Source organism: Prosthecobacter sp., from assembly GCF_044222565.1.
Classification (GTDB): domain Bacteria; phylum Verrucomicrobiota; class Verrucomicrobiia; order Verrucomicrobiales; family Verrucomicrobiaceae; genus Prosthecobacter.
Genome location: NZ_JBGANA010000007.1, coordinates 1 through 115,343, shown reverse-complemented (window position 1 = coordinate 115,343; position 115,343 = coordinate 1). Strand labels below are relative to the sequence as shown.

General features: G+C 61.6%; 75 protein-coding genes and 2 pseudogenes (1 of these 77 running past the window's edge). 32 read left to right on the top strand and 45 right to left on the bottom strand.

The features are described 5' to 3' along the window. From ACILSR_RS12170 to ACILSR_RS12150, 5 genes are all read right to left on the bottom strand, one after another. A protein-coding gene (locus tag ACILSR_RS12170) for a hypothetical protein (RefSeq protein ID WP_395750047.1) crosses the window boundary here: on the bottom strand, positions 1–2,950 show its 5' portion. Its footprint begins 785 nt before the window's first position; the window shows 2,950 of its 3,735 coding nt (coding positions 1–2,950); its start codon is at positions 2,948–2,950; its stop codon lies off the left edge, out of view. A 23-nt stretch (positions 2,951–2,973) separates the two neighbouring features. Then, positions 2,974–4,332: a S1C family serine protease gene (locus ACILSR_RS12165; protein WP_395750046.1), complete on the bottom strand. Its 1,359-nt coding sequence runs from the start codon at positions 4,330–4,332 to the stop codon at positions 2,974–2,976. Between the two features lie 87 nt (positions 4,333–4,419). Then, entirely contained in the window at positions 4,420–5,121 is a 702-nt protein-coding gene (locus ACILSR_RS12160) for a class I SAM-dependent methyltransferase (protein WP_395750045.1), read from the bottom strand. Then, on the bottom strand, positions 5,118–6,428 hold the full coding sequence (locus ACILSR_RS12155) for an MFS transporter (RefSeq protein WP_395750044.1): 1,311 nt from the start codon (positions 6,426–6,428) through the stop codon (positions 5,118–5,120). Before ACILSR_RS12155 ends, ACILSR_RS12160 begins: the two co-directional genes overlap by 4 nt. A gap of 245 nt (positions 6,429–6,673) precedes the next feature. Next, a complete protein-coding gene (locus ACILSR_RS12150) occupies positions 6,674–6,919 on the bottom strand; it encodes a hypothetical protein (protein ID WP_395750043.1) in 246 nt (81 codons plus the stop codon). A gap of 138 nt (positions 6,920–7,057) precedes the next feature. Between ACILSR_RS12150 and ACILSR_RS12145 the strand changes: the two genes are divergently transcribed. The 5 genes from ACILSR_RS12145 (at position 7,058) to ACILSR_RS12125 (ending at position 12,976) form a co-directional block, all read left to right on the top strand. Then, positions 7,058–8,119 carry a hypothetical protein gene (locus tag ACILSR_RS12145; RefSeq protein WP_395750042.1) on the top strand — a complete coding sequence of 354 codons (1,062 nt, stop codon included), beginning with the start codon at positions 7,058–7,060 and terminating at the stop codon, positions 8,117–8,119. 269 nt (positions 8,120–8,388) lie between these two features. Then, complete coding sequence (gene plsX / locus ACILSR_RS12140; RefSeq protein ID WP_395750041.1) at positions 8,389–9,411, top strand: phosphate acyltransferase PlsX; 1,023 nt, start codon at positions 8,389–8,391, stop codon at positions 9,409–9,411. After that, complete coding sequence (locus ACILSR_RS12135) at positions 9,398–10,414, top strand: beta-ketoacyl-ACP synthase III (protein ID WP_395750040.1); 1,017 nt, start codon at positions 9,398–9,400, stop codon at positions 10,412–10,414. The genes plsX and ACILSR_RS12135 overlap by 14 nt, the downstream gene beginning before the upstream one ends. Positions 10,415–10,465: 51 nt before the next feature. Continuing rightward, on the top strand, positions 10,466–11,944 hold the full coding sequence (locus ACILSR_RS12130; protein ID WP_395750039.1) for a hypothetical protein: 1,479 nt from the start codon (positions 10,466–10,468) through the stop codon (positions 11,942–11,944). A gap of 423 nt (positions 11,945–12,367) precedes the next feature. Then, a complete protein-coding gene (locus ACILSR_RS12125; protein WP_395750038.1) occupies positions 12,368–12,976 on the top strand; it encodes an LON peptidase substrate-binding domain-containing protein in 609 nt (202 codons plus the stop codon). 152 nt (positions 12,977–13,128) lie between these two features. Here the strand turns inward: ACILSR_RS12125 and ACILSR_RS12120 are convergent, their stop codons facing one another. From ACILSR_RS12120 to ACILSR_RS12110, 3 genes are all read right to left on the bottom strand, one after another. Next, entirely contained in the window at positions 13,129–13,932 is an 804-nt protein-coding gene (locus ACILSR_RS12120) for a fumarylacetoacetate hydrolase family protein (RefSeq protein ID WP_395750037.1), read from the bottom strand. Positions 13,933–14,209: 277 nt separating this feature from the next. Next, positions 14,210–14,980: a phosphoribosylformimino-5-aminoimidazole carboxamide ribotide isomerase gene (hisA, locus tag ACILSR_RS12115; RefSeq protein WP_395750036.1), complete on the bottom strand. Its 771-nt coding sequence runs from the start codon at positions 14,978–14,980 to the stop codon at positions 14,210–14,212. Between the two features lie 62 nt (positions 14,981–15,042). Further along, positions 15,043–17,142 (bottom strand): VIT domain-containing protein, encoded by a 2,100-nt coding sequence (locus tag ACILSR_RS12110; RefSeq protein WP_395750035.1) that lies wholly within the window; start codon positions 17,140–17,142, stop codon positions 15,043–15,045. A 677-nt stretch (positions 17,143–17,819) separates the two neighbouring features. On the opposite strand from ACILSR_RS12110, the pseudogene ACILSR_RS12105 reads away from it, so the two are divergent. The 3 genes and pseudogenes from ACILSR_RS12105 to ACILSR_RS12095 all read left to right on the top strand — a co-directional run. Continuing rightward, positions 17,820–18,869: pseudogene (locus tag ACILSR_RS12105) on the top strand (2-isopropylmalate synthase); the annotation flags it as partial. Positions 18,870–19,181: 312 nt separating this feature from the next. Next, positions 19,182–19,729 (top strand): annotated as a pseudogene (locus tag ACILSR_RS12100) (alpha-isopropylmalate synthase regulatory domain-containing protein); the annotation flags it as partial. A gap of 132 nt (positions 19,730–19,861) precedes the next feature. Beyond that, positions 19,862–20,455 (top strand): HAD family hydrolase, encoded by a 594-nt coding sequence (locus ACILSR_RS12095; RefSeq protein WP_395750034.1) that lies wholly within the window; start codon positions 19,862–19,864, stop codon positions 20,453–20,455. Between the two features lie 65 nt (positions 20,456–20,520). On the opposite strand, the gene ACILSR_RS12090 is transcribed toward ACILSR_RS12095, so the two are convergent. Both ACILSR_RS12090 and rsmA read right to left on the bottom strand, forming a co-directional pair. Next, positions 20,521–21,231 (bottom strand): transposase, encoded by a 711-nt coding sequence (locus ACILSR_RS12090; RefSeq protein ID WP_395750033.1) that lies wholly within the window; start codon positions 21,229–21,231, stop codon positions 20,521–20,523. Positions 21,232–21,432: 201 nt separating this feature from the next. Continuing rightward, positions 21,433–22,794, bottom strand: coding sequence for a 16S rRNA (adenine(1518)-N(6)/adenine(1519)-N(6))-dimethyltransferase RsmA (rsmA, locus tag ACILSR_RS12085; RefSeq protein WP_395750032.1), 1,362 nt, complete (start codon positions 22,792–22,794; stop codon positions 21,433–21,435). A 92-nt stretch (positions 22,795–22,886) separates the two neighbouring features. Here rsmA and panD point away from each other — a divergent pair, with 92 nt between their 5' ends. Next, a complete protein-coding gene (gene panD, locus ACILSR_RS12080) occupies positions 22,887–23,237 on the top strand; it encodes an aspartate 1-decarboxylase (protein ID WP_395750031.1) in 351 nt (116 codons plus the stop codon). An 82-nt stretch (positions 23,238–23,319) separates the two neighbouring features. Here panD and ACILSR_RS12075 read toward each other — a convergent pair whose 3' ends face one another. Continuing rightward, positions 23,320–24,249: a hypothetical protein gene (locus ACILSR_RS12075; RefSeq protein WP_395750030.1), complete on the bottom strand. Its 930-nt coding sequence runs from the start codon at positions 24,247–24,249 to the stop codon at positions 23,320–23,322. Here ACILSR_RS12075 and ACILSR_RS12070 point away from each other — a divergent pair. From ACILSR_RS12070 to ACILSR_RS12040, 7 genes are all read left to right on the top strand, one after another. After that, complete coding sequence (locus ACILSR_RS12070; protein ID WP_395750029.1) at positions 24,248–27,292, top strand: PVC-type heme-binding CxxCH protein; 3,045 nt, start codon at positions 24,248–24,250, stop codon at positions 27,290–27,292. The two genes, ACILSR_RS12075 and ACILSR_RS12070, sit on opposite strands and share 2 nt — an antisense overlap. 66 nt (positions 27,293–27,358) lie before the next feature. After that, complete coding sequence (locus tag ACILSR_RS12065) at positions 27,359–28,273, top strand: dihydrodipicolinate synthase family protein (protein WP_395750028.1); 915 nt, start codon at positions 27,359–27,361, stop codon at positions 28,271–28,273. A gap of 165 nt (positions 28,274–28,438) precedes the next feature. Next, a complete protein-coding gene (locus tag ACILSR_RS12060; RefSeq protein WP_395750027.1) occupies positions 28,439–29,335 on the top strand; it encodes a sugar phosphate isomerase/epimerase family protein in 897 nt (298 codons plus the stop codon). A 74-nt stretch (positions 29,336–29,409) separates the two neighbouring features. Beyond that, positions 29,410–30,207 (top strand): PIG-L deacetylase family protein, encoded by a 798-nt coding sequence (locus tag ACILSR_RS12055; RefSeq protein WP_395750026.1) that lies wholly within the window; start codon positions 29,410–29,412, stop codon positions 30,205–30,207. An 813-nt stretch (positions 30,208–31,020) separates the two neighbouring features. Then, positions 31,021–31,446 (top strand): NYN domain-containing protein, encoded by a 426-nt coding sequence (locus ACILSR_RS12050; RefSeq protein ID WP_395750025.1) that lies wholly within the window; start codon positions 31,021–31,023, stop codon positions 31,444–31,446. Between the two features lie 28 nt (positions 31,447–31,474). Beyond that, on the top strand, positions 31,475–32,197 hold the full coding sequence (locus tag ACILSR_RS12045) for a hypothetical protein (protein WP_395750024.1): 723 nt from the start codon (positions 31,475–31,477) through the stop codon (positions 32,195–32,197). Then, positions 32,194–35,766, top strand: a complete 3,573-nt coding sequence (locus ACILSR_RS12040) for a hydantoinase B/oxoprolinase family protein (RefSeq protein WP_395750023.1) — start codon at positions 32,194–32,196, stop codon at positions 35,764–35,766. The genes ACILSR_RS12045 and ACILSR_RS12040 overlap by 4 nt, the downstream gene beginning before the upstream one ends. Before the next feature lie 1,068 nt (positions 35,767–36,834). On the opposite strand, the gene ACILSR_RS12035 is transcribed toward ACILSR_RS12040, so the two are convergent. From ACILSR_RS12035 to ACILSR_RS12025, 3 genes are all read right to left on the bottom strand, one after another. Then, positions 36,835–38,313 (bottom strand): hypothetical protein, encoded by a 1,479-nt coding sequence (locus tag ACILSR_RS12035; protein ID WP_395750022.1) that lies wholly within the window; start codon positions 38,311–38,313, stop codon positions 36,835–36,837. 11 nt (positions 38,314–38,324) lie between these two features. Beyond that, the gene (locus ACILSR_RS12030; protein WP_395750021.1) at positions 38,325–39,665 is read right to left on the bottom strand and encodes a DUF1501 domain-containing protein; all 1,341 of its coding nucleotides are present in this window, start codon (positions 39,663–39,665) and stop codon (positions 38,325–38,327) included. Between the two features lie 1,658 nt (positions 39,666–41,323). After that, entirely contained in the window at positions 41,324–44,809 is a 3,486-nt protein-coding gene (locus tag ACILSR_RS12025; protein WP_395750020.1) for a DUF1553 domain-containing protein, read from the bottom strand. 703 nt (positions 44,810–45,512) lie between these two features. Between ACILSR_RS12025 and proB the strand changes: the two genes are divergently transcribed. Together proB and purU are read left to right on the top strand one after the other, a co-directional pair. After that, complete coding sequence (gene proB, locus ACILSR_RS12020) at positions 45,513–46,298, top strand: glutamate 5-kinase (RefSeq protein ID WP_395750019.1); 786 nt, start codon at positions 45,513–45,515, stop codon at positions 46,296–46,298. 88 nt (positions 46,299–46,386) lie between these two features. After that, positions 46,387–47,247, top strand: coding sequence for a formyltetrahydrofolate deformylase (gene purU / locus ACILSR_RS12015; protein WP_395750018.1), 861 nt, complete (start codon positions 46,387–46,389; stop codon positions 47,245–47,247). 97 nt (positions 47,248–47,344) lie between these two features. On the opposite strand, the gene ACILSR_RS12010 is transcribed toward purU, so the two are convergent. Next, a complete protein-coding gene (locus tag ACILSR_RS12010) occupies positions 47,345–47,923 on the bottom strand; it encodes a hypothetical protein (protein ID WP_395750017.1) in 579 nt (192 codons plus the stop codon). Between the two features lie 686 nt (positions 47,924–48,609). Between ACILSR_RS12010 and ACILSR_RS12005 the strand changes: the two genes are divergently transcribed. Further along, positions 48,610–49,155: an SMI1/KNR4 family protein gene (locus ACILSR_RS12005; RefSeq protein ID WP_395750016.1), complete on the top strand. Its 546-nt coding sequence runs from the start codon at positions 48,610–48,612 to the stop codon at positions 49,153–49,155. Here ACILSR_RS12005 and ACILSR_RS12000 read toward each other — a convergent pair. After that, complete coding sequence (locus ACILSR_RS12000) at positions 49,140–49,430, bottom strand: hypothetical protein (protein WP_395750015.1); 291 nt, start codon at positions 49,428–49,430, stop codon at positions 49,140–49,142. The genes ACILSR_RS12005 and ACILSR_RS12000 overlap by 16 nt on opposite strands. Before the next feature lie 628 nt (positions 49,431–50,058). On the opposite strand from ACILSR_RS12000, the gene ACILSR_RS11995 reads away from it, so the two are divergent. Continuing rightward, a complete protein-coding gene (locus ACILSR_RS11995; protein WP_395750014.1) occupies positions 50,059–50,361 on the top strand; it encodes a hypothetical protein in 303 nt (100 codons plus the stop codon). 198 nt (positions 50,362–50,559) lie between these two features. Here ACILSR_RS11995 and ACILSR_RS11990 read toward each other — a convergent pair whose 3' ends face one another. The 3 genes from ACILSR_RS11990 to ACILSR_RS11980 form a co-directional block, all read right to left on the bottom strand. Continuing rightward, complete coding sequence (locus ACILSR_RS11990; protein ID WP_395750013.1) at positions 50,560–52,545, bottom strand: DUF3987 domain-containing protein; 1,986 nt, start codon at positions 52,543–52,545, stop codon at positions 50,560–50,562. A gap of 72 nt (positions 52,546–52,617) precedes the next feature. Further along, entirely contained in the window at positions 52,618–52,980 is a 363-nt protein-coding gene (locus tag ACILSR_RS11985; protein WP_395750012.1) for a helix-turn-helix transcriptional regulator, read from the bottom strand. Between the two features lie 1,211 nt (positions 52,981–54,191). Further along, positions 54,192–59,168, bottom strand: coding sequence for a beta strand repeat-containing protein (locus tag ACILSR_RS11980; RefSeq protein WP_395750011.1), 4,977 nt, complete (start codon positions 59,166–59,168; stop codon positions 54,192–54,194). A 493-nt stretch (positions 59,169–59,661) separates the two neighbouring features. Between ACILSR_RS11980 and typA the strand changes: the two genes are divergently transcribed. Further along, positions 59,662–61,506 (top strand): translational GTPase TypA, encoded by a 1,845-nt coding sequence (gene typA, locus ACILSR_RS11975; RefSeq protein ID WP_395750010.1) that lies wholly within the window; start codon positions 59,662–59,664, stop codon positions 61,504–61,506. A gap of 331 nt (positions 61,507–61,837) precedes the next feature. On the opposite strand, the gene ACILSR_RS11970 is transcribed toward typA, so the two are convergent. The 5 genes from ACILSR_RS11970 to ACILSR_RS11950 form a co-directional block, all read right to left on the bottom strand. After that, the gene (locus ACILSR_RS11970) at positions 61,838–62,410 is read right to left on the bottom strand and encodes an RDD family protein (RefSeq protein ID WP_395750009.1); all 573 of its coding nucleotides are present in this window, start codon (positions 62,408–62,410) and stop codon (positions 61,838–61,840) included. A 232-nt stretch (positions 62,411–62,642) separates the two neighbouring features. Further along, on the bottom strand, positions 62,643–63,245 hold the full coding sequence (locus tag ACILSR_RS11965) for an RDD family protein (protein WP_395750008.1): 603 nt from the start codon (positions 63,243–63,245) through the stop codon (positions 62,643–62,645). A gap of 247 nt (positions 63,246–63,492) precedes the next feature. Next, positions 63,493–64,404, bottom strand: coding sequence for a DUF4159 domain-containing protein (locus ACILSR_RS11960; protein ID WP_395750007.1), 912 nt, complete (start codon positions 64,402–64,404; stop codon positions 63,493–63,495). A gap of 141 nt (positions 64,405–64,545) precedes the next feature. Continuing rightward, the gene (gene pdeM, locus ACILSR_RS11955) at positions 64,546–65,211 is read right to left on the bottom strand and encodes a ligase-associated DNA damage response endonuclease PdeM (protein ID WP_395750006.1); all 666 of its coding nucleotides are present in this window, start codon (positions 65,209–65,211) and stop codon (positions 64,546–64,548) included. Then, positions 65,208–67,667 carry a ligase-associated DNA damage response DEXH box helicase gene (locus ACILSR_RS11950; protein WP_395750005.1) on the bottom strand — a complete coding sequence of 820 codons (2,460 nt, stop codon included), beginning with the start codon at positions 67,665–67,667 and terminating at the stop codon, positions 65,208–65,210. The genes pdeM and ACILSR_RS11950 overlap by 4 nt, the downstream gene beginning before the upstream one ends. 163 nt (positions 67,668–67,830) lie before the next feature. Between ACILSR_RS11950 and ACILSR_RS11945 the strand changes: the two genes are divergently transcribed. After that, positions 67,831–68,418, top strand: coding sequence for a hypothetical protein (locus ACILSR_RS11945; protein WP_395750004.1), 588 nt, complete (start codon positions 67,831–67,833; stop codon positions 68,416–68,418). Positions 68,419–68,544: 126 nt separating this feature from the next. On the opposite strand, the gene ACILSR_RS11940 is transcribed toward ACILSR_RS11945, so the two are convergent. The 4 genes from ACILSR_RS11940 to ACILSR_RS11925 all read right to left on the bottom strand — a co-directional run bounded on the left by ACILSR_RS11940 (position 68,545) and on the right by ACILSR_RS11925 (position 75,443). Then, positions 68,545–71,649, bottom strand: a complete 3,105-nt coding sequence (locus ACILSR_RS11940; RefSeq protein ID WP_395750003.1) for a DNA polymerase III subunit alpha — start codon at positions 71,647–71,649, stop codon at positions 68,545–68,547. A gap of 5 nt (positions 71,650–71,654) precedes the next feature. Then, positions 71,655–73,178, bottom strand: a complete 1,524-nt coding sequence (locus tag ACILSR_RS11935; protein WP_395750002.1) for a Y-family DNA polymerase — start codon at positions 73,176–73,178, stop codon at positions 71,655–71,657. 23 nt (positions 73,179–73,201) lie between these two features. Next, positions 73,202–73,888: a hypothetical protein gene (locus ACILSR_RS11930; RefSeq protein ID WP_395750001.1), complete on the bottom strand. Its 687-nt coding sequence runs from the start codon at positions 73,886–73,888 to the stop codon at positions 73,202–73,204. A 151-nt stretch (positions 73,889–74,039) separates the two neighbouring features. Beyond that, entirely contained in the window at positions 74,040–75,443 is a 1,404-nt protein-coding gene (locus ACILSR_RS11925) for a DUF1501 domain-containing protein (protein WP_395750000.1), read from the bottom strand. 129 nt (positions 75,444–75,572) lie between these two features. Here ACILSR_RS11925 and ACILSR_RS11920 point away from each other — a divergent pair, with 129 nt between their 5' ends. Beyond that, a complete protein-coding gene (locus ACILSR_RS11920) occupies positions 75,573–75,836 on the top strand; it encodes a hypothetical protein (protein WP_395749999.1) in 264 nt (87 codons plus the stop codon). An 894-nt stretch (positions 75,837–76,730) separates the two neighbouring features. Here ACILSR_RS11920 and ACILSR_RS11915 read toward each other — a convergent pair. Next, on the bottom strand, positions 76,731–78,830 hold the full coding sequence (locus ACILSR_RS11915) for a DUF1549 and DUF1553 domain-containing protein (RefSeq protein WP_395749998.1): 2,100 nt from the start codon (positions 78,828–78,830) through the stop codon (positions 76,731–76,733). A gap of 339 nt (positions 78,831–79,169) precedes the next feature. On the opposite strand from ACILSR_RS11915, the gene ACILSR_RS11910 reads away from it, so the two are divergent. The 5 genes from ACILSR_RS11910 to bcp all read left to right on the top strand — a co-directional run bounded on the left by ACILSR_RS11910 (position 79,170) and on the right by bcp (position 83,536). After that, on the top strand, positions 79,170–79,919 hold the full coding sequence (locus ACILSR_RS11910) for a YebC/PmpR family DNA-binding transcriptional regulator (RefSeq protein WP_395749997.1): 750 nt from the start codon (positions 79,170–79,172) through the stop codon (positions 79,917–79,919). A gap of 20 nt (positions 79,920–79,939) precedes the next feature. After that, complete coding sequence (rho, locus tag ACILSR_RS11905) at positions 79,940–81,790, top strand: transcription termination factor Rho (protein ID WP_395749996.1); 1,851 nt, start codon at positions 79,940–79,942, stop codon at positions 81,788–81,790. A gap of 203 nt (positions 81,791–81,993) precedes the next feature. After that, positions 81,994–82,566 carry a DUF4112 domain-containing protein gene (locus ACILSR_RS11900; protein WP_395749995.1) on the top strand — a complete coding sequence of 191 codons (573 nt, stop codon included), beginning with the start codon at positions 81,994–81,996 and terminating at the stop codon, positions 82,564–82,566. 297 nt (positions 82,567–82,863) lie between these two features. After that, the gene (locus ACILSR_RS11895; protein WP_395749994.1) at positions 82,864–83,100 is read left to right on the top strand and encodes a hypothetical protein; all 237 of its coding nucleotides are present in this window, start codon (positions 82,864–82,866) and stop codon (positions 83,098–83,100) included. After that, the gene (gene bcp / locus ACILSR_RS11890; protein WP_395749993.1) at positions 83,066–83,536 is read left to right on the top strand and encodes a thioredoxin-dependent thiol peroxidase; all 471 of its coding nucleotides are present in this window, start codon (positions 83,066–83,068) and stop codon (positions 83,534–83,536) included. Before ACILSR_RS11895 ends, bcp begins: the two co-directional genes overlap by 35 nt. A 10-nt stretch (positions 83,537–83,546) precedes the next feature. On the opposite strand, the gene ACILSR_RS11885 is transcribed toward bcp, so the two are convergent. From ACILSR_RS11885 to ACILSR_RS11820, 14 genes are all read right to left on the bottom strand, one after another. Beyond that, a complete protein-coding gene (locus ACILSR_RS11885; protein ID WP_395749992.1) occupies positions 83,547–85,301 on the bottom strand; it encodes a hypothetical protein in 1,755 nt (584 codons plus the stop codon). Positions 85,302–85,327: 26 nt separating this feature from the next. Continuing rightward, the gene (locus ACILSR_RS11880) at positions 85,328–96,898 is read right to left on the bottom strand and encodes a filamentous haemagglutinin family protein (protein ID WP_395749991.1); all 11,571 of its coding nucleotides are present in this window, start codon (positions 96,896–96,898) and stop codon (positions 85,328–85,330) included. A gap of 11 nt (positions 96,899–96,909) precedes the next feature. Next, positions 96,910–97,821, bottom strand: a complete 912-nt coding sequence (locus ACILSR_RS11875) for a peptidylprolyl isomerase (protein WP_395749990.1) — start codon at positions 97,819–97,821, stop codon at positions 96,910–96,912. Further along, complete coding sequence (locus tag ACILSR_RS11870) at positions 97,818–98,564, bottom strand: phage major capsid protein (protein WP_395749989.1); 747 nt, start codon at positions 98,562–98,564, stop codon at positions 97,818–97,820. Before ACILSR_RS11870 ends, ACILSR_RS11875 begins: the two co-directional genes overlap by 4 nt. A gap of 2 nt (positions 98,565–98,566) precedes the next feature. Beyond that, positions 98,567–100,531, bottom strand: coding sequence for a putative porin (locus ACILSR_RS11865; protein WP_395749988.1), 1,965 nt, complete (start codon positions 100,529–100,531; stop codon positions 98,567–98,569). A 27-nt stretch (positions 100,532–100,558) separates the two neighbouring features. Continuing rightward, on the bottom strand, positions 100,559–101,269 hold the full coding sequence (locus tag ACILSR_RS11860) for a TonB C-terminal domain-containing protein (RefSeq protein WP_395749987.1): 711 nt from the start codon (positions 101,267–101,269) through the stop codon (positions 100,559–100,561). Between the two features lie 18 nt (positions 101,270–101,287). Continuing rightward, the gene (locus ACILSR_RS11855) at positions 101,288–101,692 is read right to left on the bottom strand and encodes an ExbD/TolR family protein (protein ID WP_395749986.1); all 405 of its coding nucleotides are present in this window, start codon (positions 101,690–101,692) and stop codon (positions 101,288–101,290) included. Positions 101,693–101,698: 6 nt separating this feature from the next. Continuing rightward, on the bottom strand, positions 101,699–103,576 hold the full coding sequence (locus ACILSR_RS11850) for a DUF2341 domain-containing protein (protein WP_395749985.1): 1,878 nt from the start codon (positions 103,574–103,576) through the stop codon (positions 101,699–101,701). A 15-nt stretch (positions 103,577–103,591) separates the two neighbouring features. Then, the gene (locus tag ACILSR_RS11845; protein ID WP_395749984.1) at positions 103,592–105,160 is read right to left on the bottom strand and encodes a ShlB/FhaC/HecB family hemolysin secretion/activation protein; all 1,569 of its coding nucleotides are present in this window, start codon (positions 105,158–105,160) and stop codon (positions 103,592–103,594) included. A 305-nt stretch (positions 105,161–105,465) separates the two neighbouring features. Further along, a complete protein-coding gene (locus tag ACILSR_RS11840) occupies positions 105,466–106,101 on the bottom strand; it encodes a hypothetical protein (RefSeq protein WP_395749983.1) in 636 nt (211 codons plus the stop codon). Positions 106,102–106,246: 145 nt separating this feature from the next. Then, the gene (locus ACILSR_RS11835) at positions 106,247–107,809 is read right to left on the bottom strand and encodes a hypothetical protein (protein ID WP_395749982.1); all 1,563 of its coding nucleotides are present in this window, start codon (positions 107,807–107,809) and stop codon (positions 106,247–106,249) included. A gap of 51 nt (positions 107,810–107,860) precedes the next feature. Then, positions 107,861–108,679, bottom strand: coding sequence for a PEP-CTERM sorting domain-containing protein (locus tag ACILSR_RS11830; protein WP_395749981.1), 819 nt, complete (start codon positions 108,677–108,679; stop codon positions 107,861–107,863). Between the two features lie 148 nt (positions 108,680–108,827). After that, entirely contained in the window at positions 108,828–109,973 is a 1,146-nt protein-coding gene (locus ACILSR_RS11825; RefSeq protein WP_395749980.1) for a sensor histidine kinase, read from the bottom strand. Then, complete coding sequence (locus ACILSR_RS11820; RefSeq protein ID WP_395749979.1) at positions 109,970–110,668, bottom strand: response regulator transcription factor; 699 nt, start codon at positions 110,666–110,668, stop codon at positions 109,970–109,972. Before ACILSR_RS11820 ends, ACILSR_RS11825 begins: the two co-directional genes overlap by 4 nt. 391 nt (positions 110,669–111,059) lie before the next feature. Here ACILSR_RS11820 and ACILSR_RS11815 point away from each other — a divergent pair, with 391 nt between their 5' ends. Both ACILSR_RS11815 and ACILSR_RS11810 read left to right on the top strand, forming a co-directional pair. Continuing rightward, positions 111,060–111,305 carry a hypothetical protein gene (locus ACILSR_RS11815; protein WP_395749978.1) on the top strand — a complete coding sequence of 82 codons (246 nt, stop codon included), beginning with the start codon at positions 111,060–111,062 and terminating at the stop codon, positions 111,303–111,305. 228 nt (positions 111,306–111,533) lie between these two features. After that, on the top strand, positions 111,534–112,400 hold the full coding sequence (locus tag ACILSR_RS11810; RefSeq protein ID WP_395749977.1) for a UDP-2,3-diacylglucosamine diphosphatase: 867 nt from the start codon (positions 111,534–111,536) through the stop codon (positions 112,398–112,400). 207 nt (positions 112,401–112,607) lie between these two features. On the opposite strand, the gene ACILSR_RS11805 is transcribed toward ACILSR_RS11810, so the two are convergent. After that, on the bottom strand, positions 112,608–113,645 hold the full coding sequence (locus ACILSR_RS11805) for a helix-turn-helix transcriptional regulator (protein WP_395749976.1): 1,038 nt from the start codon (positions 113,643–113,645) through the stop codon (positions 112,608–112,610). A gap of 65 nt (positions 113,646–113,710) precedes the next feature. Here ACILSR_RS11805 and ACILSR_RS11800 point away from each other — a divergent pair, with 65 nt between their 5' ends. Next, the gene (locus ACILSR_RS11800) at positions 113,711–114,136 is read left to right on the top strand and encodes a hypothetical protein (protein ID WP_395749975.1); all 426 of its coding nucleotides are present in this window, start codon (positions 113,711–113,713) and stop codon (positions 114,134–114,136) included. Positions 114,137–114,415: 279 nt separating this feature from the next. Then, positions 114,416–114,739, top strand: a complete 324-nt coding sequence (locus ACILSR_RS11795; RefSeq protein WP_395749974.1) for a hypothetical protein — start codon at positions 114,416–114,418, stop codon at positions 114,737–114,739. Between the two features lie 343 nt (positions 114,740–115,082). Here ACILSR_RS11795 and ACILSR_RS11790 read toward each other — a convergent pair. Then, positions 115,083–115,343, bottom strand: a 261-nt coding sequence (locus ACILSR_RS11790; protein ID WP_395749973.1) for an integrase core domain-containing protein, incomplete at its 5' end; no start/stop codon positions are given.

The window sequence follows — 115,343 nt, the reverse complement described above, 5'->3', positions numbered from 1 at the left end:
CCGTCAGGATGCCATGATCAGTAACCTGCGGCACCGTGATCTGCGCGGGCGACTCGCCATCCTTCAAGGTAACCACACGCAAGGCATGCATCACATGGCGCGTCTCTCCAGGCGCAAGCGCGACGGGATGCCGCACGGTGAGCGTGCTGGTCTCCGGCTTCCACATCAGCCGCGCCGTCGCACTGCCGGAGGCGCTGCGAAACATGAACACCGGCACGGTTGCCGCCGCGCCCTTCTCCGGCAATGCGGCGATCCAAACGGTGTCCGCCGCGACCTTCAGCGCGCCATCCGGCTCGATCCCCACCGGCTTGAAACTGGAATCGACGAATGACTTGGTCAGCGCGGGAAACCGCACGTCAAACTCGACCACGACATTCTTCTCCTCATTGCCAAGCAGCGTGAGGGAGTCGGTGAAAGTCAGGAACGCACCGCCTGAGCCTCCTGGATTGCCCACCTGGCGGGAGACCCACACCTCTCCCGCCCGCCCTTCGCTGATTTGGATAAGGCCGGCGGCAACATCGACGTACTGGCGGCTTGTCAGCGGCCTGAACTTCGGGTCTCCGGGCCGGGGGCGTGTTTCGGCGTCGAAATTTAACTGTGCGCTCTGAAAACGGCTCAAATCAAACGGATGCGCGAGGTGGTGCGCCTTCGATTCGAAGAGGGCGGAATCGACACGCAGCAGACCGGCCTCCGGCAGACTTGCGCCCTTCGTCACCGTGCCGTTTTCACGAAAATCCCACAACCCGCTGCCGAATCGTTGCTCACGCCGTACCGTGGCAGAAGGCGCTGGTGAATTCGGCGTGGGAGTGGCAGCCGGTCTGGGGGGCGCAGTCGCCGGCGTGGCGGCAGGAGCAGGAGCAGGCAGCGGCGTGAGCTTTGCCACATCCCACAGCGAGATGGCGGTGTTCTGGTGCCCGCACGCCACCATGGTGCCCTCGGCCTGCAGCGCCAGGCAGGTAATGTCGTTGGTCATCATTGGCGTCTGACCGATCAGTTTGCCCGTTTCGATCTCCCACACAAACAAGTGCTGCCGCTGCCGCACATCGTCCATCAGCATCCAGGCGCAGCGTTTTTCATCCGCGCTCACCGCGGCCCTGCCATTGAGATCGGTAGAATAACCGCGGGCGGGTTTTTCGAAGTCGGGCAGTTTTGTCTTGCCGTCCAAGCTGCTGGCCCAGATGCGCGCATTGGCTTCACAGATCACGAACTGCCGCCTGGGCAGCACTGCGATGGGCTCGTAGCGGGTGGCGGGCACTTCGGCAACCGTGCCCTGCTGCAAATCAAGCCGCTGCCATCCACTGGATATCTCGCTGTAAAACGTAAAACTGTCATCCTGTCCGAAAAACCAATGCTCCGCGCTTACCGAATTCATCTTGCCCTTCACCGCGTGTGAGGTGCCGGCGCCCAGCCCCCGATAAATGACCGTCTGCATGTTGCTGTTCGACGCGAGGAACCATTTCTCCGTAGGATCGACAAACACCCCGGAATAGGACGACGGCCCCCGTCCAGTGGTACGCACGCCGCCGAAAGCCAGCTCCGGTTTCACCATCAAGGGCACCTCGGGTGGTGGCCCGCTGAGTTTGGGCAGCTTCCACCGCACATAATCGTCATTCTCCTCCGAGATGGCCTCCGTCTCGTTTGCCACCAAGGACAGAGTGTCAAAGGTGCTGTCGATCGATACATGGTTGTCCTGGCTCTTCAACCACGCACGCGGCTTGCGGGTCGCAATGTCCCAGACCCAGATCCCTTCGGCATCGTTGCAAAACAGCGTCCCGCCGTCCTTGGCAAAGCGGAGCAGATGGGGCCAGCGCACCGACTGGCGATACCGCGCCGGATTGGTGGCATCCGTTTCACGCAGGCTGATGATCTCAAGCCCATGCTCATACTCCAGCAGCAGATGTCCGCCATCAGGCGAAAGGGTACCCCCCTGGCAGACATCCAGCTTGATGCTTCGCGTCTTCTTCGTGGCAAGATCCGTCACACGCACGAAGTCATCGGAGACAAGGACGATGCCACGACCATCCGGAGTGAACAAGGCGTCATGCAGATAGTCTCCACCTCCCGCGCCATCAGTGACCGGGGTGTAGTCGTGGTCTTCATAAACAGCACTCCATTTGCCGTTGTTCAGGCCAAGGCAATCAACGTAGCCGTTTCCATGCAGTAGGATGTGCCTGCCATCCGGTGCCACAGAGACTTCGCCGCGGAACTCCTCCAGCGGCGGGCAGTTCACCTTCACCGGCTGCAAAGTGCTCAGCGGCAGGCGCAGCAGGACGGTTTTATCCTCTTCTTTGTGCTGCATCCAGACCTCGTCCGCACGCAGCATCAGCCGCGATGACCGGAATTCGCTCCCTAACTCCCGCCCCTCGAAGTCATGCTGGCGCACCAGCATGCCACTGGCGGCATCGAGCAGGCGCAGGCTCTTCTGATTGCTCCAGATGCTCAGCACGACCACCATCTTGTCATCCAAAGTGAACGCTGCTCCCGTCACGAATTCGTTCTGGCGTATCGGCAGTTTCCACAGCCGTTTGCCGTCCTGCATCCGGAAACAACCAAACGCCCCCGGCTTCCAGGCCATCCGGTTGGTGGCAGGGTCAAGCGCCTCGTCGTCTTTGCGCGGCGACTGTGCGCAGAGCAGGTCTCCGCGCTGCGAAACGCACCATGACTCTCCGACATTGAACATGGCCGTGCGTGCGGCACGAAATGTTTTCGGATCTGGTTTCCAGATGCTCAACCGGTGGAGGCCGGCGGCGTGTGGCTCGAGCGCGAATATTTGTCCGCTGCGATGCCAGACTGGCGTGCCGCGCAGGAAGCTTCCCGGACCAGGGGTGCCCAAAAATCCAAGCAACGCCGGATTGTTCCCGTTGGCCTGTTCCAAAACGGGCTCAGCGCCATGCACGGGCATGAGAATCCAGGCTGTGAGCAGGAGTGCGGACCAAAGAGGCGTCTTCATGAGGGGAGGTGATTGGCGGCAGGTTACTTCACGGCAGGCAGCGGGAATCCGATGTCCGTCTCTGCACCGGACTTTTGCTGCAGTCGCAGCAGCACGAGAGGTTTCTTGGGGCGCAGCCTTTCAAGGTACTGCTCATCGCTGTCCTCAAGGAAACGAGTGACGCCGTAGCCGTTAACCCGCAAAATAAAATCCCCCGCCGCCACTTTGAGTGTGCCGTCCGCCGTTTTGAAGTCGGTGAGCGCCCGCAGGGCTTGAAAGGTCTTCGGCAGCAGAAGCTGATTGCGCAGCTTTTCGTCCACCAGCGCCACCCGCAGTCCCGGGATCAGCTCCCATTCCAGCGTCTTGGGCGGCGACTTGGTTCCGGGGGTCTCAATCAGGGCTACCGTGACATCCTGCACCTTGTTGTTTCGCGTAAACGCGAGCTTCACGCGCTCTCCAGGTTGAAACGTCGTCATGCGCATGAGAAAGCGCGCACGGCTCGTCACCGCCTGCCCGTTCACCGCGGTGATCACATCCCCAGGCAGCAGACCGGCCTGCGCCGCCGGCTGCCCTTCCTCGACTTGCATCACCACGGCTCCTTTCACAGCGGATCCCAGTTTCAACTCCGCGATCACGTCGTCCGTTACATCGACCAGTCGAGCCCCGAGGAAGCCGCGCCGCACCTGCCCGTTTTTCAGAAGATCATCCGCCACCTTCAGCGCCAGATTCGCCGGAACGGCAAGTCCGATCCCCTCCCCGCCATAGCGCGCTGTGTTCATGCCGATGACGCGACCGAGGCCATCGATCAGCGGACCACCGGAGTTGCCCGGATTGATGGCGGCGTCGGTCTGGATGAAGTCCTGCAAACTGCTGGCAAGCCCGCGGATTTCCGCACGTCCGGTGGCGCTGACGATGCCCTGCGTCACAGTCTGCTCCAGGCCAAAGGGGCTGCCCAGAGCCAGCACGACATCGCCCGGCTCCGTGCCGTCACTGTTTGTCATGGTGGCCGGCTGCCATGTGCCGCTCTTTGCCCGCAGCAGCGCCACATCTGTCGCCCCGTCCATGCCCACAATTTCAGCCGGAACATCCTCCGTGCTGCCACGTGCCCGCAGCATGATCTCCTGGGCTCCGTTTACCACATGGTAGTTGGTCATGACCAGTCCATCTTTGGTCAGCACGATGCCGCTGCCGTTGCCTGCGGGTCGGCGTGCGTCATGCGGCATGAGATCATATCGGTCATCCAACCATTCGTTCCTAGGCTTCCAATGCCGGACCCAGATCGTCACCACACTTTCACGCACGGCTCCCACGGCCTTGCGATAGCTCAGCACGACCGTGCCCGGATTCGCCAGCGGCGCGTCATCCCGCCTCAGCTTTGAGGCCAAATCCTGGGCTGCAGCCATGCAGGTCAGCAAGAAACAGCAGAGCAATAATCGCATTTCGCGAACCTAACAAACAGCCCGAGAAACTGGCAATAAGAATTTCCAAAACTAACTTAGAAAAACCATCACATGGTGCTGGGCAAAACGATCCAGCACCCGCGCTTGCGACAGTCCTGCCGCCCGGGCCATCTGCGTGAGATCGGCGAGGGTTTCGGGGAAGTCGTAGGCCGCCACATGCGCGCAGGCTTCATCGAGTTGATCCGGGGCCACCTCCGTCCACTGGGTGCGCATGAAGTCGAGATAGCCGTCCAGGTATTGCTCACGTGTCTGCCCCTCCTCGCGCACCACATCCACCAGGATGAAGCTGCCACCGGGGGCCAGACGCTCGGCGCAGGCGGTGAAGAGGCGCTGCTTGCCTGCGGCATCCAGATGGTGCATCGCAAAGCCGCTGAAGATGACGTCAAAGGCGGTGTCCGCATTCTCAATGGCCTGCAGCATGTCCTTTTGGTGCAGCCCGGCATTGGCGACCCCTTTTAGATACCCACGCGCCTCATCCAGCGCGGAGGCGGAAAGGTCCACGCCGTCATAGGTCTCCGGCGGCGCGGCCTGCAGGCAGGGCGCAAGGAAGCGCGCATTGCCGCAGCCGAGATCCAGCAGGTGGTAAGGCCCCTGCGCGTGGCGCTGCCGCAGCAGGTCGGCCACCTGCGCGTAAATCTCCCGGTGAAACATGTAGTTCTTCTCCGAGATGGTGTCGTAAAGCGTCCAGGCTTTGCGAAAGAGGGCGGTGTTGTCGTCTTGGGTGAGAGTCATTTTTTGCAGGGTGCGGCGTCGGTGCGGCCAAACAGAACGGTCACGGCACTGAGGGCGACCATGGCGGCGATGCCATTGAGCGCCATGCTCATGTCGTAGTGTTTTTTCAGATAGGCCACCATTTCCGGGCTCAGGTAGCCGGCGAGGTTGCCGAGGGAATTGATCAAAGCGATGCCCGCCGCCGCTGCAGTGCCGGAGAGGATGGACGTGGGCAGCGCCCAAAAGCAGGACGCGGCAGCCATGACTCCGGTGATCGCAAACGCGAGCGCCACCATGACAGCCACCGGCGGCAGGCCCGGCAGCCCGCTCACCACAAACGCCACCGCAGCCACCAGCGCGGAGAGGCCCACATGCCAGCGGCGCTCGCGCGTACGGTCCGAGTGGCGGCACACCAGCACCATGCCCACCGCCGCGCAGCTCCATGGGATGGCGGAGTACAGACCCACCAGCCATTTGTCTTTCGTGAAGGTGTTTTCCACGATCTGCGGCAGCCAGAAGGAAGCGCCATAGATGCCCACCACGATGCCGAAGTAAATGACACTGCACAGCCAGACCTGCGGACTTTTGAAGGCATCCCACGCGCTGTGGTTTTCATGCCCTTCCCCGGCCTTCGCCTTTTCATCGGCGTCCAGCCGGGCTTGCAGCAGCGCCTTTTCCTCCGGCGTCAGCCACTTCGCCTGCGCCGGGCGGTCCGTCAGCAGAAACGGTACGGTGCAGCCAATGACCACACTCGGCAGCCCTTCGATGATAAAGAGCCACTGCCAGGCTTTGAGGCCATACCAGTTCGTGGCACGTTCCAGCAGCCAGCCGGAGAGCGGGGAGCCAAACACCCCCGCCAGAGCGATCGCCGTCATGAACAACGCCACCACTCGCGCCCGATGCTCGCGCGGAAACCAGTAGGTCAGGTACAGAATGATCCCCGGGAAGAACCCCGCCTCCGCGATGCCCAGCAAAAACCGCATCCAGTAAAACATCGCCGGGCTGTCGCAGAACGCCATCAGCGCCGAAACAATGCCCCAGCCCACCATGATCCGCGCGATCCACAGCCGCGCCCCCACCCGATGCAGCACGATGTTTCCCGGCACTTCAAACAGAAAGTAGCCGATGAAAAAGATGCCCGAGCCCGTGGCAAACACCGCGTCCGAAAACCACGGCTCCACCTTCATCCCCAGCTTGGCAAAGCCCACGTTCACCCGGTCCAGGTAGGCCAGGATGTAGCAGCCAAAGAGAAAGGGAATGAGCCGCCAAGCCACCTTGCGGTAGGTGGCGGCGGAGAAAGCTTCTGCTTCAGCGTCATGCGGCTTCATGCGGGCCGCATGAGAGCATCATTCGGCCCGCACGCCAGTGTTCCTTGAAATGCGCAACTCCCGGAGCGCGGGCCTCCGAGCCCGCAGCAGGTGGTGCATGCGCAACGTGGGTTATTCCATCGCCGGCTGTCGCAAGCACACTGGTTCTGGGTGTGGCGAAGGAAACTGGATAGTGCGGGGTTTATGCATACTGAGGAGTGCTGCGGGCTCGGAGGCCCGCGCTCCATTCCTCCTTGCGGCGAGGCTCAATACGGACGGGGCACGATGATGTGACCGCCGGCATGGGGGCGATACCAGACGTTGTTATGGTGGTAATACCGCACGCCGCCATGGTAGTGCGGACGCGCGCCCACCGGCACGACGACCGGGCGGACCACAGGACCGCCGTAAACAGGACCGCGCACAACGGGGCGTCTGTAGCCAGGACCGACCACACAGGAAGACAGGGCCAGCAGCATGGCCGCGGAGAAGAACAGGTGATTGAGTTTCATGGTTGCTGAATGAGTATTCGCACCGTTTGGCGGTTTCGCCGGAAAAAAATTCAAGGCGGATTGCTCGAAAGGCAGCGTTTTTCACTTTCGTTTACTGCCGCCCTTTTCAAAGTCGCCCTTCCCCTACCCTCGACCTCCATGACCCCAGACGTAGCCAAAGCCCAGCTCGACAACCAAGTCCGCGAAATCATCAACTGGCATTTCTCCCCGGAGACCGGCTGCCCCTTCTGGCTCGACTGGGCGAAGAAGAATTTCGATCCCCGTGGCAAGGTGAACAGCTACGAGGACATTCTGGCAAACTTCCCCCACTTCCAGGACGAATGGCTGCGCGATCAGCAGCCGGAAGTCTGGGTGCCTGCCGCCTTCAAGGGCAAGCCCTTCAACATCTTTGAAACCGGCGGCACCACCGGCATGCCCAAGCAGCGCATCGGCTGGAACGACTTCCGCGTGGATTACGAGGAGTTCAGCCACAAGCTGGACGACAAGCACTTCCCGCCCGGTGAATCCTGGATCATGGTCGGCCCCACCGGCCCCCGCCGCCTCCGCCTCGCCGTGGAGCATCTGGCCAACTACCGTGGCAGCTCCTGCTACTTCGTGGATCTTGACCCCCGCTTCGTGAAGAAGCTCATTTCCAACAAGCAGGGAGACGTGGCCCGCCAGTACATGGACCATGTGATTGATCAGGCCGTGCTGCTGCTGAAGAACCGCAAGATTTCCGCCATCTTCACCACGCCGAAGCTCCTGGAAGCCCTCGCCGAGAAGGTGGACCTCTACGCCGCCGGCATCCGAGGCTGCTTCGTGGGCGGCACCACCATGACCCCGCAGTATGTGCGTTTCATCGTGGAAGAAGTGCTGGAAAACCGCATCGGCTTCTACCCCACCTACGGCAACACCCTCATGGGCCTGGCCGCCAGCGTCCCCCTCACCCCCGAGGACAACTTTTCCATCACCTACTACGCGCCGCAGCCCCGCGCCGTGCTGCGTGTGGTCGATCCCAAAGAGACCGACAAGACCGTGGAGTATGACACCTGGGGCCGCGTGGAACTGACCACCCTGACCAAGGAGTTCTTCATGCCCCGCTTCCTGGAGCGCGACGAAGCCATGCGCCGCAAGCCCCGCGCCCCTTATGCGTGGGACGGCGTGGCGGACGTGCGCCCCTTCGGCGCCATGGAAAAGACCATCGTGGAAGGCGTGTACTAGGCCCGCCGCAGGAACCAGCGTTTTTTCTCGTCGGGGGTGTCATCTTGGCACCCCCGATTTCTTTTAGGGCCGGGCCGAGCCATGCGCCCCTCGGGGAGCGGCCTCCGGCAGCCCTCCCGCATGGTGCGCGGCCATAACTTTTCCAAGTCAGATCTGGCCTCCGAACCCCATTTTGCCCCCGCCCCAAAAACTCCCGTTTGCATTCCCCGCTTCGCACGCTTTAAGATTTCTTTCCCGATACTTTTGAAGACTCTCACGCAACCGCAGGAATGAAGATCGCACTGGATGTCATGGGGGGCGATTTCGCCCCGCAAAACCCCATCGCCGGCGTCAAACTCGCCCTCGAGTCGCTGCCTGCCATCACCACGCTGTTTCTAGTGGGCGTGCCGGAGGCCATCGAAAAGGAATTGAAAGCCCAGGGGGTGTCCAGCCCGAAGCTGGAGATCGTGCCCGCCAGCCAGGTGGTGGACATGGCGGACAGCGGCCTGGACGCCGTCCGCAAGAAGAAGGACAGCTCCATCAGCGTGGCTGTGGACCTGGTGAAGGCTGGCAAGGCGGACGCCGTGGTCAGCGCCGGGCACACCGGTGCCGCCGTGACGGCATCCCTGATTAAAATGCGCACGCTGACGCACATCGAGCGCCCGGCCATCGCTTCCATCATGCCCTCTCTGACCAAGCACTGGGTGCTGATCGACGCCGGGGCCAATCCCGACAGCGAGCCAACCCATCTGGTGCAGAACGCCATCATGGGCAGCGCCTTTGCCCGCCACGTGCTGGGCCGTCAAAACCCCAGCGTGGGCCTCATGTCCAACGGCACGGAGGAGGAAAAAGGCAACGCCCTCTGCAAAGAGACCAGCAAGCTGCTGCGCCACACCGCCGGGCTCAACTTCATCGGCAACGTGGAAGGCCACGATGTGTGGGAGACGCCGCCGGACGTCGTGGTGTGCGATGGCTTTACGGGCAATGTCATCTTGAAAAACGCCGAAGCGCTGGCCCACACCATCTTCAGCATGGTGAAGAGCGAAATTAAGAGCGGCTTCTGGACGAAGATCGGCGGCCTGCTGGCCAAGCCCGCCTTCAAACGCGTGCACCACCGCACGAATCCCGACGAGGTCGGCGGCATGCCGCTGCTGGGCCTGCGCGGCATCACCATCATCGCCCATGGCAGTGCATCTCCGCTTGCCATGAAGAACGCCATCCGTCAGGCTTGTGAATCCATCCAACATCAGGTAGGCCCGCACATCGAAGCAGCAGCCACCGCCCACTCAATCTCCCTCCATGCCCGCTCCTAGTTCCCAGCCTTTTTGCACTTCCAGCATCATTGGCACCGGCAGTTACATGCCAGAAAAAGTGCTGACCAACGACGATCTCTCCAAGATCGTGGAGACCTCGGACGAATGGATCACCTCCCGCACCGGCATCAAAGAGCGCCGCATCGCCGCACCGGAGCAGGCCACGAGCGATCTGGCGTCCGAAGCCGCGCGCCGTGCCATGGCAAGCGCAGGAGTTTCCCCGGAGGAAATCCAGCTCATCATCGTGGCCACCGTAACGGCGGACATGTTCTTCCCCTCCACCGCGTGCTTTGTGCAGAAGAAGATCGGCGCCACCAATGCGGTGTGCTTTGACATCTCGGCGGCGTGCTCCGGCTTCCTCTACGCGCTGCAGGTCGCGCGCCATTTCATCAATACCGGCAACCGCACCACCGCCCTGGTCATCGGCGCGGAGAAGCTCAGCAGCCTGATCAATTGGAAGGACCGCAACACCTGCGTGCTGTTTGGTGATGGCGCGGGTGCGGTGGTGATCCGCCGCGCGGACGAGTCCGTGGATGCTCCCGGGCGCGTGCTTTCCACCGTCATGGGCACGGACGGCACCCTGGCCGATGTGCTCAAAGTCCCCGGCGGCGGCTCGGCCTGCCCGATCACCCCGGAGAACGTGGCGTCCTACCCGAACACCATCCACATGGAAGGCCGTGAAACCTTCAAGCACGCCGTGACGCGCATGCTGGAGGCCTCCCAGCAGGCGCTGGAGATCGCAGGACTCAGCGCCTCGGACGTGAGCCTCGTCATTCCGCACCAGGCCAATGCCCGCATCATCAGCGCCATTGCCGAACGTCTGAATTTGCCGCTGGAGCGAGTGTTCATGAATCTGGACAAATACGGCAACACCAGCGCCGCCACCATTCCCGTGGCGCTCGACGAAGCCAACAAGGCCGGCCGCCTCAAGAAGGGCGATGTCGTGCTCCTCGTGGCCTTCGGCGGCGGCTTTACCTGGGCCAGCTCCGTGGTGCGGTGGTAAAGGAGCACGCTTCGCTGCAACATACCCCTGCCAGCGCCAGTATGAGTGGGCATGTGCCGCACTCTTCTCCCCTGCCTCGCCTTCGGCCTCAGCCTCGCTTCTGCTGCTGAACCCATCTCTCTGGGTTCACGCCGGGAGCTGTTTGTGGACAAGCTGCTCATCGACCAGATGGAGGGTGCTACTCTGCGGCTGCATCATCCGGAAAGCGCAGGCAGTGCAGTGAAGTTTGACCAGCCGTGGGAGGGCCGCTTCAGCGCGTACATCACGGTCATCCACAATGACGAGGCCAAAAAATACCAGATGTACTACCGGGGAAATGCGGGCTTCAAGGACGGCACCACCGGCGAGGTGACCTGCTACGCGGAGTCTGCCGACGGCAAAACCTGGGTGAAGCCGAAGCTGGGCCTGCATGAGATCAATGGCAGCAAGGACAACAACGTCATGCTGGCCAATCTGGCTCCCTACACGCACAACTTTGCACCGTTCATCGACAAGCGCCCCGGCGTGCCCAAAGAGCAGCGCTACAAGGCCCTCGCTGGGCTGGGCGGCAAATACGGCGGCCTCAGCGCCTTCGTCTCGGCAGACGGCCTGCACTGGCAGAAAATGCAGGAGAAGGCGGTCATCACCAAAGGGGCGTTTGATTCGCAGAACGTTTCATTCTGGTCCGAGGCGGAGCAGTGCTACGTGGCCTACTTCCGCGTCTTCACCGGTGGCGGGGTGGATGAAAAAACCTGGAAGCCAAAGGGCGTGCGCTGGGTGAGCCGCGCCACAAGCAAAGATTTCCTGACCTGGACCGATGCCGTGCAGATGACCTGCGATCAGCCGCTGGTGGACCATATCTACATCAGCCAGACGAATCCCTATTTCAATGCGCCGCACCATTACATCTCCACCGCCGCACGCTACATGCCTGGCAAAGCCGTGCTGGACGAAGAAACCAAAAAAGAGCTGGCCGCAGACACCAAGGCCTACCCTGCCCTGATTAAAGACTGCTCCGAGGCCGTGCTGATGACCAGCCGCGCCGGCACCACGGCCTACAATCGCAGCTTCATGGAGGGCTTCGTCCGCCCGGGCAGTGACCTGCACAACTGGACCAGCCGCAGCAACTACCCCGCCTGCGGCGTGGTGCGGACCGGGCCTGCGGAGATGTCTCTCTTTGTCGAACGCTCCTACGGCCAGACGGCGGCCTGGCTGGAGCGCCTGACACTGAGGGTGGACGGCTTTGCCTCCCTGCATGCGGACTATGCCGAAGCAGCGATGGTCACCAAGCCCTTCACCTTTACCGGCAAGGCCCTGCACCTGAACCTTTCCACCGGAGCAGCAGGCTCCGTGGCTGTGGAGATCCTGGACGCCGCTGGCAAGCCCCTGCCCGGCTTCACACTGGCGGACTGTCAGGCGGTCTCTTACGACTCCATCGACCGCGTCATCGCCTGGAAGGCAGGCAGCGATGTCTCCGCCCTGGCCGGCAAGCCCGTGCGCCTGCGCTGGGTGCTGCGGGACGCGGATGTGTTTTCCTTCCGGTTTGAGTAACCCAAGTACTCGCGATTATCAGCTCTCGCACCGGGAGGCGCACGACCTGCCGCGCATGCCCCTTTTGTCTGCCTCCGCACCGCGTGGAAAAAGGGCCGGGGTCCAGCAATGCGCCCTTTTAGGCCAGTTCTCGAAAAAATTGTCCTATTGCACCGGCGAGCGCAGCGGCCCCAGTGGCAAGGCGGGAGCGCCGTCTGCTATTGAAGAATAACAGGCAAGCGACTAACGCAGCCCATGGGGCCGCTCCGCCGTCCGGGCAAGGTGACAAGACTTTTGAGAGTTGGTCCAGTTCTGCATTCCCCTTTTCCTGGGGTTTTGTCTTCTTTTCTTTCGCCAGGGCATGATTCGCTGGCGTTCCGGGAGGAATCAAGGAACCATCAGCCACCTGCGTGCGTATCCCGTGGCATCTGCTTCATGGACATCTTGTCGAAAACATTCTCTGCCAAGGGTTTTGTGCTGCCTCACAGCCTGCCAGTGATCGTGCTCGATGACTGCTACCATTTTCCGGGATGCCACCTGCCGCTCTTCATTTTTGAAGACCGCTACCGCCGCATGCTGGACCACGCGCTGCACACGGACCGCATGTTTTGCGTGGGAGTGTCCAATGGTGATGACGACGTCCTGCCTGTGACCACCGCGGGCCTGGTCCGTGCCTCGATCAAGAATCCCGACGGCACCTCCCAGGTCATGCTGTACGGGGTCTGCCGCGTACGCATCACCGGCTGGGCGCAGTTGAAACCCTTTCGCATCGCGCTGGTAGAGCCGGTGCTGACTCAGCATGCTCCGCTGAGTGTTCTGCGTGTGCTGAAATCCCGCGCGCTCGCCCTGCTGCCCGCGCCCACGGACGACAGCTGCAGCAGCATGCTGCAGATGCGCCAGGAACTGGAAGAGATGGACGAAGCCGAAGCCGTCTGCGACATCATCGCCTTCCACTTCGTGCGCAAAAAAGCCGCCCTGAGAATGCTCCTCGAAGAGTGCTGCCCGAAGCGGCGGTATGAGAAGCTCATCAGCGAGCTTGAAAAGGCAAAGTAGTGCTGAGCTTCAGCTCGGGTTTGGAAGATTGGTTTGGAAAAGTACTCGTGAGCTTTAGCTCGCTCTGGGAGACTCGCCGCACTTTCCAGAGTGAGCTAAAGCTCACAAGTACTTTATTCCCAGAACGAGCTAAAGCTCTAGACTACTTTGGCTCACGCCTCATCGCGCACCGGATTGGTCAGCGTACCGATTTTCTCGATCACGACGCTTACTTCATCCCCGTCCTTCATGAAAACGGGTGGCGTGCGTGCCGCGCCGACGCCGTGGGGCGTGCCGGTGAGGATGACGGTGCCGGGCATGAGAGTGGTGCTGCCGCTGAGAAATTCGATGAGCGTGGGCACATCAAAGATCATGTCGTTCGTGTTCCAATCCTGCATGGTCTCGCCATTGAGCACGGTCTTGATACCGAGCGTGTTGGGATTGGGCATTTCATCCGCCGTAACCAGCACGGGGCCCAGCGGGCAGAAGGTGTCGAAGGATTTGCCGCGGCACCATTGGCCGCCGCCGCCGTGCTTCTGCCAGTCGCGCGCGCTCACGTCGTTGGCGCAGGTGTAACCCAGCACGTAGCTGAGAGCGTCCGCCTTGCTCACGTTCTTCGCGGTCTTGCCGATGACGACGGCCAGTTCGGCTTCGTAGTCCACCTTGTCGCTTTTGAGTTTCGTGGGCAGCAGAATGGGCTCTCCAGGATGCTGCACCACGTTCGGCAGCTTCATGAACACCACCGGATGCTTCGGCAGCTCCGCCTTCGTCTCCTCCGCATGCTTCTTGTAGTTCAGACCGATGCAAACAATCGCAAACGGCTGCACTGGTGCGAGCAACTTCGCCACCTCCGCCTTCTGCTCGGTGACGCGATGCGCACCGTAGATATCCCCCTCAATGACCAGCGCCGAGCCATCGGTCTGCTGCGCTGCGTGAGCGATGTTTCCCTGGGAGTCGGAGTAGCGGATGATTTTCATGGGTGGAAGTAGTGCAGTCGTCTTGAGCCTGTTTTCGGGAATCGGGAATCATGAATCGGAGATCCAGACATCGACACGTACTTCCAACGAGAACCGTGCCACCGCAAGCCCCAGCGCCTAGGAGCGCGGAATTTATTCCGCAGAACTCCGCGAAGAACTTTCGCTCCGCACTGCCTCTTTCCATTCTCACCTCCAGCGTCCTCCGGTTTGCTGCATGCAGAGCAGGCAAACACCCGTCCCCCGAGGACGACCTTCTGCGGACTAAAGTCCGCGCTCCTCACACTCCACGCCGATTCCACGCCACCAGCTCCTCATACTTCGCGCCCGTGCCGCCGAAGAGATCCAGCGCACTTCCCACGGTGCCGTCCACGCGGCCATGGCTCAGTTCATCGATGCGCTTCAGGTCGTCCAGATGGCGGATGCCTCCCGCGTACGTCATGGGAATGGGCGAATGCTCGCCGAGAAATGTCACGAGAGCTTCGTCGATGCCCTCGCACTTGCCCTCCACATCCACCGCATGAATCAAAAACTCCGCGCAATGCCCCGCCAGAAAACGCAGGGACTCCGGTGTCACATCCAGCGTCGTCAGCGTCTGCCAGCGGTTCATCGCAACCGTCCAGCCCGTGGCCGTGGCCTTGCAGCTCAGATCAATCACCAGCCGTTCTTTTCCAGCCGCAGCCACCATCTTGTCCAGCCGCGTTTGGTTGAAGGTGCCGTCCGTTTCAAACAGGTAGCTCGTCACGATCACATGGCTGGCCCCGGCTTCCAGATACTCCGCCGCATTGCAGGAGCGAATGCCGCCGCCCACCTGAAGGCCACCGGGAAAAGCCCCAGTCGCCGCCTTCGCCGCCTCCTCGTTGCCCTTGCCCAGCAGGATGACATGCCCGCCAGTGAGGCCATCGCGCTTGTAAAGTTCTCCATACCACGCGGCACCGCGATCACTCACAAAGTTCGTCTTCAGCCCGGTGCCATCATCCCGCAGCGAGGAGCCGATGATTTGCTTTACGCGACCGTCGTGGAGATCAATGCAGGGGCGGAATTGGGTCATGGAGGTGTTAAAATCTTCCTCTTCCTCCTACTCCGACTCTGCCACCCTTCAAGGGCTGTGTCTCATCTTAATGACAGTCCCCGCCGACGTCTAAGGCATAGCGCGGACATTCCCAGCATGATCAGCAGCATGCGGGAGGGCTCGGGCGTGCCCAAGGTCGGAATCTGTGGAGCGCTGCCCGAGTCCACCGGCTTCAGGCCTGCGCGGTCATACTGTGCCTGATTATCCAGCACGACGGCACCGGAGTATGGCGTCACCAGCTGATGCTGCGCAGCACGCTTCGCCTGAGTTTCCGGCACATGGTCACGTCCTTGAAATACCGCCATCACCTCACGAAATACGACATGCCGCGCCAATTGGTCCCAGACTTCCCTGCCATCGGCGGGAGGCGTGGCGGCGCGAGTCGTCTTCGCCACCGTCGCGGGGCCGTGGTGAATCTGCATCAGAGTCTCAAACAGAGCATTCGCGCCGCCACCCTCCTGCCAGCGCAGGCCGCTGACGATGGGGGCTGAGTCATACATTTCCTCCAGGAAAGTATTGCGCCCATGCTCGAGTTCAAGGGCATGAATGACCGGCCTTGCGGCACCGCGTTCAAAAAGCTGCTTGATGCTTTCAGCGCCGGAAATTTTGGCAGCCTGCGGACCATGCAGCCAGATCAGGGTGGCGGGAGCGGTGGTTTCGCGCAGGCGTTTCAGCGCCGCCTTGAAAGGTGGCACTGCATCGCGTCCGCCGGCAAAGGCGGAGTTTTGCAGGCGGGCATCGATTTCTGCCACGGGAATCTCCACGGCTTCCCCATCCGTGCTGGCCCAGACCGTCACGGGTGCTTTCTTGGCCAGTTGCTTCAAGGCCTCGCGGATGATGGCGGCGTGCGGTCGCAGGGTGGAGGAGGCATCGACGACAACAAAGACGGCGGTGCCATCTGTCGGCGGCGCGGCTTGGGTGCGCTCCACGATGACCACCGGCGGCTCGTCTCCCGCCAGCTTGTCTTTGGTCCATACCTTGGGCAGCGGCGGCTGCTTTACTCCGAAGCTCAGGTTGGCCAGCTTTGCCTGCGTCACCTCCGCCTGCCACGTCCATGCGCCATCCTTGCTCATGGCGGCGCTGCGCCACTCCTGCAGCACCTCCAGCGCCTGCGGAGACTGCACCCAGATGGTTTGCGTTGTCCCATCTGGAATGCTGAAATTGCGCTCGACGATCAGAGGCATGAACAAAGCCGCCGGAGCCTGCGCATCCAGCGGCGCGGTGATGCCCAGCCGGATTTTCATGCGGCCATTCGAAGGCACGGGAAAGCACTGGGTGAGCACACGATCCGGCCCTGCCATGTTTACCAGCACGGGATCCCGGTTTTGCGACACCGTCTGGCGGTACGCCTCCGTCACTTGCGAACGTGCGCCGAAGGCCGCCTCTCGCGGTTCGCCATTGATCCAAAGCGTGAGCCGTGAAACACACGCACCCGGCGGCAGCAGCATCTGGCAGCGCGCCTCCTGCGCATTGCGGTGCTGATTGTGAAACTCCAGCGTCCATTCCCCATGCGCCAGGGCAGAGTCCGCATCCACATGCCAGTCCATGCGGGAGGACTGCATGGACAGCCCTCGAATGCGAGCGCCTGTTTCGGCTCCGCCACGATCCTCATCCCACGCGAAACCATCCAAGGTTTCATCCCTGCTGATCCGCGTGCCCGCAAGACTCTGCCTCACCCCACGTGGCGGAGGCGCATCGCTGAAGGGAATCCCCGTCACGCGAAAATAGAGGGAGCGCAGATCCTCGCGGCTGAAGGAAGAGCGAAAAAGCATGTGCGACATCGGCCCAAAAGCGCCCGCATGGCTCTCATTATAGCAAAGGTTCAGCAGAAAGGTCTCCCGGCTGTTCGTCCGCAGCCCGGCCAATGAACGGGCGTGGCTGCCATCGTGCTTGGACTGAGCCTTGATGGCCTTGTCAATGTCTCCACGCAGGCTCACCATGCTCCACTCTGTGGCCACCACCGCCATCATGCCGACGATGAGCCCGGCGCGCCATGGAGTGCGCCTTCTTTGGACAGGCTGACTCCACACTGCTTTGCATGAGATGAGCCACGCCACCAATGCAGCCAGGGGGCCGGTCAAGGCCATAAGGAAGGGGACGACGGCAAGCGTGCCAGGATTAGCAAATGCATAAAAGAGCATGAATGGCAGTATCATGAGTCCAATGGCGCTCAGGAAGCCCATGGCCACAGTATAAAGGATGGAAGGGAAAAGCCCCGCCCCATGCAAAAAGGTCCCGGCTGTTTCCCAGGCAGTGCCCGGCAGCTTTCGGCCTGTCCAGGAAAAGAAAATGGACGCTGGCATGAGCAGGACCAAAGCCACATGCGCCCAGGTGGGAATGGGGTCAAAGAACGTAGAGGCGCAGCTGTGCGTGGAAAGCTCCATGCCCAGAGAGACCAACGGAAACACGATGCCCGCGCAAAGCAGCAACCGCCTGATGAATTTCAAAACACCCTTCATTTAGCTGAGCCTATGAAACACAGTCCCCGCCAGTCATCTCTTTTAATGTGAAATCCGAGTGAAGTTCCGGTGAATCTCCCCTTCCCTCAATCTGCACCCTCCTCTGATGCCCCCTTTGACCACCTAGACGCGAAGCGCTTGACCCTTGACTGCCCCCTTGACCTCCGCCTCTTCCCTGCTTTCTTCCCCTCGTCATGACCACGCCAGCCACGGCTCTGCTTCTGCTCCCCCTGCGACTTACGCTAGGGTAGGCGGCCCGCGTTCCCTCGTCATGCTTCTTGCCGTCACGTCACGGCTGTTTCCTTTTCCGTTCAGGCACCTCCATTGGTCCTACCATCTTTGTTACCTTTGTTTTTATCATGTTAAAGAATCCGTCTTCCAAGTATCAGCCCTTTCCGCTGATCAACATCCCGAACCGTCAGTGGCCTTCCCGTCATCTGACTCACGCGCCCATCTGGTGCAGCGTGGACCTGCGCGATGGCAACCAGGCGCTTGCCGTGCCGATGAATGTCTCCCAAAAGCTGGAGATGTTCGATGCACTGGTGAAATGCGGCTTCAAGGAGATCGAGGTCGGTTTCCCCTCCGCCTCCAACACCGAGTTTCAGTTCAACCGCCGCCTCATCGAGGAAAAGCGCATCCCCGACGATGTGACGATCCAGTGCCTGGTGCAGGCGCGTGAGGATTTGATCGAGAAGACCGTCGAATCGCTCATCGGCGCGAAGAAGGTCGTGATCCACATGTACAACTCCACCTCGCCTGCGCAGCGCAAGTATGTGTTTGGCAAGACCAAGGAGGAGATCATCGGCGTGGCCGTCAAAGGCGCGCAGATGATCAAGGACCGCCTGCATCGCCTGACCGAAGGCGGCACGCAGGTGACGCTGCAGTATTCGCCTGAAAGCTTCAGCGCGACTGAAGTGGAATTTGCCAAGGAGATCAGCGAGGCCGTGATGGACGTGTGGCAGCCGACGCCGCAGCACAAGATGATCCTGAACCTGCCCGACACCGTGGAGGTGGCCATGCCCAACGTGTATGCGGATCAGATCGAATGGATCTGCACCAACATCAAAAATCGCGAGAGCCTCATCATCAGCCTGCACACGCACAATGACCGCGGCACCGGCACCGCCGCCACGGAGCTGGGATTGCTGGCAGGCGCCGACCGCGTGGAAGGAACGCTGTTTGGCAATGGCGAGCGCACCGGCAACCTGGACATCGTGCAGGTGGCCATGAATTTGTACATGCACGGCATCTCCCCCGGCCTGGACTTCAGCGACATGAGCGGCCTCATCAGCATGTACGAGCGCACCACCGGCATGACCGTGGCCCCGCGCCATCCTTACAGCGGAGAGTTGGTCTTCACCGCCTTCAGCGGCAGCCACCAGGATGCGATCAAGAAGGGGCTGGCCGCTTTCTTTGATAAGTATTGGAATTGGCTGTTGAACGAAGATCGGGAGTTCCAAAATCTGGGAGGGCATGGATCATTCCGAGTCACGATGAAAGGCGATAGAGGCACCATTAAGGCCGCCGCAGGACATGCCGACAATCCGTTTACCAAGGCGCAAGCCCACGCGACTTGGGACCGGTATCATGCTTTACCAGATGCAAACAAGCTGACGGCGGGCATGTACAATCATCCAAAATGGGCAGAATGTCCGAACAATATTTGCTGCCCTTGGCTTGGAGCAACAGTCAGGGATTATCTCGCAGAGAATCAAATTGTTTGGGACGTGCCCTACCTGACCATCGACCCCAACGACATCGGCCGCGAATACCGCGAGGTCATTCGTGTGAATTCGCAGAGCGGCAAGGGTGGCGTCGCCTACCTGCTGGAGAGCGAATTCGGCATCGAACTGCCGAAGGACATGCAGCGCGAGTTTGGCCCGCTGGCCAACGACATCGTGGACAAGCTGGGCCGCGAAGTCACCGCTACCGAGTTGAAGAACATGTTCTGGAAGGAGATGGCGTGGACGGCGTTTTCACCTGCCGCTGCAGCCTCGTCATCAACGGCAAGGAGCGCGGCGTCGCCGGCAAAGGCAATGGCCCCATCGCCGCGTTTGCGCAGGCGCTCATCCAGGATGCGGGAGCACCCGCCTTTGAAGTGGCCACCTACCGCGAGCAAAGCCTCAGCTCCGGCACCGAAGCCAGCGCGCTGGCCTACATCCAGATCAAGACCGCCAACGGCAAGACTATCTGGGGTGCAGGTGTGGACACAAACATCGAACTCGCATCCATCAAAGCGGTGCTGAGCGCGGTGAATCGTGCAGCATAAAAAAGTAGTCAGGAGCTTTAGCTCGTGTTTGGGGTCTGGGGGGCTGGCGGAGCTTCCCAGAACGAGCTGAAGCTCTGTACTACTTTTGGTTGCCCGCAGCACCCAGTTGCGGTTTATGAAGACACGCGCCCCATGTCTCTGCAAATCCCCGACTACCCCTTTCAAGCCTATATTTTCGACTGCGACGGCACGCTCGTCGATTCGATGCCCCTGCACTACGTCGCCTGGACCGAGTCGCTCAATCAGCATGCTGCGCCGTTTGTTTTCACCGAGGCGGAATTCTACGCCAGCGCCGGCATGAAGGAGCAGGATGTGGTGAAGAAGCTCAACGCGCAGCACGGCACGAATCTGGACCCGGTGAGCGTGGATGAACTGAAGATGGAGCTGTTTGCCAAGCACATTCCACAGGTGCAGCCGGTGCGCCCCGTGGCGGAGTTTGCGCGGTCACTTTTTGGCAAATTCCCCATCGCCGTGGCCTCAGGAAGCGAGGAGTCCACCGTGCGCGGCTGCCTCACAGCCACCGGATTGATCGACCTCTTCCCTGTCATCATCACCCCGAAGAAAGTGAAGCACGGCAAGCCCGCGCCGGACATGTTCCTCCTGGCCGCCGAACAAATGGGCGTGGCACCGAGCGAATGCCTCGTGCTGGAGGATGGCCAGAGTGGTATTGAAGCCGCGAAAGCCGCTGGGATGCAGTGGGTGTTTGTGCCGCCGAATTTGAGGTAGAAAGTAGTCGAGAACTTTAGTTCGTTCTGGACTCTGGGAGGCTCGCGGAGCTCTCCCAGAGCGAGCTAAAGCTCTGAACTACTTTGCTTCGCTTCGCGCTGAAGATCAAAGCGCTCCAGGAGTGTCTCGGCCGCCAGCCCTGATTCTGCTCCGATGCCCAGAACAAAGCCGCTTTTCAGCCCCGCCTTGGTCGGATTCATGGCGATGTAGCGCCGATAATGATCCATTTGGGCTTCGCTCCGCACAATGTGGTCAAAGAGTTCGTGCTGCCAAAGCTGACCGGAACTTCCAAGAACTTTGTTGATCTCCCGGGCACTGCCGCCTTTCCAGCGCTGCACGATGCTTCCAAGTTGTGTGCCTTCGGCGGGCTGCACGAGTGCATGCAAGTGATTTGGCATGATGACCCAGGAATCAAGCTGGTAGTCGGTTCCGTGGCCCGACATGAGCTTTGTGGAAAGGATCGCGGCATGACCTGGGTTCGCGAGGAGACACTCGCCATGACCAGAGTCCAGCAGTTCGTGAAATCGTGCTGTGAACTCGCGGTGGTAGGCGTGACGTTGATCTTCGCTGAGGTGATCGAGTTCTTGCGCGGAGGCGATGCCCTTTTCCAGGAGCCATGCATCCCTTTTTGAACGCCAAGCTGCCAGCACGTCTGCTGGAAGAGAATCCGCAAGCCGGGATGTGACAAAGTAAGTTGTACCCCACTGCCGCCAATGCGGAAGTCTGCCGCGGTGATTGTGCACCGTTTTGCCAGGATTGAACGGCTGAAAGGACATGACTAAAGTAGTTTAGAGCTTCAGCTCGGTCTGGAGATTGGGGTGTGGCGGAGTTTTCCAGAACGAGCTAAAGCTCTGGACTACTTTGCTTCGCCGTTTCGCGAGTCGGGATCGTCGGTCTGGAGGCGGCATCGCCGAAAGTAGTTTGGAGCTTCAGCTCGGTTTGGAGATTGGGGTGCGGCGGAGTTCTCCCAGAACGAGCTAAAGCTCTGGACTACTTTTCTTCATCCACGCCTTCCAGCACGTCACAAATCCCTTGGCGAAATCCTGCGGCCTTGCGTCCACCCATGCGGTGATGTCTTCGGGCTTGAACCAATCACCGGTGGCGATTTCTTCGGGGAGGCAGCGGATGGGGCCATCGTGATGAGCGAGGCGGAGTTCGACGAATTCGTGGTCGGTGTTGTCTCCGGCAGGAATCTCGGCGGCGAGTTCGGTGGCTTCCACGTGGATGCCGATTTCCTCTCCCAGCTCGCGCACGGCGGCGCTGGCGTAGCCTTCTCCGGCATCGAGATGACCGGCGGCGCTGCTGTCCCACTTCAGGGGTGAAACATCTTTGAGATGAGAGCGCTGCTGCAGGTAGATGTGGCCGCGTTTGTTGATGACAAAGATGTGCACCGCACGGTGCAGCAGCTTCTGCTTGTGCACCTCTCCGCGCGTGAGCTGGCCGATGACCTCGTTGCGCTCATTCACCACATCAAACATCTCGCTGGCCTTCTGCCCGGCATCGGCTTCATGGCGCTGCTCGTAATGGCGGGCGATCTGGATCCACTGCACCAGGGAAAGAGCTTCCGCACGCACCATGGGGGTGACCCCGAGCGCCTCGATTAATGAGTCCCATCCGCCGGGGGCTTCGGGCAGGAGGTTTTTCAACTGCTTGCGCCGCTGGGAGAAGCCCATGCGGACCAGGCGGTCAAACAGCACATGGTCAAACACTGGCAGCGTGGCAGGGTCCCGCGGCGTGAGGCGGATCACCGCGCTGTCCACCTTCGGCTTCGGATTGAAAACCTCCGGCGGCACCACGCGCAGCATCTCCACATTCCAGTCCTTTTGCACCAGCAGGCTCAGCGCGCCGTAGGAGTCGTCCTCGCAGGTGGCGGCCAGGCGGTCGCACACTTCCTTTTGCAGCATGAAGACGGCGCAGCCCACCGGAGAAGGCGGCGTGAGCCAGTGCTTCAAAATTTCTCCGCCGACGGAATAAGGCAGATTTCCGATGAGCTTCAGCGGCCCATGCCGGAACCATGGGCGCAGGTCGATGCGCGTGGCGTCATTGTGGATGACCTCCACATCGCCACGACCGGCAAACTGGCCCTGCAGTTCCGGGCCCAGCTGGGCGTCTTTTTCGATGAGGATGAGTTTCTTGGACCTGCCAGCGAGATGCTTCGTCAAAGCACCCATGCCGGGGCCGATTTCCACCACCATCTCCGCGCCATCCGGCTGCACCTGATCGGCGATCCAGCGGGAGATTCCCTCGTCCTGCAGGAAGTTCTGCCCCATGCTCTTGCGCGGGGTGAAGTGCTGGCGGGCGGGCGGGGCTTCGGAGCGGCGTTGGTCGCGATATCTCATTGGCCCCACCTTCCACGGTTCTGCGGTTCCATCAAACCAATCATGGAGGCAGCCAATACTTGACCCCCGGCCCAGATGACGCACTCTGTTTAGTGCTCAGAACCCTCCTCAAATCCAAGCTCCACCGCGCCGTCATCACCGATGCCAACATCGCCTATGAAGGCAGCATCACCATTCCCACAGACCTCATGGAAAAAGCCGACCTGTGGAACGGCGAAAAAGTGCTGGTGACCTCGATCACCAACGGTGCGCGTTTGGAAACCTACGTCATTCCCGGCGTGCATGGCTCAGGCCAGATCGTCGTCAACGGCGCCGCCGCGCATCTCATCAACACCGGCCACCGCGTCACCATCATGGCATGGGGCGAAAGCGAGAACCCGATCATTCCGAAACGCCTGCTGCTCAATGAGCGGAACGAGGTGGTGAATGATACGGTGCTGTGAGGCGAACGACCAAGGTCAAGAAGTCAAAGTGGCTGCGCCGTCAATGACGGGGAGTGGTTGCGGACTGCCCATCCCTGAAGGCTCAGCCAAAGCGCTCCAAAGTCTCGCGCAGCAGGCCTTGGGGACGCATGGGAATGATGTCGATGGGGACGAGCTGGCCCTCGCTGCAAAGGACATTGCTCTCGCCGACATCGAACAGGGCCAGATTTTGCTCGGCGTGATACCAGCGTGTGGCATCGGCGTAGATGTCATCGCGCACTGGTTTGAAACCAAGACCGCCAAGCCAATGGGAGATCTCCTTCCAGGTGGCGTTGCGGGCCGCAAACCATGGCTGCGAGGTTATAATAGAAAAATGACCGTCGAGCAGCGCAAATCCCTTGAGGCGATTGATGTCCAAATAAAGAGTATCGAGCAATAAAAGGCGTGCCAAATACTGAGCCGGGGTGGCTGGCCGCATGACCAGATACTCGTCAAGCCGTGTGGATACGACTTCGCTGTCGATAAACGGCCAGAAGCCAAACTTGGCACCTTTCGTGGCTTTAAATGCGCGCTTCTCCGAAACCGCCCCTCGAAAAACAGCATGCTCCATGCGCCCGCTGTTTCGTGCGCCAAGCGCGTCGGCTGAAATCCAAAGGCCTTTCTCGGTCGCCCATTCTGATAGGAGGCCGATCTGCTGTTCCCGAATTACGGTGTACCCTGCGGGCGTCCAAGACTCCGGTTGATCTGCGCAACCTTCTCCTCCCAAGACATCAAGGGCTGCCTGGAAACCAACGCCTGCATCTCCTCGCGGGTAATCCACGGCTTCACCGGCTGCGCTGCCTTCTGAGGCTTGGCGGCGGGTTTCAAAGGTGGAGTCTCCGGGCATGCAGCGGTGTCTGCGGGCATGGTGAAGAATACTGGCAACCCCGCTCCCGGCAAATGCCTTTTGCAGCGGCTGCTCCATCACAAGAATACCACCATGAGCCACTTTCGGCTGTTCATGCTGGCGGAGGATTCCGTATGCTCTCGGCATGACACGCCTCGCCCTTCTCCTGCCCTTCGCATTCTGCTCCGCGCTCTTCGCGCAGGCTGACGGCCTGAAATCCAAAACGACCTATGCGCAGGCCTACGGCAAAACCGTCGGTGGTGCGTCCATCGATCCCAGCAAGGACCTGCCGCGCTATCCGGCCGTGGAGCCGAAGGATGCCATCGCCACCTGGCAGGTGAAAAAGGGCTACAAGCTCCAGCTCGCCGCAAATGAGCCGCAGGTGCGTTCTCCCATCGCGGTCAGTTACGATGAAAACGGGCGCATGTTTGTGTGCGAAATGATCGACTACAGCGAGATGCGCGATGTCACGCCGCACCTCGGCCGCATCTCCATGCTGGAGGACAAGGATGGCGACGGCCACTTCGAAACGAGCCAGGTCTTTGCCGAGGACCTCGCCTGGCCTACCGGGCTCATCTACGCGAATGGCGGTGTCTTTGTCATTGCCACGCCGGACATCTGGTTTCTCAAAGATGCAGATGGCGATGGCAAGGCGGAGGTGCGCGAGAAGGTCTTCACCGGTTTTGGCACGGGCCTGAAACTGCTCAATGTGCAGGGCCTCGCGAACAGCCCCATGTGGGGTCAGGACAATCGCATCCACATCCTCGCGGGTGGCGGCAATCGCGGCGTGATCACCTGCCTGAAGCGGCCCGAAGACAAAGGCATCGAACTCGGCGGCAAGGACTTCTGGTTTGATCCGCGCACGTTTGAATTCGGCCTCGAAGGCGGCGGCGCGCAGTATGGCATGAGCTTTGACAACTACGGCCGCAAGTTTGGCTGCTCGAACTCCGACCACCTGCAGTACTGGGTTTATGACGACAAATACGCCAGCAGGAATCCCTACTACACCATGCCGCCCGCGCGCCAGAGCATCGCGGCGGATGGCGGTGCGGCGGAGGTGTTTCGCCTCAGCCCGGATGAGCCGTGGCGCATCATCCGCACGCGGTGGCGTATCGCTGGTGTGGTGAAGGGTGGCGTGGAAGGCGGCGGCCGGGTAAGCGGTTACTTCACCGGCGCGACTGGCACCACCATCTACCGCGGCGATGCCTACGGCGCTGACTTTGTGAACAACAGCTTCACCGGAGACGCAGGTGGCCAGCTGGTGCATCGCAAGATCATCAAGCCAAGTGCCGACGGCATCAGCCTCGTGGGCGAGCGCCCTGCCGATGAGCACGGCTTTGAATTTGCCGCCAGCAAGGACACCTGGGTGCGTGTGGTGAATTTTGCCAATGCCCCCGACGGCTGCCTGAACATCTGCGACATGTACCGCGAGGTGATCGAGCACCCCTGGAGCATCCCGGATGAGATCAAAAAATACATCGACCTCAACAACGGCAACGACCGCGGCCGCATCTACCGCATCGTTCCTGAGAAAGGTGCGGAGCGCATCGGCCAGAAAGTGGCGCTGGGAAAAATGAGCACCGAGGAACTGGTGAAAACGCTGGGACATCCGAACGGCTGGCATCGTGACACCGCGCAACGTTTGCTGTATGAACGCAATGACAAAGCCGCTGTGCCGCTGCTGGAGAAGGTGCTCAGCGGAGACAATGCGCTGGCGAAGCTGCATGCGCTGGGAGCGCTGGAGGGTTTTGGCGTCGTTTCAAAAGACACCCTTCTTGCGCTGCTGGATGACAAAGATGCGCAGGTCAGGGAACGAGCCATCGTGACACTCGAAAAAGCGAAGCTGCGGACACCGCAGCTGACGAGCAAGGTGCTGGCGATGCTGAGGGATGATTCCGCGCGGGTGCGCTTTCAGGCCACACTGTCACTGCCAGCGCTGTTCCCGCCGATCCTTGCCCCAAGCGAAGGCTTGGGAAGTGCGTGGGAGGGGAGCATCGGGCAAATCTGGGCAGGCCTGAAAAAGGACCTCTCCAGTCCGCGGGAGATCAGCGCCATCCTTTCCGCACCGGGCCATTGCGACGCGCTGCTTTTGTTTCACATCCTGCGCACCGAGACGGACAGGTCGCCGGACACGATCAAGCTGGTGGGCCAGCTGCTGGAGACCGTGGCTAAAAATCCGCAGAACCGCACCGACAATCAGTGGGTCAAATATCTGACCACCGACTGGCAGGACACCAGCCTCATTCAGTCATACCTCACCGGTGTTCGCCGCGCAGGCCTCAAAATCGCGGATGTCGATCCGAAGGACAAGCTCGCAGCAGTGTTCGGCAAGGCAGCCACTACGGCAACAGACAGCAAAGCCGCACCCGCTTCACGGCTCGATGCGATCGAACTCCTCGGCCTCACTTCATCCAAGGAAGCCACGGCTGCGCTGACCCAATGTCTCGGCAAAGATCAGCCCGACTCCGTTCAGGCGGCGGCCATTCGCACGCTGGCGCAGTCCAGCGCTCCGGCGGTGACCCAATCGCTGCTGGCCGATTGGCTAGGCTATGGTCCTAAAGCAAAAGAGGCGGCGATGGAGGCCATGCTGGCGCGTGAGGACCGCACTCTGGCGCTGCTGGAATCTGGGGCGGTCAAGCCCGAGTCCTTTTCTGCATCTCAGGTGCAGGCACTCCTTAAGCACAAGTCGCCTGCTGTTGCCGCACTGGCAAAGACGGCGCTGGCGTCTGTGATCCCGCCTTCGCGCGAAGAAGTCACCGCCAAGTTCAAGCCAGCGATCGCCGCCAAAGGTGACGCTGCGAAGGGGCAGCTGCAGTACATGGCGCGCTGCGTGGCCTGCCACCGTGCGGGCACCACAGGCCTGCAGGTGGGCCCCGATTTGATCACGGTGAAGACAAAGGGGCGCGACGCGCTGCTGACCGCCATTTTGGAACCGCACAAGGAGGTGGCGCCGCAGTTCATCGCCTACACCGTGGTGACCAAAGACGGCCAGACACTCGCGGGCATCATCACCAATGACACCGCCTCCAGCATGACGCTGAAGATGATGGGCGGCCTAGAAAAAACCTTACAACGTTCCGAAATCAAAGGCAGCACCTCCACCGGTCAAAGCCTCATGCCCGAGGGTCTGGAGACCGGCATGAGCGTGCAGGACATGGCGGATTTGCTTAGCTTCATTGAGGGACAGTGAGCCCCCCTCATTGCGGAGTGGTTTTTCCTTTGCAGCGGGCGTTCTCTGCGCTCACATGACACTTCCATGAAGACCACCCCTGTCACCTTTGAAGATCTGCAGTCCTCCGTCATTGCCGTGCCCCCCCTGTGCCGGAACAAAGATCTGTCTCTGGCCAAGTCGCAAAACAGCCGCCTGATCAAGCACATGCACAAAGGCGGCATCCGCACGCTGCTGTATGGAGGCAATGCCAATCTCTACAACATCGCCCCAAGCGAATACCATGCGCTGCTGAAAATGCTGGTGGATATTTCTCCTGACGACATGTGGGTGGTGCCTTCCGTGGGCCCCATGTACGGCACGGCGATGGACCAGGCCAAGATCCTCAGCGAGTTCGCATTTCCCACGGCGATGCTGCTTCCGACCCTCTTCCCCTCAAAGCCCGCCGGTGTGGCCACGGCCATCCGCCACTTCGTGGAAAAGTCTGGCATCAAAGCCGTGCTCTACATCAAAGACGGCGCCTACATCACTCCTGAGATCGCCGCCGAGCTGGTGAATGACGGCCTCATCTCCTGGATCAAGTACGCCATTGTGGAGCCGGATCCGAAGAAGGACCCCTATTTGAAGAAACTCATCAAGCTGGTGGATCCCAAGATGATCGTCAGCGGCATCGGCGAGCAGCCTGCCATCATCCATCTGCGTGACTTCGGTGTGACCGGCTTCACCGCAGGCTGCGTGTGCATCGCCCCTTCCCGCTCCACCGCCATGCTGCAGGCCATCCTGAAGAAGGACTGGGACACTGCGGAAAAGATCCGTGCGGAATTTGTGGCGCTGGAAGACCTGCGCAATGCGCACAGCCCCATCCTTGTCCTTCACCATGCCGTGGAGCTTTCTGGCGTGGCCCAGACCGGCCCGGTGCTGCCGCTGCTGACCGAGCTTCCAGCAAACCTGCTGCCGAAGATCGAGAAAGCGGCCAAGGCGCTGCTGGCAAAGAATGGCTGAGTGGAAAAGTAGTTGAGAGCGTTAGCTCGCCCTGGAGCAGCAGCGTGCTTTCCAGAGCGAGCTAAAGCTCTTGACTACTTTGGTCGTTAGTCTTTGGCGAACGCGCTGAGGATTGTATTGACGGGCGGTGACAGCACACGGCATGCTCGTGCGTATTCTCCAGCCATGACCTCTCGCCGTCGCTTCCTCCAGTCGCTTTCCTCCACTGCACTTCTCGCCGCCTCGGGTGGCGTTTCTGCCCAAGACGCCGCCAAGCCTGCTGCGCGCAAGCTGCGCAAGGCCATCATGGGCGGCACGCTCGGCATCAAGGGAACGCTGATCGAGAAGTACAAGGCGGCCAAGGAAGCAGGCTACGAAGGCGTGGAGCCGAGTGGCGGGATGAATCAGCAGGAAGTCATCGAAGCCCTCGGCCAGTCCGGCCTGCAGGCCGCCAGCGTGTGCTGCCACACGCACTGGAAGCAGACGCTGACGCATGATGATCCCAAAGTTCGCGAGGAAGGCCTGCAAGGCGTGCTGACGACTCTGCGCGATGCCAAAGCCTACGGCGCGGATTCCATCCTCGTGGTGCCCGGTGTGGTGAGCGAGACGGTGCCGTACGATGTGGCCTGGGAGCGCAGCATCACGGAGATCAAGAAGGCCGTGCCGCTGGCCAAGGAACTCGGCGTGAAGATCTCCATTGAGAACGTCTGGAACAATTTCATCCTCAGCCCGCTCGAAGCCGTGCGCTTTCTCGATGAGATCGGCGATCCCATCGTGGGCTGGCATTTCGATATCGGCAATGTGCTGCGCTACGGCTGGCCGGAGCAGTGGATCAAGGTGCTGGGCAAGCGCATCAACCGCATCCACGTTAAAGAATACAGCACCAAGAAAATGAAGGACGAAGGCGTGTGGAAGGGCTTCGACTGCGACCTCACCCAGGGCGACAACAACTGGCCAGCCATCATGAAAGCGCTGGATGCCGCAGGCTACTCCGGCTGGGCCATCAGCGAGCAGCGCGGCGGCATCAATCCCAATGGCCTCAAGCTGCTGACCGAGCGCATGGACAAGATTTTTGCGATGTGAGCGGCCATTCATTGTTCGCTCCCGCAGCACCTGTGCGCTTCCAGAACGAGCTAAAGCTCTGAACTATTTTCTTCATGCCTTCCGCCCTCGCCATCTTCGCCCATCCTGACGACATCGAGTTCGTCGCCGCCGGAACCCTGCTGCAGTTGCAGGCTCGCGGCTGGGACATCCACTACATCAATCTTTGCACCGGCAACGGTGGCTCGGTGCAGATGGACGGACCCACCACGACGAAGAAGCGCCTCGAAGAAGGCCAGGAGGCGGCGCGCATTTTGGGGGCCGCGTTTTACCCGCCCATCGCCGATGACCTGGAGCTGACGTATTCCGTGCCCTACCTGCGCAAGGTGGCCGCCGTGGTGCGCATGGCAAAGCCCAGCATCGTGCTCACGCATGCACCTGCCGACTACATGGAGGACCACATGCAGGCCTGCCGCCTGGCGGTCACAGCGGCGTTTTCCCACTGCATCCCCAATTTCCAAACCGATCCGCACCTGCCCTCCTATGCGCACGATGTGACGGTTTACCACGCCATGCCGCACGGCCTGTGCGATCCCCTGCGCCAGAAGCTCATGGCAGGCCAGTATGTGGACACCACCAGCGTGCATGCGCGCAAGCGCGAGGCGCTGGCGGCACACGAAAGCCAGAAGCACTGGCTGGACGTGAGCCAGGGCATGGACTCCTACCTCATCAGCATGGACGAGTCCTCCCGCGCCGTGGGCAGGCTTTCCGGTAAATTTGAATACGCCGAAGGCTGGCGCAGGCACCTGCACCTGGGATTCAGCGCCAAGGAAATCGATCCGCTGAAGGAAGCGCTCGGGGAGCTGTGCCTCATCAACGAAGACTACGAGAAGGCAAAAGCGGTGCCGGTTTGAGGACGGCTAAAGTAGTCAAGAGCTTCGGCTCGTTCTGGGCTCAGGGCTCCGGGCTCCGGCGGCGCGCCTTCCAGAACGAGCTGAAGCTCTGGACTACTTTGCTGACGCCCCGCCTCCCTGCCTCCTTGACCTCGCCCGCCGCTCTCCGATCCACTCGGAGAGCTGTGCCTCATCAACGGAGACTACGAGAAGGCGAAGACGGTGCCGGTTTGAGGACGGCTAAAGTAGTCAAGAGCTTCAGCTCGTTCTGGACTCCGGGCTCCGGCGGCGCGCCTTCCAGAACGAGCTAAAGCTCTGGACTACTTTGCTGACTCCTTGACACCCTGCCTCCTCGCCCTTGCCCGCCGCTCTCCGATCCGCTCGGGGATCTGTGCCTCATCAACGAAGAATACGAGAAGGTGAAGGCGGTGCCGGTTTGAGGACGGCTAAAGTAGTCAAGAGCTTCAGCTCGTTCTGGACTCCGGGTTCCGGGCTCCGGCGGCGCGCCTTCCAGAACGAGCTAAAGCTCTGGACTACTTTGCTGACGCCCTGCCTCCTTGACTCCTTGACACCCTGCCTCCTCGCCCGTGGCCAACGCTCTCCGATCCACTCGGAGAGCTGTGCCTCATCAATGAAGATTACGAGAAGGCGAAGGCGGTGCCGATTTGAGGTGGAGTTTCAAGTTTGAGATTTAAAGTTTCAAGTTGCCGGAGGCGTGCGGCATGCACAGGCGTATAGCTCCCATGGGGCGTATCGGCCGCCATCAGGCGATCCGCGCCGTGTGCTCTGGAAACTTTTAACTTTAAACTTTTAACCTGTAACTCCCCCTTTGCCATGATGACCTACATGCTTGTGGACGGCCACAGCGTCATTCACGCGTGGCCGGAGCTGAAGAAAGAGCACCGTGTGGCCTCGCGGCGGCATCTGGCGCGGACGGAACTGCTGAAGCGCCTGCGGAATCTGCAGGACATGAGCGGCATGCAGGTGGTGGTGGTCTTTGATGGCGCAAAGCAGGGCACCAACGAGGAGCGCGAGCCGCAGGGGCTGCAGATCATCTACGCAGACCCCGGCACCACGGCGGATACGATCATCGAGCGCCTGGTGGCCAAATACATCCAGGACCGGCCCATGCGCGTGGTCTCGGCGGACGGCATGGTGCGTGAAACGATTTTGTCACTTGGTGCGGACTGGGTGAGCCCGGAAATCCTGCGCAGCCTGTGCGACGGCGCTGAATCGAGCATGCGCGCCCGCCTTGCCTGATTCCGATTCACGCTCTACACTCGCGGCCATGCGACTGATCCCCACCCTTTTGTTCCTGACCTTCGGCCTTTCCGCCGTGCTCGCTCAAGACCCGAAAGCCGGCGCGCCGGCGCCCATGTCTGAAGAGGTCCGCAAGATGCTGCTGGAAGCCCGCGACCTGCGTGTGAAGCAGCGCTACGAGGAGGCGCTCGAAAAGCTCGACGCCATCGAAAAGATCGCCCCCAATCTGGCCGACCTGTATGCGCTGCGCGGAGACATCCATCTGGCACCGCGGAGGCGTGACTTTGACATGGCGCTGCAGCAGTTTGAAAAAGCCGCGCAACTCCAGCCGGGCAGCCCGCTGCCACAGTTCAACCTCGCGGAATTCTATTTCGTGAAGCACGACTTTGCCACCGCACTGGAGCGCTTCACGAAGCTGACCACGGACTTCCCCAAGCTGCCAATGGTCATCCGCCACCTGGTGCATTACCGGCGGGTGCTCTGTGAGCTGAAGCTGGGTCACCGCCCCGCCGCGGAGCAGATCATCGCGGACCAATTCACCTTCATGGACGACACCCCGGCCTACTACTTCAGCAAGGCCGCGCTCGCTTTTGACACAGGCAATCAGGCCGGCGCCTCGGACTGGATCAAACGCGGCCTGCAGGCCTTCAAACCCGGTGACTGTGAGGCGTATTACGATGCCTTCAAGGAACTGCGCTGGGTGCCAGATATGGACTTTGCTCCTGAAGCGGCCGCGCCCAAAAAGCCGTGAAGTGGCGTGTGGCAGCAGACACGGGTGGCACCTTCACGGACTGCCATGCGCTGGATCCCGAGGGCCGCGAATCGCGCTGCAAGGTCCTCTCCACCGGGCATCTGCGCGCCGTGGTGGCGGCTGGTGAGGGCCTGCGGTTTCGGCTTTCCGGCCTGCCTCCCCTGCCCTCCGGTTTGCTCGTCGGCTTTCGTTTGAGTGATGTGGGCGGCGCTGCGGCGCGGAGCATCGCGGCCTTTGACCCGAGCAGAGGAGAGATCGCCCTGGATGCGCCTGCCTCATGGCCTCATGGCACGCTGGTGGAGCTGAGCACTGGCGAGGAGGCGCCCGTGCTGGGTGCGCGCATTCTCACCAACACGCCGCCGGGACACGAGTTTCCACCGCTGGACCTGCGCATCGCCACCACGCGTGCCACGAATGCGCTGCTGGAGCACAAGGGCGGACGCATCGCGCTTTTCATCACACGGGGGTTCGGAGATCTGCTGCAGATCGGCGATCAGCGCCGGAGTGATCTCTTTGCGCTGGAGCACACACCGCGCGTGCTTTTTCATGAGGTGGCCTGCGAAGTGCCGGAGCGTGTGAGCGTGGCCGGAGAGGTGCTGGTGGCTCTGGATGAAGCAGCGGTGCGCACGGCGGCGCATGCGTGCATTCAGAGAGGCATCACCACGGCGGCCATCGCGCTGCTGCATGGGCATGCGCACCCGCGGCATGAGATGCGCGTGGCGGAGATCCTGCGCGAGTGCGGCTTCACACACCTCACGCTTTCGCACCAGACGGCCGCCTTTGCCAAGCTGCTGCCACGCACGCAGAGCACCGTGGCAGACGCATATCTGCACGCGCCGGTGCAGTCATTTCTCAACGGCATCCGCCATGTGTCCGCCACCATGCAGGTGATGACGAGCGCGGGCGGACTCAAGACCGCCGATGACATCCGCCCGAAGGACATGCTGCTCAGCGGCCCGGCGGGCGGCGCCATCGGTGCTGCGAATGCAGCGCGGCGTCTGGGCATTTCCAAGATCATCACCTTCGACATGGGCGGCACCAGCACGGACGTGGCGCGCATCGATTCACGCCCCGGCTATCGCTTCACGCAGAATGTGGCGGGCATGCAGCTTCTCGCCCCCTGCGTGGCCATCGAGACCGTGGCCGCGGGCGGCGGCTCCATCTGCCAGATGACGCACCATGGTCTGGCTGTGGGGCCGCAAAGCGCAGGCTCCAATCCCGGCCCCGCCTGCTACGGCAAAGGCGGCCCGCTGACCATCACGGATGTGAATCTCCTGCTCGGCCGCTTTGATCCCGCGCTTGCGCCGATTCCGCTGGATCTCGCCGCCGCGCAGCGCCGCCTCAGTGAACTTCACGCGCAGACAGATGGCAGCGGCACGGAAACCGAGCTGCTGAACTCCCTGCTGCGCCTCGCCGTGGAGCATATGACCGATGCCATCCGCCGCATCTCCATCGGCGAGGGCTATGATCCCGCCGAGCACGCGCTGCTGGCCTTTGGCGGCGCCGGGCCGCAGCATGCCTGTGCCGTAGCGGAGGCGCTCGGCATGCAGACCATCCTCGTGCCCGGGCATGCAGGCATCTTGAGCGCTGTCGGTTTGCAGGAGGCGGTGCCGGAGACGATTGTGGAAAAGGAAATCCGCATGCCGCTGAGCGAGGCACTGCAGAGTGGCACACTGAATTTAGCGCAGACCGACGGGCCAAAGCCTGCGCTACGCACCCAGATCGCCGAGCTGCGGCTCAAGGGGCAGGATACGCCGCTGCAGGTGGAATTTGAGAACGCGGACGATTTGCCACGACTCTACGCCGCAGCCTATGAGCGTCTGTTTGGCTACCCGCCGCCGGCCAGCCGTGTGGTGGAACTGGTGAGCGTGCGAATCATCACGCGTGAGGCGCAAAGCAGCGCGCAGGAGTCCGCGCTGCACACGCAGGTGCTCGATCCCGCGCCTGCACTGATCCAGGATGCGTTCAGCACCATCGTCATCGCACCCGGATGGCAGGTGGAGAAGGTCACGGGCTTCGGCCATGTGCTGCGCAGGCAGCAAGCGGCCACCGCCGCGCCCACGCTGGAGCGCGATCTGCTGCGGCACCGCTTTCACTCCATCGTCAGCGACATGGGCGCGCTGCTCTGCCGCACCTCCATTTCTACGAACATCCGCGAGCGTCTGGACTTCTCCTGCGCGCTGCTGGACGCGCATGGGCGGCTGCTCTCCAGCGCACCGCACATCCCCGTGCATCTCGGAGCGCTGGGCGTGTGCGTGCGGGAGGTGGCAAAGGCCATCGCATTGCAGCCGGGAGACACGATCATCACAAATCACCCTGCCTACGGCGGCTCGCATCTGCCGGACGTCACGCTCATCACGCCAGTGCATGATGCGCGGCAGCGGCTCATCGGTTACATCGCCAATCGTGCGCATCATGCGGAGATCGGCGGCATCACGCCCGGCTCCATGCCTGCAAATGCCACGCGCTTGCTCGAGGAGGGCGTGGTCATCGCACCGCGCCATCTCATTCGTGGCGGGGTCTCCTGCTTTGAGGAAATCAGCACGCTGCTGACCAGCGCCGCGCATCCCACGCGCAATCTCGCCGACAACCTCGCGGATCTGCACGCACAGCTCGCCGCGAATCTGCACGGAGCCGAGCGCCTGCGCGCACTGGCAGACGATTCGCTGGCCGGAATGATGAAGAGCATCCTCGATCATTCCGCCGGCGTCATGCGCACCCAGATTGCACGCCTGCCCGATGCCATCTCAGCGCAGGAGAAGCTGGATGATGGCGCGGTGATCTCCGTCTCCATGCATAAAGCGGAGGGCAAACTCGTGCTCGATTTCACCGGCACCTCGGGCGTGCATCCGCGCAATCTGAACGCCACCACGGCCATCGTGCGCAGCGCGGTGCTGTACGTCATGCGCCTCATGCTGCAGGAAGATCTGCCGCTGAACGAAGGCCTCACCGAGCCCGTCGAAATCCTCTGCCCCGAGTCTTTGCTCAATCCCACCTTCACCGGAGATGCCGCGCGCGATCCCGCCGTGGTGGGTGGCAATGTGGAAGTCAGCCAGCGGCTGGTGGACACGCTCATCAAAGCGCTCGGCCTGCAAGCCTGCAGCCAGGGCACGATGAACAATTTTCTCTTCGGCGGCGCGGGCTTCGGCTACTACGAAACCATCGCCGGAGGTGCGGGCGCAGGTGCGGGTTATCACGGAGCCAGCGCGCTGCACACGCACATGACGAACACCGCCATCACCGACCCCGAAATCATCGAGCAGCGCTACCCCGTGCGCCTGTGGCAGTTTGCGATTCGTCGCGGCTCCGGTGGCCTGGGAAAATGGAACGGCGGCGATGGCGTGGTGCGTGAGTTTGAGTTTCTGCAACCGCTCACGGTGAGCCTGCTCACGCAGCATCGCATAGAAGCTCCGTTTGGAATGAATGGCGGCGGCGCTGGCGAATGCGGACGGCAGACGCTGGTCAGGAATGGCACCGCGACCACGCTCGAAGGCTGCACGTCCTTCGCTGTGGAAGCCGGAGACCGCGTGGTCATCGAGACACCGGGTGGGGGCGGGTGGGGGGCTTGAAAAGTAGTCAAGAGCTTCAGCTCGTTCCGGACTCCGGACTCCGGCGACGCGCCTTCCAGAACGAGCTAAAGCTCTGGACTACTTTGCTGCCCCCCTGCCTCCTCGACTCCTTGACTCCTCGCCCTTGCCCGCCGCTCTCCGATCCGCTCGGGGAACTGCGCCTGATCAATGAAGACTACGAGAAGGCGAAGACGGTGCCGGCTTGAGGACGGATAAAGTAGTCTAGAGCTTTAGCTCGTTCTGGACTCCGGGCTCCGGCGACGCGCCTTCCAGAACGAGCTAAAGCTCTGGACTGCTTTGCTGACGCCCTGCCTCCTCGACTCCTCGCCCGTGGCCAACGCTCTCCGATCCGCTCGGGCAGCTGGGCCTGATCAATGAAGACTACGAGAAGGCGAAGGCGGTGCCGGCTTGAGGACGGCTAAAGTAGTCAAGAGCTTCAGCTCGTTCCGGACTCCGGGCTCCGGCGGCGCGCCTTCCAGAACGAGCTAAAGCTCTGGACTACTTTGCTGACGCCCTGCCTCCTCGACTCCTCGCCCATGGCCAACGCTCTCCGATCCGCTCGGGGAACTGCGCCTGATCAATGAAAACTACGAGAAGGCGAAGACGGTGCCGGCTTGAGGACGGCTAAAGTAGTCAAGAGCTTCAGCTCGTTCTGGAAACGTTCCGCTGACTCCCAGAGCAGGCCGTGGCTCCCATGCACTTAACACCACGCTCTCTCTTGAAAACGGATTCAAAGCAAGAGTACTGGGATGAATTTTGCGAGCCGTGATGACGTCGTGAACGAATGGCTATAGGGATTCATTCTCTGGAGCAAGGCCTGCGAAAGCCCCGTTCTCCGAAGGATCAGCAAAAGGCGAATGAAAGCTCATCACTTGATGAGCCAGACCTGCGCATGTGCCGCCAGAAGTACGATAGGCACTCCTGCCTGTCGATCAGCGCTCTCGCAGGCCGGCATGCCTTCGAATGATCCCAAGGCTTCGCCAAGCAGACGATGTGGGGCGATGCGCGTACCCCAAGTGTTTGCCGCACGCTGATCGACAGACAGGAGTGTCTGTCGTACTTATCTCCTCACGGCTTCTTTCCCACCACCGTGAGCCAGGGGTGCGTGTCTGTCATGATCAGCAGGTCTCCGCGTGGTTCAGTGAATGGCACGACGTAACTGGCGGTCACGGTTTCCACGGCATCGGGAGCGCTGGTGAGGATCTCCACGGCGAAGGGGCCCTGGCTTGCGGGCACATCCGCAGCGGCTTTGAGGGTGAGCTTCACCTCGCCGCCTTTGGCGGGCACGTCCACGGCTTCGGCGGTGACGCCCATGGGCAGTTGTGCGGCCTGGGCTTTGATCTTTCCAGCGAAGGTGCCGCTGGTCTTCACGGTGAGCTTTACCTCCACGCTTTTGCCGGCATCCAGATGATAGGCGTGCGTGTCCAGCGTGCCAGTGATGGTGGGGACAGGCGGTTTCACGGAAAGCTCATAAAAATGATCCGCACCGCCGTGATGAAAGCGGTCTGCGATGACCAGCTTGTACTCGCCATCTTCAGCGGCTTTGAAGCGCAGCGAGGGATCGAGGCTGTCCTTGTCCGCATCGTCCGCCACTTGCAGCGATTTGCCTTTGGCATCCTCGATGCGCAGCGTGGCATCCAGCGGGCTGTGGATGGCCTGCGCACGGATGTTGATCTGCACGCTCTCGCCTTTCTTCAGCGGGATCGTGAAGGCATCCTCTTCGCCAGCCTTGCTGATACAGCCGTTCACCGTGGCGGGCGGAGTCAGTGTCCTGGGTTCATCGAGAACCGGCGCCGGCTTCGGCTCGTCCGTCACGATGAGCCGATACACATGATTCTCGCTGCCTTTGAAGGACACATCAGCCGCAGGCGGATGCGCGAAGGCAAAGAGCTGCGCGTAGAGCGTGCCGTCCGCGGCGGGCGTGTATTCCATGCGCGGGTCCAGATTGGTGCTGTCATGCCCGGCGGCGACTTCCACGCCTTTCTCATTGAGCAGGCGCATGGCGGGGTCCATCGGCGAGCCCAGAGAATAGCCATGCAGCTCCAGCGTGATGCGTTTGCCCTTCTGCGCACGGATAGCGTAGGTATCCACATCGCCCGCTTTCGCCAGCACGCCATTGAGGGTCACATTCATCCGGGCCTCGGAGGCTTTCGCTTCTGCCAGCGTGTCGTTGGGTTCTTTCTCCAGGACTTCTTCAAACCTGCCCACCTCGATGATGCGCGGCGGCGAGGCGTCCGTTTCATTGTAAATGCGCACGAGGCAGGGCCCCGGCGTGGCCTCTTTGGCGATGTTCAGAAAGAACTTCTTCGGCTTGTCACCGCCCAGCACCACCACGTGCGGAGAGCTGCTCCAGCCGAGAAAGGTCCCCTTATCCAGCCCTTTGCCGCTCACCGTCGTTTCCACACGCGCACCCACCTGCCCGCCTGCGGGAAAGAGGCTTTCAAAGCCGGGGGGTGCCGCAAGCGCCGCAGTGGCCAGCGATGCCTGCAGAAGACCGCAGAGCCATGGGCTCCGGACTTTCCGCAGTCCGCATTCCAGTTTCATCATTTCCCGGCGCATCACGCAAACAGCTCGCGGATGGGCCTGCCACCATTGATCAGCTGCACGGGGCGGCCGGTGTTGGTGTGGAGGATCTGGTGCGGATCAATGCCCAGCTTCGTGTAAAGCGTGACGGCAAAGTCTTCCGGCGAATAGATGTTGTCGCTGGCGTAGTAGCCCTTCGGGTCGGTGGCACCGATGATGCCGCCGCGTGGGACGCCCGCACCTGCGAAGAGGATGTTCATCGCGCCAGGCCAGTGATCGCGACCGCCGTCCTTGTTGATCTTCGGCGTGCGGCCAAATTCTCCGAGGGCGACGACGAGCGTGCTTTCCAGCAGGCCGCGGCGGTCCAGGTCCGTGAGCAGACCGGCCATGCCCTGGTCAAACTTTTGCATGAACTCGCCTTTGCAGGTCTTGAAAAGTTCGCGGTGGTGGTCCCAGCCGCCGTAGTTCACGGTGACGAAGGGCACGCCCACTTCCACGAGGCGGCGCGCAAGAAGCATGCGCTGGCCCACATCGTTGCGGCCGTAGAGCTCGCGCGTCTTGTCGTCTTCGAGGGAAATGTCAAAGGCCTCCTGGGCGGGCTTGGAAGCGATGAGATCGACCGCCTGGCCGTAGAAGGTGTCAAAGCTCACGGCGGGATCTTCCGCCACGGCATTGTTCAGGCGCTTCATGCGGTCCAGCGAGTGGCGCAGCTCACGGCGGGAAAGGCCGCGTGCATCTGAAATTTCGGAAGGCAGCACGACATCGCGCACCTTGAAGCCCTTGGAATTGGGATCGCCACCGGCAACGAAGGGCGCATGCTCGGCACCGAGGAAATTCGGGCCGCCGCTGCGGGTGATGCTGGGCAGCGTCATGTAGGCCGGCAGGCCGTTCTGCACGCCGCGCTTGTAACTGACCACGCTGCCAAAGGAGGGGTGGAAGGTCACGAAGGCACCGCAGCCCACGGGCACCGGAGTGGGCGCGCCGGTCATCATGTAATGATTGCCGCCGCCGTGATTCGGATCCTTGTGCGTGACACTGCGCAGCACGGTGAACTTGTCCGCCACTTTGGAAAGGTAAGGCACGCTCTCCGAGAAATGCACGCCTGGCACGCTCGTGGGGATCGGCTTGAACTCGCCACGGATCTCGCTCGGCGCGTTCGGCTTCGGGTCAAACATCTCGTAATGCGAAGGCCCGCCGTCCAGCCAGACCAGGATGCAGTTCACCGGACGTGAAAGCGAAGGCTGTGGTGCCTGCGCCGCCATCGCCCGTGCCCGCAGCAGATCCGTAAAGCCCATGCCACCACCCGCAGCGGTGAGGCCGAGCTTCAGAAAATCGCGCCGCATGTGACCAGCGCAGTTATGGGTGATACGAGACATTCGTGAGGGGGGAAACCTGTGGAAATTACGTCATACGACAGGGGTTCTTGCGAAAGCGAACAAAAGTATCAGATTCAGTGACTATTCATCCGACAGCGATGGCGGATGCAGGCAGTGACACACCCTCCGAATGCACCACGGATTTCGCGACCAGCACGGATCAGATCCAGAGCCTCAGGTTATCCGTGATCATCCGTGTTATCCGTGGTCAGAAATTCCGGACTTTAAACCACGGATTTCACGACCAGCACGGATCAGATCCAGAGCCTCCGGTTATCCGTGATCATCCGTGTTATCCGTGGTCAAAGATTCCGGACTTTATACCACGGATTTCACGACCAGCACGGATCAGATCCAGACCCTCCGGTTCCGGTTATCCGTGTTCATCCGTGTTATCCGTGGTCAAAGATTCCGGAACTTTGAACCACGGATTTCACGACCAGCACGGATCAGATCCAGACCCTCTGGTTCCGGTTATCCGTGATCATCCGTGCTATCCGTGGTCAAAGATTCCGGAGCTTTGAACCACGGATTTCACGACCAGCACGGATCAGATCCAGACCCTCTGGTTCCGGTTATCCGTGTTCATCCGTGTTATCCGTGGTCAAAGATTCCGGAACTTTGAACCACGGATTTCACGACCAGCACGGATCAGATCCAGACCCTCCGGCTCCGGTTATCCGTGTTCATCCGTGCTATCCGTGGTCAAAGATTCCGGAGTTTTAAACCACGGATTTCACGACCAGCACGGATCAGATCCAGAGCCTCTGGCTCCGGTTATCCGTGATCATCCGTGCCATCCGTGGTCAAAGATTCCGGAGCTTTGAACCACGGATTTCACGACCAGCACGGATCAGATCCAGAGCCTCCGGTTCCGGTTATCCGTGAACATCCGTGCTATCCGTGGTCAAAGACTCCGGAGCTTTGAACCACGGATTTCACGACCAGCACGGATCAGACCCAGAGCCTCCGGCTCCGGTTATCCGTGATCATCCGTGTTATCCGTGGTCAAAGATTCCGGAGTTTTAAACCACGGATTTCACGACCAGCACGGATCTGACCCAGACCCTCCGGCTCCGGTTATCCGTGTTCATCCGTGTTATCCGTGGTCAAAGATTCCGGGGCTTTGAACCACGGATTTCACGACCAGCACGGATCAGATCCAGACCCTCCGGCTCCGGTTATCCGTGATCATCCGTGTTATCCGTGGTCAAAGATTCCGGAGCTTTGAACCACGGATTTCACGACCAGCACGGATCAGATCCAGACCCTCCGGTTCCGGTTATCCGTGTTCATCCGTGCTATCCGTGGTCAAAGATTCCGGAGTTTTAAACCACGGATTTCACGACCAGCACGGATCTGACCCAGAGCCTCCGGTTCCGGTTATCCGTGATCATCCGTGCCATCCGTGGTCAAAGATTCCGGAGTTTTGAACCACGGATTTCACGACCAGCACGGATCTGACCCAGACCCTCCGGTTCCGGTTATCCGTGATCATCCGTGCTATCCGTGGTTAAAGACTCCGGAGTTTTAAACCACGGATTTCACGACCAGCACGGATCAGATCCAGACCCTCCGGTTCCGGTTATCCGTGATCATCCGTGTTATCCGTGGTCAGAAATTCCGGAATTCTGGACCACGGATTTCACAAGCTCTCCTCAATGATTGAACACAAACTCCGCCGAGTTCAGCAGGCTCCACATCACGTCTTCAATGGCGGCCTGGCGGTTGGGAGGGCCGACGTCCAGGGCTTTGCTGGCGATGGCAGCTTCTTCGCTGGTGGGCAGGCGTGAGTAGCTGGCGAGGTAGAGCTCTTCCACGATCTGCGCGGGCTGGAGGTCGCTCTTGGCGAGGCGGGTGGCGCGGCCTTTGGCGTTGATGAGCATCTCCTGCAGCTTGGTGGAATTCATGAGGTGCAGGGCCTGCACCACGCTGGGCTTGGCATCGCGCTCGCAGGGGCATTCGGAGCTGGCGTTCGGGCGGCCAAAGGCGTCCATGAACTGGCTCTCCAGCTTGTGATTCCAGGTCTGCTTGGCCAGGGTTTCCGCAGGCGTGCCGGAGAAGGACTCTTTCACTTCCGTCACGGCGCACACGGCATCCAGCAGCGTCTCGGCCGGAAGGCGGCGGCGGTAGCTGCGGCTGTAGTTTTTCACGTCGGCCACATTCGTCTCATTCGGCAGGCTGCTTTCACGATATACCTGCGACAGCATGATGGTGCGCATGAGGTGCTTCAGGTCATAACCGTGCGCGATGAAATCCTGCGCCAGCCAGTCGAGCAGCGCGGCGTTGCTGGGCGGGTTGGAGGCGCGGAAGTCATCCACGGGATCGACGATGCCGCGACCCATGAAGCTGGACCACACGCGGTTCACCACGGCGGGGGCAAAGTAGGGGTTGTGCGGATTCGTCATCCAGTCGGCCAGCACGGCGCGCGGGTCCTGATTTTCCGCGATGGCGATCTCCTTGTCCGCAGGCGGGCGCGGCTTGAGCGTGGCCTTGGTGACGGGGTGCTCGATGCCCGCTGTGCCAGGCGTGAACCACATCTGCTCCGGCTCGCCGCTGATGGGTGCGGAGATGCCCTGCCCTTTCCGCTTCATCTGCGTGAAGAACGCGGCCATCTGGTAGTAGTCCGTGAGGTCCCATTTCTCCGTGGGATGGTGGTGGCACTTCGCGCACTCCAGACGCACGCCGAGGAAAATCTGGCCGATGAAAGTGGCGGCGTCCACGGGCTCGCGTTTGTCCCGCCACACAGCCATGGGTCCATATTGGTGCGTGTTTCCCTGCGCGGTGAGCAGCTCGCGCACAAACTGGTCCCAGGGCTTGTTTTCGCGAAAGCTCTGGCGGATCCACTGGTCCAGCAGATACACGGGCTTCACGCCCACGCGAGAGGGATTGGGGCGGATGAGGTCTCCCCATTTCACGGCCCAATGGTCGGCCCACTCGGGGCGCTGCAGCAGAGCCTCTACCCATTGCTGGTATTTCATGGGATCTTTGCTGGAGGCAAAGGCGCGTGCCTCTTCAACCGTGGGCAGCATGCCGATGGCATCCAGCGTGCTGCGGCGCAGGAACTCCGCGTCCGTGCAGCTCTCGCTGGGCAGGTGCCCGAGCTTCTGCAGGCGTGCATACACGAGCTTGTCGATCTCATTGCGCACGGTGAGCCCGGCGTAGCGCTCAGGCGGCAGCAGCTTGTCCGCAGGCACCGCCACGCGGGAGATGGCCACCTGCCCCATGTAACGCGCCACGATCACCGTCTCGCCGCTCTCGCTGGTGGTCTTCATGCGGCCTTCTTCATCCACGGAGGCGATGGATTTCTCGGAGGAAATGTAATCTGTGAGCGCCGTGACATCGCGGGTGCTGCCGTTGCTGTACTTCGCGGTGACCTTCAAAGCACCCGCTTCGTTTTTGCGATAGGTCTTTTCCGCCGGAGCCACCTCGATGCCCGTGAGCGCGGGCTGGCCCGGCGTCTCATACGGCATGCCCTGGCGGATCCATTCGGCGATGGTTTTGGCAGACTCCGAGTCCGGCTCAAAGCGCTGCCCGCCCTCGTGCTGCACGCGCACCACGGACTTCTGCAGCAGCAGGCTGTCCTCTGGCAAAGCGGGAAACACACGGCGGCCGCGAGAATCCTTCACCAGCTCCATGTAGTCGCCCTTCGGATCATAGGCGAAGATGGAGAGCTTGAAGCCCGCCTGTCCCGAAGACTTCGCGTGGCAGCTGCCGAGATTGCACCCCGCCTTGCTCAGCACGGGCAGGATGTCCTGAGTAAACGAGAGCGCCTTCGGATTGGGCGCGGCAGGAGCGGCGGCAGCAGCAGGTCCGGGCAGCTTGGTGAGCTTTTGCTTGTCATCGAGCAGATACACATCTCCCGCATCCGTGGCGGCATAGATGCCTTTGCCATCAGCGGTGATCACCGCCGCATTCGGCACGCCTTCGAGAGCTCCGGCCTTCTTGTCCTTGCCGGAGGTGAAGGCCAGGCGCACGCCATCGTGCTCCTTCAGCTCCGTCACGCTGTGCACGCTGCCGCTGTCCATGAAATAGGTCAGGCTGGTGGAGTCCGGAGACCACAGCAGCGCATTCACCGGCGCGGATTTGTCACCCAGCAGCATGATCATCTCCTTGCTGGCGATGTCCCACACCTTGAGGTCCTTGTCCGCGCTGCCGGTGGCCAGCCATTTGCCGTTCGTATTGAATCCGACCGCCACGATGTGCCCGACGTGCCCCTCGATCTTCGCCACTTCCTTCAGTGTGGCGGCATCCCACACCTTCGCGAGATTGTCCGCGCCGCCGGTGGCGATCTGCTTGCCGTCTTTGCTGAGGGCCAGGCTCAAAACATTGTCCGCATGCGCCTCCACCATCTGCGCCGGCTTGGGCTCGCCGAGCTTCCAGCGGTGCAGCAGGCCTTTCATGCTCATGGCTCCGTCCGCGAGAATCAGCGTGCTCTTGTCAGCCAGGAAAGTCAGCGCCGTGACACGCCCCTCCAGCGGTGCGGTCAAAGTGTACGCCACTTTCCAGTCGGCTGCATTCCACACCAGCACGCTGCGGTAACCACCCGCCGCCAGCAGCGAGCCGTCTGCATTCCATGCGAGCGATTGCACCACATCCTTGTGCCCTTCCAATGTGGAAAGCACGGGCGCGTCCTGCGCGGAGACATCGCGGATGAGCACCTGATTTCCACGACCCACGGCGAGGCGTTTGCCGTCCGGGCTCAGGGCCATGGCGGCAGAGGGCGTGTGGCCCGCAGGCAGCGCGGCCAGCTTGTCTGCAGGCGTGAGTTCACCAAATTTCTTCAGCGCGGCGTCATCCCATGGCGCGCCCGCATTCACCCAGGCCTTGAGCAGATTGATCTGCTTCTCCGGCATCTGCTTTTTCGGCGGCATGTGCGCATCGCCGGGATCATTGAGGGCCTTGATGAGCGCGCTGTGGTCGGCATCGCCCGAGACCATGGCCGAGCCGTTTTCGCCGCCTTTCAGAGCGAGATCGCGCGTCTCCAAAGAGAGCCCGCCTTTTTTCTTGTCCGCATTGTGGCAGCCGAGGCACTGCGTCTTTAAGAGACCCATCGCCTGGGCCGGATGAACCTTCGCCACCTCCGCAGCGAGCGGGGTGGAGAGCAAAAAGAGGGCGAGAACATGACGACTGCTGTAAAACATGGAGGGGTGAGACAACTACGGCTGCATTTGGGATGCTCTTGCCAAAGACAGCGCCCGCAAGGGGCGCAGGAGCGCTTGCTCCCAGGAACGGCGGCATTTTTCAATACGGCTCTCGGGAGCAGAGCGACCCACCTTTTCAGAACAACCACACCACACGGGTCGGAACGCCGCAGAGGTTTCCAGAAAGGAACTCAGGGCCAACTCTTCGTTCTCCAATCGCCCGAGCCACTCCTTGCGCGAACGTGCGAGGTTGTAGCTCGGTATTCCAATACCGAGTCGGAACCGTCGCGGTATCGGAATACCGCGCTACACAAGCCGTGCCGCCCGCTGTGAGCCAATTCTCCGGTAGCCTGGGACCCGCGAGTTCATCGTCTTTCCACCATCCAGCCCGCAAAAGGTCCAGTTGCCCTGCAATGCAAATCTCCGGCCATTCCCTTGCTCCTTCATTCCTTTGCCAAAACACAGCGCCCTCATTCCGCCCACCTCCCGCACTCCTGCCGCTCAGCGTTTCATCCGCCCTCCACCCTCCCCCATTTTTTGCGCCTCTTTGCGTCTTTTTGCGGCCCCACGCCTCCCCTTTCCGTCCCCACACCTCCCCTTTCCGTCCCCACGTCTCTCATTTCCCGCTTCACAGCTCCCATTTGCCCTTTGCATCACTGCGCAGCCCGCCATATTCGCCGCCCCCTCGATTTCCCCCTTAACCATGGCCTCCAAGCGCATCGTCCTCAAATTCGGCTCCGGCATCCTCACGCGTAAAGACGCACCCGAGCCGGATCCCGTGCAGCTGCGCAAGCTCGTGGAGGCCGTGGCACTGCTGCGGCGCGCCGGGCATTCCGTGGTCGTGGTCAGCAGCGGTGCCGTGGCATCCGGGCTGAAGCCGCTGGAATTCACGCAGCGCCCCACAGACGTCACCACCCTGCAGGCGCTGGCCGCCGTGGGGCAGACGCACCTCATGCACGCCTATGAGTCCCTGCTGCGAGACCACGGCCTGCACGTGGCCCAGCTTCTGGTCACGCATGAAGACTTCGAAAACGCCGACCGCGCCCCGCGCGTGAAGGCCGTGCTGGACCGCCTGCTGGAGTTCAGCCAGGTGGTGCCCGTCATCAACGAAAACGACTCCGTCGCCATCGAAGAACTGCGCTACGGAGACAACGACAAGCTCTCCTCCCGCGTGGCCCGCTTCTGGGGTGCGGATGTCCTCATCCTGCTCACCAGCGCTCCCGGACTCCTGCGCGACATGAAAAACCCCGCCGAAGGCCCCATCCCCGTGGTGGAAAATGTGGACGACGTCATCCACCACGCCGAGGAGGAAAAATCCACCCTCGGCACCGGCGGCATGATCTCAAAACTGCGCGCCGTGCAGGACGCCGTGCACGGCGGTGTGGAGTGCATCATCGCCTCCGGACGCCACGCCGAGCAGATCCCCTCATTGATCGATGGCGAAGGCATTTGCACGCGCTTCCCCGCTGCACCGGGCTCCAAAGTTTAAGGTTAAGGTTTCAAGTTCAACCCGAACTCCCGCAGCAGCGTTACAGCTTCAAACTTCAAACTTTAAACTTCCAACTTTAAACCCCGTCATGGCCTCCGCAGACATCGCCACCCTTCTCATTCACTGCCCGGACCGCCCGGGCCTCGTGCATGACGTCACCGGCTTCATCTTCTCGCATCAGGGAAACATCATCGATCTGCAGCAGCACATCGACGAGGAGCAGAACGCCTTCTTCATGCGCCTGGAATGGAGCCTGGAGAACTTCACGCTCGAAAAAGAGGAGATCGAGTCACGCCTGCAGCCCATGGCGCGCCGCCATGAAATGCAGATGCGCCTCAGCTTTGCCAGCCAGCGCAAACGCATCGCCCTCTTCGTCACAAAGGAAAACCACTGCCTCTACGATCTCCTCGCCCGCCATGAATCCGGCGACCTGCCCGTGGACATCCCGCTCATCGTGGCCAATCACGAAACCCTCCGCCCTGCGGCGGAACGCTTCGGCATTCCCTTCCACCATTTCCCCATCACCAAGGAGAACAAGCTCGCGCAGGAGGCCGCGCAGATCGAGCTGCTGCGCCAGCACAAGATCGACACCGTCGTGCTCGCGCGCTACATGCAGATCATCAGCCCCGCGATGATCGCCGAGTTTCCGCATCGCATCCTCAACATTCATCACAGCTTCCTGCCCGCCTTCGTCGGCGCCAAGCCCTACCACCAGGCCTTTCAGCGCGGCGTGAAGATCATCGGCGCCACCAGCCACTACGTCACCGCGGATCTCGATGAAGGCCCCATCATTCATCAGGACGTCATGCGCGTGAGCCACGAAGACGACGTCCAAGACCTCGTCCGCCTCGGCCGCGACCTCGAAAAAACCGTCCTCGCCAAAGCCCTCTGGTGGCACGCCAGCGACCGCGTCCTCGTGGTGAAAAACAAGACCGTGGTGTTTGATTGATGGGGTGGGGTGTGGGTGCGGTGTCCTGGGAACACGTTGCTGCAAAACGACGAGCACCACCCTTCCAGCGACACAAGCTGCCGACGCTTCGCGAAGCTCAAGCCCCCGGCTCGCTCTTCTTGTAGGTGTTGGTCGAGATCTCAGCCCAGCCGTGTGGCTTGATCAATGCCTCCAAGGCCGCGCGGAAGCGCTTTCGGCGGCCTGAGACGGTCTGCTTGAAGGCTCCTTCCGAGGGAACGACTTCGCTGATCAGGATCCTCACCCGGCCATCTGGATACCGTTTGAAAAGTGAGCACTCCTGGTTGTTTAAAATCGCTTCGGCTACTTCCGCTGCCGGACCTTTGACGTTCACCCGCTGCGCCATGGCATGGAGCTGGCGTTTGCGGGTGCCTACGATTTCCGCCGTGTGCGCCACCACATCCACACACCAGCGCTGCATCTCCGCGCGGGTCGATCCGTTCACCGTGCCCCCATGCCGCTCGATCTCAAAACTCAGCAGCGGCGGCTCCCAGCCCATCCCTTCCGTCCGTCCCCGAATCTTCTGCGCCTTCATCCCCCCTTCCCTCGCCCCCCGCAAAGAACCCCACGCCCCCTCCAGCAAAAACTCCACCATCCCCACGTCGAGCGGAGCGCCGGGTGTCAGGCTCATGAGGTAGTCTTTGAGAGAGGTGTTCATGGTCGAAGAAGTGAATGAGATGCCGTCTGACGCCAAGCGTAACCGCATGCACCAGCTTGATCCAATACGAAACTCGCTGCCCAGCCCCGCGGGTGAAAAACAGCCATGGGGCGACGCGAGGCCACCGCACCTATTTGGACTGCGGTCGCGCAGGAAGGAACGACCGCAGCTACCGCTTTCCGCAGGCGGTGCCAGCATGCGAACACCAGCGAGACCCTCGAACACGGCAGCCGCACGGCCCACGCCAGCTCCACAAGCCCCTCGCCCGCCACGAGACGCTCGAAAGCGGCAGCTCCACTCGTCCCTCGTTGCGCAGCCGCACTCCAAATTCTCCCTTCGAACCACCCAACCGGCATCGGCTCCACCGTTCCCACAGGAAACCGCTCAAAGGACTGTGCTCCCTCCTTTAAAAGAACCTTGCCTTCAGCCTGCCGATCAGGCGCGGTTTCTCAGCTTCGCGAGTCATTTCAGTTCCGTCGGTTTTGGCGGTTTTGGCGGTTCATTTTGGAGAGGGGTGTTTTTTTTTCACGCTTGGTGATGGCATGTGCGGATACGCGGCTAAGGCTGGAATCCTACTTGGTTGACACACCTGCAGCCGCTCTTAACTGTGGAGGAGTTTGCAGCGTGTCTCTGCCAGCAAAGACTGTCTGCTCATTGACGCAAGACCACGCAACGTCTGACCTGACATGAACCCACTTGCCGCCAAATTCGAAGCTCTCATCACCACCTATCAGGCTCGCGGTTTGAACAATGGAGATGGCATGCTGCCTCCGGTAGGCCGGGAGGTGATAGAAGAAGCTGAAAGGCTGCTCGGGTTCAGCCTCCCTGAACCCATTCGGCCCATCTATGAGCTGTATGGGGGGCAGGAGTACATCAGCCCTGGTATCACGGGCGTCCTGGGGTCGCACAGGTTGCTGAGTCCATTGGAGATAGCCAGCTCCTGGCAGATGTATGAGGACGCACAGCGCTTTCCCGGAGCTGAAATTCCACCCCCGGATTCAGTGCCGGGGGAAAATGAATGGACGTGGTGGCACCCTGCCCTGGTTCCGTTTGCCAACTGGGATGCCTACCATCTTGTAATATGTCGTCGCACCCACAGAATCTGGGAGTATGAGCCTTACATTGGCATCTCACGCCTAAGCTTCCGGGACATCGATGCTCTTCTTGATGCGGCCCAGGAATCAGCAAGCACAATGGAGGAGCCATGCATCGAATTTTACATCGAAGAATAAGGAAGGCTGCCACCACACAGTCGTGCCAGTGAATGCCAGGCGGTAGAGGGATCTACTGATCCCTCGCCCTCCGCCCCGCCCAGCACTCCGTTTTCAACCACCGGCTTCCAGACTGGGACCAGGATGGCCCCGCTCCAGCCAGAGTTCCGCCCTCTCAAAATAACCCCCCCCCGCAAAGAACCCCACGCCTCCTCCAGCAAAAACTCCACCATCCCCACGTCGAGCGCAGCGCCGGGAGAAAGGCTCATGAGGTAGTCTTTGAGAGAGGTGTTCATGGTCGAAGAAGTGAATGAGATGCCGTCTGACGCCAAGCGTAACCGCATGCACCAGCTTGATCCAATACGAAACTCGCTGCCCAGCCCCGCGGGTGAAAAACAGCCACGGGGCGACGCGAGGCCACCGCACCTATTTGGAGTGCGGTCGCGCAGGGAGGAACGACCGCAGCTACCGCTTTCCGCAGGCGGTGCCAGCATGCGAACACCAGCGGACTCTCGAACACGGCAGCCGCACGGCCCACGCCAGCTCCACAAGCCCCTCGCCCGCCACGAGACGCTCGAAAGCGGCAGCTCCACTCGTTCCTCGTTGCGCAGCCGCACTCCAAATTCTCTCTCGAACCACCCAACCGGCATCGGCTCCACCGTTCCCACAGGAAACCGCACAGAGATTTTTTACCGTCTGCTGCCCCTGCTGCAGAGGTTTTGGGGGTTTTGGGGGTTTCGTTGGTTTTGCTGCCCCTTTTTGAGAGGGTGAGATTGTTTTCGAGGAGGGGCGGCGGCAGTGTGCGCGTGTCTTGAGGAGGAATGAGTGCACCAGGAGTGATCGTCCCATCTCTTGCAGGCCCCTGGATATAGCGCATTGTTTTTGCGTTCAGACACAGGATCATGCAATCTTCCGTCAGTTCACATGAAAACCCTGGCTTTACCAACTCTGTGGTACTCGAGTGCGGCGGGCGCATTTGCGGGTGTTTTGGTCTTGGCACACCGGCTGGCCATGAATGAGTTTCTAGCGCTGGCTTTGGCGTGGGCTGCCTCCATCATCACAGCGCTGCTTGTGGGGGGAGTGGCGGTGAGGCTCAAACCGGATCTCAGATTTAGCACCTCGGTGCATGAGGATGGCCTCGGCTACCTTCATCAGCCGTTCGAGGTCGTGATTTATGTCACGCTGGCGTCAGCGGTGGCCATGGGGAGTTCCTTCTTGTTTAAGTGATGCCATGGCCAGGCATTGAAGGGCTTTCAGCAGCAGTTTTGCTTGGCCTGCAATGTGAGTATGAGGGGCCGCGTTGCCACTGATCGACGGGCAGGACTGCCCACCGTACTGCGCCCTGCCGCCTTCGTGAAAAAAACTCCCTCCCGAAAAAAGGGGCAGCAAAACCAACGAAACCTGCAAAACCTCGGTTTTGCCAACTCATTGGATCAGATCGGCGGCTTTGATCGCCTGCGGATTGAGATGGTAGGTTGTGGTAGGACGTCCGCCGTGAGCACCGGCGGGCTTTACGGTGGCGATGAGCCAGCGGTGCTCAGCCAGAAGCTCGCAGGCTGACTCGGCATCCTCAGTCCGCGTAAGACCACTCCAGTTTTTGTTGCGCACATTGCGTACCTTAAACTCCTCCGGCAGCCCCGCGCTCCCATCGCACAGCTTTTTCAGCAGGGTCCGCACGGCATCGCTTTCGGCGACGCGGGCGGAGAGGAAGACGCGGTGGGCGTGGGATTCGAGGCAGTCGGCGAAGGAGATGGCGCGCTGGAGGGCGGAGAGGGTCACGCCGCCGGAGGGCTGCTCGGCGACGTGGATGAGGAGGGCCAGGGCGGGCACGAGCTTGCGGTATTTGCCGAGGTGGGCTTCGATGGCGGGGGTCATCACGCCGCTGCGCAGGCGCAGCTCCAGCACGCGGCGCCAGTCATTGAAAAGCTCCTGCGCATCGGGCGCAAAATGGAAGGTGGGGATGTTGTCGCGGTTGGTCTGCACGCCGTTTTTGAGAAGCTGCGCGGTGGTGACGTTTTCAAAGGCGTGGAAGACATCGGAGGCCTCCCATTCGGCATCGCGGCACAGGGGGCGGTCCACGTCCTGCCAGTGGGGATTCACGTCCGGCCAGACCATGAGGGAGAAGCGCTGCAGGAAGCCATCGGCTCCGGCGCTGTGGCCGTTGGCCTCGCGCACATGCGCGGCGATGACGCCGGGCTGGATGCTGCCGAGCAGGCTGAGCGCGCAGGCCTCGACGTAGCGGCGGCCACGCCCGATGCGGTCAAAGGTGTAGCCCTCCTTGCCGCTCCAGGCCTGCAGCAAAAAGGCGCGCAGGGACTGGTTGCCATCCTTTTCCAAAAGGGCGAACAGGCCCGCGAGCTCGTCCTGATAAAGCAGGGTGCCGGTGGGATTGTCCCGCAGCACTTCGCCGAGGGCCTCGATGCTGGCGTCATTGACGATGAAGCGGCGCAGCGGCGGCGGCTCGCCACCGACGGACTCCACGAGCTGGGAGTAGTCAAAGGCCTCGCCATTTTTCGCGGCTTTGCGCGCGGCGGCCTCCAGCGCACCGCGCTTCATGCGTGCCTCGATCTCATTGGCCTGGCGCTGCCCCACTTCGGCCTCGTGCTCTTTGGAGACCATCTTTTCCAGCTCGCGCAGCGGGCGCATGACGGCCTGCATGGCGGGAGATTTCATGAGCGAGGGGCTGCCGATGAGCATGGCCCACAGGTGCGGAAACTCGGTGTAGGAGTCGTCCTTCTCCTTTGGCTGGATGCAAAACCTGCGCCCCGCGATGCTGGAGAGCGCAGCCATGGCGGCCACGGCGGGAAACTCCGGCGGGCACTGCATGCGCTCGGCGATGTCTGCGATCCACGGGCGGAAAGGGGCGGGCAGCCAAGCGGTGTCAAAGGGCTTCACGGGGGGCAGCGCCGCGCCGAGTGGCAGCGGGCGCGGGGCATCTTCTCCGGTGGAGTAGGCGATGTGCTCCAGCCGTTTCAAATTTTCGCGCAGCCTCTCCGCCATCTCCTGCGGCCCGGCGTCCGCCGTCTGCGCCAGCTCTCCCACCTCTGCCAGGATGCGGCGCGCGTGCGCCTGGGCGATCTGCCGCGCATGCCAGTGCGCCAGCTCCAGATTGAAGATGCCATGCTGCTCGGTGAGCAGGCAGATGCGCTCATGGGCCTCTGGCACGGCATGCCGCCGGCGCAGCGCCACGGAGACGGTTTGCACGCTGATGGCCTCCCCCCGGCTGTGCATTTCCAGCAGCAGCTCCCACACGCTGCGGCGCCCGGGATCCACAAACGCCTCCGGGTGCTGGATGATGGCGGCGATGCCGGGCAGCCAGTCCGCGTGATCGTCCATCACGGCGGCGATGATCTGTATTTCGCAATCGGGCGCCGTCAGCATGGCTCCGACATTTTCGGCGGGGTAGTGCATGGTGTGGTCAGGGGAAGAAGGTTGGTCTGGCGGAAGTGTTATGAGTGGTATTTTCTGGTATTTCGTTTCCTTTTAGGCGGAGGTGGCGGTGCTGGTGGTGGCATTGGCCGTTGTCGCGTCGGGTCCTGAGGGAGGGGTGCCGCCTGCGCCTGCGCCGTGGCTGCCGGTATTGCCGCCCTGCTTTTGCGGCCACTGCTTTTCCCCTGGTGCGGGGATGCGGGCCTGCACGTGGAAGCGCCCGCGCAGCGTGGCCTCCACCTCGGCGAGGTCGTAGCGCACGCCGCCTCCGATCTTGAAGTAGGGCAGCACGCCGGAGCGTGTCAGCTCGTCAATGGTGCGCACGGAAAAGCCGCAGTAGGCGGCGAGTTCTTTGCGGGTGATCTTCCTGGCCTGAAGGCTGGAAGCGGTGCTGGGTATCGGTGATGAGTTGTTCATGCCGATGTTTTTAATTGGGCCCGTTTTTCAGGAGTCAAAGCGAAAGTTGCAGAAAATGGAAAAAGACTGAGCCGGGGAGAAAGGAAACGCGAGGAGAAGCAGGGATGGGTATGGCGTGGTAGGATGTGGTTTGGGGGTCGTCTTTTGGGCGAAGGCTGGGGAAGCCCTGGCTGATAAAGTGAAGCGGGGCGTGGGCGGGGCGAAAAATGTGGCGCTTGCACCTCATGCCCCTCATTCCGGCTAAAGGCGGTACTACAATACGGCGCTGGGTTGGTTGGTGCCGTTAGCGCTTGAGAGATGAAGACCAGGTTTTTAACCGCTGATAAGACGCTGACATGACGCTCATTCAGAATTTCTGAAATGTCTTTATCAGCGTCTGATCAGCGTCCCATCAGCGGTTGAAAAGAGGTCTTTTAACTCAACCATGCCTCCACCACAGAGGCACGATGAGCACAGAGATTCCAGATCAGACCCATTTTTAACTGTTCTTGGTTTAAGGGGACGCTGGGTGATCGCGGAGCTTTGAGGGATCAGGATGATCCCTCTCCTGCCGGAGGTGCCGGATAGTTGAACCACTAATCGCACACTAATGGAACACTAATATCAGAGTCTGAGGGGAGTCTTTTTGGCTCATTATGAGTGTTTTATTAGTGTCCAATTAGTGGTTTCAGAGTCTGGCTTCACAGCGCTGGCGATACAAAGGATTCAAGATGATCCCTCTCCTCCAAGGCATGCACGTGGCTCGGCGTGGGGGGGATGAAGTTTCAGGTTGGACCGGGCTGATGGGTGAGCGGTTACTCTCGACTTCATGTCATGAAGACACATTTCATACCACTCTGAAACTCCCGAGCCACAGGCTGGCAGCCTGTATCACGTTCCGCACACTCCCGTGTGGGCACGTGCATCTATTGAAAGAGAAGAGGCGGGCTGAAGCGCTTTTGGAGCGCGGGGCCTCCGAGCCCGCAGCATTCCGCTGCACGCTGCAGCACCGCAGCTTCCTTCAATGTCTCAGCCGCATGCTGCTGTCTGCCGCTGCTCGACGTGCTCGTGCTTGCCTCCTGCCGGGAGTTATACTGAGGCTTGCAGGTGTTTGCCACCTGCTGCGGGCTCGGAGGCCCGCGCTCCACGGACGGCATGCGCAGCGGTCATGCAGGTGGATTTCAAACATGGGCTGAGATGGAAGTGGAAAAAGAGGACGCCGATGCGGCCCCTCACTTCCGCCTTCTCCGCAGCACCAGCATCATCGTACCACACAGCATCAGCACGCCCTTCGCAGGCTCGGGCACGGCAACGACGGTCAGCGTGAGGTCGCCGCTGCCGGTGAAGTTGAGGATGTCCCACACGCCGATGCCGGTGATGTCGGGGAGGTCGAGATTGCCTTCGTTGCCGGCGGAGTTGGCGCCGGTGCGGAGGTTGGTGCCGGTGCTGAAGCCGTTGGTGGTCAGCAGGCCGCTCCAGTCGAGAATTTTGAAGCTGTCTCCGACGGCGGCGGTGTAGCCGCTGCCGTTGACGAGGAGATTGCTGAAGCTGTTGAGCGTGAGATCCCCGGTGATGTTGATCTGGTCCGCAGCAAGGCTGGCCCCGGCTGTGGAGCCGGTGATCTGCAGCTCGGCCACGGTGGTGCTGGCCACGGGGACAAAGGTGAGGCTCTGCGTATTGAGAGTGCCGGTGCCTGCGCCTGCGCTGTCGCCGGGCTTGATTGTGCCTTGGATGACGGAGGTGGCTCCTGCGACCGTTCCGGTGCCCGCGAGCACTGCCGTGGCTCCGTTCACCGTCACGCTGCCGCTGCCGGTCTGGCCTGCGCCGTTTGCGCCCACCTGCAATGTGCCTGCGCTGACGGTGGTGTTTCCAGAGTAAGTATTGGCCGCTGTGAGAGTCGTGGTGCCCGCGCCCACTTTGGTCAGGGCACCGGGACCGGTGACGACGGCATTGATGGCGAGATCTCCGCTGCCGCCGACGCTGGAGTCGGTGGCGAGATTCACCGTGGTGAGATTGGCCGTCGCAGTGGCTGTGCCGCCGCTGAAGCTCATGCCCGGGGTCGTGGCATAGCCGCCGCCGCTGCTGTCCAGGGTGACCCCGTTCAGCACAAACGCGCCGTCATTGACCACCGCCGTGGCGGAGGTGCTGGAACTGCCGCTGATGGTCACCGTGGGCACGGAGGTAAAATGGGTGCCCGGATTCACAATCGTGAGCCCCACCACGGTGTAGCTGGCGTTGTTTCCCGCCACTGTGGGCGCGGTGCCGGACACCAGGACCGTGCCGCCGCTGAAGGAGGCGCTGGGGGTGCCGGTAAAGCCGCTGCCGGGACTCGTCACCGTGATGCTGACGACCTTGCCATTGGCGTCCAGATTGGCCACGCCGGTCGCTCCATTGGAAAGCGTCACGGCGGGCGCGGCGCTGTAGGTCGTGGTATTTGATGTGACGACATAAGAGGCGCTGGTCACCCCCACCGAGGCGATGACCACGGAGCCCGTGCCGCCATTCACCGTGACCACCGGGGCCAGGCCATAGCCCGCGCCACCGCTGGTGAGCGAAAGGCTGCCGGCACCGAGGCCGAGCTGAGCGGTCGCCGTGGCATTGCCGTCTAATGAGGAGTCGATCATGACGGCAGCACCTGCGGACCAGCCGGTGGTGCTGACGCCTGAAAAGCTCAGTGAAGAGACCCCGCTGCCGATGCTGGCGGCGGTGCTGATGTTGTTGTTCACCAGCGCGCCTGCGCCGGACACGCCGGTGCCGTTCAGCGTGATGACCTCCTGCACGCCGCTTTGTCCATTGAGGTCCAGCGTGGCTCCCGCACTCACCGTGGTGCCCGCTGCGCTGGTGGCGAGAGACGCGCCGCCACTGCCGAGAGCCGTGGCACTGCCCAGCGCCAGCGTGCCTTGATTGACCGTCGTCGCGCCGTCATACGTGTTGGCTGCGGAGAGTGTCAGCGTGCCAGCGCCATCTTTGATGAAGCCCACGTTGTTGTTCGCATGCGTATTGGCCGCGCCCGCAGCACCAGCGCCGAGCGTGCCGCTGAAAGTCTGCGAGCCGGAGGCGACCGTCACATCCAGCAGGCTGGTGGAGGTGGCGCTGCCGCCGATGACGGCATTGGCCGTGCCCGTGCCAGCGGTGGCGAGCCCTGTTATGCTCTGCGCAAAGCCGTTGAGCTGCAGCACGCCGGAGGTGGCGCCGGTGCCGAGCGTGACGCTGGTGCCGGTGGGCAGGCGGTCATTTCCCAGATCGATGCGCAGCGTGCCGTTCTCGATGAGCGTGCTGCCAGCGTAGGAGTTGTCACGCGCGGTGAGGATGAGCGTGCCGCTGCCGGTTTTGTCCAGGCCGCCCGCACCCGTGACATTGCCGGTGATGGTGAGCTGCGCCGTGCTGCCAGCCGTGGCGGCAGTGGGGTCCACCTGGATGCGCGAGGTCGTCTGCAGCACCACTTCATTAACGATGGTCGTCTTCGGATCTGCAAACGCTGAACCCGTGGTCTGATCGGTGATGCGGATGGCGCCGTTGCCGCCGAAGCCGTTGCCATTGATCAAGATGCGGCCGTTGGTGGAAATCGCGCCAAAGGTGCCCGTGGCGTCGTCATTCACCTCATAGGTGCCGCCATTGTTCACGGTGATGCTGGGCACGCTGGTGAACTGCTGGCTGTTCATGCGCACCACGCCGTTGTTGATCACGATATCGCCGCTGAAGCTGCTGGCGCTGGTGCCCACGGTGATGCCGCCCACGCCCGTCAGCGTCAGCGTGCCGGTGCCCGTGATGCCCGCGCCCTGGACGGTCTGCATGGTGGCGAAATTGAAGGTGCCGCCGCCCGCGCCGATGGTGAGGGGATGATTCGTCGCGCTGACGGTGCCGATGCCGCTGGTTCCGGTTATGGTGAGCGTGCCGCCATCGAGCGTGACGCCCGCAGCCGCCACTCCCAGATTCCCGGTGGCCGAGACGGAAACGGAGCCGCCATTGATGATGGTGGCGCCAGTGAAGGTGTTCGTGGCGGACAGCACCAGCGCGCCATCGCCGGACTTCGTGAGCGTGGTGCCGCTGATCACGGCATTGATCGTGAGCGTGGCGCTGCTCTGCTGATGCACGATGAGCTCTCCCGTGGAGGTGGCGATGACGCCGCGCTTGCTCGTGGTGCCGATGCTGGTGGCACCTGCGGTGGAAGCCACCAGCAGGCCGCCGCTCTCCAGGGTGAGCGTGTCCGTGCCTGCATTGAAGGCCACGGCGGAGGTGCCGGTGAGGCGCAGGGTATTGGTGGTGGCGGTGGTGACGCCGCTGCTGGTGACGGTGGTGGTGGTGCCGCTCAGGCTGGTGTGCAAACCGCTGCCGAGGGCGGTGCCATAGCTGCCCGCCGTGAGCGCGACGACATTGCCGCTGCCATCGTTCACCGCCCAGTCGTTGAGCTTGTAGGTGGCATACGCGCCGAGGATGTTCATGGCGTCATTGCCGCTGCTGACGCTGGTGTTGTTGACCGTGGTGGTGGTGATGCTGGCCACACCGCTGCCGCTGCTCACCGGATTGAAATTCGCCGTCGCTCCGGTGTTTCGCGTGATGGCATTGAGCATCAGCGTCGCGATTTGGTCCGTGCCGTTCGTCACGGTGATGCGCGCGCCGCCGCCGAGAACGCCCGCGCTGTTTCCCAGCGTGAGGCCGGCCACCGTCTCCGTGGAGAATGCGCTTCCATTACCCGTGAATGTGAGCGAGCCGCCATTGAGCGTGAGCGCCGCCGTGGCGCTGAGTTTGGCGCCGTTGTTCGTACTGTCATCCAGCAGCAAAGTGCCGCCGCTGACGGTGGTCGCTCCCGTGTAGGTGTTTGCACCGCGAAAGGCCACCGTGCCGCCGCCGATGATCGTCACCGTGTCCGTGCTGCCCGTGGCGGAGGCCGCGCGCAGGATGCTGCCGGTAAACTCCACGGTGCCGCCGCTGGCGGAGGTGATAATCACGCCCTTCGCCGCGCCGCTGTCAGTGCCGAGCGTTACATTGCCGCTGTAGGTCACCGTGCCGGAGGAGTTCAGCCCGCCCAGGGTGATCACGCCGGCGTTGCCAGACTGCAGGCGCACGTTTCTGCCCACATTGGTCCCGTCCGTGTTCAGCAGCAGCGCGGCGAGGCTGCTGCCACTGGTATTTCCTACCAGCACATCAGAAGTGGCGATTCCCAGAGCCCCGGCGGCGCCGCTTGGAGCGCTGGCGGCCACGATGAGCCTGCCCGCATTCACGACGGTGGCTCCGGCGTAGTCGCTGGCGGAGCCGGAGAGCACCAGCGTCTGCGTGGTGCCCGCCAGCGTGAACCCTGCATTGGGATCGGTGCCGGAGAGCTTGCCTGAAAACACATAGTAGCCCGCCAGCGACATGGAGAGGCCCACATTGGAGGCGCCGGTCCCGGACATCAGGACGTTTCCGCCGCCGGAGAGTGCGCCAAAGGTTTCCCCATTGCTGTTGAAGTCAAAGGTGCCACCGCTCAGCACATTGAGGATGGTCGAGTTTCCAAACAAGTCCCCCGCCGAGCCGCTGAAGCGCACCGTGCCCGTGCCGCTGACGTTGATGGTCGTATTGGAAAGGCCGCCGAGATCTCCGATGTTGAGAAATTTTCCCGTCGTGGAGTTGTTGATCAAATTCAGCACGAGTCCGGTGTTGCTGCCGCTGTTTGAATAGGTGAGGCCGTCGCTCAGGGTCAGCGTGCCGGTGCCGCTGTTGAGGAAGGTCTGCTTGGTGCCGTTCGTGTAGGCCTGCGTGGTGCCGCTGAGGGTCAGCGTGCCCGCACCGGAGTTCGTCACGGTCGTTTCGCCATCCCAGATGGTCGGTGCGGAGATCGTGGCGCTGCCCGCTGCAGAGAGCGTGATGGCGGAGAGCATCGCGCGGTCTCCGGTGGCATTGGTGAAGTCCAGCGCATTGGTGGTGGGCGAGCCCGCGAGGGTGATGGTGCCCGCCGTATTGGCAAACGAGAGCTGGTTCAGCACCAAGGTCCCGATGTCATTCGTGGTGGTGAACGTCGTGCTGCCTTTAAAGAGGAGCGCAGTCCCGCTGCTGCTGACCGGCGCCGCCGCAGGAGACCAGTTTCCTGCGGTGCTCCAGCTTCCGGCAGTGGTGTTCCAGGTGCTGGTCTGGGACTGGGCCTCGGCATGAGACACAAGGACCAGGACCAGAACGGCCAGCGACAGGACGAAATACAGGCTGCGGAAGGAATTCACGCAGAACGAGGGCATGGAGGCGCGAAAACGGCTCAGGGCCGTCCGGCGGCGCGCGGCCGCTTGCAGACAAAGATGGGGCATTTTTTAAAGGAGGGGGGGGGGCCTGCCGATAGCCCTTCTCAAACCCGCCATCCATGGATGCATGGTGACTATATCGTTGCATGATTTTCACCTCGCAAAAACGTCACAAAACATCGTGTAAACTGGCATCATAGAAGCCCTGCCTACCCGGGATGTTTGGAACCTCTAAATTCAAAAATGGAGGAATTTCCCATCATCATTCCACCGCCCCGAGACCGTGCCGGCCATGCGCGATCAGCGGCTGCTGAACGGTCGATTTCTGATTTTTGGAGGGTGCCTCCTTGAGCGCCTGCCGCCCTCACAGGGCTCCGCGCCATTCCCCAAATCTTTCAAAACCGCCAAAACCAGCACAGCGAATCGGTTGCCTATGGCCCAGACGCTGCTACCCTCGCGGCCCCCTTCCCCAAAAAACGCCCGCCCCCCGCCCATGACCCCAGACAAAATTCGCAACATCGCCATCATCGCCCACGTCGACCACGGCAAAACCACGCTCGTTGACGGCCTCCTGCGCTCCAGTGGCAATTTCCGCGAAAACCAGGCCATCGCCGAGCGCGCCATGGACTCCATGGACCTCGAACGCGAGAAGGGCATCACCATCAAGGCCAAGAACACCTCCGTTCACTGGAACGACCACATCATCAACATCGTCGATACTCCCGGCCATGCCGACTTCGGCGGTGAAGTGGAGCGCGTGATGAAGATGGTGGACGGCGTGATGCTGGTGGTGGACGCGTATGAAGGCCCGCAGGCGCAGACACGCTTTGTTTTGAAGAAGGCGCTGGAGCAGGGCATCAAGCCCATCGTGCTCATCAACAAGATGGACCGCCCGCACATCGAGCCGCAGAAGGTGCATGACAAGGTGCTGGAGCTCTTCCTTGAACTGGATGCCACCGAAGAGCAGTTCAACGCCGCCTTTGTGTACGGCAGCGCACGCGCAGGCTGGGTCACCGATTCCCCCACGGGCGAACAGCATGACATGACCTTCCTCCTCGGCAAGATCGTCGAGCACATCCCGGCCCCGAAAGCGGAAGTGGAAGGCAGCTTCGAAATGCTCGTCTCCAACATCGACTGGGACAACTTCGTCGGCCGTGTGGCCATCGGCAAGGTGACCCGCGGCAGCGTGAAGCTGGGAGACAAGGTCTTCCTCCTCGGCAAAACGCCCGAAGAAAAGGCAACTCCGGTCAAGGTGACCAAGGTTTTCCAATACACGACTCTCACCACCAGCGACTCCGTGGAAGGCACCGCTGGCGACATCGTCGGCATCTCCGGCTTTGAAGACGTGGACATCGGCCAGACCGTCGCCGGCGCCGCAGACGCCCCTGCCCTGCCCTTCGTGGCCATCGATCCTCCTACCATCGTCATGCAGTTCGCCGTGAATGACGGCCCGCTGGCCGGACGCGAAGGCGACCACGTGACCTCCCGCAAGATCCGCGACCGCCTGGACCGCGAGCAGAAGATGAACGTGACCATCAGCGTGAAGGACACCGACACCGCCGGTATCTTCGACGTCAGCGCCCGTGGCGCCATGCAGATTGCAGTGCTCGTGGAGCAGATGCGCCGTGAAGGCTTCGAAGTGCTCGTCTCCCGCCCCATGGTCATCATGAAGCGCGTCAATGACGAACTCGTGGAGCCGTTTGAAACCCTCTACGTGGACGTGCCGGACGACTACCTCGGCGGCGTGATGAAATCCATCTCCGAGCGTAAAGGCAAGATCGAAGACATGAGCGCCCACAACGGCCGCACCAGCCTGCAGGCTTATGTGCCCACCCGCGGCCTCATCGGCTTTGAGTTTGACCTCATGAACCTGACCAGCGGTCACGGCATTCACAGCCATCTCTTCCGCGAATACGCCCCGCACGCCGGACCCATGCAGACCCGCAGCACTGGCACTCTCGTGAGCACCGAAGCAGGCGAAGCCACCAGCTACGCGCTGGACACCATCCAGGTGCGCGGCAAGCTCTTCATCGGCGCAGGCGAGCAGGTCTATGATGGAATGATCATCGGCGAAAACCCACGCGCCGACGACCTCCCCGTGAACCCCACGCGCAGCAAGCAGCTCACCAACTTCCGTGCTGCTGGCAACGACAAGGGCATCCAGCTCACCCCGCCAATCCGCTTCAGCCTGGAGCGCGCCATCGAGTACATCGCCCCCGATGAACTCGCCGAGTGCACTCCCAAGAGCATCCGCCTCCGCAAGCGCACGCTGGACAGCAGCCAGCGCCAGCGTGAGAAGAAGAAGACCGAAGCCCAGCTCGAAGGCGCGGCGGCGTAAGGCAGGAGCTGCGGTCAAGGCGTCAAGAATTGTCAAGAAGGTCAAGGCATCGAGCCTTGGCCTTTTTGCTGTTTGGATGGCGGCGCGTTCGCAGCGGGATATGGAGTGCGGTCGCGAAGGGAGGAACGACCGCAGCTACCGCTTTTCGCAGGCCGGACGGATTGCATGCGGCACATCCCCAACAAGCACAACACCTCTCAGGGTGCACGAAAGCCCCTTGAGTTTCCGTGAGCCACGAACCGCTCGAAAGCGGTAGCTCCGATGCAGGCCTGCGCCTTGCATCTGCGCGACCGCACTCCAAATGTGCGCCATCCGCGCTCACAGCTTTCAGTTACCGCGGCGGCTGCGGCGGCACGTACATCCGTGGCATCTGGCCGGGAGCCATGGGGCGTGGTTTGGGCACCGGCGCGGCGCGCAGGTCCACGACGCGGGTGCTGGTCCAGCTGTCATGCCAGCCAGTGTCCACGCCGCTGCCCAGAAACGAAAACGGCTCAAACGGTACGATGCGGCTCAGGCTGCGCATCAACGCATTGCCGAAGGTCAGCGGCTCTCCCGACACCGTGACCACCTTTGTCCCGGTGATCAGCTTGCCAAGCGAGCGGCCAAAAAGCCCTTCAAAGAACGTGTAGTACACAATGCTCGCGACGGCCGTGTAGGCGATGTCTTCCAGCGTGCTGATATCTTCGAGGTTGTCCACAAAGCCATGGATGACGCCCATGCCTTCCAGCAACCCGACAATCACGGCGAACACGAAAAACAGTCCGATGATCGCAACGCGGTCGATGATAAAATTGAGGAAGCGTTTGCCGCCGCCCGCGCTCGGCTGGTCATGTATATCGACGGGCAAAGCAGCCCCCACGTTGGACTGCGGTGCCGCATAGGGATTGATTTCATTCGGGTTCATCGGGAAAATATGGCATGTCTATCGGGGAGCGCCTAGAAAATAATTCGCCCACCTAGGTACTTCGACATGCCTTTCGCCTGCTGTTTCGGACTCCGGAAAGTAGTTTAGAGCTTTAGCTCGTTCAGGGCAGCGCCTGCGCTTTGTTCCGTGCCTTCGAGAGATGAAGGGGAATTTCGTTGCCTCTGTGGCGAGTGCGCAGCGCTGCGTGCCCGGAACGAGCTGAAGCTCTGGACTACTTTTTCCCAACGCGCAGCTCTTCGCCTTCCCGCTTTTCACCGGGTTTGAAAATGGCAGGCTGCCGCGTTGGCATGGGCCGCGGCCTCACTTCCGGTGCCGCCCGCAGATCCACCACGCGCGTGCCCGCCCAGCGGTCGTGCCAGCCGCTGTCCTTGGTGGTGGTGAAAAACGACAGCGCATCCAGCGGCATCAGACGGCAGAGACTGCGCAGCAGGACACGGCGAAACGTCAACGGTGCGCCAGAAACCATGACCGCTTTCGTCCCGGTGATCCACTGCCCAACAGTGCGCCCGGGCAGCGCCTCGAAGCAGGTGTAATAAACAAAGGCGCCCACCATATAAAAACCCACTATGGAGAGAAAGATGGCCCCCATGTCTTCGGGAATGGACATGCCGCTCTGCCAGTTCATCGCCTGCGCCAAATAGCTGAGTGCCTTCATAATCAACATGAAGGTGGCAATCACCCCCGCACGATCGATCGCCCAATTGAGAAACCGTTTTCCCAGCCCCGCACGCCGCGCATCCGCTGGCTTCACCGGTTCACCCACGCTCACGGCAGATCGCGGTGCCGCATAGGGATTAATTTCCGGCGGGTTCATTTTGGACACAGGGCGCTTCTACGGACGATGCATACTGAGGGCTGCCAGAAAAGTAGTCCAGAGCTTTAGCTCGTTCTGGACAGCGCCTGCGCTTTGTTCCGTGCCTTCGAGAGATGAAGGGAATTTCGTTGCCGCTGTGGCGAGTGCGCCGCGCCATGTGCCCGGAACGAGCTGAAGCTCTAGACTACTTTTCTCGCTGCGCAGCGCCCCGGCCCGGACTGCGAGCTAAAGCTCGCGAGTACTTTCTTCAATGCGTCAGCGCATAGAAGATGATGTTGATCCCAAGCGGGTACGCATACTTCTCGGAGAACTCCCTGAAATACCACGGGTCCGTGCCTTCCTGCTCCCAGCCTTCGCCGGTGTCGGTGTTCCAGCAGATGACCATCATGAGGCGGCGTTTGTCGTCGAAGTAGCCGCGGTAGTGCACGTGTTCGGAGCCGGGCTTGTCGAACTCATAGGTGATGCCCTGGTTGATGACGTATTCGGCAAAGCGGATGTGAGGGATCTGCGGCTTCACTTTGATAGGGAAGACCATGTGGAAGATCTCGTGCTCCAGCGGGATCTCCTCCATCTTGCGGTCCGGCCAGATCTGCTTCAGCGCGACTTCAAAATTCTCCCACTCGCGCGTGCCCCAGAAATCGTCCACCATGATGAAGCCGCCATTGAGCATGTAGTCGCGCATGGTCTTGGCTTCGGTATCGGTGATGTCGATGTCTCCCACCTCGATCATGTAGAGAAAGGGGTAATGACGGAACTGCTCGGGATCGATGTCCACGATGGCGCCGTTCGGATTCACCTGCAGGGAGGTAAGCTGCTGCAGGCGGTAGCTCATGTTCATGTCCGAATCCGGGTAATCGGTGGACCATTTGCGATTGCTGCGGCCCCAGCCGCCACGCCCCCCGCGCCCCGAGGAGGAATTGTAGCGGATGCGGGCAAAGGTGAAGGTGTCGTTCGGCAGCTCCTTGCTGACCGGCCAGGTGGGGTACTCATTGCCATAGCCACCGCGCCGGTAATCGCGCGGATCCTCCGGTACCGAGCCGTCCTTGACGCCGAAGCTCGTGGGCTTGCCGCTTTCCTTCTCCTGCTCGGCGGCCCAGACGACGCAGCCGATGAGGGCGACGGCTAAAACAAGGACGGTGGCGGCTCGCGGTGTGTGCATGCGTGGGAGGTAACGTAGCTCGTTCCGTGCCTCCTGCACGCTTCTTTGAGGTTCCAGCGGAGGGTCCCGGTCGGGCGCGTCTCCATCAACCCAGCGCCTCGCGTCTGGTTGCGTTTCGTTTTGATGACCCTTGCCAGCGTTTTATCCTCGGGACGGGACCTCCATCACCGAGCCTGGCCCCACCAGAAACACGCGATCCTTTTCTGTGCTGGACATGCAATGCGTGCCGGTGAAGGAGCCGAAGGCAGGCAGAATGCACACCCGTGGGGAAAAGTGGAAGCAGGGCGCACGCAGAGAGGTGCCCATGCGGTCAGACAGCCGGAAGGCCGGATGGAGGTGCCCGGCGAGGACCTGCGCCTCCGCATCTTCCTGCGGCTCGTGCCGGCAGTGAAACGCGCCCAGCCGCCACGGCCCTTTCACACAGGTGATCCGCAGTTCCTCCGGCGGCGCACCGGCATGGCGATCGTGATTTCCCTCCACCAGCACGATCTCGATTTCCGCATGCCGTTCCCGCCACGCGGTCAGAGCCTGAAACATCTCCTCGTTTCTGCCCGCTTTGGCATGAAGAAAATCTCCCAGGATGACCAGCCGCGGCGCTGCCGTCATCGTCAGAATGTGGGACAGCCGCTCAAGATCGTCCTCATGCGAAGTATCCGGCACGGGGATGCCTGAGAAGCGAAAAGTCGCCGCTTTGCCGAAATGCGGATCGGCAATGAACAGAGTCTTGCCGCCCGCCCACCACAGCGCGCGCTCATGCAGCAGCGTGAGAGTTTCGCCGCCCCATTCCAAAGTCACATCGGCCCTCATGTTCGCAGTGCTTCAGCCTCCAGTTGCTCGCTCATGCGGCGCACGCGGTCCGCCCATTTTTCCGTGCTCACCTGCGCCTGCACCCACATGGCCCAAAGCGGAAAGGACAGCGGCGTGAGGCGCTGCGTCTCCCGCAGGATGATCTTCATGCCCTGCGCCTGGCTGAGGGTCTCGCGCAGCCGCCGCACCTCAAGCTGCCGCTCGATGACCTCCCGCCGCGCCTGATCCAGCAGGCGGTTGTCCGGCTCATAGCGGGAGAACATGTCATAAAACAATCCGCTCGAAGCCTGCACCTGACGCGTCGATTTTGAACTCCCGGGATACCCCTGGAAGACCAGCCCCGCGATGCGCGCGATTTCGCGAAACTGCCGCTTCGCCAGCTCGGTGGAGTTCAGGCAGTCGAGGATGTCCTCCACCAGCATGTCTGGAGAAAGCATCTCGCGCCAGGCCTGTTCATCGAGGTCCAGCGGAGTGGGTGTCGCGAGCGCAAAGCCATAGTCGTTCATGGTCAGCGCAAAGGAACGCGGAGAGGCCTTGCCGATGCGGTGCGCCGTCAGCACGGCCAGCCCCTCATGCGCGAGCCGCCCGGCAAAGGGGTAGATGAAATACAGCAAGCCCTCACGCGTGCGCGTCCACTCGATGAGCAGCTCGTCCGGCTCAGGAATGAGCGACCAGGACGCTTGAATCTTGAGCACCGGCGCAGCGGCTTTCATTTCCGGCGAGTCAAACACCTCGCGCTTCGCCTCCGCGAGCTTCAGCCGCACCGCACGGGCGAGCTGCGTGGAGAGGGGCATCTTGCCGCCCATCCATTGCGGCACCAGACGCGAGGTCTTGCGGCTTTTCCGAACGAAGGCGGTCATGTCATGCACGCGCACAAACTCAAGCTGGTGCCCCGCAAAGGAAAAGCCGTCCCCCGCCTTGAGCCGCGCGATGAAGGACTCCTCGATGCTGCCGAGATGGCTTCCGCGCATGAGCCGCACGGACATCATGGCATCGCTGGTGATGGTGCCGATGGACATGCGGTGAAAACGCGCGATGTCCGGCTGATCCACCGTGAAGAAATCGCCCTCCTGCCGCACGCGGCGGAACTGCGGATAGGCCTTCAGGCTCTTGCCGCCCCGCGTCACGAAATCGATGATCCACTGCCACTCCTCATCGCTCAAATCGCGGAAGGCATGCGTGGAGCGGATCTCCGCCAGCGCCTGCGCCTCGTGAAATCCGCCGCCGAGCGCGAGCGTGACGAGATGCTGCACCAGAAGATCGAGCGGCCGGTCCACAGGCTCGCGTGCCTCCATTTCTCCACGCGTGATGGCATCACGTACCGCGGCAAATTCCACCAGCTCCAGCGCATGCGCGGGCACGCAGTAGATGCGGCTGACGGCTCCCGGCTGGTGGCCGCTGCGTCCCGCACGCTGCAGCATGCGCGCCACACCTTTGGGCGCACCCACCTGGATGACCTGCTCCACCGGCGAGAAGTCCACGCCGAGATCCAGACTGCCGGTGCAGACCACGCATTTCACCGCGCCAGCGCGCAGCCGCTCCTCCACCTCCTCACGTTTCTTGCGGTCCACCGAGCCATGATGAAGCTCGATGTCCCCGTCCCAGTCCGGCCGTGCGGCACACAGCGCCTGATACCAGATCTCCACCTGCGAGCGCGTGTTTACAAAGAGCAGCGTGGTGCGGGATTTTTCAAGACGGCGGATCACATCCGGCAGCATGCGCAGCCCTGCATGACCGCTCCACGGAAAGCTCTCCATGCTGCGCGGCAGCAGGGACTTGATCTCAAACTTCTTGTTCACCTGCGCGGAGATCATCCTCGCCTTGCCCGCATGCGCCGCGCTGCCCAGCAGCACATGCAGCGCCTGGCCGAGATTTCCCAGAGTCGCGGACAGGCCCCAGATGCGCAGGCCCGGCGCCCACTGCCGCAGCCGCGCCAGGCAGAGCTCCGTCTGCACACCGCGCTTGGTGCCGAGCATCTCGTGCCATTCATCCACGATCACACAGCGCAGGTCGGCAAACTTTTCCCGCGTGTCCGCATGCGTGAGCAGCAGGGAGAGGCTTTCCGGCGTGGTCACCAGCGCGGTGGGAAAGCGCTGGCGCTGCCTCTGCCGCGCCGCAGCACTGGTGTCTCCCGTGCGCAGCTCCACGGACCACGGCAGCCCCAGATCCTTCAGCGGAGCGCGCAGGGACTCCACGGTGTCATTGGCCAGCGCCCGCAGCGGCGTGAGCCACAGCACGCGCAGCGGCTCCGTCTTTTTGGGCCAGGCCGCCTTCTCAGGATTTTGCGCCAGCCATTCCAGCACCGGGCCGCCCCAGACCGCATAGGTTTTTCCCAGCCCCGTCGGCGCATGCACCAGCCCGCTCTCCCCAGCCAGAAAGGCATCCCAGGCCTCCTGCTGGAAGGGAAACGGTTTCCACCGCTGCTTTTTAAACCATGCCGGCCACAGAGATTTCATGCGGCGCTCTCCTTCAGAGGCATGAGGCGGGGTTTCATCATGGAACAGGAACGCATGGGGCGGAGGAGGCGCGGGCGGCGCATGGGGTTCGCCAGATGGTGGAAAACGGACGCATGAAGTTGCGCAGAACCTTGGCGCGGAATGCTGCGATTTCCATGCTGTCATGAAAACAGCACGATTCTCCCAGGTGGTGGCGAAATGCGGCCGTCCGGAAATCCATCTGCTGCTCACGGATCCCAAAAAGGACCCGGCTCTCCAGTCCGCGGTGAAGGCGAATCGCATCATGACCGTGATGCAGGCCGTGGTGGGAACGAAGAAGGACTGGGGTGAGGCCGGATTTCATGTGGGCGCAGGCAGGCAGTACCTTGTGTTTCCCAAGTCGGTGAAATCCTTCGAAGGCAAGGCCGTCGTAGGCATCAAGTATGAACTGCTGAGCGGAGCCGAGATTCAAAACACCCGCAAACCCAAAGCCGCCAAAGCCGCGAAGCGGGCCAGACATAAAAAGCCCCCGCAGCACGAAAAGAAACCCTCCAAGGAAGCCCTCAAACTCGCTGAGGCATTCCATGAAAGCGCGCCGCCTGAACCGGAGGAAAAGGAGCCGAAGGAGAAGAAGGAAGATGCCATCGCGTCCAAGCCCGCCTCCGCCGAAATCGCCGCGCTGAAACGCCAGGTGAAAAAGGCCATGCAGGCGCTGGAGAAAGGCAGGCAGGTGGCCGCATTCAACCTGCTGCAGAAGATTGTGGAGGAGTGAAGCGCCGCCGCTCATGCAAAGAGTTCGAGCTGGGCGCTGGGCACCTTGAAGGCCGCCGTGGAGAGGCGTGGGGAGCTCTGAGGCTGGGACATGGCTGAACTGCATACAGGTCATGCATGCAGGGCATCAGTGGAAATCATGGGACGGCACGCCGTTTTGCGCGGCTGTGGCGAGACGCTCGATGCGCAGGGCAAGCACCGTGGTGACACCGTCCGCGATCTGCAGCCGGCCTTTGATGCGAAGGAAGGGCTCTTCGGTGATGATGAGTCTTTGCGCCTCAAACAGAGTCGAGGGCACGAAGGCATTGGCGATGCCGGTTTCATCCTCCAGGCTGATGAAGACATGCCCATTGGCGGTGCCCGGACGCTGGCGGCAGATGACCATGCCGCCGATCTCCACCCTGGCGCCATGCCTGCCTGCGGGCAGATCTCGCGCGCGGGTCAGCTCCGGCAGCTTCGTGCGCATGAGCCCCATGGGGTGCGGACCCACGGTGACGGACGTGGCGGCGTAGTCGGAATCCAGCCTCTCCTGCGGCGTCATGGCCAGCAAAGGAGAGGCAGCTGCTGAAGAGACGGCCCCGGCCAGGGAGAAGAGATTGTGCTCACGCTTTTGCTCCACCTCCCACAGCGCGGTGCGGCGGTCATGGGCCAGTTCATTGAGGGCCCCTGCCCTGGCCAGCACGCGCAGCTCCGCACGCGGCAGCGGGCAGCGCAGCAGAAAATCCTCCATGCTCAGCCATGGCCCGGGCTGCCGTGCCGAGATCAGCAGCTCTCTCGAAGCTGCACTGAAGTGGCGGAGCTGCCTGAAGCCGAGGCGGATGGTGCTGTCATCGTCCACACGGCAGTCGAGATCTGAGCGGCACACGCACACGGGCAGCACCCGCAGGCCGTGGAGCTTCGCATCGCGGACCACCGTAGCGGAGGAATAAAACCCCATGGGCTGATTGTTCAGCAGTGCGGCGGTGAACTCCGCCAGCCGGTGCGTGCGCAGCCAGGCGCTGGCATACACGAGCAGCGCGAAGCTGATGGCGTGAGATTCGGGAAATCCATACACGGCGAAGGACTGGATGGATTTCACCACGCGGTCCTGGGTGGCCGCCGGCACGTCCCGCTGCGCCATGGCCACGCGCAGCTTTGCCATGACTTTCTCCATCCGCTCCGGAGAGCGGTGGAAGCTCAGGGCGCGTCTCAATTCCTCCGCCTCGCTGCCGCTGAAGCCGGCGATCAGCATGGCCATCTGCAGCACCTGCTCCTGAAACAGGGGTATGCCCAGCGTGCGCGCCAGCACGGGCTCAAAGCAGTCCGCGATGTAGTCCACCTTCTCCCGGCCCGCATGCCGGTTCAGATAAGGATGCACCATCTTTCCCACGATCGGTCCGGGACGGATGATGGCGACTTCAACCACGAGGTCATAAAAGCAGCGCGGCTGCAGCCGGGGCAGCGTGGCCATCTGCGCACGGCTCTCGATCTGAAACACGCCGATGGTGTCCGCCAGGCAGATCATGTCATAGGTGGCGGGGTCATCATGCGGGAGGCGGTGCAGCTCCACGGCGCGCGACTCTCCACGCGCATGGCAGGTGGCGATGGTCTCCTCCAGCGCCGCCATCATGCCCAGGCCGAGAAGATCCACCTTGATGATGCCCAGGTCCGCGCAGTCGTCCTTGTCCCACTGCACGACGACACGCCCCGGCATGGACGCAGGCTCCAGCGGGACGATGGAGTTGAGCCCCTGGCTGCACAGCACCATGCCGCCGCTGTGCTGGCCGAGGTGCCGTGGCAGCCCGCGCACGGCGGCATGCAGCTTCAGCAGGGCCTCCACGCGCGGATGATCCGTGGGCAGTCCGGCCCTTTGCACATGCTCGTTCATGCCGAGTGTGTGCTGAAAGTCGCCATTGGCAAACAGGCTGGAGAAGCGGCTCAGCACATCCGGCGGCAGGCCCAGCACCTTGCCCATCTCACGCATGGCGCTGCGGCCGCGGTAGGTGATGACATTCGCCGTCATCGCCGCGCCATGCGGGGCGAAGCGCTGGTACATCTCCTGGATCACGCTCTCCCGCTGGTGGCCGCTCGGCAGGTCCAGATCGATGTCCGGCCAGGTCTCGCGGCCTTCGCTGAGGAAGCGCTCAAAGAGCAGCTTGTGCTTGATGGGGTCCGCGTTGGTGATCCCCAGCGAGTAGCACACCACGCTGTTGGCGGCGCTGCCGCGGCCCTGCACCAGAATCCCCTGCTCCTTGCACCAGCGCACGATGTCCCACACGACGAGGAAGTAGCCGCTGAACCCGAGCGCGGTGATGATGCGCAGCTCGTGCTCCAGCTTGTCCCTGATGGCGGAGTCCATCCTTTGGTAGCGTTCGCGCGCGCCTTGAAAGGCCAGCTCGCGGAGAAATGAAGCCATGTCATGCCCTGCAGGCACCGCATGGGTGGGAAACTGGTAGCCCAGATTTTCCAGCGTGAAGTCGATGCGCCCGGCCATGCGCGCGGTGTTTTCCACCGCCGCGGGGAGATCGGCAAACAGCTCGCGCATTTGGTGCTCACGCTTGAGGTGCCGCTGCGAATTCGGGCAGAGCAGCAGGCCCGCCTCATCCAGCGTGGTGTGGTGGCGCAGCGCGGTGAAGGCGTCCAGCAGCAGGCGCCCTTCACGCGCGGCATAGCAGGGACCATTGGAGGCAATGAGCGGCAGCTTAAAGCGCTCCGCCAGCTCCACCAGATCCGCCACACGGCGTCTGTCCTCGGCAAGGTGATGGCGCTGGATCTCAACTCCAAGATCCGCCGTGCCGAAGATGCGCACGAGATTTCCCATGACCTCCAGCGCGGCGGGGCGGTCGCCATGGGAGAGGACTTTCACCACCGGGCCCTCTTCATCTCCCGTCAGGGCCATGAGCCCCGCCGCATGCTGCTCCAGCTCCGCCCAGGTGACACGGCTCGCGTTTTTGGCCGCGCGCAGTTTGGCCAGCGTGAGCATGCGGCAGAGGTTTTGATAGCCCTCCCGGCTGCGCACCAGCACAGGCAGCACGGTCTGATCTTCCAGCGTGATCTCCGCACCGACGATGCTGCGCAGACCATGCTCACCGGCGCGGTGATGCGCGCGTGCCGAGCCATAAACGCCATCGCGATCCGTGATGGCAATCTGCGCCATCCCCTGCGCCGCCGCGTGATCCAGCAGATCCTCCGGAGAGCTGGAGGCCCGGAGAAAGCTGAAAGCGCTGCGCGCATGGAGTTCCACAAAAGCCATGAGCGTCAGCCGAAAACACCATCGAGCATCCACTGCCGCCCTTCGCAGGCGAGCCGGTATAGAGAGCCATCGCTCACCTCCACCACCCACACTTCACGGCTCCATGCCTGGCGGTCCCACCAGTCTCCGGAGAGCAGGCAGGGGCCGTTTGCCTGGGTGATGTCTAGCGTGGCCTCTGCCGTGGTCATGGCCACGGGCCGGTGCTGCTGCAAACGCACGCTCACCAGCCGTGGCGGGCGGAAGCAGCTGAAGGGCAGTCCGTAAGCGGGGCCTTCACCGCCCGGCGTCGCAGCGGGCAGTGGCTCCAGAAACGCCGCCATCGAAAAGGCATCCGGCCTGCGGGTCGGCAGCAGGCGGGGCTTGCCCACACGGCCGATGCCAAAGAGCGCCTCAAGCTGCGTCAGTGTCTCGGCAAAGCGCTGCGGATCGCGCAGGCCGCGCTCAAACAAAAGATTCTGCCGCATGGCCTGGCGCGTGGGCTTGAGGTCCAGCGTCACCACCCGCACGGCGCTGGGCGCGCGCAGTCCGTCCAGATGGGCACGCAGCACCCGCAGCAGCAGTTCTTCATCGCGGGTGGGCTCGGCCACGCGCAGCAGCCGCTCATGCACGCTGCCGTCTTCAAATTTCAGCACCAGATTTTCCGCGGCCACCACCAGCCAGTGCTCCGCCAGCCGCGCGCAGAGCCCCTGCAGCATGCGCTGCAGCAGGCCCAGCAGCGGCTCCAGAGATTCCACGCCATGCTCCAGCTCCAGGGTTTCACAGAACAGGGTCACCGTGCGCACGCGCTGCAGCAGCCTGCCGGCGCCGCCTCTGGCCAGCTGCCACACATGCAGCCCCTCCGCACCCAGGCGCTCAGCCACTCCCGCGCGTGGCAGCGCAGCCAGCTGGGCGAGCGTGTGCACACCCCAGAGCTGCAGCACCTCCAGCACTGCGGCGGAGGGCTGCAGCACCCTCACGGGGAGCTTGTTCAGAGAGGCTTCATTCCTGCCGCCGTCGAGAATCAAAATTTTGTCTGCCGCATGCGCCGCGAGGCTGGCATGGTCGGGATCTTCGGCAAAACCCACCGTCACCTCCAGCTTCCGCGCGGTGAGCTCCGCATGGATGCCTTCGCAGCAGGAAAGCCGGTTTTGCCAGACATTGCGGATCGCGGAAACATCCAGCACGCAAAGGCCCGGTGCCGTGGACTCATAATGCGGCGTCCAGTGGTCCGCGCACTGCAGCAGCTCCTGCTGCAGCTGCTCCTCCACCGCGGCCACACGGCGCAGCAGCGTGAGCTTCATGCAGCGCGCCATGGCCTGGGGCGCCGTCATGCCCGCGAAGACGCCCTGCTTTTCCGCCACGCTGTTGGCGTGCAGGATGCGGCCCGTCCCGGCCTCCTGCGCGGCCGTGAGGTCCTCCTCTCCATCCAGCACCGCCAGCGCAGCCTTGGCGCTGGGACAGCCTGAACGCTGATGATTTCGCAGGGCGGCCTGAAGCGCAAAACGTGGCAGCCAGATGGCCGCGTAAAATGTCTGGGACCGCGCCTTCATGCAGGTGGGGTGAATGCCGGGGGTCAAGCCGCCTCCGCGAGGTTCAGGGCAGCACGGGCGGCCTCCATTTCAGATTCCACACCGGCCGAGCGGCGCACGACACCGCCGCGCAGTCGCGCGAGCAATTCTGGACGCGGCCGGTCCATCGCGTCCAGGCCATGGGGCAGCTGCATCAGCAGACGTGAACGTGCGCAGGGCACCGTCTGAAAGGCGGTGAAGATGCAGCACAGGCTGCCGCTTTTCTCCGCCAGCAGCCGCAGCCGGTGCCAGGCCTGGGCGGGCACTTTGCGCACGCTGCCGACCGGGCACAGACCCACGTCCATCAGCACCCGGGAGATGTTGCCATCACGCAGGAGCAAGTCCGCCCCTTTGACCGCCTGCTCCACGCTCCGGCACCTCAGCCAGAGCAGACGCTCCCGTGTCTCCGCCGCCACCTCCTGCGGGCTGAACACATCCGCCCCGTCCACCAGCGCTACCGGCGTCCGCATTCCCCTGCCCCAGGCATCCAGCAGGGCAGACAAAAGCAGGCCAGCCCCGGCTCCCCGGCTGCCGCACACAATCTCATGCAGGCGCCCCGGCTGCAGTTGCAGCTGGTCCAGGCAGTCCACCCCCGTAGGAACCGCCTCCGCCTCCTGCAAAGCCGCCTGTGCCAAGGGAAACTTGGTGCGCAGAAGCTCACGGATGTGAAGCAGATTGAGGGGTGGATTCATACTGTTCTAAAGAACAGTATGAATGAAGATTGGCAAATTAAAAGCGGGGGAGTTTCGGCATGAGGGGCATGTGAAATTTCACTTTCAGCGGCTCATGAAAACATGCAGACCGCATTCCTCAGCGGCCCTCTCTGCAGCGTGGAGACCCCTCTCACGCCAGCAGCCCCTGCTTCACCTCGCCAAACACATCGGTCAGGCGGAAGTCGCGGCCGGCGTAGCGGTAGGTGAGGCGTTCGTGGTCGATGCCAAGGAGATGCAGCATGGTGGCGTGCAGGTCATGCAGATGCACCTTGTCCTGCTCCGCTTTGAAGCCGGTCTCATCCGTGCTGCCATAGCGGATGCCGGGCCTGGCTCCGCCGCCTGCCATCCACATGGTGAAGCCGAGGTGGTCGTGGTCGCGGCCGTTGTTTTTGTTGAGCATCGGCGGTCGGCCAAACTCTCCGCCCCAGAGAACGAGCGTGTCCTCGAGCAGGCCGCGTTGTTTCAAATCGGTGAGCAGAGCGGCGACGGGCTGGTCCGTTTCGCGCGCATGCTGCGGGTGGCCTTTGAAGATGTCGCTGTGGTCATCCCAGAACTCGTGGTTTACCTGGATGAAGCGCACACCTGCCTCGGCAAAACGCCGCGCCATCAGGCACGCACGGCCGATCTGATCCGTCACCTTGCCATCGCCGATGCCATACATCTCCTGCGTGGCCTTGCTTTCCTTGTTCAGGTTCATCACGTCCGGCATCTCGCGCTGCATGTTGAAGGCGAGTTCGGCGGAGGTGATCAGGCCTTCCAGCGCTTCGTTGCTGCCGTCCTGCGCCAGCTTTTGCCGGTTCAGCGACTGCACCAGATCGAGCTGCCGCCGCTGTGCCGCTGCATCCAGCCGCGCATTCTTCATGAAGGGAAGCTGGATGTCCTTCAGCGGTGTCGCGGGAAATTCGGGACTCGCGCCATTGCCGCTGTCCTGGCCGATGGCCGTGCCACCGCACACCGCCGGCAGAAACGCGCAGCCATGCTTGAGCGGACCGCCGCCGGAGAAGGACGGATTGATCGTCACAAAGCCCGGCAGATTTTGATTTTCCGTGCCGAGGCCATACACGCACCATGAACCCACGCTGGGCCGCGTGAAGGCAAAGCTGCCCGTGTTCATCTGCAGGATGGCCTGCGGATGCGCATTGTGGTCCGTGTGCATGGAATTGATCACGCACAGATCATCCGCATGCCGCGCGATGTTTGGCAGCAGATCCGAGATCAGCATGCCGCTCTGACCGCGCGGCCTGAACTCCCAGGGAGACTGGTAATACCTCGTCGGACTGTCCTTGGCGGTCGGCACCTCGTGCTGCTTTGTCAGCGCCGGTTTGAAATCAAAGGTGTCCACCTGAGAAGGACCGCCCTGCATGAAAAGGAAGATCACCCGCTTCGCCCGCGCGGGGAAATGCGTTCGCGTCGGCAGCAGCGCATTCGCCGAAGCGGCCTGAGCGTGAGTGCCGAACAGTCCCCGCAGAGCCAGCATGCCAAACCCCGCGCTCGAAGCGCTGAGCAGCTGGCGGCGGGAAAGGGGCGGGCGCATTCCAACTACAAACGCTGCTGAAGCGTGAATCTTGTCGCAAGGAAACGGAGGCGAAACGACGGCCCATAATAGTGTTGACGCCCCCTGCGGAATTTCATCTCATCGAGCGGTTACGTTGCTTCAGACATTATGAAACAGTTCTACATCGCCCTTGTGACGCTAGCAGTGATGCATTCCTTGGTTTCATTTGGCGCATACCGTGTTTTCACCACTCAAGAGGTTGTACCATCCTCAGAGCTTGAAAAGCGCACGGAATTCTCCGTGTCGCAGACCCGGATTGTGATTGTGTCCAGGCCAGCGGTCATTGTTTGGTACATGTGGTCTGGCTATATTGGACTGGCAGCAGCGTTTCTATGCGCCATTTACGATGCCATCCGAAACGGACATTACTGATCGCCCCGCGTCAGTCCCTGCGAGCAACTGCATCAAAGCCCTCCAGTCATGACGCCCCAACCCTTCACAACCACGCGGTTCATTGTGTGGGCAGTGCTGGTCACCATTGCGTTCGCATTTCTTGTGGCAACTCAGGGCAGGCCCCTGGTGCAATAATACGAGGGTGGCAGGCAAATTGGAGTCGAGAAATTGTCGGATGAATCGGGAGGCTTTGATATGAGAAACAGGCTGGATGTGATCAGCTTTGACAAGCTGACCGCACGGTTTCAGAAGTGACTGCTGCGTTTCCTCGAATCACTGGACAACATCTTTGCCATCCACCTGCAAGACGGCAAAAACCTTTTCAATATGGCCATTGGCTGACACTCTCACTTCACGGGAACAGATTTCACAGCTTCGTGTTCATAGCGTATGGGGTACGGGGCTGGGCGGAAGGTCTTCACGAAGCCCGAAGTCTGTGACGAGCCGATGGAGCAAAGCCGAGAGCTGCTGAAAATGCTCTGACTCGTCGTGGCTGAGGCCAATGACGAGATCAACAATGTCCTGTGACAAACAACTGGCAAAGCAAAGGCACAGCTCGCTGTATGGCGAGGTGCCGGAGGACCACATGCAAGAGTCTGAAGTAAAGCCGTAAAAGTCCCAGATGTCGCCAAGGTGCTCTCTAACGAGCGCCAGCAACTCCGTACTACGCGTAAACGACGACCAGCCACCTGGCGGTTCAAGTTTAAAGCATTCTTTGGTCATGGGAGTACGCGAGCGGCACCAAACCACTTGATAAGACACAATGCCGCAAAGTCCGTCAACCTATGATGGCCGCCATTTTCTGCCTTCTTCATTCCGACTTGTGCTGGATGACTGGCTTGGTGCAGCCCTCGATCTTGCAACGATGTGCCTTTAATAAACCGTCTGAAACTCCCCGCTCTGCATCAGTGCATGACAGAGCTGCGCCCATCCATTCGGCGTATCCCCCGCACTCACCAGAAACCCTTTCATCATCTCCCGCTCCTCCGTCGTCGGGGCACGGCAGCAGGCCATTTTCCACGCATTGGCGATCTTCTCTTCCGCACTCTGCCCGCTGAGACGTTGCGCAAAACTTTCGGCCTGGCGCATGACTTGATCGCTGTTCATGAGCAGCAGGGACTGCACGGGGGTGATGCTGGCGGAGCGGCCGCCGATGACGAGGCCGGGGTCGGCGGCATTGAAGCACTGCATCATGGGCATCTGCGCGCCACGCACGATCGGCAGGTAGATGCTGCGGTGCGTGGTGTCATCCTTCAGGTCGTTGAGGAAATGTTTGCGGCCCACTTCGCGGCCCTGAGGAGTAATGGCCTGCGCTTTGTCAGCGACGGGCGAGCCTTCGCGCGGGGTGAGATTGAGCGTGCCACCGAGCGTCAGAATGGCATCGCGCAGGGGCTCGGCTTCGAGGCGCTTGCGGTTCGCGCGCCAGAGCAGGAGGTTGGAGGGGTCCTGGGCCAGCGCGAGGTCGGAGCGGGTGCTGGAGCTGAGCTGATACGTGCGTGACAGCACCAGCTCGCGGATCAGCGTCTTGATGGACCAGCCTTCGCGCACAAAGCGCGCGGCGAGATCATCCAGCAATTCGGGATGGCTGGGTTTGCTGCCCATGCGGCCAAAATCATCGGGAGAGTCCACCAGCCCGCGGCCAAAGAGATGCAGCCACACGCGGTTTACAATGACGCGCGCTGTCAGCGGATTTTCCGGACTCGCCAGCCAGTCGGCGAGCTGCCTGCGGCCGCTCTCTTTCGGGCCGATGGGCGCCAGCTTCACCGGAATGGCGGAAAGCACGCCGCGCTTCACGGGAGCGAGCGGTTTTTTGACCTCTCCTTTGTCAAAAACGGGGCAGTCGATGGGCGTCTCCGCCTCGCGCACGGACATGCCCAGCGGCGGCGGCGCGGGAGCGTTCTTCTGCTTTTCCGCCAGCTTCTTCTGCCACTCGCTCACGTCTTTTTCCAGCACGCTCAGGGTGGTCATCTTCTCCGCCATCGCGGGCGGCATCTGCGCAGGTGGTTTCGCGGCGGGATTGATCCCGGCTTTCACCAGCTCCTCGCGCATGGTGTTGCGCTTCTTCGCCACTTCCGCGTAGTCCTTCTGCATGTCGGCCACGTCCTTTTCATGCTGCTTCACCGCCTGCAAGAGTTTCACGCCATCGCGACCAAGCGGCATGGCATCGGCTTCTTTTTTGACGTTGTTGGTCTCCACGCCGGAGAGGTTCTGCGTGCTGCGGAAGATGCCGGCGAGCGCGTGGTAGTCGGCGGTGGGGATGGGATCAAACTTGTGGTCGTGGCAGCGCGCGCAGTTGGCGCTGAGCGCGAGGAAGGCGTGGCAGGTGGCGTCGATCTGATCGTCCGCGACGTTCATGTCGTAGAGCATGAGATCAGATTCGCCGAGGGACTTCACACCGATGTTGAGGAAGCCGGTGGCGAGCAGCTGGTCATCGCGCCGCACAGCATCCTGCGCCGGCGGCAGCAGATCTCCGGCGATCTGTTCGCGGATGAATTCATCAAACGGCGTGTCGCGGTTGAAGGCGCGCACCACGTAGTTGCGGTAGCGCCAGGCCAGCACGTAGGCCATGTTGCGCGTGTTGCCGCTGGTCTCGGCATATCGTGCCACGTCCAGCCAGTGCCGGCCCCAGCGTGCGCCAAATTCGGGAGAGGCGAGCAGCCCGTCCACCACGGCGGGAAGCTGGGACATCTCAAACGACTCCACCACCTCCAGCGGCGGTGGCAGGCCGATGAGATCAAAGTAAACCCGGCGCAGCAGGGTCAGCGCAACCGCATCCGCATTCGGTTGAAGTCTGGCCTGCTCCAGGCGCGCGAGAATGAAGTGGTCCACACGGGAGCGCGGCCAGTCCCGCTGCTGCACCTGCGGCAGAGGCTGCCGCGCGAACGGCTTCAGGGACCACAGCGGCTCCGCAGGCGGGCTGCCAGCCAGCAGCAAAGCAGGCAGGCTGAGCAAGGCGGTGAGGCGCGCAATCACGCTTCCAATACGTCCTTATTATGGCATTCTTGAATCGGCCGGTGAAAAACCCCTTGCATGATGGCCCGGCATCCAGCACTATTCACGCCGTTCCAAGTTCTCTCAACTTGGTGAACACTTGGTGTTGTTCCCGGCAGGATTGCCGAAGTTTCCCCAGCCCTGGCGCTGATGAAACGCGACTCCGCACTCGCTGCGTGGCCGTCATTCCTGCAGAGACTCACCGCGGCAATGCCGCTTCTCTCCCCCCTACATTTCCCCAAACCACACCGCACGGATGGCCGCCGTCATTGTCATGGCCGCACCGGTCCGCTGCATTTCAACTGACATCGTTCTCACATCATGGCAGGCCACAATAAATGGTCCAAAATCAAGCGTGGCAAGGCGATCACAGATGCCAAGCGCGGCAATGCCTTCAGCAAACTGGCGAAGGAAATCACCCTGGCGGCAAAGCATGGCGGCGGCAGCCCCGACATGAACGCCCGCCTGCGTAGCGCCATCCTGGCGGCGCGCGCCGCAAACATGCCGAATGACAACATCGACCGTGCCGTCAAAAAAGGCACGGGCGAGCTCGGCGGAGCACAGATCGAAGAAGTGCTCTACGAGGCCTACGCCCCCGGCGGAGTGGCCATGATGATCGAAATCGTCACGGACAACCGCAACCGCAGTTTCAACGACATCCGCGTGCTGCTGGGCAAGAACAACGGCACCCTGGCTGACTCCGGCAGCGTGGCCTACATGTTTGCACGCCGTGGAGAGATCCGTCTGGAAAAGAACGCCGCCACCGAAGACCAGATCATGGAGGCCGCGCTGGACGGCGGTGCGGAGGACGTGGTGGAAGACGGAGACGACTGGGTCGTTTACACTGCCACAGACCAGCTCTTTCAGGTGAACGGTGCGCTGCGCGAAAAGGGTTTCACCTCGCGCTCCCAAAAGCTCATCTACCAGCCGCAGACCACCGTGACCATCAGCGATGTGGAAACCGCGAAGTCGCTCGTCCGCCTGTATGACATCCTGGACGACTACGACGACGCCAACAACATCCACGCCAATTTTGAAATCGACGACGCGATCGCGGACCAGCTCGATTAATCCCCTTCCCTTTTTTGTTTATGTCTGAAGATACCCTAGCCGAGCTAGAAGCCCCGAAAACCAAGCGCAAAGCCCCGGCCAAAAAAGCAGCGGTCAAAAAAGCAGCCCCGAAAAAAGTGGCTGCCAAAAAGACCCCCAAAGCCAAGGCTGAACCCGCCGAGGAAGTGGTGGAAGTGAAGGCTGAAGAAGCCGCTCCGCCAGCCAAAGCCAAAGCAGTGCGCAAGACGGCGAAGAAAAAAGCAGCTGACGATGACACTCCCGAACTGGCCCTGACCTCTGCCGAAGCGCCTGCTTCTGCTGCGGCGGAGCCTGCACCCGCTCCGGCTCCGGCCGTGGAAGCTGCCGCACCCGTGCCTGAAAAGGCGGCTGCAGTTCCTGCGCCCGCCGAGGCTGCGAGCACGCCTCCGGGCGATGCCGGTGAAGAAGATGGAGAGGGCGAGGATGAAGCAGAAGGCCCTGAAACCACCGCCAGCACCGAGCCCAGCGGACTGCCACGCTACACCGTGATCGGTGAGAACGGCCAGCCGCGCCCGATGACGGCGAAGGAACGCCGCAAAGCGAAGTTTGAGCGCTGGAAGCAGCGCCGTGCCGAGCGCGATGCTCAGCGCCGCTCAGGCCAGGGCGGTGCGCCCTACCAGCCGAATGGCGGTGGACACCGTGACCGCGACAATCGTGATCGTGATAACCGTGACCGCGATGCCCAGCCGCAAAGCCAGGGACAGGGCGGCCATCATTACGAACCGGAGCCGCCGCTGCCGCTGGGCCCGCCAGAACCGGCGAATGGCATTCTGGAAATGTCTCCCAAAGGCTATGGCTTCCTGCGCCGTCGTGAGATGTCATTCGCGCAGCATCCGCAGGATGCGTTCATCGCGCCGGAGTTCATTCGCAAATACGGCCTGCGTGAAGGCATGCAGGTGGTGGGTGTGCAGTGCAAAGGCGCACGCGGACCGCAGATCACTGAAGTGACGGAGGTCAATGGCCGCAACCCGCTGGCCATGCGTGAGCTGCCTCTCTTTGAAGAACTGAAGGCCGTCAATCCGAACAAGCGCTACCAGCTTGAGACGACGAAGGAGCGCCTGACCACGCGTGTGATCGACATGATGACGCCGGTGGGCCGCGGTCAGCGCGGACTCATCGTGGCGCCGCCTCGTGCAGGCAAGACGACCATCATGCAGCACATCGCCGAAGCGGTGCTGACCAACCACCCCGGAACTCACCTCATGATTCTGCTGGTGGACGAGCGCCCCGAAGAAGTCACCGAGTTTAAGCGCGCGCTGCCGCAGGCCGAGATCTACGCCAGCAACAATGACCAGGATGTGAAGAGCCACACCCGCATCTCCACCTTTGCCATCGAGCGCGCCAAGCGCCTCGTCGAGTGCGGTGAGCACGTCTTCATGCTGATGGACTCGATCACGCGCATGGCCCGTGCTTTCAACAACTCCATGAAAGGCGGCAGCACTGGCAGCGGCGGTCTGGCGATTGGTGCTCTGGAAATTCCGCGGCGTCTGTTTGCCGCTGCGCGCAACACACGCACGGCAGGCTCCCTGACCATCCTGGGCACCGCTCTGGTGGAAACCGGCGGCCGCCAGGACGACATCATCTTCCAGGAGTTCAAAGGCACGGGCAACATGGAGCTGGTGCTGGACCGCAAGATCGCGGAGCAGTACATCTACCCTGCGGTGAACATTTTCAAATCGGGCACCCGCCGTGAAGAACTGCTGCTGCAGTCCTTCCAGCTGGACAAGATCCACATGCTGCGCCGCGGTCTGGCCGGTCACAAGCCGGTGGAGGCGATCCAGCGCGTGATCTCCCTGCTGGAGCGGTACCCGAGCAATGCTCAGATGCTGGTGGATCTGCCGAACAAGTCGTAGGCTGGCGCTGCTTTCTCTTCCCGCTTCACAAAGCCGTCTTTTTGCTCTTTCTCCCGCGTTCAGTGTTGGACGGGGTAAAGGCAGCAAGAGCCGAATGTTGAGTGCCGTGGGATCGAGGATGAGTTACAAACCCGGCGGCGTTTTGCATCCGGCGTCCGGCATTACGAAGTTGCCACTTTCAGCGTCAGGGTATCCAGTACCGGATGCCTGCGCCGACGAAAGACATCAAGGTGGACGAAGTGCTGCCTCCTCAGATCAACCCCATCGCGGCGAAGCTGGCGGGGAGCAAGGACCCGGTGGACAATGCGGCGGCGCGGATTCTCACGAAGTATCTGGATGAACTGATGCGTGTGCCGGGGACGGATGTGCGCTTTGGGCTGGACCCCATCCTGGCGCTGATCCCTGCGGTGGGAGACACGGTGGCCTCAGGGGCGGGCTTCATCATTCTGCTGGATGCGCTGCGCAGCGGCATTCCCATCCACGTGTTTTTGCGCATGGCGCTGAACATGGGCATTAATTTCATCATCGGCCTCGTCCCAGGGGCGGGCGCGTTTGCATCCGTGTTCTTCAAATCAAACTCGCGCAATCTGCGGCTGCTCACCGAATGGCAGGCCGGGCACAAGGACAAGGTACACCGCAGCACATTCCACTTTTATCTGGGGCTGATCCTGCTGGCCGCGATGGTCGTGGGTTTCGTCATGGTTGCCTGGATGGTGTATGCATGGCTGTTTGTCACGGCCTACCAAGCTGTGATGCATGCGCTGGGGCTGCGGTGATCGTGTGAGGGATTCGTCTTCTGTCTGTATGTCCCCACCTCTGCCTGGCACAACCACAAACATCAACCGCCTGTCTGCTAGAAACGCAGCGATCATGTTCGCAGTTCTCTCGGCAGTCTTGTCGTATGTCCTGTTTATTGATCTGCCACACAGGAATGAGGAGACGCGCTTGTTCCATCAATTGAACTCGACCGATGTCACCCGCATCGAAATCCAAGGTGCTCACACCAACAGTCTCGACCTGGCCAAGTCTCCTTCAGCATCCAAGATCAAGGGAGGATCCAGTCACTCTGCCGGATGATCCGGAACGCGACGAACAAGGATCCAAGTCATCCGGTGGCGGAATGGCATTGTGAGGTGCGCTGGGTCACTGAAGCGCGGACATGGACAACGAAGATCTCCTCAACCTCCAACAACGGCGTCTTGATTTATTTGGAAGGCGGCAACACCCTCCGCAATGACAGCCTCGGCCCGATGCTGGAAAAGATCGTCAAAGACCATGAGCAAACCAACCCTGCACTCCCCCGCCCCTGACTTCACTGCTCCCGTCATTGGCGGCAGCTACAAGGCCGGAGACAGCGTCACTCTGAGCGAGCTGCGGGGAAAGAATGTGGTGCTGTATTTTTACCCGAAGGACGACACGCCGGGCTGCACGAAGCAGGCCTGCGGGCTGCGCGATGGCTGGAAGGAAATTTCCAAGAAGGCGCTGGTGTTGGGTGTGAGCATCGACCCCGTGAAGAAGCATGCGAAGTTCATTCAAAAGTATGAACTCCCCTTCCCTCTGATCGCCGATGAGGATCAGAAAATCGTCAACGCTTACGGTGTGTGGGTGGAGAAGAGCCTGTATGGCCGGAAGTACATGGGCACGGAGCGCAGCACGTTTGTGATCGGCAAGGATGGGAAGATTTCAGCGATCCTGGAAAAGGTGAAATCCGACGAGCATCTGGAAGCAGTGCTGGCGCTGCTGTAGCCTCACTCACTCACTTCGCCCGGTTCAAAAACGACTTCTCCTCATCCAGCAGCAGCAGTTCAGGCACCTTCTCGGCGATCTGGTAGGCGCGGGCGACACCGCCTGATTGTGCCAGGAGACCCGCGATGACCGCACGCTGACCTGCGGAGAGCCCCTTGGTATCCGGCAGGGTGTGCAACTGAGCTTTGACGCTGTCGTTGTCGCCAAGACGATAGGCGGCGAGCGCGCGCAGCAGCTCCGGGGAGATGTGGTCAAGAGCGTTGGTTTCCTCCGCGGAGGCCGTGTGCGCGGTGGCCAGAGTGACGGTCTCGATCTCCACACCGAGGATGAGGCGGAGGTAGTCGTAACGCTCGGCAAAGGCGGCGCTGCTGGGGCGGAGGTCATGAAGCTTGCGGGCGATCACGAGAAGGGCTTTGCCGTCTTTTTGCAGCTGGGCCTGCTCATAAGCTTTCTGCAAAAACATGATCTCTTTTTCGGGAACGAGCGGGGCCAGGGAACTGTAGGCCCTGAGCGAAAGGTCATGCAGTCCCAGGCGCTCGGAAAGCAGGCCTGCGGCATAGAGTTCGTCGCCGTTGAGCTTGGCGGAGGCGACCTCGATGGCGGCGGTGAGAAGGCGCCGTGATTCGGACAGATCGGGTTGCAGACGACTTTCGACATCGGCCATCCAGATGGCTGCGAGGGTGTCAGAAACAGGCGGGCGCTTTTGCTTCAGCAGATCCTTCAACTCCTGCCAGCGCTGCTGGCCGTAGAGGGCCTCAAGCATGCTGACATAGAGCGAGCGGGAGGTGGCGGCGAGATTGGGCGGGACGATTTCCAGCAGGCGCGTGTACTCCTTTTCCTGCGCGAGCCAGTGGGCGAGGTCGATCAAATTGCCCTTGTCGTCGCTGCGGTAGCGGGCGGCCTCTTCATCGAGGATGGCGCTGCGCCGTTCAGGCTCCAGACGCATGAGGGCGGAGAGGACGCGGAGGCGGTCTGGGAGCTTTTTCAGCGGATGGTGCTCGACGATCTCGAGCAGCCGCCGGGCTTCGGGAATGTTCAAATCGGGATCGACGACAAGGCGATCCGCCGCGGCCAGCCCCACCACGGTGTCGAGTTCCGCGAGATTCCACAGTTCCGCGCGAGCCTGCTGGCGGACTTCGGGGAAGATGTGGTTTCTGTCCTCAACAGCGAGCTGGAGACGCGCCTCCGGGGTGTTCGTCTTGAGCTGTGAGGAACGGCGCATAATTTCCGCGGATTCAGCCGTGTGCCCTTCTGCGTCCAGCAACTCGGAGAGCAGTTCCAGAGAGGCGGGGGAAGAGCCGCCGCCAGGGACCATTTTTTCGTAGAGAGTTCGTGCTTCTGCGGTCTTGCGAACGGCGATGAGGCTCCTGCCGAGGAGAACGACCTCATCCGGTGTGAGGGGCTGCTTTTCAGCGAGAAGCTTGAGCTGCTGCGCGAGGGTGGAAGGATCTGACTTGGTAATCTTGAGGTAGTCGATCACCACACGGATGACTTCGACATCCTGCGGCGCCCAAGCGCAGGCGTCTCGGATGTGGGGCACCGCTCCCACGAGGTCATTGCCCGAGATCGCGGCCTGAGCCTCCTTCACATGGTGGCGCGCCCAGGCAGCCTTCGCAGCACCGGACAGCGGCTTCCATGCAATGAAGAGGACCAGCAGCAGCCCGAAGATGCCGATGAAGCTGATGCTGAACCAGCCGATCCGCTCACGCGGCGGGGCCATCTTCGGCACGGCTGCCTGGCTCTCGGGATTGAATTGGAAGGCCATGGGATATCAATAAATCTTTGTGGTGCTTATTCGCCAGGCTGATTGCTCTTGCGCTTCTCGTCGTCGCCGCCGCCACCACCATAGCCGAGCACTTCGACGGTGATGATGGAGGGAGTTTCGTTCTGCTGGGACTGTTGCTGCTGTTGCTGTGCCTGCTGCTGCGTGGCGGCCGTGCTGGTGGCGGCACCGGCAGAGGCGGCGCTGGAAAGACCGCCGATGTTTGGCGAGGAGACGGCGGCTGCGGCAGGCGTGCCGGAGCTGGAACCTGAGACCTGGATGTTGCTGGCATTGAGCACCACGGTGGCGGCGATGTTCAGATTGCCCGTGGCACGAATGCCAGCGTCACCGGCATCCACCGCGCCGACCGGGGCGATGAGGTCGATGTTGGACGGCTTGGAGATGCCCACCGTGGCAAGGGCACCGATGCCACCACCCGTCGCGAGACCGGCGAGGTCGAGATTCACATTGGCGCTCTGCGGATCGATGATGACTCGTGTAGGCGGCGCGGACTGCACGGTTTTGGCGGAGGAGCCCGCGGCGATGTCTCCCTTGGAGGACCAGATGGTGATGTCGCCGCCTTTGAGGGTGAAGATACGGGAGATGCCGATGTCCACACTCTTGTCGGTGAAGACAGAGATGTTCCCGCCCGCCTCAGTGATGATGCCGGGAGGTGCGAGCTGCTGGCCGATGGCGGTGGGGGAAAGGGTGAGTGCGCCGCCGGTGGCAAAGAGGGTGATGTCTCCGCCGCTCTTGGTGCGGATGTCCCGCGCCTGGGTGAGGATGGTGCCCGGAGAGGAGGTGGGGAAGAGCTTGGCGATGGCCTGGAAACCGTTGTCGTAGGAGCGGAAATTCGGGCTGTCGGGGTTGTTGTAATCACGGCCAGCATCGCGAAGGACAATGTAGAAGAGAGCGAGCGCCAGACGGTCGCGCTGCTCGGCGGTGAGGGCGGGGTTGTTCAGATCGATGGAGGAAACACCCAGGCTTTCCGCCAGTTCGGCAAGGTAGCGCGCGCCCAGCGGGCCGCTGCCAAAGGTGGCGATGAAGGAGGCGAAGTCAGCACTGGTGCCATTGATGCCCACAGCAGCCTTGCCAAGGCCCGCGGCGGCATAGACATCCGCACCGGCAAAGGGCAGATAAGGATTGCGGCCGTTGCCGATGCTGGTGATACCCACGCCGGTGCCGTTGGAGTTGTTGGAACCTACGCCAAGATCGAGATTACGCCCGGCGAGCACTTCGAGGGTACCCGGGCCGCTGATCTGAATGTCACCTGCCTGAGTGACCTCGCTTTGACTGAGGAGATTGCCAGTGCTGCGGGAGAGCACGCGCTGGGTGGTGACGTTGTCGTAAGCAATGATGTCGCGACCAGCGGAAACGACGGAGAGATCGTTGGAGCTGAGGTTTTGGAGATACAAGGCGATGTCCGCGACATCGAGACCGCCGATGACCCGGGTGGCTTTGGGTGCATAAAGCGTGAAGCCGCTGATGGAGCCGGTTTTGGAATAGATACGGACGGGAGAGAGATCGCCCGCATGAAGGAGATCGGCATCGTGGAGCGCCTGCTTGGTCTGGAGCACGGCGGCAGTGCCGGTGGTGGATCCCGTTTCGTTAAAGAGATTGTCCAGCGAGGAGAGGAAGTTGTTGATGGTGGTGTCGGACTCCGAGTTGCCCACACCGGAGAGATTCTGGAAGGCGAAGGGACTGGTGATGCCCGGAATGGCCGCAGGATTGGCGTCCGAAAGATTGATCCTGCCAGCGGACCAAACGACGGTATTGGGAGCGCCGCTGATATTGGCTGTGCCGGTGGGATTGAGGCCGACGATGTCCCTGGCAGAAAGCAGCTCCAGAGTGCCCTGCGCCGCAGGCGAGAGGTTCAGGCTCCCCACGATGTTGAGGCCGCCGGTAAATGCGGTCACGCGCAGCGTGCCAGGGAGGAGGCTGAAGGCGGTGTTGAAAGGCTGCATGCTGGTCTCCGCCAGCCTGAGCCAGGGCTGATAGAAGGAGGCGGTCTGCCTGTTGTTGGCACCACCAGTGGCACTCAGAAGCAGCTCATCCTGATACCAGGCACGCAGGGTGGGAATGGCGGTACCGGCGATGTTATTGGTGGGCAGGGTGACGCTGCTGCGCCAGGTGACACTGCCCGCCAGCGAGGCCACGTCCACGCTGCTGTCCGCTGCATAGGTGGAGAAGTAGGTCTTGTACCAGAAGGTGTTGCTGTACCCCTGCGGAAGCAGGAAGGCGTTGGCGACCGGCCCAAGCAGAACATCCCCGCGAGCCTTGACGGTGAAACTGCTCTTGCCGACGAAAAGCGTGGTGGGCAGCCATGTCTGATCATTGGTGTAGGAGGGATTGGTCAGACCGCTGGGACCCACGATACCCAGCGAAGGAGAACGAGTCTTGTTGGTGATGATGGAGCCGCCGACATCAAGGGTGCCTTTGCCGCGCTCGACGTAATAGACACCGCCATCGAGATTGCGCCCGGTGTGGATGACGAGATCACCACCGCCAAGTTCAATCATATTCGCGGCATTGGGCGCGATGTTGGCGCCTGTGGTATCCTTGCCCTGCATGCGCGCGTTTGTGGGCACCACGGCATCCACATTGCTGACATCACGGCCCGCGGAGACAGTGACGTTGCCACCGCCGAGAGCGCCGATGTTCATGAAGAAGTTGCTGAAATCGGTCCACCAGGAAGTCGAGGCGGTGTCATTGAAGACGGAGTTGGCGAATTTTCCGGTGGAGGGATCTACTGCGCCGCGGCGGAAGAGCCAGTTCGTGGGCATCTGGCGGCTTGAGTCAGGAATCAGGGTGGCATCCGTGAGACCGGTAAGCGCTGTGGTCGTGCGGGTCTGCTGGATGACGTCGTTTTTAGCGGAGATGGTGACATTGCCACCGCCCATGCTGTACTGGGCTGGATAGGAGGGAGACTCCTGGATGGTGCCGAGCGGGCCGCTGTAGGAGAAGACGTTCAAGTCGGGGACGGGCACCGAGAAGGTTCCGCCCAGAGTAGGATCGGCGACCTGGGCACCCACGGTGTAGATGCCGGAGAAAACGTTGAGGAATTTCACATCGCGAGCGGTGGAGATGTCGATGCTGCCAGTGCCGGTGCGGATGACCTGAAACCTGTTCGTGGTACTGGTGGCGGTGGGATTGACCACGGAAATGGTGGTGGCAGTTCCGCTGGTGCCGGTGCCAGAGGAGGCGGGAGATGCGGCATTGCGCCCGAGAAGTAGCGAGCCAGAGCCTGCGACGGGCGCCGCCTGCACCTGGTGATAATCCGCCGCAGTGAAGTCTGCACCTGCGGTGAGGCGGTAGGACCAGGACTGGAGATTGGTGGGCAGCGCGGTGTTGAGCGCGCTGAGCGGGGCGGTGTAGAGGCCGGAGGTGAAGCCGTCGCTGAGGCTGTTGAAGAAGATGAGATTTCCGGAGGCGCGCAGGGTCAGGATGCCAGGAACTTTGAGCGTGCCGAAGCGCGCGGTGGAGGCGCCGAGATTCCAGTCGCCGCTGGTGGGGCTGACGTTGGTGAGGCCGAGGGTGAGATCTCCCGAGGTATTGATAACTTCCGCGCCGGGCAGGAGGTAGAAGATGGACTTCAGCGCAGCCGCGTTTCCATTCGCAGCAAACAGGGTGTTCGTAATGTTGGTGGTGTTCGCGGCAAAGGTGTTGCCATTGGTGGTGATGGCAGTCAGGGCGGCGGCGTTGAGCGTGCCGCCAGCAGGCGTGTAAATCTTGTAACCTTCCGCGGTGATGACGGATGCGCCGGTGATCTCCGCATTGATGGGGTTCATCTGAAGGTTGTTGGAGGCGGCCACCTGAGGCGCGCGGAGCTGGAGCGTGCCAGTGTAAAGACCCCAGGCGGAGCTGCCTGCAAAGGAGACATTGCCAGTGCTGTTAAGCGTGAAGGACTTCGCGCCGATGATGCTGACGGCCTTGTTGGCCACGAGGGCAATGGTGCCTCCATTGGTGAGAGTGACGGTGCCGGAGACGGTGGAGGTGATGGTGTCAAAGCCACCGAGATTGGCCGGCACATTGGTGGACACACCAGCTGAGACGCCCGTGAGGGTGGTTCTGGGAATGTTGCCCGCAACGGAGAGATCGATCTGCGATCCGGCCCGCAGATCAAGCACTGCAGTGGTGCTGGCCACGCCGTTGCGCTCGGATCCGGCCATCAGGGAAATGTTGCCGCCTTTGCCTGCGTTGTCGAACTGCTGTGCTGCGGCAGTGATGCGAGATCCGCTGGCAAGAATGACGCTGCCGGTGGCCTGGAGCGTGACCTGGCCGCCGGTGACGCCGGAGGCATCGATCAATCCAGTCACCGTGATGTCTCCCTGGTCGGCAGAGAGATTGAAGATGGAAGAGGTGGCGGTGCCGTCCACGGTCACGTTGCCAGTGAGCACGCGGATGCTGCGGGAGTAGCTGATGTTGGCGGCGTTGAGCGTGGCGTTCAGGGTGCTCAGAGAAGGCAGCGCGCCTGCGGTGAGGATGAACGAGCCCGTATGCCCCCCTGCCCCGGCGAAGCTGATGAGCTGTCCCTGCGGCAGCAGACTGCCGGGGGCCGGCGTAGGAACGGCGAATGTGCCAGCAGGAGTGGAAACACCCAGCGTGCCGGCATTGCCACCGAGCAGCGAGGCATCCGCGGCGATGTTGATGACGCCACCGGGCTGCAAATTCACGGAGCCGAGGGTCGCATTGAGGTCGATGCGTCCTGCGTCGGTGTATTTGACCTGGTCATAGAAGGTCTGGGCGGTGCCGCTGACATTGAGTGTGCCTGTGACATTAAGATCTCCGGTGGTGGCGGTGAGAGTGAGCTGGCCGCTGCGGGCATCGATCTCCGTGCCTGCGGTGATGGATGAGCCCGTGAGGGCGAGCGTGGCTCCCAGACCACTGACCACAGGAGTGGCGGAAGCGGCGCTGGACTGCAGCGTCATGGCGCCGGTGGAGGTGATGGCTTGAGAAGCAAACGCATCTCCCGCGATGACCGGGGTGGTGGCGGCAAAGGAGCCCTGCACCTGCAGCGCGCCGGTGCCCTGGGCGAGGATGCCATTGGTGGCGGTGACGGCCAGCCCGACGAAGTTGTCCACCTGAAGGGTGTTCACACCGAGGCGGAGCGTGCCGGCAGAGACAGCCAGAGTGCCGCCAGAGCTGGCGGTGGCTCCCGGCACAGTGCCAGATGCGTAGTTGTCCAGAAGCACGCTCTTGGCGGCGAGCGTCACCGTGCCGGCGTTGTTGTTGAAGCCACGGATTTCACCCGCATGCAGGGCGAGGGAGGTCATGCTGGCGGTGCCGAGCTGGCCGGTGCCGTAGAGATCAATGGAGGAATAGCTGAGCAGCGAGAGGGACTGCGCCCCCTGAAGACTGGCCAGCACGGAACCCGCGATGACGAAGCCCGGGGTGGGCTGCAGCGTGCCGGGATTGTCCAGCTGCACGCTGATCCTGCCGCTGTCGATGTTGAGGATCTGGCCGGAGAGAGCGGCGGCGGTGTCCACGCTCAAGGCGCTGGAGGAGTCGAGCGTGATGCTGGTCCCAGTGATGCTGGCGCCTGCGCCAACGCTCAGAGTGGGACCGGCAGTCGAAGCGACGACGCCAAGACGGAGCATCTGAGCGGAGGCGTCCGAGGAAACGCGGAGGAGGGTGCCATTACCGCTGCCAGAGGAGGCGGAATTTCCGATGAGCAGGGTGTCCGCCGTGGACGCCATCGCACCAGTCTGGGTGATCACCGCCCCGGGATTGATGGTGAGGGCGCTGTTGGCGGCGAGGATGATCTCAGGCATCGCCAGGGCGGACGCTGCGGAATTGGCGACGGTGATGTTGTTGGTGCGGACGGCAAGGGTGGTGCCTGCAGTGGTGGTCGTGCGCTGGCCGCCGATCAGAAGGCTCTCGGCCGCAAAGCCGCTCAGCTGCGTGGCATCGAGCACCAGCACTCCGGGCGCAGCACTGGTACCGGCAGAGGCGATCAGGATGTCCGAGGGGCTGCTGATGTCCACCGAGGCACCGCGACCGCCGGTGGCGGCGGAACCCTGGATCTGGCCCAGGAAAGTCATGCTGCTGACGGCTTCCAGCACCAGGCGGCCGGCATCGAGAGGAAGACGCGGGATGGTGATGTTCAGCGCGACGGCGCGGTCATGCAGGAAGGTGTTGGCAAAAAAGTCATCATACTCAGCGCGCACGCGCGTCACGGCAGACGGGGCCACTTCAAAGCTGGAGTAGAGCAGCGGCTGCTGACGTGTGGAATTCAAGGCATTGTAGCTGTAGCCGGAGACCAGCGAAGCACCTCCGGGCTGCAGAACTGAACCCAGCGGCTCTCCCGTTTTCGGTGTCACCAGAAAGGCGCCCGTGAGAAGGGCGTAACGGGCCGGAAGCAGGGTGTAGTAGCCCGCCTGCAAGCCGCTGCCGCCATTGAGATAGACGCGATCCCCCACGCTGAGGGCGCTGTTGCTATAGCCAGACACACCGGAGGCGAGGTTCACCGAGCTGGTGGTGCTGTTGAACGCACCGAAAGGCGCGTAGTTGAAGTCATAGCCCGGCAGGACGGCAAATGCGCCGCTGTCGTCAAGAATGTCCACGGTGCCGCCGGTGCCGCTGACCCAGCGGTAAGCATAGAGATCGCCGCCGCCGCGGAGATCCATGGTGGAGCCAGACTGCGCGACGATGGTGGTGGCGGAGGTATTGATAGCCTTGGCTGGCAGACCACCGCCAGTGATGTCCTGGCCGAGCGGATCGATCCACGAGGAGCCATCGCTGCTGTAGCCGTAAGGGATGCTGACGCCGAGGCCTGTGATGGGATCGATCTGCGAGACGGAGGTGCGGCTGCCGGAAAGGAAGTTCAGGCTTGAAGTGATGGGAACCGAACGGCCAGACACGATGCCCGCGCCTGTGATCGCCTCCTGCGGACTGGCACCGGTGCCATCCCAGCCGAGATTGATGATGCCCGCCGGAGCGACAAGGGTGCCGCCCTGATTAATGGTGGAGGCATAGACATTGATGGTGCCGCCGGCTGAGAGCGGCAGGCTGCGCAAACCGGAGGCAGCAAAGGTGATGGAGCCGCCGTAGGATGCCAGAGTGAAGACTGAGGCGGTGGGGGTATAGATCTGCCCGGCAGTCATGCTAAGATTTCCGGCAACGACAAAGGTGCCGTCTCCTCGGATGTCCCCATTGGAGGCGGTGAAGCTGGCGGCTCCGGTGTTTTGCAAGGTCAGGATGCCGATGTCGATGGTGCTGGCGGTGACGTTAAGACTGCCCGTGCCGCTCGTCGGCGGGATGTAGTAGGGCTGACCGGCCAAAGTGAAGGGCTGCGCCTCGATCTGACCGGACTGCATGGGAGCACGGAAGTCCTGGCCGAGATAGATGTAGGGCGCCGTCAGGTTCACGGCTGCATCGGCACTGAAAACGCCGCTGGTGGCGATGCGCAGGCTGGAGGCCGCGGTCAGCGTCACCGGTCCGGAGAATTGCACGGTGCCGGAGAGCGTGAGCGAATCAAAGCCGCCGTTCTGGAAACTGTCTGCCTGGAAGTGGCCGAGCTGAGCAGCGGCACCACCGCCTGCCGCTGTGGCGAACTGACCGAGGGCGTTGCCACCGGTGCTATAAACAGGCACCGGAGCGGAGGGTGTGTTTTGCGTAACCATCATGGTAACGTCCTCCGGAACCGCCGAAGCACCGGGCAGGTAGAAGCGCCCGGATGACAACGAAAGCGAGCCACCCTCGGCGGTGACGCCGCCGCTTCGAGCGCTGAGCGTTGCATCCACAAACAGCATTTCACCGCCTTTGAATGTGATGGAGCCGCCATTGCTGTCCACGCGAACCGGAACGGTGAGGGTGCCATTGAACAAAGGTGTGGTGAGACCGCTGGAGGGGGAGGCGTAGGAAGCGCCAGTCACCTGCCCTGCCTCGGCAAGTGTGAGGTCAAGCATGCCGCTGGCGCCGGAGGCATCCAAGACAGCGCCGGCTTCCGCGAGGACGTTGCCACTGACATTGATGGTGCCTCCGGCAAGCACGGAGCCCTGGCTCAGACCAAAGGCATTGGGCAGCAGCAGCCGCTCACCCGCAGTGGAGAGCAGGCTGCCGGGCATGAGATCCACGGTGAAGAAGGACGAGGTGGGAAGAGTCTCAAAGGAGGGATACTTGTCCGCACCTTTGACGGTGATGGAACCGCCAGGAGCGATGACGGAGCCAGCCAGGGCGACCGCATCGGCACTGAAGCTCACGGAGCCGAGCGCATCGGTCTGGATCTGCGCGCCAGCGCCCATGATGATCTCGCCGCGGATCAGCAGCACGCTTGCAATGTCATCGAGAACCGAGTGCGCAGAAAAAGACAGCCTTGCGGTGCTGCGCACGCCTTCCACCAGAGTCTGGGGAGTCAAGGTGACACCCTGCCCCTGCGAATTGAGCACGGCGACCCAGCTTTGCACCACAGGCTGAATGCTGGTGCCCGGTGCGATGAAGACCGCCGGAGAAAAGACGCCGACGGTGGAGGTGGTCTGCCCAAGACCCGTCATGGAAAAGGAACTGAAGCCGCCCTGGCTGAAGAACTCCGGCGCCAGCAGGAGCGTGCTGGAGTCTGAAGTGGTGCCCCCCACCTGGATGGCGGGCGCCTGCAGACTGAGGCTGCCACCGCCAGCACCCGAAAAACCCCGCATGATGGAGCCGAGTGAGAGACCTCCGCCAAGCACACCTGTAAGCCTGACGTCCTGACCTGAGGTGATGGCGATGCCGCCGGCATTGCCATAGGTGATTGCGGAATTGGAGGCGACGCGCACGCCGCCTGACACATCCAGCACACCCCCTGCGGCCAGGGTGACGGTCATGGCCTTGATGGAGATGCTGCCGCCGGCGGTGACCAGCGGGAGATTCAGACCTGCGCTGGCGCGTTCATCGACGATGAGGCCGCTGGTATTGAGCACGGCAGTAGCGCCAATGCGCACATCCCCGCGGGTGAGATCAGCCGCAGGCTCCGAAGCGAAACCGGAGGCGGAGGGGTCGATATCGTAAGCTGTGAGCGAGATGCTGCCTCCTCTGGAGATAATGCTGCCGTCAAGATCGATGCCCGCAGCCGTGAGTGTGACGGAACCCTGTGGCGCGGTAGTAAGAACGGAGGCTGCAGGCACGACGATGCGACCGTTCACGTTCTGGACAGTGAGGTGGCCGAAGCCGTAGGTGGAAACCAGATCGGGTGAGAGATTGATCGTGGAGGCGCGATCGGCACGCAGGGCGTAATTCCCCGTGGGGTCCGCAGCAAAGGGGTCTGCCGCAGCCTGCGTGGCGCCGGAGCGGAGAAACACCGTGGTGCCAGCAGGATAGGTAAAGGTGAAACTGCCGCCCGAAGCAGCTTCCGCCTGGAGATTGACGGTGAGCGAGGCAGCCTCCGGCAGAGCATCGCGCTGGCGCGAGCCGGAGACGGTGGTGCCGAACAGGGAGCCGTCGAGGGCGAGTGCCGGAGTAGTGAAAGTGATGGCACCTGCCGCAGCGCCCTGAATGCCACCGGGATCCTGATAAGTGCTCTGGCCAAACTGGGAGGTGGAGGTGCTGCTGCTGCTCCAGGCGGTCTGTGTGGTGGTGGTGGAGCCGGTGTAGATGCCAGAATACACTTTTTCCGGCGTGGCGTCCGCGATGTTGATGATCTGGCCGTCGGAGAGGAGCTGGGTGGTCTGCACGGTGCTGCCCTGGTAGTTGACCCAGCCGCCGGAGACGTCCAGAGTTGCCGAGGATTGCACAACGATGGAACCTCCGGAGGAGAACGAGATACCGCCGCCCGCGGTGGTAAGCTCCGCCACGGTGCGCTGGATGATGCCGACATAGCCGGTCAGATCCGCGAGTGGCGTGCCATACCACACCTTGCCATTGTAGGTGCCGGTCTCACGAAGATCGACGGTGACGGTCTGATTGCGCAAAGCGCCGTTGCGCTGCAGCGGAGAGTCGGCCAGTTCATTGCTTCGAAGCTGGACGGTGAGCAGGTACTGGGAAACGGGCACGGAGACATCGGTGGAACCGGCCACGCTGATTGTGGCTCCGGAGTCAATGTAGATCTGACCGCCAGTATTGACAAAGGTGGACGCAGGCGGAGAGGATGTGCCCACATAGCTCCAGATGCCCGCGTTCACGACAACCTGCGCATTCGGCGCGAGGACGGTGGCATTGTTGCCGAGATAGACCGCCTGGCCGGTCATGTTGACCTGCGAAACGAGCGCAAGCTGTGTACCCACAATGGTCTCCGTGGAAGCCCACTCCGGCAGAATCTGCGAAACGGAACCCGCGCCCAGGCTCAGCGTTCCGCTGGATTGGTAGAGAAAAGTAGGACTGTCCGGAAACCGGATGGGGTCATAGCCGGTGTTCGCCACGGCATCGTATGAGGCGTTCAGATCTATGCGTCCATTCAGCGCCACGGAGGTGGTGCTGGTGATGGCTCCGTCCTGCTGCACGTCCCTGCCCGTCATGGTCACATTGCCACGTGGTACATCGATGAGGCCGTTGTTGATGGCGGTGCCGGCATAGGTGCCGACGGCTCCGACGTAAACATCCAGGCCGCGCAGGCTGGGATCGCTGCTGCTGTGGGCGGCAAAACCCACCTGCAGGCCAGCGGCGAGGATGGTCTGACCGTCCGGGGTGGAGATGCTGCCGTTGTTGGTGACGTTTGCGCCGATGAGAGCGATGCGGCCGCCCACGTGGTCTGCGGTGGTGGGGCTGCTCAGTCTGGCACCGGCCTGCACGGTGACGTCGCCAACGTTGCCGCTGGGAGTCAGGACCGCTGGCGGCTTCATTTCAGGAGACCCCTTGGCACCGGCGGGCTGATCCAGCGCGGAGAAAAGGAACTGCACATCCAGAGGATTCAGCAAACCCCGATCGACCAGATCGTCATTGATAGGCAGGGAGGTGGCCACCATCGTGTGCACGTCCACCTGGCTGGAGCCGCCAAAGATGATGCCGTTCTGATTGATGACATAGACCTGGCCCTGCGCGGTGATGGAGCCGAGGATTTGCGTGGGATTGCCGGTGGGATCGGTGACTCGATTGAAGGCGATCCACTGGCCGACGTTGGCACCGCCGGCGCTTTGATCAAAATTCAGCGTGGTGTTTTTGCCGATGTTGAAGGTCTGCCAGTCAATGAATGCCTGCTGATCGTGCTGCACGATGTTGACTGTGGTCTGGCCGCCGGTGACGGACTGGGTGGGAGCGTCGGCCCCCTGCGGGGTGCCGATGATCTGCAGACCGCCGGTGCCAAGACCATCCGGCACATTGGGCAGCGTGGCGCCGGGCACGTTGGGATTGGCGCCTAAATTGTTCGCCCCGCTGATGGCGAGAGCACGTGCGGCATCCTGCATGGCCTGCACGGCCAGCACGGCCTGGGTGTTGCGCGCCAGAATATCCTGGGCGTGCACCCGTGCCACGGCCGCGGCCTCCGCACCTGTGGCTCCGCTGGCGCCCGCGTCCGTTTGCGCCTGCGCGGTGCCGGCTGGTGCGCCGAATCCGTGCCGCAGCACATCCACCGCCAGCGCCACCGGCACCGGACCGGGCAGGAACGAGACAGCGGCCACCACCGCCAAAACGCGGTGAGCAAAAGAAAATTCGCCAAAGACAAGACGGCGAGGACGGGGTGAAATCAAAGGCATGAAAGGTCAGTTCAAGGTTTGGTGCCAGTGCCGTTTGGGGCGGCCGCTGGCAGCAGTTTAGACAGCGCCAGCTCGTTGATAACGAGGGGTGTTTCTTGTAACAGTTTCGACAGATAAGACTGCGTCTCGGCACGGGTGCGCTCAGCCCGCAGCAATCGGATGAGCTCTGGTCGCAGTTGCTCCAGTGGTGGCGTGAAGGGCTGGCGCGCATCCAGGACCTTGATGAAATGCCAGCCGTCATCGAGCCGGATCGCTTCCGAAGGAACGTTGAATGACAACGATGGGAGCTTGGCGAGAATCTCGGGCTGGATCTGCTTTTCAGTAAGCCAGCCGATCTCGCCACCGCGTGCGGCGCTCTCACGCTCTTCGCTGTACTCGCGTGCGATGGCGGCGAAGTCGGCCTTCGGTGCGCGCACGAGTTCGCGCACCTTGTCCAGACGCTCGCGGGCTTTGTGCGCGAGCTCCTTGTCCTGCCCCCTCGGGTCAGCGATGTAGATCTGCGCCAGATGAAACGTCTGCGGCATCATCAGCGAGGCACGTCGCGCCTCATAGGCGGCACGCAGCTCGGTGTCATTGGGGTAGCTGTCCGGCGGGGTGGAAACAGACTTTAAGTAGGAGTCAGTGATCGCCACCTCGCGTGCATGGCGGATGCGCTCGGCCACCTCGGGCCGCTCATCCCATTTCTTTTCAAGCGCCTTCTGCAGCACCATTCTCTGCACCACCAGCGAGCGCACCAGCTTGTTAAGCGCGGCGGGATCATGGCTGAGGGACTGAATCTCTGAGTCGGTCAGGCCGCTCAGCGCGGGCCGGATGTCCTCCACGAGAACATCCTTTCCGCCCGCACGTCCCAGCACTCCGCCCTCCTGGGCCAGCAGAGGGGAGCAGGCGAGCAGCAAGGCCAGAAGTGGGGTCCCGCGCATCATGGTTTGGCCTTTGATGATGCTGCGGGCACCGGTGCAGGCGCAGGCGCGGGTTTCTGCACTGCTGCCGCCGAGGCTTTGGATGCCTTGGAATCCTCAGGCTTGATCTTGTTGTCCATGAGCTTGTCCTGATATTCCTGCACGAGATTTTCCATCTTCACCCGGGTAAGGCGGGTGAAGGGCTCTCGTGCGGTCAATGCGGTGCCAAGGCCGAAATTCTCATAGCGGGTGAGCACTTCCGTCCCGGCCTTGTAGAGTTCCTCGTTCTTGCGCCGGTAGTCTGCTACGCGACGGTCAAGAATGATGACCTTGTCTGCCAGCCTGGCATTTTCCGCCTGCTTTGCCTCTGCGGCCACCGCCAGTTTGTCACGAGCGGCCTTCCAGGCAGCCAGGGATTCATTGAGACGCTTCGCCTCGGCGGTCTGCTCGTCGTTCTTCTCCTTCAGGTCAGCGATGGCTTTTTCGGCAGCGGCACGCTCGGCCGCGGAGGACTTGATGAGGGTTTCGAGCTTTTTGGCGAGCTCGGCGTTCTGCGCCTCGAGATCGACCTTTTCCGCCTGAGCGGCGGCCAGGTCCGCGTCGCTCTTCTGCTTCTGGATGGTGATGGTGCGGAGCTGCTCACGCACGCGCTTGAGCATGGCCATGGCCGGGTCTTCCGCTTCGGCGGCGTGGAGAGATGGCGTGGCTGCCAGCAGGCAAAGGGCGAGCAGCGAACAGCGTGAGATGGATAAGAACGGAGTGGTCATGATTAGAAACGGACGCTGAGGTCAAACATGAAGACGTCGGCATTGAGGGTGGGGCCGGCGGCCTGGCTGGCGCTCATCCAGCTGACGCCGACGCGAGCTGAACGGGAAAGCGCCATGGCGGCGGAAAGGGTGTAGCCTTTCATGTTGGTGCCGCCGCCGCCGAAGTTGGAATCAGTGAATGCATCCATCACCGCATCCGAACCCAGGTAGCGGTAGCTGAGGCTGGTGGTCCAGTCGCCGCGCTTTTCGAAGATGGGCTTGCCAGCGGTGACGCCGAGATACCAGGCCGTGTCACTGCCATCGAAAGCACCCAGACCACCGCCGCTGCGGTTGTTCACCGCCACGCTGTTGATCGCGGCCTTGTTGAAGGCAAGGTTTTTCACGTACTCGCCGACCAGTGAGACCTGGAGAGGTTCGTAGTTGTTGAAGTCGATGCGACCGTTGAGCGCGAGGTTTTGGAATGAAGAAGCCAGGCCGTAATACTGGAACTGATTGGTGGTGCCGAAGCCATTGAGCGCCGTAGGCGTGATGTTGCGCAGCGGCATGTAGGTGTTGCCTTTTTGCGCGAACAGCGGGCGACGGTTGTCCGTGCTGCCGGCATCGGTCGCGTTGAGCGGCACGTAAGGATTGGAAAGCTTGCCGGAAACGTTCTGGAAGTAGTAATAGGCAGCACCGAATTTGGCCTCGATGTTCTTGGTGGGCTTGAACTCGAATCCCACCTGCGCGGCATAAAGGTATTTGTCCGTGCTGGAAATCTTGGCCGCCGAGTTGTCGGGGAAGTTGAGGTCGGTGTTGAAAATGGGGAAGAGTCCGCCATTGAGGAAGGCGGTCATGCCGGTGGAGACTTCGTAGCGCCCTTTGAAGGCGACTCCGTCAAAGCCCACGTCTTCATCCCACTGCAGTTCGCTGACGTTGAAGAATGGATTGTCAAAGCGGCCGACCAGGAAGGAGAAGCTGTTGTTCGCATCGGTGCTGTGCTGATATTTGATGAAGGCGCGATCCAGCCAGAGGTTGTACTTGCTGAAGTTGCCCCCTGTGGGGCTGCCAGAACCGCCAACAGCGCCGACGGCCTGGTTGGTGCTCACAGGAGAGTTGGTCTGGCCGGAGGCCATGCGGAATCCGGCGGTAAAGCCATCTTCGAGATCGATGTCAAAACCAATGCGGGCACGCATGAGCATGCGGTTGCGGTTTTGATTCACATTCAGCTGTGGGGCGAGAACAGCGCCAGTGGTGTCAAACGGGGCGCCGCTGTTGATGGCCACGAAGTTCGGAAAGACGCCAGAGACATCATTGCCCGTGGGAAAGGTGAAGCCCTGATACTGTGACCGGATGTCGCCAAAGATTTTGATGCGCCGGGTCCATTCGGGGATCTCGTTCGGCGCGGCCCAGTTTTCACGCTTGGCCTGGGCGAGCACTTCATCTTTGAGCTGATCGCGGATCTGGTCCTTCACCGTTTCCGGCACGTAGGTCACGCGATACTCGTCTTCGGCTGCCGGAGGTACCGGGGCCACGGCAGCGGCCTGCTGCATCTGCACGGCAGCCTGAGTTTCAGCAAGGACCTGCTGCTGAGCGCGGGCCATCTGCGCATCCTGCTCGGCAAGCTTGATCAAGTCGGCGGCGTCCTGCTGGGTGAGGGCACCACGCTGCACGAGGCGGTTAATGAGATTGATGGTGACGTTTTCTGAAAGCGATGCAGCGGGCCGCGGCGCAACGGCACCCGGCACAGGAAGCAAGGATGGCTCCCCAGGAGGAGGCGGAGGCGCGGCTGCCGCGGGCGCAGGAGAAGGCGCTGCGGCGGCTGCCACAGGTGCAGGCGCGGGGGCTGCCTCGGCCAGCAGGAGCGGCAGTGGCAGGGCGGGTTCCAGCTTTGAGGGAGGTTCCGCACGCAGCAGGCCACAGGAGCCGAGAGACATGGCGGCCCAGATGTGGCGGAGCTTTGAGCGAGACTGAGGGGATGCGCGCAGCATGAGATGGGAAAGGGAGATCAAGCAGGATCAGGATTTGCGCGCTGTGATGCGCAGGTTGATGGGCAGGGGCATGTCAGAGGGAGGCGGCTCATTGAGGACCAGGCCGGTGAGCACCTGGTTTTTGATGGCGTCATCGAGGGCGGGATCACCCGTGCTGCCGCCGAGGGTGACCTTGGTGATGCGACCGGCCGCGTCCGGCCAGATGCGAACTGTGATGACCGCATTCGCCTTGCGGGTGAGCTTGTTGGAGCGCAGAGCTTCGGAGACGCGGTTCTGAACGGCACCGGCATACCAGCCCCATTTGCTGCCGCCTTTGCGACCGGAGCCGCCGATGATGCCGCTGCCGCCGCCACCACCGCCAATGCCGAGTCCACTGCCATTGCCACCGCCGATGGCAGTGCCAAGCGGTTCATCTGCAGGTTTGTCCACCGGCTTGTCGGGCTTGACGTCTTCAGGCTTGACCTCTTCCTGGGCGACCATTTCCACCTCCTTCTCTTCCTTTTCAGGCGGAGGCTCTTCTTTTGGCTTGGGGGGTGGTGGCGGAGGCGGTGGCGGTGGAGGCGGAATGAAAATGTTCACCATTTCCATCTTCTGCTTTGGCGCTGACTTGGAAGGCTTGTGATTGGCCGCAAAATAGCCGCCGCCGGCAAGTACAAGACCGCCGATGATGATCATGACGAGGTTCTTCTTGAAGAATCCGGGCTCGTCGTCGTCGTCGTTGCTGAGAGTGGGTTTCATGACGTGATTCGTGGTTGGCTATTTTTTCGGAGCCTGGGTGGCGAGACCGATATTGGTGAAGCCGGCGCGGCCGATCGCCGTGAGGACATCCATGATGGTTTGATAAGGCGTTCCTGTGCTGCCGCGGACGACCACAGGAGAGTCTGGAGTGGTGCCGTGAAGGGCCTCCAGCATCGTGGCCAGTTCGTCGAGCGTGACGGTTTTGGCGTTGAGCTTGATGTTGCCCTGGTCATCCACCGTCACGGCCTGCATTTTCGGCCCTTCAATGGGCTTGGAGGTGGAGGGTCCGCCACGTGGCAGATTGACCTTGACGCCCTGCACGCCCGCGGTGGTCATGATGATGAAGATCAGCAGCAGCACGAGGTAGAGGTCCACCATCGGCGTGACGTTGATGTCATCGTAGGATTTGTTGTCGGCCTGCATGTGCGGTTACTCCTTGTAGTGTTCAGCCATCTTGGTGACGAACTCGTCGATGAAGGTCTCCATGTTGGAGACGACGTCCTTGATGCGTGAGCTGAGATAGCTGTAGATGAAGAGCGCGGGAATGGCGACGGCGAGACCGGCCACGGTGGCAAGCAGAGCGCCGGCGATACCAGGCGCGATGGAGTTCACCTCCACCTCTCCGGATTTCGCGATCACAGCAAACGTGATCATCACCCCGATAACCGTGCCGAGCAGGCCGAGGTAAGGACCGCCCGCGATACCGATGGTCAGGAAAACGAGCTTGCCATTGAGCTTCTGCACCTCGCGCACCATGCCGCCGTGCAGCGTGGCCTTGATGGCCTGAATGGAGCGGCCGGAGAGGCCCATGATCCTGGCCTCCTTCTTCTCCTGCGGATTGAAGGTCACCTGGCGGAAATTCTTCATTCGGTTGCTGATCTCCTGCGCCCCCAGGTGATAAAGCTGATACAACGGCGACTGGCGCATGAGCTTCTGCATCTTGGAGCTGACGCTGCCGCCGATGTTTTTGACGCTTTCCGCATCTTCAGTGTCGATGGCGGTGAGGTCGGCGGAGATGGTCTCCCAGCGCTTCATGAACTCCTTCGAAGCCTTCTCGATGGTGTTGAGATACATCACCTTCCCGGCGGCGATGACCCAGCCGACGATGGCAAGGATGGTGCAGAGGAAGATGACGACCCAGCCGTCAAACGTGAGGTCTTTGGAGATGTCCGTAATGAGCGAGAGATGCTTCATGATCTCGCCCTCTTCCTCATGATCCGAGGCTTCGTCAGCCCCGAGGCTGAGGAGCTTGGAGGAGTCGGCCGTGGTTCCCTGATTGGCCGCTGCAAAGTGGATAAATCCGGCGGGACGCGCGGTTTTCGCGAGCTGGAGTTCATCGATTTCCCCCGTAAAGCCCACGAAGCCGGTGGCGGACGGAGATGAGTCTTTGTCAATCTCGGCCGGTGTCTTGATGGAAGGCATGGCGGCGGTGAGCGCACCGTAGGATTTGCCATCGAGATAGAGGGTGACGTTTCCATTGTCCGCCACGGCCGCCACATGATGCCAGCCTCCCGCGGCGATGGGTGCGCCTTCGCTGGTGCGCTGCTTGTTGATCTCCACAAAGGGGATGCCGTTGTTCAAGCCGAGAACGAAGACATTCAGTCCATCGCGGCGGCTGAAGATGACGGCATTGGCCTGCAATGCGCTGGGCTTGATCCACGCGGAGATCGTCACGGGAGCACCAGGGGCGAATTCAGGCAGAGGAGGCGCGGGCACCTTGATCGGCGTCTGCCCAAAGACTCGAAGACCATTCGCGACGAGGGAAGCCGGGGCCGAGGCTGGTGCGCCCTCTGCATTCGCTCCTGTTGCGGAAGAGTCGGTGCCTGTCTTTGCGCCTTCGCCAAAATGATACACCAGCGTGGTGTCGGGGTCATAGGACTCCTTCGCAGCCTCGGGTGCCGACGCATCGGCATTGCCATAATAGAGCCAGACGGTGGTCACGGAGGCAGGCTTGAGATCCGGCACCTGCACCCAGACGTACCCTTCCTGAAGAAGAGAGTCCCACTTTTCAATGTGGTGCTTCAGCGGGGTCTTGTGATCGTCTGCAACGAAGCGAATGTCGCTGCCGTCTTCGCGGGAGGACATGAAAGTGAAAGCACCTTCATGCAGGCGGATGAGGACGGCGGAAGTGCCGATGGGTTCGGCGATGGAAAGGCCTTTGCCCGTGGTGTCGATGTCGATCTTCTTGCGAAGCGTCCACTTGGCATCCCACCAGGCTTTGTCGGCGGCATGAGCAGAGGGTGCGACGGCACACAACGAAGCGGTGAAGAACAGCAGTGCAGAGAGCAGAGGGAGGGGCTTGATCATGGAGGAGAAAAAAATTTAGAAGTCGAACCACAGGCGGAAGCGCATGTAGATGTCGTTCGAAATGGCGTGCGGCTGCGTGATGAGCGGCATGGCAAGATCGACAGAGCCATGCATGTGCTGCTTCACACGAATGCGCGTGCCGATGCCGGTGCTGGCGAGGTCATAGCGGCTGGTCTGCGCAGGCAGAGGGTTGTTGATCATGACGCGGCCGCCTTCCATGAAGGCGTAGAAGCGCCATTCATCGGGGCTGTTCTTGTCCCCGGAGCCGATGAGGGTGGGACTGCGCAGTTCGGCGCTGCCGATGATGCCGCTGTCTCCCAGCTGAGTGGCTTCAAGGTAACCACGCACGGTGCTCATGCCGCCGATGGCGATCTGCTCGGTATTGATGAGGGAGGAGCCTGAGGCCTGGCCCTGAACTTTGGCAAAAGCCTGGAAGCCGCCGGGAAGGTCGTGCGTATGCGAGACGTCTCCACGCACATAAAAGAATCCGTCGTCCGCGAGATAGCGGCGGTTGGCAAACTGCTGGCGTGTTCCCATGCCCCGGAGGTGGAATGTCGCGCCGAGATTGAAGTCGGTGAAGCTGTGTTCCCTCACCTTCCCCGCGCTGTAGGCCAGCGTGAAGGGATAGTAGGTCACGGGCGCCGAAGTTGTCACCCCCGCAGTGATGATGTCCTGCCCGAAGCGCTTGTAGTCCATGCCAAAGCTCAGCGACTGGAAGTAGCCGTTCTCAAACGGCAGCTGCTTCATGAAACGAAAGCCGAGGATCTCGCCACGACCCGCCACGGCACCACCGCCGAGAGTGGAGACATTGCTGTCCTGCTTTGTGCCGGTCAGCATGAAGGTCAGGCCATCCTTCCCGGGCACGGGCATCATGTAGTACCCCGAATAAACCGTGGCGTCCTGCGGGCGCTCCGGAGCCACCTGGTAGCTCAGTCCCAGCGTGTGACCGAGCTGCCAAAGATTTCCATAGCTCAGTGAGGCATTGACGCGGTAGTGCGAGGTGTTGGCATTGTAGCGGTTGTTCACCTCGATGCTTCCATGCGCCGGGGATTTGTCCGCCACGACGAGATCAATGTCCACCGTCCCAGGCACCACACCCTGGCGCAGTTCAGGAGTAACTTTGCGGTCGCGCATTTGATTCAGCGCCACGATGTCCTTCTTCACATCGTTGAAATTCGGCACCACACCTTCCTGCATCGAGGGGGCATGTTTCTTGACCTGGCTCGGCAGGAACCACTTTGCCCCCTTCACCCGCAGACGCCCCACCGGGGCCTCCACCACCTGCATGAAAATGACGCCACCGCGCGCGTCCTGCTGCGGCACTTCCACAATGACCGTCTGGTAACCGAGGTCCTTGTAAGCCTTTTCCAAAGCCTGCCGCGCCTGCTCCACATCCTGTTCGCCGCGCCTGGGGCCCAGGAATGGATAAACGGCCTTTTCGATGTCGCGCTGCGGCAGTTTTTTGGCGCCACGCACACGATATTCACGGATGAAAATGTTTCCCAGAACCGGCTCGTCCGCGGCCTGTGTTTCAGGTGCGCTGCCGGCACCCGCGGCTTCAGCCGCATCTGCATTCACCATCATCGCCGCTCCACATGCCGCACAGCACAACGCCTGCCTCCATGACAGAAAAAAACGTTCTCTAAGTGTGGCTGAAAAAGGTCGCATGCTGGCGTCGGTAAAAATGACGCCCTCTTATTTGTCCAGCTACGACCAGCCTCAAGACACGCAGCGTTACGATTGTGTCACGCTTGAAAGATGTTCTGAATCACTCTGCTACGAAATCGTGATTTAAGGTTACAATTCCGCCACTTTGGGCCGACAGGAGCGCTTCTAATCCCGGCATGCAGCAGATAATTTCCGCGCTCCACGGCGTGCATCGAATACGCTCAACGCACCCGCATTGCCTGCAGCAAGTAGCTGTTAAACCGGCCCCAGCCCAGCAGCGCGCGCAGCTTGTCATCCGCCGTCGGCTGAGCGTCTGCCCAGCGTTCGGCGTACTGTGGGTCATTCGGGTTTTGCTGTCCCACCGCTTTGGTGAAGCTGGTGCGCAGCCGGTCAATGCCTGCGACCTCCTGGCTTGTGAGATGGAGTGCCTCCAGATTCACGTTGCTAAAGACCAGCGGAATTTTGATTTCAATCGGAGTCGGACTCACGGCCGCAGCCGCGAAAGCAGGATCCGCGCTGGGCGTGCCTGGAATGTACTGCTGCTGTGCAGCCGGGGCGTGCAACGCGACAGAAGAAAAGGAAGAATCACTGGAAGTGACAGCCACTGGTGCAGCGGATGAAGAACCCGCCGAAGTGAGTGTAGAACCGGCGGAGAATGTTGCTGAAACGCCCGGCTGCAAAGGCGTGACAGTGCGGAACTGTGCCGCCCGGGCTTGCGCATATGACATGCCACCCGGCTGCGTCTGCATCAGACCCGCAGCCAGCGAACCAGGCCCGCACCCCATGCGAAACCCTGCCAACGCAGACGAAACCCAGAGCACGGCAAAGCAAGAAACCCGCAGCAGCGGCGAGTGCAAAAGATGCCGAAATGATGGGAATCTCCTCGTCATGGGTGGAGGGAATGAAAATGAAAAAGAAACGAAGGGCCAAGAAGAAAGCCGGTGCGGAGACAACTCTCCGCACCGGCCGTTTCAGTTTAAAGCATTGCTGCCTTGTTGTGCATTAGAAGCCGAACTTGGGTTTGACCACGCCACCATCGGTGAGGCGGCGAACCTTCAGGGCGGTGGAGGTAAGTCCAAGGCCGGAGGCGAAGTAGTCGGTGTTCTTCACCTGGTTGGTGAGGGAGGTGTAGTAGTTGAACTTGTCGAGGTCAGCACCGCTGGAGGAGCCGTCCACACCGGGCTTCAGCATGGTGTACTCATAGCCCCAGAGGGTGTAGGAGCCGTTCCAGATGTTGGCAGGCAGGATGATGGAGGTGGCGATGGTGGCCGTGCTGGAAGTTGCGGTGGCGTTAGCACTGACGGTGATCGTCTTGTTAGCGCTGTCGATGGAGACGATGGTGCTGTCCGCCGGGATCTGGCCGGTGGCGCAGCGAATCAGCTGACCGACGACGAGGCCATTGAGCTGGGTGGTGGTGGCGGAAGGGATGGAGACAACGGCGCTGCCGCTGGTGGTACCGCAGTTGGCAGTGAAGGTGAAAGCCTGGCCGCCGAAGGCGCTGGCACCATTGTACTTCAGAAAACGCGGAGCATTGGCTGCACCGGCGGCGATGCCGGCATTGACCGTGGCGCTCGCGCCGTTGACAGCGGTGTTGAGGTCGCCTTCGCCCATGTAGGACAAGAAGCAGGCCGTGCGGGAAGGAATGGCAGTGGGGGTGCTGGTGCCGGTGGCGTTGTTGGCCACGGTGCCGCTCAGATAGCGGATGTTATTGGCCAAGATGCCACCGCTGGATTCGCCGTTGTTGCCAGCGACCACAGGAAACAGAGGATCGGTGGTGTTGTCCACAGGGGTGAGTTCCACGGCGGTGATGGTCTGGGCGGGATTGGTGCCGGAGGTGGCGTTCGGACGATACTGCACCGCCGTGGTGGAGATGCCGACGCTGCTTTCAGCGAAGACATCAATACGGGTGCCGGAGAAGGGATCGCGACCAAGGGCATACACCAGGGTGCCGCCGGAGTGAGCATCGTCAGCGGGGTTGTTGGTGAAGACCATGGCGGAGAGGTACCCCGTGGTGAAGAGAGCATTCGCCTGCTGGGAGGTGATGCCGGTGATGGCGGCAGGAGCGCTGCCGCTGACCACGAAGCCGAACGGGATGATGCCGATCTGCGTGGCGGTCAGGGTGTTGTCCGTGTAGATGGTGGAGTCCTGGGTGTTGTCCGCGAAAGCGATGTCAGGCGGGCTGATGTCGTCAGTGACATCATTGGAAAGAGCAGCACCGGAGGTGCCGCTGCCAGTGCTGACGGTGGTGCTGTCCTTGAGGAAACGGATGGAGTTCTGATTGCTGACGTCGCGGATGCCAGCGGCGGAACCCGACCAGTTGGTCTTGATGGTGGTGGTGCCGGAAATGCCGGAAACGGTGCCCTTCATGATCATAACAGTGGCACCGGTGTAAGAGGAGCCGTTATAAGCATACGAGGGACTGCCGGTGAAGAGGTTCTTGATGCCGTTCATGGCGGCCGCGCGGAAGGCGGTGGAACCGGTGATGCGGATGGTGGTGTCAGCAGACGCCGGGGTGGCGAGCAGCAGAGCTGCCGCAGCAGAGAACAAAGGAAGAGAGTATTTCATGGATAGGATTCGAAAGGAAAGTTGGGAAATATTTGACCGAAGGATGACAGCTTAGGCTGCCACGCGTGCCGAACGACGGCGGCGCAGCACGAAGGCACCGAGACCAAGGGCCATGAAAGCCGCACGGCCGGGCTCTGGAGCAGCGGCGACGTTGGGAGTGAAGGTGAGGCCGCCGGTGCTGGAGAGGCTGAAGGTACCAGCGATGGTGCCTTTCAGAGTGCCGTCAGCAAACTGGAGGTCATCCGGAGTGCTGCGGGAGAGGTCCAGCTTGGAAGTGGAGCTGAGCACGCCTTCCAGGGTGGAGCCAAAGATGCTGCCACCACCGAAGCCAGTGCCCACCTTGTTGCCCCAGGTGTTCGCCGTGGCGTTGGCCTGGACGAGGGCGACGTTGCCAGTGATGGTTTTGCCAGCGTATGTGGCGCCCAGATTCTGCACGCCATTGGAGGGGGTGGCCTGAGTGCCGGAGTCATAGCGGCCGTAGCCGTCGGCGTTCACACCTGAAGTCTCCTTCATGGAGGCGAACAAGGTGTCAGCCGGCTGGGAGCCAACTGCTGATGCGCCGATCGCACCGATGATGCCCCACTTGACCGAGCCGTCTGTGTACCAGTTGGCTCCAAACTCAGCCGCAAGATCAGCGTCCAATCCGGCATTGCCAAGAATGGGATTCAGATTGCCGGCGGCATTCAGGTAGAGGGAGGCCTGTCCGATATCGATCACGAGGCTGTTGGTAGAGGCGCCCGCGCCCGTTTGACGGAAGCCCACAAGCAGGTCCCCGGCGGTGTAGGTTGTCGCCGCGTTGGCCGCGGTGGAGGCGAAGGCCAGTCCGGCAAGTGCCAGGACGGTGATCGCTTTCTTTGGATTGAACATCATGTGTAGGTAGGGTGGTGAGGATTTGCTTTCCCAAGGTGTGCCTCGGGAAGGCGACGGATGCTGCCACCCCTGCCCCCGTCCTACTACCAATCCACTGTCACAATTTCGTTGCCCTGAGATCCCTCTTTTGCTCCTTCCAAAAGAAGCCTCATTCTCCCAGCGTCAGAGGGACTCGAAGAGTAAAAACGGTACGTCTTCCGGGCTGGCTCTCCAGCTCAATGCTCCCGCCGTGGGCCTCGACAGCCCGTTTGACGATGGAAAGCCCCAGACCCGACCCTTTGCTCTCCTGCGAACGCTCGCTCGCGCAGCGGTAAAAGCGCCTGAACACAAAGGGTGCATCCTCCGCGGCGATGCCAACGCCATCGTCCTCCACTGTCAGGATGCACTCGTTCTTCGTCCAGCGTCCGCAAATATGCAGGCGCAGCCCGGAGCGCGGGTTCTCTTTGAGCGCGTTTTCGATCAGGTTCGTGAAGATCTGGTCCCAGTAAAAACGCTCCCCAGTCAGAAGTCCGCCATCCGGCGGAAAATCCAAGGTGATGACCGGCTGCCTCACCTCGATCAACGGGGTCAGATGCTCCAGCGCATCCTGCACGCAGCCACGCACGAGAAAGGCCTCCGTCCGCAGAGGCTCGTCCACGCCCTCAAGACGTGAGAGAGTGAGCATGTCGTCGATGATGCGCATCATACGCCGGCTGTGCTTGTCCATCACATCAAGGCAGCGCACCAGAGACTGGGTGTTTTTGATCATGCCGCTCTTGAGCGTCTCGATGTAGCCGTGAATGAGGGAGAGCGGGGTGCGCAGTTCGTGGCCTGCGCTGGTGACAAAATCGCGGCGTGTCTGCTCGTTGAGGCGATGCTCGGTGCGGTCCTCCACCATGACCCAGGTGCCGCTGCGCCCCCCCTCGCTCCAGGGGGAGGCGCAGAGGTGGTAGTGGTGTTCGTGATTCCATGCCCCAAGATATGGCAGCGTGAAGCGAAGATCCGCCTCCACACGGGAGCGCTTTTTGCGTGAATCATTGACGAGGCGCACCAGAGCCTCCAGCCCAGCGGCGGAGCCCAGCGTGCCACCCACCTCGAGCTGATGCGGGAGAAACATGACGTTCATGGCCAGATTGACAAACACGACTACGTCCCCCTCATCCACCACGAGAATTCCCTGATGGCTCTCGTTAAGCAGGGCGCCAAACAGGCGGCAGTCATCCTGCACGCACATGGGTGCGAGCACCGCCGCCGCACGTCCTGAATGCCATTCCGCGCCGAACTGCGTGCCGGCGGACATCTCCTGTGTGATCATGCCTCCGCCGTCTCCTCGACCACGCTGTGAAACAAATATCCCTGCCGCCTCAGGGTGCCGATGTGCCTGCCGTGGTCTCCCAGCTTGTCGCGCAGACGCTTGATGTGTGTGTCCAGCGTGCGCGAATGCGTGTCATCCGCATACCCCCACACAGCGCTCAGCAGCTCGCTCCGCGAATGGATCACATCCGGATTCGCCATCAGAGTCGTGATCAGCTTCAGCTCCGTGATGGTCAGCTCCACCAGCTTTCCGCTGATGGAAAGGGACATGTTCTTCCGGTCCAGCAGAAACTCGCCGATGCGCTGCTCAGCCAGCATCACGACCTTCTGCGAGCGCCGCAGCACCGCGCCGATCCGCAGCATCAGCTCACGCGGGCTGAAGGGCTTCGTCAGGTAGTCGTCCGCACCACTTTCAAGTCCGGCGATGCGATCATTGGTCTGCGCACGGGCCGTGAGCATGATCACGGGAATGTGGCGCGTGCGCGTGTCCGCACGCAGCCGCCGATGCACCTGCACTCCATCGATCCCTGGCAGCATGATGTCCAGCACGATGAGATCAGGGGCGCCTTTCACGGCCATGGGCAGCACCTCAAGACCATTGCCTGCGGACTCGACTTCGTGGCCTTCGCGTTGCAGATGAAGGCTCACAAGATCGACAATGTCCTTCTCGTCATCGACAACTAGGATTTTGCTCATGTGTGGGTGACGGGATTGTGACGGCAGGAATGATGGCCTGCCAAAGACAAGCGTGTTACGATCTCGTCGCACAGCCTTCTGCGGACTTCATTGTGACGGTTTCGTTGCCCAACTGGCCATTTTCCGCTCTTCACGAAGCGAACGTAAGCCACACGTGTATACCACCCAACCCTCGGCGCTTGCTCCGCTGTCGTTTACAACACTACACCATAGGCCAGCTGAATGCCGCCAGCCTGCCAGTCCTGCAAGCGAAGGAAAATTCCCGGACACGAATGTGACAACGCAGTGTGGAAAACAAACCTGATTACAGATTCGCAGGGCATGCAGCGGAAACATTATTGTGACCACATCCCGTTTGAGCCATACGCATTCATCGTCTCATGGTCCGTCCATGTTCAGGTCCAGAAAACAGCACGACGAACTCCAATCCTACCTGGAATGGCGTCGGCAGACGCGCTTCATCCGCCGCCACGGCGGGCCGATCATGGCGTTCGCATTGTTCGCCACCTGCATCTGGTTTGTCTGGCGCGCCTATCACAGTCGCGAATCGACCGCAGCTCGCACCGACCGCGTGGAAGAAAGCCAGGCACGAGACATCGACCGCCATCTGCAGGCCATCAAAATGCCCAAGTGGTGAAGCAGCGCTGAACAAATCAGTGCCGCAGCTTTGTTCATGGACGGCACCGCGGTGCAAAGATTTTCATCCTGCCCTCATGCCGCGGCGGAGTCCGCAACCGTGACGAAAAGGTTTCACTCCCCCTCTTTCATCCGGCCCGGCGCAGAGCGATGCCTGTGACAGCCTCGTTACTATTCACAGTCACCTTCATGTCAGCGGCTGTGAAAATCCTTCACCGCTCTCGCCATCATGAAAACCAAACTCCGCATCAAGACCCTGTTCATGTCCGATGTCCACCTCGGCATGGCAGACTCAAAGGCCGTGCAGGCAGCGCACCTGATCCGGCACTGCACGTGTGAAAAACTGGTTCTTAACGGCGACATCATCGATGTGTGGGCGCTGAAAAGCTCCGGCCGATGGACTCAGGAGCACACACACTTTGTCCGCACGGTGCTGAAGAAGATGGAGAAGGAAAATACGGAGGTGATCTACCTGCGCGGAAACCACGATGACATCCTTGAAAAATTTCTGCCCTTCAAGCTCGCCGGACTATCCCTGGTGGACGAACACATCCATGAGTCCCCGCATGGGCGCTACTTAGTGGTTCACGGCGACGGCTTTGACCACGTGACGACAAATCATGTCTGGCTCGCAAAAGTGGGTGCCATCGGCTACGAACTCCTGCTGCGCCTGAACCGCGCCTACAACGCATACTTGCGCTGGCGCAACAAGGAGGCCTTCTCCCTCAGCCGCTGGGTCAAGATGAAGGTCAAGCACGCCGTCAGCTTCGTCGGCCGCTACGAAGAGCAGCTGCAAAAGCTCGCCAAATGGAAGAACTGCCACGGCATCATCTGCGGTCACATCCACACTCCCGCTGACAAGATGATCGAAAATGTTCACTACCTCAATTCCGGCGACTGGGTGGAGAGCATGACGGTGATTGTCGAGCATCTGGACCGCACTTTCGAAGTAATCAGCTACCATGACTTCTGCCGCCTGACGGGACGCAAGCCCAAAGGCGATGCTCCGAGCATGGATGTAAGCACGATCAACGGTCAAAATCCTCTGGCCCTGCCTGCGCCTACGGTGCAGCAGGATGAATGGGTGGAGGCGTGACAACGTCCCCCCCAGGGGCTCCTCCGCTACTCCCGCTGCCGCTGCATACGCCCCCCAATGTCGCGTTTGTTGATTTCCATGAGCAGAGGCCCTGATGGCTTGGAGACGAAGAGTGAAGTTTTCATGCGCAAGCTCAAAGGAATAGTGCGCCCGCTCACAACCTGATCCTCCCCTGGTTCAGGGCTCAGGGGATGCGTGACAATGGATTCACGCCACCATGCCGGCCACTTCCTGCTGCACGCGTTTCTTCAGTTCCGGCGGCTCAAGCACCCTGGCTTTGCTCCCCCAGCTCAAGATCCACCGGGTAAGCTCCTCAAGCCCGGAAAGCGTGGCTCGAAATTCGACAAGGCTGCCGTCTGGATTGAGCTTCTCGATGATCTGAGAAGGGTGCCACTGGCGCTCGGCGACGACGCGTGCGGCGTAGCCTTCAAAGCGGATGCGCACCTCATGCCTGCGGCTGGCATCGTCCGCATAACTCCACACCCCAAAGCCTCCTCCAAGATGATCGCGAGCGTTGAAGGAGGCATTCCGCACGAATCTGGACTTGAGCAGTCGCAGGTGCGAAATGCGCTGCAGAGCAAAGGTGCGCATCGCCTTGCGCGCCGGATCGTGGGCGATCAGGTACCATCCATGCTCGATTTGCCCCACATGATGAGGCTGCACGGTGCGGCTCTCAGGTTGGGAGCCGGTGAGCTTGTGATAATCAAACGTGACCTCCCTCGTGGCGCGAATGGCATCGAGCAGATCTCCAAACAGAGTTACATCCGCGGCGAGCACGCCTGCGGCTTTGACCGAGAAGGCGTCGTCCAGTTCATGCCATTGGATGGACACCTCCCCGGGGCAGGCCTCCGCAATCTTGCTGAAGCTGGCTGAGAGCATGCGCTCCAGCCGTGTGCCACGCAGCGGCTCCAGCGCATGCCGCGCCAGAAAGAGCGCCACCAGATCGCTGCGGGACAGATGCAGCATGGGAAACTCGGTCACGGGCCGGGTGTAAAAGTAGCCGTGTTTAACGGGGTGATACTCCAGCGGGAGGTCCAGCTGATCGCGCATGAAGGTGATGTCCCGCTGAATGGTCTTCGGAGTGACTTCAATCTCCCTCGCCAGCGTGCTGCAGTTAGGATGACGCCCAGTGCGGATGATCTTGTGGATTTCCATCACACGCCAGATGGCCGGACGGCTGACGCCCGAACGCAGCGGGGCTGAGGAGGCAGGCGTTTTGACAGCGGAAGGGCGGACAGCAGGCATCAAGGCGCAGAATATTGAAAAAACACGTTCTGTCACCCCGCGAATGTCCGACCCCCGGTGGAAGGATGGCAGCGCAGGATGAAAGCGATCATCGAACGCGGAACCTTGAACAACGATCAAAACCTATGAACGGAGAAAACACGATGAGCAGAGATCAGTGGCGGGATTTTAGACTTTCCACACGGAATGCGGGCTACTGGCCTGGCGTGCGAGAGGGCAGCACACCGGCAAACCGCAGGAGGCCCCTGTATCAGCGGTTGCTTTGGCGGCTCAGCCGGCAGATTCCGCTGGATGATCTTTCACTCAGCTCGCCGTTGGTCGCACTCAGCGCCATGAGTTTTGCAGGCTCGCTCCTGGCGCTGGCGCTTGGTTTTCATCTCATGGCGCTCGTCTTCGGCAGCACCATGCTGGGATGTCTCGCCTGCCATCTGCGCAGACACGCTTCACCACGCACCACATCGTCTTTTAAGCAGCGGAGTTTCAGAAAATGAGGATTCCCAGCAGGCGGGCGCACAGCTTTTATGCGGGCGCTTTTTCGTTTTAAATGCCCGGTGCCAGCACACAACCGCGATTTCTGGTGAGGTGGTCAGCTCATTGGATGCCGCATCTATGGCTGAGGGAACCCGTTTCATGTCACCTTTATCCCAAGATGGCCCCAGCCAAAAAAACAGCGAGCGCGAATACAGGGATGGGCGCGCTGTTCTTCACCTGGGTTTCATCCCCATGCCGAAGAGTTTTGCCGCCAGAAAATCCCCTCATCCACCACGCTCATGAAAACTGCATCAGACGTCCGCATTCCCGCCAGTGTTTCCCAGACCATCGCCCAAATAGAAGGCTGTGTTCGTAAAAACCCCGCTGGCGCCATGCTGATGGCCGCAGGTGTGGGCGTCGTGGCCATGCTCCTGGCGCGCGCTCTTCAGCCACCGCCGCGCAATCGTGCCCAGCGCCTGCTGGAGGAAATCCACGAACGTTTGAATCACCTCGTGGAGGAGGGAGGCCACGCCGTCGCACGGGGTGTTGAATCCGTTGAAGACCTTCATTTGGAACGGAAACTCGACAAAATCGCGCGCAGCTTGAAGAACCTTTTCCATTGAATTTGGTCTGCTACGAAGCGCTGGTGAGGCAACAGGTCTTCTCCCTTTTCATGGGGTAAGACAATCCTGGTCCAGTTCTCGGAAGGATCGTCATTTTGAACGGCGAGCACAGCAGCTCCAATGGCAAGGCGGAAGTGCCGTCTGTTATTTGAAAATAACAGGCAAGTGACTCACGCATTCAATGGGGCCTCTCCGCCGTCCGGGCAATGTGGCGAGATCTTTGAGCACGGGTCTAAATCTCTTGAGATCGCATGGGCGATCTTCTCCCCCGGCACCGTTTCGACGAAGCAAGAGATCCGCCCCGGGTGATCTTTCTTCGAAAATAAGGACGCAGAAGTTAGGGTTAGTTGTTTTGGATTGAGTTTTCGAAGTCCACAGGAGATTGGAAGCCCAGGGCGCTGTGGAGACGCACGGGGTTGTAGAAGGTTTCAATGTAGTCGAAGACCATGGAGCAGGCTTGGGAGCGTGTGGTGGGAACGGTGGAGCCGAAGCACTCGGCTTTGAGGGTGGCCCAGAACGATTCCATCGAAGCGTTGTCGTAGCAGTTGGCCTTGCGGCTCATGCTCTGGGTGATGCCGCGCAGATGAAGGCTGCGACGGAACCC

Excerpts from the sequence above, each read along its gene's own strand:
- ACILSR_RS12165 (WP_395750046.1), bottom strand. The coding sequence starts at position 4,332 with ATGGCTGCAGCCCAGGATTTGGCCTCAAAGCTGAGGCGGGATGACGCG.
- ACILSR_RS12160 (WP_395750045.1), bottom strand. The coding sequence starts at position 5,121 with ATGACTCTCACCCAAGACGACAACACCGCCCTCTTTCGCAAAGCCTGG.
- ACILSR_RS12155 (WP_395750044.1), bottom strand. The coding sequence starts at position 6,428 with ATGAAGCCGCATGACGCTGAAGCAGAAGCTTTCTCCGCCGCCACCTAC.
- ACILSR_RS12150 (WP_395750043.1), bottom strand. The coding sequence starts at position 6,919 with ATGAAACTCAATCACCTGTTCTTCTCCGCGGCCATGCTGCTGGCCCTG.
- ACILSR_RS12145 (WP_395750042.1), top strand. The coding sequence starts at position 7,058 with ATGACCCCAGACGTAGCCAAAGCCCAGCTCGACAACCAAGTCCGCGAA.
- plsX (WP_395750041.1), top strand. The coding sequence starts at position 8,389 with ATGAAGATCGCACTGGATGTCATGGGGGGCGATTTCGCCCCGCAAAAC.
- ACILSR_RS12135 (WP_395750040.1), top strand. The coding sequence starts at position 9,398 with ATGCCCGCTCCTAGTTCCCAGCCTTTTTGCACTTCCAGCATCATTGGC.
- ACILSR_RS12130 (WP_395750039.1), top strand. The coding sequence starts at position 10,466 with ATGTGCCGCACTCTTCTCCCCTGCCTCGCCTTCGGCCTCAGCCTCGCT.
- ACILSR_RS12120 (WP_395750037.1), bottom strand. The coding sequence starts at position 13,932 with ATGAAAATCATCCGCTACTCCGACTCCCAGGGAAACATCGCTCACGCA.
- hisA (WP_395750036.1), bottom strand. The coding sequence starts at position 14,980 with ATGACCCAATTCCGCCCCTGCATTGATCTCCACGACGGTCGCGTAAAG.
- ACILSR_RS12110 (WP_395750035.1), bottom strand. The coding sequence starts at position 17,142 with ATGCTCTTTTATGCATTTGCTAATCCTGGCACGCTTGCCGTCGTCCCC.
- ACILSR_RS12095 (WP_395750034.1), top strand. The coding sequence starts at position 19,862 with ATGTCTCTGCAAATCCCCGACTACCCCTTTCAAGCCTATATTTTCGAC.
- ACILSR_RS12090 (WP_395750033.1), bottom strand. The coding sequence starts at position 21,231 with ATGTCCTTTCAGCCGTTCAATCCTGGCAAAACGGTGCACAATCACCGC.
- rsmA (WP_395750032.1), bottom strand. The coding sequence starts at position 22,794 with ATGAGATATCGCGACCAACGCCGCTCCGAAGCCCCGCCCGCCCGCCAG.
- ACILSR_RS12070 (WP_395750029.1), top strand. The coding sequence starts at position 24,248 with ATGACACGCCTCGCCCTTCTCCTGCCCTTCGCATTCTGCTCCGCGCTC.
- ACILSR_RS12075 (WP_395750030.1), bottom strand. The coding sequence starts at position 24,249 with ATGCCGAGAGCATACGGAATCCTCCGCCAGCATGAACAGCCGAAAGTG.
- ACILSR_RS12065 (WP_395750028.1), top strand. The coding sequence starts at position 27,359 with ATGAAGACCACCCCTGTCACCTTTGAAGATCTGCAGTCCTCCGTCATT.
- ACILSR_RS12060 (WP_395750027.1), top strand. The coding sequence starts at position 28,439 with ATGACCTCTCGCCGTCGCTTCCTCCAGTCGCTTTCCTCCACTGCACTT.
- ACILSR_RS12055 (WP_395750026.1), top strand. The coding sequence starts at position 29,410 with ATGCCTTCCGCCCTCGCCATCTTCGCCCATCCTGACGACATCGAGTTC.
- ACILSR_RS12050 (WP_395750025.1), top strand. The coding sequence starts at position 31,021 with ATGATGACCTACATGCTTGTGGACGGCCACAGCGTCATTCACGCGTGG.
- ACILSR_RS12045 (WP_395750024.1), top strand. The coding sequence starts at position 31,475 with ATGCGACTGATCCCCACCCTTTTGTTCCTGACCTTCGGCCTTTCCGCC.
- ACILSR_RS12035 (WP_395750022.1), bottom strand. The coding sequence starts at position 38,313 with ATGATGAAACTGGAATGCGGACTGCGGAAAGTCCGGAGCCCATGGCTC.
- ACILSR_RS12030 (WP_395750021.1), bottom strand. The coding sequence starts at position 39,665 with ATGTCTCGTATCACCCATAACTGCGCTGGTCACATGCGGCGCGATTTT.
- ACILSR_RS12025 (WP_395750020.1), bottom strand. The coding sequence starts at position 44,809 with ATGTTTTACAGCAGTCGTCATGTTCTCGCCCTCTTTTTGCTCTCCACC.
- proB (WP_395750019.1), top strand. The coding sequence starts at position 45,513 with ATGGCCTCCAAGCGCATCGTCCTCAAATTCGGCTCCGGCATCCTCACG.
- purU (WP_395750018.1), top strand. The coding sequence starts at position 46,387 with ATGGCCTCCGCAGACATCGCCACCCTTCTCATTCACTGCCCGGACCGC.
- ACILSR_RS12010 (WP_395750017.1), bottom strand. The coding sequence starts at position 47,923 with ATGAACACCTCTCTCAAAGACTACCTCATGAGCCTGACACCCGGCGCT.
- ACILSR_RS12005 (WP_395750016.1), top strand. The coding sequence starts at position 48,610 with ATGAACCCACTTGCCGCCAAATTCGAAGCTCTCATCACCACCTATCAG.
- ACILSR_RS12000 (WP_395750015.1), bottom strand. The coding sequence starts at position 49,430 with ATGAACACCTCTCTCAAAGACTACCTCATGAGCCTTTCTCCCGGCGCT.
- ACILSR_RS11995 (WP_395750014.1), top strand. The coding sequence starts at position 50,059 with ATGAAAACCCTGGCTTTACCAACTCTGTGGTACTCGAGTGCGGCGGGC.
- ACILSR_RS11990 (WP_395750013.1), bottom strand. The coding sequence starts at position 52,545 with ATGCACTACCCCGCCGAAAATGTCGGAGCCATGCTGACGGCGCCCGAT.
- ACILSR_RS11985 (WP_395750012.1), bottom strand. The coding sequence starts at position 52,980 with ATGAACAACTCATCACCGATACCCAGCACCGCTTCCAGCCTTCAGGCC.
- ACILSR_RS11980 (WP_395750011.1), bottom strand. The coding sequence starts at position 59,168 with ATGCCCTCGTTCTGCGTGAATTCCTTCCGCAGCCTGTATTTCGTCCTG.
- typA (WP_395750010.1), top strand. The coding sequence starts at position 59,662 with ATGACCCCAGACAAAATTCGCAACATCGCCATCATCGCCCACGTCGAC.
- ACILSR_RS11970 (WP_395750009.1), bottom strand. The coding sequence starts at position 62,410 with ATGAACCCGAATGAAATCAATCCCTATGCGGCACCGCAGTCCAACGTG.
- ACILSR_RS11965 (WP_395750008.1), bottom strand. The coding sequence starts at position 63,245 with ATGAACCCGCCGGAAATTAATCCCTATGCGGCACCGCGATCTGCCGTG.
- ACILSR_RS11960 (WP_395750007.1), bottom strand. The coding sequence starts at position 64,404 with ATGCACACACCGCGAGCCGCCACCGTCCTTGTTTTAGCCGTCGCCCTC.
- pdeM (WP_395750006.1), bottom strand. The coding sequence starts at position 65,211 with ATGAGGGCCGATGTGACTTTGGAATGGGGCGGCGAAACTCTCACGCTG.
- ACILSR_RS11950 (WP_395750005.1), bottom strand. The coding sequence starts at position 67,667 with ATGAAATCTCTGTGGCCGGCATGGTTTAAAAAGCAGCGGTGGAAACCG.
- ACILSR_RS11945 (WP_395750004.1), top strand. The coding sequence starts at position 67,831 with ATGAAAACAGCACGATTCTCCCAGGTGGTGGCGAAATGCGGCCGTCCG.
- ACILSR_RS11940 (WP_395750003.1), bottom strand. The coding sequence starts at position 71,649 with ATGGCTTTTGTGGAACTCCATGCGCGCAGCGCTTTCAGCTTTCTCCGG.
- ACILSR_RS11935 (WP_395750002.1), bottom strand. The coding sequence starts at position 73,178 with ATGAAGGCGCGGTCCCAGACATTTTACGCGGCCATCTGGCTGCCACGT.
- ACILSR_RS11930 (WP_395750001.1), bottom strand. The coding sequence starts at position 73,888 with ATGAATCCACCCCTCAATCTGCTTCACATCCGTGAGCTTCTGCGCACC.
- ACILSR_RS11925 (WP_395750000.1), bottom strand. The coding sequence starts at position 75,443 with ATGCGCCCGCCCCTTTCCCGCCGCCAGCTGCTCAGCGCTTCGAGCGCG.
- ACILSR_RS11920 (WP_395749999.1), top strand. The coding sequence starts at position 75,573 with ATGAAACAGTTCTACATCGCCCTTGTGACGCTAGCAGTGATGCATTCC.
- ACILSR_RS11910 (WP_395749997.1), top strand. The coding sequence starts at position 79,170 with ATGGCAGGCCACAATAAATGGTCCAAAATCAAGCGTGGCAAGGCGATC.
- rho (WP_395749996.1), top strand. The coding sequence starts at position 79,940 with ATGTCTGAAGATACCCTAGCCGAGCTAGAAGCCCCGAAAACCAAGCGC.
- ACILSR_RS11900 (WP_395749995.1), top strand. The coding sequence starts at position 81,994 with ATGCCTGCGCCGACGAAAGACATCAAGGTGGACGAAGTGCTGCCTCCT.
- ACILSR_RS11895 (WP_395749994.1), top strand. The coding sequence starts at position 82,864 with ATGATCCGGAACGCGACGAACAAGGATCCAAGTCATCCGGTGGCGGAA.
- bcp (WP_395749993.1), top strand. The coding sequence starts at position 83,066 with ATGAGCAAACCAACCCTGCACTCCCCCGCCCCTGACTTCACTGCTCCC.
- ACILSR_RS11885 (WP_395749992.1), bottom strand. The coding sequence starts at position 85,301 with ATGGCCTTCCAATTCAATCCCGAGAGCCAGGCAGCCGTGCCGAAGATG.
- ACILSR_RS11880 (WP_395749991.1), bottom strand. The coding sequence starts at position 96,898 with ATGCCTTTGATTTCACCCCGTCCTCGCCGTCTTGTCTTTGGCGAATTT.
- ACILSR_RS11875 (WP_395749990.1), bottom strand. The coding sequence starts at position 97,821 with ATGATGCGCGGGACCCCACTTCTGGCCTTGCTGCTCGCCTGCTCCCCT.
- ACILSR_RS11870 (WP_395749989.1), bottom strand. The coding sequence starts at position 98,564 with ATGACCACTCCGTTCTTATCCATCTCACGCTGTTCGCTGCTCGCCCTT.
- ACILSR_RS11865 (WP_395749988.1), bottom strand. The coding sequence starts at position 100,531 with ATGCTGCGCGCATCCCCTCAGTCTCGCTCAAAGCTCCGCCACATCTGG.
- ACILSR_RS11860 (WP_395749987.1), bottom strand. The coding sequence starts at position 101,269 with ATGAAACCCACTCTCAGCAACGACGACGACGACGAGCCCGGATTCTTC.
- ACILSR_RS11855 (WP_395749986.1), bottom strand. The coding sequence starts at position 101,692 with ATGCAGGCCGACAACAAATCCTACGATGACATCAACGTCACGCCGATG.
- ACILSR_RS11850 (WP_395749985.1), bottom strand. The coding sequence starts at position 103,576 with ATGATCAAGCCCCTCCCTCTGCTCTCTGCACTGCTGTTCTTCACCGCT.
- ACILSR_RS11845 (WP_395749984.1), bottom strand. The coding sequence starts at position 105,160 with ATGATGGTGAATGCAGATGCGGCTGAAGCCGCGGGTGCCGGCAGCGCA.
- ACILSR_RS11835 (WP_395749982.1), bottom strand. The coding sequence starts at position 107,809 with ATGAAATACTCTCTTCCTTTGTTCTCTGCTGCGGCAGCTCTGCTGCTC.
- ACILSR_RS11830 (WP_395749981.1), bottom strand. The coding sequence starts at position 108,679 with ATGATGTTCAATCCAAAGAAAGCGATCACCGTCCTGGCACTTGCCGGA.
- ACILSR_RS11825 (WP_395749980.1), bottom strand. The coding sequence starts at position 109,973 with ATGATCACACAGGAGATGTCCGCCGGCACGCAGTTCGGCGCGGAATGG.
- ACILSR_RS11820 (WP_395749979.1), bottom strand. The coding sequence starts at position 110,668 with ATGAGCAAAATCCTAGTTGTCGATGACGAGAAGGACATTGTCGATCTT.
- ACILSR_RS11815 (WP_395749978.1), top strand. The coding sequence starts at position 111,060 with ATGTTCAGGTCCAGAAAACAGCACGACGAACTCCAATCCTACCTGGAA.
- ACILSR_RS11810 (WP_395749977.1), top strand. The coding sequence starts at position 111,534 with ATGAAAACCAAACTCCGCATCAAGACCCTGTTCATGTCCGATGTCCAC.
- ACILSR_RS11805 (WP_395749976.1), bottom strand. The coding sequence starts at position 113,645 with ATGCCTGCTGTCCGCCCTTCCGCTGTCAAAACGCCTGCCTCCTCAGCC.
- ACILSR_RS11800 (WP_395749975.1), top strand. The coding sequence starts at position 113,711 with ATGGCAGCGCAGGATGAAAGCGATCATCGAACGCGGAACCTTGAACAA.
- ACILSR_RS11795 (WP_395749974.1), top strand. The coding sequence starts at position 114,416 with ATGAAAACTGCATCAGACGTCCGCATTCCCGCCAGTGTTTCCCAGACC.